The sequence below is a fragment of the Streptomyces sp. NPDC056169 genome (assembly GCF_042268445.1).
In the GTDB taxonomy this organism is placed as follows: Bacteria; Actinomycetota; Actinomycetes; order Streptomycetales; family Streptomycetaceae; genus Streptomyces.
In genome coordinates this window covers 427,215-541,519 of sequence record NZ_JBHJUO010000001.1, presented here as the reverse complement: position 1 = coordinate 541,519, position 114,305 = coordinate 427,215, and the positions used below count along the sequence as shown (strand labels likewise).

Sequence of the window (114,305 nt, the reverse complement as noted above, 5' to 3'; positions counted from 1 at the left end):
CTGCCGAGGACCTTCGCGCGCTTGTGGTGGACACGGACGCGGTCGGGCGCGGCGGAGACGGTCACCGTACCGCCGGGGGTGCGGACGGGGCCGGTGGGGGCGGGGACGACGGTGCCGTCGAGCGCGCCGGCGGCGGCGAGGGCGGCGGCGCCGGTGAGCGCGAGGCGGGGGTGCCAGCCGCCGACGGTGAGGGCGCGGACGGAGAGCCCTCCGGGGCCGGCGGTGAAGGCGGCGATCTTGGGGAGGGCGGAGTGGGGCGGGTGCCCGAGGACGCGGGCGGCCTCGGCGCGCAGTGCGAGGAGCCGGTCGTGGAGGGCGGCGTCGTCCGGGGGGAGGTGGCGGGCGTCGACGAAGACGTACGGGTTGCCGTACCGCACGAGGGAGACGGGCACGCCGCGGAGGACGTCGACGGGGCGGCCGGTGGGGAGGGTGCCGGGGGCGGTGGGAGCCGTGAGGAAACTGAGCGTGTACGTGTCGGCGCCATGCGGCCCGGGCTCGGGCTCGCACAGCACGGTGTCCCCGGTCGTCACGGCGCGGACGGTGACGGGGCCGGGGCGGCCGTCGGCGACGACGCAGGCGAGGAGGGAGTGCCCGCAGCCGGCCCGGAAGTCGAAGGCGCCGCCGGGGAGGGCCTGGACGAAGCGGTAGTCGAGGTCGAGGCCGGGGGTGGCGGCGGGCCCGTACAGCGCGATCTTGTTGAGCCCGGCGTACGGCGTCCCGGCGAGCGCGTGCCGCAGCCGAGCCAACTCGCTCCCGAGCGCGAGGGCCCCGACGGGCAGGTGGTCGAGCCGCAGGACGAGGGTGGGCCCGGGAGCGTCCTCGGCCCGTACGACGACGGCGCCGACGGCACCGGCACCGGCACCGGCACCGGCACCGGCACCGGCACCGACGACACTCCTACGCCGGCGCCGCGCCCGGGCGGGTTCGGGGCGTGGAGGTCCCGAGGGGTCAGGCCGCACAGCCCACCGGGATTCGCATGCCCTGGACGACCTCCGTCCACAGCTCGTGGACGGCGAGGCTCCAGAGGGCCAGCGCGTCGTGGTGCGACGGGCGTTCGAGCTGGCGGGCGAGGAGTTTCTGGACCCGGTCGGCGCGGACCTTGCCGCCGAGGACGAGCCGGGCCGGGGAGAGCAGGTCGCGGACGGTGTCGAGGAGCGGGCTGCCGGGGGCGAGCATCGCCGCGAGCGGGAGCGTGAAGGGTTGTTTGGGGCGCCGGAGGACCCCGGAGGGGAGGAGCTCGGTTCCCGCTTCGTACAGCGCCCGCTTGCCCGTGCGCGCCTCCGCCGGCAGCCCCCGGGCGTGGGCGACGACGGACGGCTGGCAGAAGGGCATGCGCGCTTCGACGGCCCAGGCCATCGAGAGGTGGTCGACGCGCCGCAGGTGGTACGCGGGGAGCCGCCAGCGGGTCTCGAAGGCGGTCATCGCGGTGAGCCGGTCCTCGCCGACGGCCTCCGCCGAGCGCAGTTCCTGCTCGATGCGGTCGGCCGCCGACCCCTGATCGGCGATGTGGGCGCGGTAGTTGGCGGTGTAGAGGTGGTCGCGGAGCAGGCGCGGCGCGGCCGAGAGGGCGTCCGCGTAGGCGCCGGCCCAGTCCGCCCCGGCGGGTGCGGCGAGCGCGGCGCGCATCCGGTCGTAGCCGCCGAAGAGTTCGTCGGCGCCGTCGCCGGCGAGCGCGACGGTGAAGCCGTTCTGGCGGACGGCGCGGAAGAGCGCGTACGTGGAGACGGTGATGGGGTCGGCGTTGGGCTGTCCGAGGTGGCGGACGGTGCGGGTCAGGAGGGAGGTGAGCTCGTCGGGGTCGACGGAGACCTCGTGGTGGACCGTACGGGCCCGGCGGGCGACCGAGCGGGCGAACGCGGCTTCCGAGCCGGGCCACTTGCCCCGGTAGGTGAGGTGGAAGGTGTGCAGCGGCGGGGCGTCCGTCTCGCGGGCGTGCTCGGCGGCGAGCGCCGTGACGAGGCCGGAGTCGAGGCCGCCGCTGGTGATCGCGCAGACGGGCACCTCGGCGTGGGCGAGCCGCCGGACCTCGTGGCGCAGGATGTCCTGGGTGTCGCCCGGCGCAGCGGCGGGCCTGGGGCCCCTGCGCCGCACCACGGGTGCCGTTCCCGGGCGTACGAGGGCGGTGGCGCCCGGCGGCAGGACGCTGACGCCGTCGAGGGCGGTGTGCGTGGAGAAGGACGTGCGGGTGGCGAGGACGGTGTCGAGGGCGTCGTCGCGCGGGGAGATCCGTACCCCTTCGAAGGCGAGGAGGGCGGGGATCTCGGAGGCGAAGCGGGTGGAGCCGTCGTACGGGTCGTGGTGGAAGTACACCGGCTTCATGCCCATGTCGTCGACGGCGAGGACGAGTCGGGTGCTGCCGGGGCGCAGGTCGAGGATCGCGACGGCGAACATGCCGTCGAGGTGCTCGGCGAAGGCGGGGCCGTACTCGGCGTAGAGCGCGGGGAGCACGGTGCCGTCGCAGCGGTCGGGGAAGCGGTGGCCGCGGGCGGCGAGCGCGCGGCGCAGTTCGGCGTGGTTGTAGATCTCGCCGTTGAGCACGGCGAGGATGCCGGGGAGGTGCGGCAGCCGGTAGGGCTGCTGCCCGCCGCACGGGTCGGTCACGGCGAGCCGGTCGCAGCCGAGCGCCCAGCCGGGCCCGCTGAGCACGTGGTGCTCGTCGGGGCCGCCGTGGCGCTGGCGGGCCGAGACCGCCGCGAGCTCGGCGGGGTCCGGGCGGTCCGCTCCCGCGGCGATGGTGCCGAGAATCCTGCACATGGCGGTCGCCTCCGTATTCCGAAGTCGCGCTTCCGACGTCGTACGTCCGAAGTCACTGTCCATCTCACACTGGTCGCACCCAATGATTTGAATCTACCAAGTTTTTGAATGGCGCGTAAGTGCCATGTCCAGTTCACGCCACGGGTTGGCCTTGCGACGCTCCCGCCACCCCCAACAGGCTGGCCCCATGAGGGACATGGAGGATTTCGAGAGGGGCCGCGGCGCACCCGCATCCCTGCTGGTCGTGGCCGCGCATCCGGACGACATCGAGTTCTGCGTCAGCGGCACCGTCATGCAGTGGATCGAGCGCGGCACCCGCGTCACGTACTGCATCGTCACGGACGGCGGCGCCGGCGGTTACGACGAACAGCTCCCCCGGCAGGCGATGGCGGATCTGCGCCGCGCCGAGCAGGTCCACTCGGCGAAGCTCAGCGGCGTCGCCGACGTCCGCTTCCTCGGCTACCCCGACAGCTTCGTCGAGGCCTCCGTCGAGCTGCGGCGCGACCTGTGCCGGGTCATCCGCGAAGTGCGCCCGCAGCGGGCCATCATCCCGTCCCCCGAGATCAACTGGGCGCGCGTCGCCGACCTCCACCCCGACCACCGCGCGGTCGGGGACGCCTGCCTGCGCGCGATCTACCCCGAGGCCCGCAACCCCTTCGCGCACGCGCAGCTCCTGAAGGAGGAGGGCCTGGAGCCGTGGACGGTCCACGAGCTGTGGCTGATGACGGGCCCCACCCCGAACCAGTACGTGGACGTCACCCCGGTCTTCGACCGCAAGGTCCAGGCGCTGCGCATCCACACCTCCCAGACCGCCCACTTCGACGACCTGGCCGGCCTGCTCCGCGACTGGCTCGGCGAGCACGCGACGGCGGGCGGGCTGCCGCCGGGCCGGATGGCGGAGGCGTTCCAGATCGTGCACATCGACTGAGGCGCACCCCCCCCTCGTACCCCGCGCGGAGTTCTTGTGGCGGCACGGGGTGCGTGAGACCGTGAACGGCACACGTGGGGGCGCGTGCCACCAACACGCGCGTGACGAGGGGGAGTTCACGCCATGACCGACTTCGGCTCGGACCTGTACGAAGCCCTGATCAACGGGTACCTCGCCAAACCCGAGGCCGACGAGGCGCCGTACTACACGGTCTCGGACAGCCTGCGCCTGTACGGCGACGCGATCTGGAACGACGCGGGGGACGCGAACCAGCACATCCAGCGGCTGCTCTCGTCCGGGAGGGGCGAGGCGATGGACGCCCTGGGGCAGCACTGGGACAAGGTCATGAACCAGGACGTCGGCTCCGTCGTGGCGGTGGCGGGGCTGTCGGCCGCCGCGGTGGCCGACATCGCCGCGACCATCGCCGCGACCAAGGCGGAGCTCGTCCAGGTCGCGTCCGAGTGCGCCACCGTCACGGTCGCCCAACTCGTCTCCGGGGCCCTGACGTTCCGCGCGCCCGAGAATGTCGTCGCCTCCTCCGTCGCGAACGCCCAGAGCGTGTCGCAGACGCTCGTCGCCACGTGCCACCAGCGCATCGCCGGCACGCTGAAGACGCTCCAGCAGGACCCGGCCGTGGCCGGCCTCCAGGGCGTCGCCGCCGACCTCGCCGCGGGCATCGGCGGCGCGGCGCGCGACGGGGCGGCCGACGCGGGGACGGGACGGTCCTGGGGCACGGACCTCGTCACCGGGCCCGGCCGGGCCGTCGCCGAGGGCGTCCACGTCGACCACGCCGAGCACGAGCGGGCGGCCGGACGGCTCCGGGAAGTCGCCACCGCGGTCTACGGAACGACCGCGGGCCACCTGGCCAAGGCCTCCGCCGACCACGCCACCGCCGCGGCGAGCGGCGCCCTGGGCGCGGCGATCGCCGCGTCGCTCAACACGGTCCTGGACGACCTCACCCGGGCGACGAAGGCCTTCGGCGACCACCTGAACGGCGCGCTCCCCGACGGGATCCTGCTGATCTCCAGCAGCCAGCAGTCCACGGACGACGACAACAGGAAGCGGGTGTCCCAGCTGGACTAGGGGGACCGAGGACGGCTGGACCGGGACCCAGGACGGCCTACCCGCTCACCGGCGCCAGAAGAGGTGGTGCGTCACACCGCCGGTCGGGCTCGGGACGGTCTCGTGGTGGAACCGGTCGAGCAGCTCGTCCGGGGACTCCCAGAGCCGTGCCCCGGAACCGAGCCGCACCGGTGCGACCGCCACGTGGAGGGTGTCGACGAGGTCGGCGTCGAGGAACTCGCGGATCGTCGTGGCCCCGCCGCCGAGCCGGACGTCCTTGCCCCGCGCCGCCTCCCGCGCCTGCCGGAGGACGTCGGCCGGCTCGCCGCCGACGAAGTGGAAGGTGGTGTCGGCGAGCGTGAACGAGGGGCGCGCGTGGTGGGTCATGACGAACACCGGCGTACGGAAAGGCGGTTCGTCGCCCCACCAGCCCTGCCAGTCGTGGTCGAGCCAGGGCCCGCGCAGGGGACTGAACTTGTTGCGGCCCATGATCTCGGCGCCGATGTTCCGGGCGTAGTCGCGCGTGAAGTAGTCGTCGATGCCGCGGCTGCCGCCGGGATCGGTACGCATGGGCCAGCTCGCCGTGGCACCGGCCCAGGCGAACAGCTCCCCCGGATCCGCGTGCCCGAACGGCCTCTCCAGGCTCTGGCCCTCACCGGCGCCGAACCCGTCGCTCGACACCATGAAGTTCTGTACTCGCAGCAGCTGGACCACGTGCTCTCCTCCTGACGATTGCGACAACGGTGAACGGGTCAGCGGACGACGTCGAAGACCTGCTTCTGCAGACCGTTGGCGTAGGCCTCGTGCTCGACGAGCTTCAGCTTCTGGGTGTCCTTGTCGGTCGTGCTGAAGAGCCGCTTGCCCGCGCCGAGGAGCAGCGGGAAGACGAGCAGGTGGTAGCGGTCGATCAGGCCGGCGTCGGAGAGGGCGTGGTTCAGGGTGGCGCTGCCGTGGACGATGATCGGGCCGCCCTCGGTCTCCTTCAGCGCGGCGACCTCGTCGAGGGAGCGCAGGATCGTGGTCTCGCCCCAGTTCGAGACGAGGTCGTCCTCGGTGAGCGTGGTGGAGACGACGTACTTCGGCATCGCCTTGTAGTCGGCGAAGTCCTCCATGTCGGGCCACACGGGGCTGAAGGCCTCGTAGCTGGTCCGGCCCAGCAGGATCGCGGCGGCCTCCTTCTGCTCCCGGCCCTTGATCTCGAAGGCCTCGGGCAGGAACTCGATGTCCTTGAAGGTCCAGCCGGAGTTCCGGTAGCCGGGCTCGCCGCCCGGGCCCTCCACGACACCGTCGAGCGAGATGAAGGCGGTGCTGATCAGGGTGCGCATGTCGGTTCCTCGGTGTCTCGGAGTCGGTCTCGTGTCACGTGTGCGGTGCTCGGCGCCGCGCCCACTGTGAACTATGACCGAGGACCGCGGAGAAACTCATCGGTCGCCGCCGGAACCTATGCTCGGAGTATGGCCATTCAGCGCAGCTCGTCCCTGTCCCTGTGGTCGCGGGACTCGTTCCTGTCCGTCGGATCGGTCGGCTCGACGCTCTCCATCGGCTCGGTCGGCTCCTTCCTCTCCGTCGGTTCGGTCGGCTCCGCCCTGTCGGTCGGCTCCGTCGGCTCCTGGGCGAGCACCGGCTCCCTGCTCTCCGCCCGCTCGTCCTGGTCGGTGCTCTCGTACCGCTCCTGCCGGGGCGTCCTCGCGGCGGGCGCGGTGCTGGTCACCGCCGCCTGGTTGACGTCGGCGGCGCATCGCGCGGGGCGGGTCGCCCCCTAGGGGGTGTCTTGTCGATCAGGTCGGATCAGGGAGCGGCGTCTGGTGCCGTGGATCGCAAGGCGGAGGAGGGAGTCAACGCGGTGGGGGCACCGCCCGTGCCCGAAGGGCTACGGGGGACGTTGGCGACTGACGACAACGCGGCGAGGCGCGGTGCCAGACGCCGCGAGCCCGGCCTGATCGACAAGACACCCCCTAGCCTCTAGAGCGCCTCGGCCACGCCGGGGCGGAGCCTGCGGAGACGGCCCTTCAGGTCCGGGGTCGCGAAGGCTTCCGTGATGCGGGCCGGGTCCTCCGCGAGGTGGGACCAGGAGTCGTAGTGGAGCGGGATCACCGTGCGGGCGCCGAGGGTGCGGGCCAGGGCGGCGCCTTCGTGTGCGCTCATCGAGAAGGCCAGGTCGCCGGTGGTCGGGAAGTGGGCGTCGCCCAGGTGGAGGAAGGCGGTGTCGATCGCGAAGCGCTCGCCGATCTCCGCCAGGGCCTCGTGGCGGACGGTGTCGCCGGAGACGTAGAGGGTGCGCCCTTCGCCACCGGCCCCTCCACCGGCCCCGGCCCCGGCCCCGTACTCGATGACGAAGCCCGTGACCGGCCCCGTGGCCTGCTCCGTGCCCTCCGGGCCGTGTCGGGCAGGGGTCGCCGTGACCCTGATCGTGGTCGCGCCGACCGTGACCTCGCGGCTCTCCCAGGGCACCAGCCCCTCCGCACGGCCGCCGAGGCGTTCGGCGGCCTCCGGAGTGGTGAGGACCTTCGCCGCCCGGCCCAGGACCTCGCGGCCCGACCGGTCGAGGTTGTCGGCGTGCTGGTCGTGCGAGAGGAGGACCAGGTCGACGGGCGGCAGCCGGTCGGCGGTGAGCGCGGGGCCGGCCGTCCGGTGCAGCGGGCGGACCGCCGGGTAGTCGGCGGGGGCCGGGTCGAGGGCCGGGTCCGTGAGGACGGTGAGGTCGCCGATCCGGAGGAGGACCGTCGCCGTCCCCACGTACGTCGCGGTGGTGGTCACGACGTGGCCTCTGCCGCGTCGACCTTCGCCTGGAGGTTGCTCAGGAGGAGCTGGAGGAGCTCGATCGTGGTCTCGTCCGTGAGGTTGCCCTCGGCGTCGAAGCGCTCGTACGAGCGGAACACGTGGATCTCCGGCTTCACGACGACGTCGCTGTCCGTCCAGACGAAGACCTGGCGCAGCGCGAGCTGTGCGCGGACGGTGCCGAAGTTGGTGGGTGCGGCGCCGAGGATCGCGGTGGGCTTGCGGTTCAGGGGCAGGCCCTCGGTGCGGGTCCAGTCGGTGCTCAGCCAGTCGAGCGCGTTCTTGAGGACGCCGGGGATGGAGTAGTTGAACTCCGGGGTGGCGATGAGCAGTCCGTCCGCCTCCAGGACGCGGCGGCGGAGCTCGTTCACGGCGGCGGGGCGCAGTTCGGGGGTGTCGAGGTCCTGGTCGTACGGCGGGATGTCGCGCAGGCCCTCGTAGATCTCGATGTCCTGGCCGGTGTTGAACTTCTGGGCGGCGCGCAGGAGTTGCGTGTTGTGCGAGTCGGCGCGGAGCGAGCCGGAGATGGCGAGGATCTTGGACGTGGACGTGGTCACGGGGACTCCTTCAGGAGGTGGGGTGGGCGTCGCATCTCGACGAGCAAGAAGCTAAACCGATCGGTTCAGTCTGTCAACAGAACGGTTTAGTCTTGACAGTGAACTGAATGGTGTAGTTCATTCGGGGAATGGCCTCTCCCCCGACAGCCACCGCCCTCCCCTCCGCCTCCGCCCCCGCCCCCGCCCGGTACGGCGGCCTCGTCCTCGCCCTGCTCGCCGCGCCCGCCGCGATGGGCGTGTCCGGGCCGACCCTGGCCCTGCCCGAGGCCGCCCGCGGACTCGCCGTCTCCCCGGGCACGGCGGCCTGGCTGCTCACCGCGTACGGGATCGGCATGGCGGTCGGTACGCCCCTGCTGTCCGCCGCGGGCGGGCGGCGCGGCCCCGCCGGGACCGTCCGGGCCGGCGCGGCCCTCCTCGTCCTGGGCGCGGTCCTCGCCCTCGTCGCCCCGAACCTGCCACTGGCCGTCGCCGGGCGGGCCCTGGAGGCGGCGGGCGCGGCCGGCCTCAACGTCGCGGCCTTCCAGATCGCCGGCCGCGACCGCTCGGGCCGGGCGCCCGGACTCGTCGCGATCGGCAGCGCGGTCGGCGGCACGTCGGGGCTCTTCGTCGGCGCGGCCGTCGCCGGGACCCTCGGCTGGCGCGCGACCCTGGCGCTCCCGCTCCTCAGCCTGCTCGCCCTCATACCGGCGCTGCGCCTCGCGGGCCGCACCACGGCGCCGCGGACCGGAGCCGGACGCCCTTCTCTCCCCCTCGACGTCCTGCGCGACCCCGGCTTCCGCGCCGCCGCCGGGCTCATGCTCGCGCTCGCCACCGTCAACTTCGCCCTGCTGTACGCGGCTCCGCGCCGCGTCGCCGCCCTCACCGGGTGGAGCAGCGTGGAGACGGGCGCGGCGGCCTCGGTCGCCACCCTGGTGGGCGCCGTCCTGTCCTGGCAGCTGGTCCGCGCCGCCCCCGCCCTGGGCGCGCGCCGGACGCGGCTGCTGCTCGCGGCCGGGTCCGTGACGGCGGCCGCCCTGGCCTCTTTCGCGCCCTGGGCCGCGGTGGTCCTGGTCGGTTCGGCGACCAGCTCACTCGTCACGGCCGGCGGTCAGGGGCTGCTCACCGGCCCGGCGACCGGGCGGCTGCCCGAGGCGCGGCACGGGACCGCGATCGGGCTGTTCAACCTCGCGTTCCTGATCGGAGTGGCGACGGGCCCGGCCCTGGCGGAGGCTCTGACGGGCAGCTGATCGGCGCCTGACCGGCCCCTGACCGGTCCCTGACCGGCACTCCACCCACCTCACCCACCTCACACCTCACCCCACCCCACCTCACCCCATCCCATCCCAAGGAGCTCTCCCGATGTCCCTCCTCCACCCCTCCTACCCCGCCCCCCGCTACTTCGGCGAGCAGGGCGAGCTCACCGCCCGTTTCCGGCCCGCCGCCACCGAGCCCGACTTCGTCTCCGGGCCCGGGCCCGGCGGCACCGCGTACCACTATCTGTCCACCAAGACCTCCACCGACGGCGACTACGGCCTGTACCGCGTGGACATGGGGCCCGAGGCCGGCGGCCCGAGCACCCACTTCCACAAGGCCATGTCGGAGGCGTTCTTCATCCTCTCCGGCAGCGTGCGGGTGTTCGACGGCGAGCAGTGGGTCACCGCGACCTCCGGCGACCACCTCTACGTGCCCGTCGGCGGGCTGCACGCCTTCCGCAACGAGGCCCCGGAACCGGCCTCCATGCTCATGCTGTTCGCCCCCGGAGCGCCCCGCGAGGAGTACTTCGAGTCGATCGCGCAGCTGGCCGAGCTCAGCGACGCCGAGCGGACGGAGTTCTGCGAGCGCCACGACAGCTTCTTCGTGTAGGGCGTGCGGGCGCACGGGCGCCGAGCTTTGCAGACCAAACCGTTCAGTTCATATACTGGCGGCCCCCTCCACCACAGCTAAGGACACCGCCATGGGAGCCGAGGCACAGGACGCCCAGGGCGCCACCGACGAGTACGGCATCCCGATCATCCCGGACCCGGCCGACGCGGCCTCGCGCAAGCGCCAGGCGATCATCGACGCCGCGCTCGCCGAGTTCCTCGCCGAGGGGTACTCCGCGGCCTCCATGGACGCCATCACCCGCGGCTCCGGCGTCTCCAAGGCGACGATCTACAAGCACTTCGGCAGCAAGGAGCGCCTGTTCCTCGCCGTCATCGGCGGCGTCCTGCCGAAGACGTACGCCGATCTGGAGCCGGCCAACTCCACCATCGCCGACGCCCCCGATCTGCGGGCCGCGCTCGTCCGGCTCACCACCGACTGGGCGCGGATCCTGCTGCGGCCCGACATCATGTCGCTGCGGCGGCTGGTGATCGGCGAGATAGACCGTTTCCCGCAGCTCGGCCAGCTCTGGTACCGGGTCAGCTACGACATGAACAACGGCCCGCTCGTCGAGGCCTTCACCGAGCTGAACGCGCGCGGCACCCTCGACGCGCCCGACCCGAAGCTCGCCGTGCAGCAGCTCGTCGCGGTGACGGTGGGCGTGCCGCAGCTCGTGCGGACCTTCTCGCCCGACGCGGCGATCGAGGACGCCGAGCTGACAAGGGTGATCAGCTCGGGAGTGGATCTGTTCCTGGCCCGGTACGCGACCGCCTGAGGCTCCTGACCCCGGCCCCCACCAGCAGGGCCGCCGCCCACGCGCCCGTGGTCAGGATCTGGGTCCGGCTCGCCGCGTCGCCCAGCATGAAGAGCAGCACGCCGCCGATCCCCGCGAGGGCGGCCACGGCCCGTACGGACGGGCCGCGCAGGCGCAGGTGGGAAGCGGCGATCAGCGCCCAGACGACGAGGATCGCGGCGCCGATGGAGTTGAGCAGGAACGGGAAGACCGTGCGCGGCCAGAGCAGGCTGAGGACGACCGAGACGAAGCCGAAGGCGGCGGAGGCGAGGACGGCCGCGTAAGGGACTCCGGTACGCAGCCGGCCGAGCGCGCGGGGTGCGTCGCCGCGGCCGACGAGGGCGTACAGCATGCGCGAGGAGCCGTAGATGTTGGCGTTCATCGCGGACAGGAGCGCGACGAGGACGACCGCCTTCATGAGGTCGGCGGCGCCCGGGACGCCGATGCGGGCCATGACGGCGGCGTACGGGCCGTCGGCCACGGCGGGGTCGTTCCACGGGACGAGGGCGACGATCACGGCCATCGAGCCGAGGTAGCAGACCGCGACCCGCCACATGACGGTCCGTACGCCGGTGCGGACCGCGCGGACCGGGTCGTCGCACTCGGCCGCGGCGATGGTCACGGTCTCCAGGCCGCCGAAGGCGAAGACGGCGGCGACCATGCCGACGGCGACGCCGTGCCAGCCGTGCGGCAGGAAGCCGCCGTCGCCGGTGAGATGCGCGGCCCCGGGCGAGGGCGTGCCCGGGAGCAGGCCCGCGAGGACCACGGCGCCGAGGACGAGGAAACCGCAGATCGCGGCGATCTTGAGGCCGGCGAACCAGAACTCCAGCTCGCCGAAGTTCCGGACGCCGGCGAGGTTGCTGACGGTGAACACGCTCATGAAGGCGGCCACCCACACCCAGCCGGGCACGGCCGGCACCCAGCCCTCGACGATGTGCGCCGCGCCGACGGCCTCGGCGGCGACGCTCACGACGAGCAGCGCCCAGTACATCCACCCCGCGAGGAGCCCGGCCCACGGCCCGAACGCCGACCGCGCGTGCTCGGCGAAGGAGCCGGTGACCGGACGGGCCGCCGACATCTCCCCCAGCATGCGCATCACCAGCACCGTCAGGACGCCGGCGATCCCGTACGAGACGAGGATTCCTGGCCCGGCGGCCGCGATGCCGAACCCCGACCCGACGAAGAGCCCGGCCCCGATGGCCCCGCCCAACGCGATCATGGCCAGATGCCGCTGTCGCAGCCCCGTGCCGAGTACCCGCCCTGTCATGATTCCCCCCGAAATTCAGACGATCAGCGCAGGAGCTTCGCTGCTGATCCCGCCCGAGGGCAAGCCGGTTCCGGCCGCTGAGACGTCCTGGGATGACCCCGACGCGGAACCCGGGACGCAGGAACGGCTGCGATACATACTCCCTGTGTCGAGATATACGACCCGCAGGAGGCTCTCGTGTCCAAGACCCTGGTCGACATCGACGACGACATGCTCGCCTTCGCGCAGCAGCAGCTCGGCACCAAGACCAAACGGGACACCATCAACCGCGCGCTGACCATAGCGGCGGCGATCAGCGCCGACGATCGCGCCCGGGCCCTCCGCTGGCTCCAGGACAACGCCGAGGACTTCCTCGACTTCGACTTCCTCGAAGAGCAGGAGCGGTCCGGCCGGTGAACTACCTCGCCGACACGTCCGCCGTGTGGCGGCTCCTGCGCCGGCAGATCGGCGAGCCCTGGCCCAGCCGCGTGGCACACGGCCAGGTCTCCCTCTGCCCGCCGGTGGAAGCGGAGTTGATGCGGAGCCTGCGCGCCGACCGCGACCACGAGCCGTTCACCACCAGGCTGAGTCAGACCTTCGCCCGGGTCCCCGCGCCGGAGGACCCATGGCCGAAGGTCGTGGCGGTGCAGCGCGACCTCCTGCGCATCGGACACCATCGCGGCCCTTCTCCGATGGACATCCTCATCGCGCTCACCGCCGAGCAGCACCACCTGACCCTGCTGCACGTGGACGACGACTTCACCGCCATCGCCAAGGTGCGCCCGGGCATCGACATGATCCGGCTGCTGCCCGACGTCTGAGCCCGCTCACATCACCAGGCCCACCGCCAGCGCCGCGATCAGCAGTCCCGAGGCGAGGGCCGTCGTCAGGCGGCCCCGGGGGCCCGTGACGAGGTGGCCGAGGAGGGTGCCGCCGGTGGCGAGGAGGAGTTGCCAGCTCGCCGAGGCCGCGAAGGCGGCGAGGACGAAGGCCGTCGCTTCCGTCGCGCCCGTCGTCGTCTGCCCGCCGAGGACGAGGGCCGTGAAGTAGACCACCGTCATGGGGTTGAGGACCGTGATCCCCAGGAAGGTGAAGAACGCGCGGCGCGGCGCCGGCGGCGGCGGGGCCTCGACGGTCTTCGGGCCCGCACGGTACGCGCGGACGGCCGTCACGGTGGAGTGGGCCGCCAGGATCACGAGGACCACGGCCGACGCCCAGCGCAGCGGGGACGCCACGGGAGTGAGCAGGGGGACGAGGGCCGCGCCCCCGAGGACCGCGAGCACGGCGTACAGCCCGTCCGCGGCGGCGATGCCGAGCGCCGCGCCCGCCCCCGTACGCCAGGGGGAACGCGCCGCGACCGCCACCAGGTGGGCGCCGACGGCGCCGACCGGGATCGCGATGCCGTAGCCGGCCAGCAGGCCGGCCACCACCGCGGCCGTCACGCGGCGGCGGGGATCGCGCCTTCGGGGGAGCCGGGCCGCTGCTGTCGGCGGTAGTCCGCGCCGTCCTTCGTACGGGCGAGGAAACCGCCGATCACGAGGTAGCGGCGCAGGGCCGAGAAGTCCTCGTGCACGGTGAGCAGGGCCTCGTTGACCTCGGACTCACGGTAGGACCGGTCCGCGTCGAAGAGGGTCTCGGCGAGGTGCGCGAGAAGCGCCTCGCGGCGGGCGGGCTTGCGCGGGATCGCCTTGAGGCGCCCGTCGGCGGAGAACAGGTCCGCGACAGGACGGGCAGGATGACTGGTCATGGGACCGAAGCCTGAGGCTCACGGCCCCCGCCCCGCAAAGGATTTTCGGGAGACCCGCCCTCACGTGAGGCTCCCCCTCCCGGGAGATCCGCTACTTCAGGATGACGTTCACGGCCTCCTGCACCTTCGGCAGCATCGTCCGGACGCCGCTCCCTTCGAAGATCGGCCGGGCCCGCTCCACGAACGCGAGGAAGTCCTCCTCCGAGTCCCAGAAGTCGACGACCCGCCAGCCACCGGACCCGTCCGGCCCGGCCGCGTGGGCGATGAACCCGTTCGGCGGGAACCACTCCTCGGCGGAGAGCAGCCTCGTGGTCTCCTCGTACTGCGCCTGGGTGCCGCCGGGGATCTCGACGGTGACGATGACGGCCATGATGCTGCTCCTGTTACGTGCGCGGGACGGGGTCCCGACCAGCAGAACAGCCGCGCCCCCGCCCCGCACGGCGACCGGCCCCGAACGAGCGACGGCGCTCCGGCCTCGCGCACGCCGAAATCGGTGGGCGGATCGCGGGGCGCGGTGCGAGGATGTCCGCGCGTTCCGGGAGCCGACCGGGGCGAGGACGTGCACAGGTTTCGAGGGGTTCGGGAGACGGAATGGCCAAGGAAATCCAGGTGACTTACGACTGCGCCGATCCTCGCGCGCAGGCGACGTTCTGGGCCGAGGCGCTGGGGTACAACCCCCCGCAGCTTCCCCAGGGCGACCACCCCAACACCTGGGCGGCGATCACGGACCCGGACGGCAAGGGGCCGCGGCTCTACTTCCAGACGGTCCCGGAGGGAAGGACCGCCGCGAAGAACCGCCTCCACCTGGATGTGCGCTCGGCACCCGGTCTGACCGGGGACGCGCGGATGGCCGTGCTGGAGGTGGAGTGCGCCAAGCTGGAGAAGCTGGGCGCGAAGCGGGAGTACCTGCTCGACTCCGACGACGTGAACGAGGGGATCATCGTGATGACCGACCCCGAGGGAAACATCTTCTGCCTGGACTGAGGGGGTTGAGGCTCCCACTGAGGGGGTTGAGGCTCCCTGGGACTCCTGGGAACCCCAGGAGTCCCGTCACCTCACGTCACGCGACCGCGATTCCCTCCAGTTCGACCAGCAGGCCGGGGATCGCCAGGCGCGTCACCCCGAGCATCGTCGAGGTCGGCGCCACCCCCGCGGCGCCCAACCGCGCCGCCAGCACGCCGTAGTGCGGGAAGAGCTGGTCGACGTCGGTCGTGTAGACGTTGAGCCGGACCAGGTTCGCGAGAGACATGCCCGCCTCGGCGAGCACGGCCTCCACGTTGTCGACGCTCAGCGCCAACTGCGCCGCCATGTCTCCGTCGTGCCGGGGCTTGCCGTCGTCGCCCGTCGCGGTCTGCCCCGAGACGTACAGGGTCCGGGTGTGCCCGGAGACGAGCTCCCCCTGGTTGAACCCCAGCGCTTCCGACCACGTCACCGGGTTGATCGCCGTGCGTTCCATCGCCACGTCAGCTCCATTCGATTCATCGGTCGACCGTCGGCTTCGACGTCGTGGGACGAACCTCGCAGCGCATCACGACACCCTCTGTCATGTATTTCGTTAGGGTTCCCGCATGCGCGCCGACCGGCTGGTTTCCCTGGTGCTGCTGCTCCGGCAGCGCGGTCGGCTGACGGCGGACACGCTGGCCCGTGAGCTGGAGGTGTCCACCCGCACCGTGCTCCGTGACATCGAAGCGCTGTCCGCGGCCGGCGTCCCGGTCTACGCCGAGCGCGGCCGGCACGGCGGATTCGCGTTGCTGCCCGGGTTCCGGACCGAGCTCACCGGGCTGAACCACGACGAGGCGCTCGCCCTGCTGGCCGCCGGATCGGGGCGCGACGAGCGGCTGTTCGGCCTCGGCCCGGCGCTCGCCTCGGCCCGGCGGAAGGTGGTCGACGCGCTGCCCGAAAGCCACCGGGCCTCCGCGAGCGACGCGGCCCAGCGGTTCCTCGTCGAACCGGAGACCGACCTGCTCTCCCGCCGGCTGGTCCAGGAGGAGGTGGCGGGCACCACGATGGTCGTGGTGCGGCGCGCCGTACTCGCCGGGCACAAGCTGCGCATCCACTACGCGGCGGCCGCGGACCGGACACCGGAGTGGCGCACGGTGGACCCGATCGGCCTGGTCACCGTCCGGGACCGGGGCTATCTGCTGGCCACGAGATCCGGTGAGGACCGCACCTACCGGCTGTCGCGGGTGCTGGCCGCCGAGGAGCTCCCCGAACCGGCGGAGCGGCCGAACCGGGTCGACCTGGACCGGATCTGGCGCGAGCGCGCCGCGCGGTTCCTCTCCGACAACCACCTCACCGTGCTGGTGCGCGTGAACCCGGGACGGCGGGAGGACCTGCTGGACACCGCACTGGCCGTCCGCGCGGAGGAACCCGACGCGGACGGCCGCATATTGCTGAAGGTGACGTTCCAGGACGCGTGGCACGCCGAATGGGCGCTGTGGCAGCTCGGCACGGCCGCGGAAGCCCTGGCCCCGCGGTCGCTGCGCACCGCCCTGCGCCTGCGCGCCGCCGCGATGGCCGCCCGATACGAGGATTCCGGAGGAGAGGGAGAGGAATGATGGCCCCCATGAACACCGACCCCTTGGATCCCCTCCGGCCCCACCCGATCGCCCCCGGCACCGGCTGCGGGACGCGCCGCTACTCCCCCAGTCGGTAGCGGATCTTCTTGACGAGTTCCTTCAGGTCGGGCTGGCGCAGGAGGCTGTAGTGGTCCGCGTCGAGTTCCACCACCGTCGGGGGGCGGGTCGACCAGCCCTCGGTGTTCTCCAGGAAGGAGTAGTCGTCGCCTTCCGCCTTGAAGAGGGTGACGGGGCAGCGCACTTGGCGTTCCGTGAGTTCCTTGAAGGTGTACGTGAACTCGAAGGTCTCCTCGACGATCGCGACGATGCGGGCGATCAGGTCCGGGTCCAGGGACGGGAAGCGGTCCGCGACCAGGGCGACGAAGGACGTGCGGTCCTTCGCCTCGACCGTCGGGTCGATCTCGCCCGCGAAGACCGAGTAGAGGATCGTCACGAACGCCGGGTTCCCGTACGACGCCCCGCCCGTCTCCGAGGAGCGGACCTTCGGTGAGCCGGGGGCGACGAGGAAGAGGTTCTCCACCTGTTCGCCCGCCGCCTCCAGGAGGTGCGCGGACTCGAAGGCGACCCGGGCCCCGAAGGAGTAGCCCCAGAGGGTGTACGGGCCCGTGGGCTGGCGGCGGCGGATCGCGGCGACGTCGGCCGCCGCCATCTCGCGGATCGTGGCGTACGGCTCCTCGCCCCGGTTGATGCCGTAGGCCTGCACCCCGTAGAACGGGCGGTCGATGCCGATCTCCTCGGCCAGGTGCCGCAGGTTCATCGTGTAGCCGCCGAGGCCCGGCCAGCAGTACACCGGGGACCGCGCGCCGGCCGCGTGCAGCCGTACGAGCCGGGAGGCGGGGGTCGCGGCGGCGCCGTCCACCCGGTGGGCGAGCTTCTCGATCGTCGGCGACTCGAAGAGAATCTGGAGGGGGAGCCGGGCGCCGAAGGTGCGGTTGATCTTCGTGATGAGGGCCACCGCTATCAGCGAGTTGCCGCCCGACTCGAAGAAGTCGTCCAGGACGGAGACCGTCTCGACCTCCTCGTACTTGAGCGCCGCCGCCCAGATCTCCGCGAGCCTGCCCTCCGTGCGCGTCCTCGGCAGGACGTGCGGGCGGCCGTGCAGGCCGGCGTTGACCACGGCCAGGTCGCCGAGCGCCTTCGTGTCGACCTTGCCGTTCGCGGACAGGGGCAGCCGGTCGAGGACGACGACCCGGTTCGGGATCATGTAGTCGGGCAGGTGGTGGACGAGGTCGTCGCGGATCATCTCCGCCGGGCCCTTCATGTGGACCGTGTCCTCGTACATGCCCTCGCTGAGCCGCTGCTCCTCGCTGACCCTGCCCCCGACGAAGAAGTACGAGGGGCCGGTCGGGAGGTTCGCCGCCGTGAGGATCTCGTCCGTGCGGCGGGCCGCCGGGAGCGGGTGGCCCGACTTCGAGCTGTAGCCGGAGGACATGAACCCCAGGCCGTGGTCGCCCAGTTGGAGTCGCTGGAGGGCGCGGCCGAGGTCGACGTAGGCGCGCCGGGTGTCCTGCGTGCGGCTGATCACCGTGATGCCGAGCGCGGCCCGCTCGTAGACCGCCTGGTTGATGGCGATCACGTGCTTCTTCTCGATGAGGGAGGAAGAAATGGGCGTCAACTCGCCGTTGGTGTAGGCGTATTGGGCTTGCGGAAGGTCCGTGATGCCGTTCGGGTGGGCCTGGACGTAGACGTCCACCTCCGGCTCCGTCCCGGGCGCCTCCGCGTCGTACGGGACCACCTCGAAGCCGCCGTCCTCGGCGGGGCGTATGTCGAGGCCGTAGCCCGGGAGGATCTCCTCGAAGAGGCCCACCATGTGGCCCGTCTCGATCTCCAGGACCTCCTGGATGTTGTTCTTGTAGACCGGCTCGATGGCGGAGCGCTTGCCCTGGAAGGTCAGGCGGAGGGCGGGGGCGCCGGTCGGGCCGCCGGTGGCCGTGAGCGGTTCCGTCAGGTACAGGTGGTGGCGTACCGGGTGGTAGTAGTACGTACCCGGTGCCAGGCCCGCGATCCCCCGCGCCTCCACGTACAGCTGCGTGGCGTACAGCGCGCCCGGCGAGGCGTAGCCGTACTTCGGGAGGAGCCGTTCCTCGCTCGTGAACTGGCCGAACCAGCGGAGGATTTCCCCCAGGTCGGCCAGGGTGAGGCTGCCGACCGTGCGGGAGCCGATGCCCTCCGGGCGGCGGGCCAGGGCCGCCAGGACGTCGGCGCGGGTGACCTCGCCGCCCTCGTAGAAGCGGTACGTCTTGCGGGCGAAGACCGTGCGGCGCATGCGGGCGGTCGGGGTGCGGCCCGGGAGGGCGACGGCCGGGCGGCCGGCCAGGTCGGCGTCGTCGCGGGCGCCGGCGTTGGAGAGCTGGGCCTTGACCTGGAGCTTGGACTCCTTGGACTGGTGGTGGGCGCCGTGGTTGCCCTGGTCCATCAGGGCCGCTTCCTTCGGGGAGAGCTCGACGCAGGCGACGAGGTTCTGGAAGCCGGTGCGGGGCTCGTTCTTGACGATGACCGCCGCGTTCTTGACCCAGTCGTGGTTCTCGATGGCGAGGGCGATCTCGTCCAGCTCGACGCGGAAGCCGCGCAGCTTGATCTGGTTGTCGGCGCGGCCCGCGAACTGGACGGTGCCGTCGTCGTTCCAGTGGGCCAGGTCGCCGGTGCGGTAGAGGCGTTCGCCGGTGTCGGTGGTGATGAAGCGTTCGGCGGTGAGCTCCGGTCGGTCCAGGTACCCCCGCGCCACCTGGACCCCGCCGATGCACAGCTCGCCGTCGCGTATGTGGAAGGTCGTGTCGTGCGCCGGTCTCCCGATGGGGATCGCGGACGGGCCTTCGGAGAGGGTCTCGCGTGCCACCGTGTGCGAGGAGGCGTTGATGGTGCACTCGGTGGGGCCGTAGAGGTTGATCAGCTCGGCGTCCGGGAGTTCGGCGAGGAGCTGGGCCGCCAGGTTCCGGGAGAGGATCTCGCCGCCCGAGTACACCCGGCGGAGGGTGGTGCAGGTGCCGAGGCGTTCGGTGTCGACCAGGGCCTGGAGGAGGGTCGGCACGCCCTGGAGCATCGTCGCGCCGTGCGCGCGGACGGTGTCGATCAGGGCCTCGGGGTCGCGGTAGACGCCGGGCGGGCCGACGGCGACGCGGGCGCCGACGGCGGGGGCGAGGATCTCCCACTGGGCGGCGTCGAAACTCATGGGCGTCTTCTGTAAGACGGTGTGCTGCGGTCCCAGTCGGTGCTCGGCCGCCATCCAGCGCATCTGGGCGACGATCGAGCGGTGCTCGATCATGACGCCCTTGGGTCTGCCGGTGGAGCCGGAGGTGTAGATGACGTACGCGAGGTCGGTGTCGCGGATGTCGTACGCCGGCGGTTCCTCGCCCGCCGTGCGCCAGGCGTGCTGGACGGCGTCCTTGAGGGTGACGACGGTGGTGCCGGGCGGGGCGAGTTCCGCGACGCGGGTGCTGAAGCGTTCCTGCGTGAAGACGATGCCGGCGCCGCTGTCCTCGATCATGTAGCGGAGACGCTCTTCGGGGTACTCCGGGGAGAGCGGGACGTAGGCGGCGCCGGAGCAGACGACACCCCAGGCACCGATCACCAGTTCGAGTGATGGGTCCACGTGGACGCCGATGCGGGCGTCCGGGCCGGCGCCGAGGGTGCGGAGGTAGGCGGCGAGGACGGTGGCGCCTTCCGCCAGCTCGCGGAAGGTGAGCGTGTCGCTGTCGTACGCCACGGCGGTGGCGTCGGGGCGCGCGTGGGCTTCGGCGCGGAGGAGTCGGTCGAGCGTGCCGGGCATGGAGGTCCCTTCGGGCGAGGGAACGCATGGGAGCGGGGCGGGCGCCCCTCCCGCCTCGCCGGCCCCGCGCCCCTCAGCGGTAGATGAGTAGTTCGTGTTCTGTGGCGCCTGTCAGTTCGTAGCGGGTGCGGACCAGCGGGCGGCCCGAGTAGATGCGGATCAGGGTCGCCGCGTCGCCGTGGAAGCGGGCCGGGTCGCGGCCCTCGACCTCGTTGCCGAGGGCCACCGGGTGGTCCTCCCGGCCGTCCAGGACGCCCACCAGGCGGGGCGTCTCCCGTTTGCGGCTCGTGACCGAGAGGAGCGGGAGGGCCAGGTCCAGGCTCTCCCCGCAGTACGCCCCCGGTTCGCCGAAGGCCTCCCGCACGTCCCCGGCGTGGACCCACTCGCCGAGCGCGACCGCGTCGAGGCGGCCGTCCTCGCGCTCGGCGATGACCGGGCCCGCCTCCGTCAGACCGCGTTCGAGTTCGTCGAGGATCCGCCCGAGCGGCCAGTCCTCGCGTTCGGCGACGTCGCAGGCGTTGGCCTCCGGCAGGAACACGCCCTCTTCCAGGCGGCCCTCGACGATCCGGACGAGGGCCGCCCCGCAGTGGGCGACGACCTGCCGGGCCGTCCAGCCGGGGCAGGCGGTGCGCAGTTCGTACGCCTCCGGGGGCGTACGGCGCAGCAGCGGCATCAACAGGTCCCGCTCCGTTCTCAGGAGCCGGTCCGGGAGCCAGGGGTCACGGGTGTCGTCCGTGCAGTCCGTACACATGCCGGCTCAGTAGCGGTAGTGGTCCGGCTTGTACGGGCCCTCCACCGGGACCCCGATGTACGACGCCTGCTCGGGGCGGAGCGTCGTCAGCCGCACGCCGAGGGCGTCGAGGTGCAGCCGGGCGACCTTCTCGTCCAGGTGCTTCGGCAGCGTGTACACGTCCACCGGGTACTCCTCCGGCTTCGTGAACAGCTCGATCTGGGCCAGCGTCTGGTCCGCGAAGGAGTTCGACATCACGAAGGAGGGGTGGCCCGTGGCGTTGCCGAGGTTGAGGAGGCGGCCTTCGGACAGGACGATGACGACCTTGCCGTCCTCGAACGTCCACGTGTGGACCTGCGGCTTGACCTCGTCCTTCACGATCCCCGGGATCCGCGCCAGGCCGGCCATGTCGATCTCGTTGTCGAAGTGGCCGATGTTCCCGACGATCGCCTGGTGCTTCATGCGGGCGATGTCGGACGCCATGATGATGTCCTTGTTGCCGGTGGTCGTGACGAAGATGTCGGCCGTCTCGACCACGTCCTCCAGCGTCGCCACCTGGTAGCCGTCCATCGCCGCCTGGAGCGCGCAGATCGGGTCGATCTCGGTGACGATGACGCGGGCGCCCTGGCCGCGGAGGGATTCCGCCGAGCCCTTGCCGACGTCTCCGTAGCCGAAGACCACGGCCGTCTTGCCGCCGATCAGGACGTCCGTCGCACGGTTGATGCCGTCGATCAGGGAGTGGCGGCAGCCGTACTTGTTGTCGAACTTCGACTTCGTCACGGCGTCGTTCACGTTGATCGCCGGGAAGAGCAGCGCACCCTCGCGGTGCATCTCGTACAGGCGGTGGACGCCCGTCGTGGTCTCCTCCGTCACCCCGCGGATGGCGGCGGCGATCGTGCCCCAGTCCAGGGTGGTGCTCCGCAGCAGCTCCAGGATCACCCGGTGCTCGTCGTTCTCGGCGGTCGACGGGTCCGGGACCTCGCCGGCCTTCTGGTACTCCACACCCTTGTGGACGAGGAGGGTGGCGTCACCGCCGTCGTCCAGGATCATGTTGGGGCCGTCGGCGCCGGGCCAGGTCAGCGCCTGCTCCGTGCACCACCAGTACTCCTCCAGGGTCTCGCCCTTCCAGGCGAAGACCGGGATCCCGGCGGCGGCGATCGCGGCGGCCGCGTGGTCCTGCGTCGAGTAGATGTTGCAGGACACCCAGCGGACCTCGGCGCCGAGCGCGACCAGCGTCTCGATGAGGACGGCGGTCTGCACGGTCATGTGCAGGGAGCCGGTGACGCGGGCGCCGGCCAGCGGCTGCGCCGCCGCGTACTCCCGGCGGATCGACATCAGGCCCGGCATCTCGTGCTCGGCGAGGGTGATCTCCTTGCGCCCGAAGTCGGCGAGGCCGATGTCGGCAACCTTGAAGTCAGTGAACTCAGACACGGACAACGCTCCTTGTACTCATGATGGTCCGGTGGATTTCCAGGGCCGCCGTCGACTTGTTCAACGTGATGTAGTGCAGGCCCGGCGCGCCCTCGTCGAGCAGCCGCAGGCCCATCCGCGTCGCGTGCTCGACGCCGATGCGGTACGCGGCCGCCGGGTCGTCCTTCGCCGCCTCCAGGCGGTGCGCCAGGTCCTCGGGGAAGGCGGCGTCGCTCAGCTCGGCGAAGCGCCGGATCTGGCGCACGTCGGTGGCGGGCATGATCTCCGGGATGATCGGGGTGTCGCAGCCGGCGGCCGCGACCCGGTCCCGCAGCCGCAGGTAGTCCTCCGGGTCGAAGAACATCTGCGTGATGGCGTAGTCGGCGCCGGCCCGGCACTTGGCGACGAAGTGCGCGAGGTCGGCGGCCGGGGTCGCGGATCGCGGGTGGCCCTCGGGGAAGGCGGCCACCCCGATTCTGAAGTCGCCCAACGACCGTACGAGCTCCACGAGTTCGTACGCGTACGTGAAGCCCTGCGGGTGCGGGGTCCAGGCGCCGCGCGGATCGCCCGGCGGGTCGCCGCGCAGCACGAGCACGTCCCGTACCCCGGCGTCCGCGTACGCGCCGATGATGGCCCGCAGTTCGGCGACCGAGTGCCCGACGGCCGTCAGGTGGGCCACGGGTCGCAGCGTCGTCTCCGTCACGATCCGCTTCGTGACCTCGATGGTCCGGTCGCGGGACGAGCCGCCGGCGCCGTACGTCACGGAGACGAAGTCCGGGGACAGCGCCTCCACGCGGCGGATCGCGTCCCAGAGGGTCTGTTCTCCGCGCTCGCTCTTCGGCGGGAAGAACTCGAAGGAGAAGGTCACGCTCATCTGCGGCCTCCCGCGTTGAAGTAGCTCGCCTCCGGGTGGTGGACCACGATCGCGTCCGTCGACTGCTCGGGGTGCAGCTGGTACTCCTCCGACAGCTCGACCCCGATCCGCTCCGGGCGCAGGAGGGCGGCGATCTTCGCCCGGTCCTCCAGGTCGGGGCAGGCCGGGTAGCCGAGGGAGTAGCGGCAGCCCTGGTACTCGGTGCGGAGCATGCCGGCGATGCCGGCGGGGTCCGTTCCCGCGATGCCCCAGTCCGCCCGTACCCGCGCGTGCCAGTACTCGGCGAGCGCCTCCGCCAACTGGACGGAGAGACCGTGGAGTTCGAGGTAGTCGCGGTAGGCGTCCGCGGCGAAGAGCCTGGCCGTCTCCTCGCCGATCCGGGAGCCGACGGTGACGACCTGGAGGGCGACCGCGTCCACCTCGCCGGAGTCCTCGGCGCGGTGGAAGTCGGCCAGGCAGAGGCGGCGGCCCCGCTGCTGGCGGGGGAAGGAGAAGCGGGTCCGCTCGCCTCCGTCCTCGTCCAGGACGATCAGGTCGTCGCCCTTGGACACACAGGGGAACCAGCCGTGGACGACGGCTGCTTCGACGAGGCCCTCGCGCTCGACGCGGTCGAGCAGCGCGCGCAGCCGGGGCCGGCCCTCCGTCTCGATGGTCGCGTCGTCCTTGAGGCCCCACTGGCCTTTGAAGAGGGCCGTCTCGTCGAGCCAGGGGGCGTACTCGGCGAGCGGGATGTCCCGGACGACCCTGGTGCCGAGGAAGGGGGGCTCGGGTACGGGGTTGTCGGTGGCGACGTCGGAGCGGCCGGCCGGCTCGGGCTCCCGCACCTCAGGAGCGACCTGCGTCTCCCGCTTGGGCACGCGCCGCTGCTTGAGCGGCGGGAGTACGGCTCCGGGAACGCCTCGCTTGACGCCCATGAGCGCGTCCATGAGGCGCAGGCCCTCGAAGGCGTCGCGGGCGTACCGCACCTCGCCCTCGTACAGCTCGTGGAGGTCCTGTTCGACGTACGCCCTGGTGAGGGCGGCGCCGCCGAGGATCACGGGGAAGGTGGCGGCGAGGCCGCGGCCGTTCAGCTCCTGGAGGTTCTCCTTCATGATCACGGTGGACTTCACGAGGAGACCCGACATGCCGATGACGTCGGCCCGGTGCTGTTCCGCCGCTTCCAGGATCGCGGAGACGGGCTGTTTGATGCCGATGTTGACGACGTTGTAGCCGTTGTTGGAGAGGATGATGTCGACGAGGTTCTTGCCGATGTCGTGGACGTCCCCGCGGACCGTGGCGAGGACGATGGTGCCCTTGCCGTCCGCGTCCGTCTTCTCCATGTGCGGTTCGAGATGGGCGACGGCCCTCTTCATGACCTCGGCGGACTGGAGCACGAACGGCAGCTGCATCTGGCCGGAGCCGAAGAGCTCGCCCACGGTCTTCATGCCGTCCAGGAGGACGTCGTTGACGATCTCCAGGGCCGGGCGCTCCGCGAGCGCGAGATCGAGGTCCGCCTCCAGGCCGTTCTTCTCGCCGTCGATGATCCGGCGCTTGAGCCGCTCGTCGAGCGGCAGCGCGAGGAGCTCCTCGGCCTTGCCCGCCTTGAGGGACTTCGCCGTCGCGCCCTCGAACATCTCCAGGAACCGTTGCAGCGGGTCGTAGCCCTCCCTGCGGCGGTCGTGGATGAGGTCGAGCGCGACCTCGACCTGTTCCTTCTCCAGGCGGGCGATCGGCAGGATCTTCGACGCGTGGACGATCGCCGAGTCCAGGCCGGCCCGGACGCACTCGTCGAGGAAGACCGAGTTGAGGACGATCCGCGCGGCCGGGTTCAGACCGAAGGAGATGTTGGAGAGGCCGAGCGTGGTCTGGACGTCCGGGTGGCGGCGCTTCAGTTCGCGGATCGCCTCGATCGTGTGGACGCCGTCCTTGCGGGACTCCTCCTGGCCCGTGCAGATCGTGAAGGTGAGGGTGTCGATCAGGATGTCCGACTCCCTGATCCCCCAGTTCCCGGTGAGGTCGTCGATGAGCCGTTCGGCGACGGCCACCTTGTGCTCGACGCTCCGGGCCTGGCCCTCCTCGTCGATCGTCAGCGCCATCAGCGCCGCACCGTGCTCCCTCGCGAGGGCCGTGACCTGCGCGAACCGCGACTCGGGGCCGTCGCCGTCTTCGTAGTTCACCGAGTTGACGACGGCCCGGCCGCCGATCTTCTCCAGGCCGGCCCGCAGCACCGCGATCTCGGTCGAGTCGAGGACGATCGGCAGGGTGGAGGCCGTCGCGAACCGGCCCGCCAGCTCCGCCATGTCCGCCGTGCCGTCACGGCCGACGTAGTCCACGCACAGGTCGAGCAGGTGCGCGCCCTCGCGGATCTGGTCGCGGGCCATCTCGACGCAGTCGTCCCAGCGGCCGTCGAGCATGGCCTCGCGGAACTTCTTCGAACCGTTGGCGTTGGTCCGCTCGCCGATCGCCAGGTACGCGGTGTCCTGCCGGAACGGCACGTGGCTGTACAGGGAGGACGCGCCCGGCTCCGGCGTCGGCCGCCGGTCGAGGACGGCCGCGCCCCGCACCCGCTCCACGATCTCCCGCAGGTGCTCGGGGGTCGTCCCGCAGCAGCCGCCGACCAGCGCCGGCCCGTACTCGCGGACGAACCTCTCCTGCGCGTCGGCCAGTTCGGCCGGGGACAGCGGGTAGTGGGCGCCGTCCGAGGTGAGGACGGGCAGGCCCGCGTTGGGCATGACGGAGATCGGGATGCGGGCGTGCCGGGACAGGTGCCGCAGGTGCTCCGCCATCTCGGCGGGGCCCGTGGCGCAGTTCAGGCCGATCATGTCGATGCCGAGCGGCTCCAGGGCGGTCAGCGCCGCGCCGATCTCCGAGCCGAGCAGCATCGTGCCCGTCGTCTCCACCGTGACCTGCACGATGACGGGCAGCTCCACGCCGACCCATTCCAGGGCCCGGCGGGCGCCGATGACGGCCGCCTTCGTCTGGAGCAGGTCCTGCGAGGTCTCGATGAGGAGGGCGTCCGCGCCGCCGCGGATCAGGCCCTCCGCGTTCTGCTGGAAGGCGTCGCGCAGCGGCTCGTACGTGACGTGGCCGAGGGTCGGCAGCTTCGTACCGGGGCCCATGGAGCCGAGGACCCAGCGGGGGCGGCCGTCGGCCGCCGTGTGCGCGTCGGCGGCGGTACGGGCGATCCGGGCGCCGGCCTCGGACAGCTCGTACACCTGGTTCTCGATGCCGTACTCGGCGAGCGCGGCGAGGTTCGCCCCGAAGGTGTTGGTCTCGACGCAGTCCACGCCGACCGAGAAGTAGGCGTCGTGGACGGAGGCGACGATGTCGGGGCGCGTGAGGTTGAGGATCTCGTTGCAGCCTTCGAGGTTCCGGAAGTCGTCCATCGTCGGGTCGGCGGCCTGGAGCATCGTGCCCATCGCCCCGTCGGCCACCACGACCCGCGTGGCGAACTCCTCCCGCAGGGACCTCCTCGCGGTGCTCACGTCAGCCCCCTCATGACAGTCCCCTCAGATGGGTGACCAGGGTGGCCGTGCAGCCCACCCCGTACGTCGTCCTGATCCGGTCCAGGAGCGAGTCCCGGTGCAGCCGGTACTCCTGCGTCCCCACGTAGTCGAGGACGGTCGCCGCGACCGCGCAGCCCAGCTGCGCCGCGCACCGCTCGGGCACGCCCCACAGCGTTCCGGCGAGGAAGCCCGCCCGGAAGGCGTCGCCGACGCCGGTCGGGTCGACGACCCCGGCGACCTCCACCGCCGGGACGGCGAGCGTGGCGCGGTCCGCGCCGCGGATGCGGACACCCGCCTCGCCGTGCGTGGTGACCCAGGTGCCGACCCTGCCCAGCACCTCGGCCTCGCTCCAGCCGGACTTCTCCAGGAGCAGGGCCGTCTCGTACTCGTTGGTGAAGAGGAACCGCGCCCCGTCCACCAGCTCCCGCACCTCCGCGCCGTCCAGCCGCGCCAACTGCTGCGACGGATCGGCGGCGAAGGGAATCCCCAGGTCACGGCAGGTGCGGGTGTGCCGGAGCATGGCCTGGGGGTCGTCCGGGGAGACCAGGACCAGTTCCAGCCGGCCGGTGCGCGCGACCACGTCCCGCAGGTCGATCTCGCGCGCCTCGGCCATCGCCCCCGCGTAGAAGGTGGCGATCTGGTTCTGGGCCCGGTCGGTGGTACAGACGAAACGGGCGGTGTGGAGCGACTCGCTGACGCGCACCGAGTCGGTGTCCACACCGTGGTCCTTGAGCCAGACCCGGTACGGCTCGAAGTCGGCGCCGACCGCGCCCACGAGGGCGGGCCGCAGCCCGAGCACACCGAGCCCGAAGGCAATGTTCGCTGCCACTCCGCCGCGCCTGACCTCCAGGTTGTCGGCGAGGAACGACAGGGAGACCCGGTCCAGCCGGTCGGCGAGCAGCTGCTCGCTGAACCAGCCGGGGAAGGTCATCAGATGGTCGGTCGCGATGGATCCCGTGACAGCGATACGCATGGACTACGCCTCCACTGCCTTCTTGAGGGCCTCCACGCGGTCCGTGCGCTCCCAGGTGAACTCCGGGAGCTCGCGGCCGAAGTGGCCGTAGGCCGCCGTCTCCGCGTAGATCGGCCGCTTGAGGTCCAGGTCGCGGATGATCGCGGCCGGCCGCAGGTCGAAGACCTCGCTGACGGCCTCCTGGATCCGCTCGTCCGGGAGGGTGCCGGTGCCGAAGGTCTCCACGAAGAGGCCGACGGGCTCCGCCTTGCCGATCGCGTACGCGACCTGCACCTCGCAGCGGCGGGCGAGACCGGCCGCGACGACGTTCTTCGCGACCCAGCGCATCGCGTACGCCGCCGAGCGGTCCACCTTCGACGGGTCCTTGCCGGAGAAGGCGCCGCCGCCGTGCCGGGCCATCCCGCCGTACGTGTCGATGATGATCTTCCGGCCGGTGAGTCCGGCGTCGCCCATCGGGCCGCCGACCTCGAAGCGCCCGGTCGGGTTGACCAGGAGCCGGTAGCCGTCGGACTCCAGGCTGACGCCCTCCTCGACGAGCTCCTTGAGGACGTGCTCGACGACGTACTCGCGGACGTCCGGGGTGAGGAGGCCCTCGACGGAGATGTCGGCGGCGTGCTGCGAGGACACGACCACCGTGTCGAGGCGGACCGGGCGGTACCCGTCGTACTCGATGGTGACCTGCGTCTTGCCGTCGGGCCGCAGGTACGGCACGGTGCCGTTCTTGCGGACCTCGGTCAGCCGGCGCGCCAGGCGGTGGGCCAGCGCGATCGGCAGCGGCATCAGCTCGGTGGTGTCGTCGCAGGCGTAGCCGAACATCAGGCCCTGGTCGCCGGCGCCCTGGGCGTCGAGCTCGTCGCCCGCACCCTCGACCCGGGACTCGTAGGCCGTGTCGACGCCCTGCGCGATGTCCGGCGACTGGGCGCCGATGGACACCGAGACGCCGCAGGAGGCGCCGTCGAAGCCCTTCGCGGAGGAGTCGTAGCCGATGTCGAGGACGGCCTCGCGCACCAGCTTCGCTATCGGCGCGTACGCCGTGGTGGTGACCTCGCCGGCGATGTGCACCTGACCCGTGGTGATCAGGGTCTCGACCGCGACGCGCGAGGACGGGTCCTCGGTGAGCAGCGCGTCGAGAATGGTGTCGCTGATCCGGTCGGCGATCTTGTCGGGGTGTCCCTCGGTCACGGACTCCGAGGTGAAGAGGCGGCGGCTCATGCCTGGACCTCCGCCGGGGCCTTGAAGAAGTGCTGCTCGATGGCGCCGAGGGTGCGGATCGACTCGACTTCGAGGGTCTCCATCTGGATGGAGGTGCCGCTCTCCTGCTCCAGGAGGAAGACGAACTCGACGAAGGACAGCGAGTCGATGAGCCGGTTCTCGATCAGGTCGAGGTCGGAGGCGATGTCGTCGCGCTCGGGGTGACGGTCGAGGATCCAGTTCTTCACCGTCTGCAGGCCGTCGGCCATGGTTGATCTCCTTTAGCTGGTACCAGCTGCTGCTGTTGGACTGGATACGGAAGGGGTGGGGGCGATGACCGGGGTGGGGGCTATGACCGGGGTGGGGGCGATGACCGGGGCGGCCGTGATGATCGGGGCGGCCACCGCCACCGCGTAGTCCACGTCGTGGCTGATGGACACGGTGATCTCGGTGATCCCGGACTCGGCGGCCATCTCGGCGGCGGCCCGGTGGAGCTCCACGAGCGGCCAGCCGCCCTCGGAGCGCCGTACGACGATGTCCGGCCAGGGCAGGAACCTGCCCCTGACCCGTAAGGTCTTGAAGGCCGCTTCCTTGGCCGCGATCCGCCCGCACAGGCTCAGGACGTCGAGCCCGGAGGACGTACGGCAGTCGGCGAGCTCGCCGGGGGTGAGCATCCGCTCGAAGAACGTCTCGCCGTACTGGGCGAGGAGCCTGCGGACACGGTTGACGGACACGATGTCCATGCCGAGGTTCGCCCACCCCAGGCCGCCCGCCGGCGGGGCTGCGGGACGGGCCGGCACGTCAGATCACCGGCCCGGCCGCGCCACTCGCATCGGCCCGCAGGCGGGCGTTCGCGTCGAGCACCGCCTGGGTGGCGGACTCCCAGCTGCCGTGGCGCCGGGTCAGTGCGGACAGCCATCGCTCCAGGCCGAAGGCGACGCAGCTGGTGAAGGCCGCTCCGCCGGTCGACTCCAGGGTGATGTCGCACCGGTCGCCGAAGAAGTTCCGGTGCGTGTTGACCGAGGCGATCGCCAGGTCCTCGTACAGGAACTCGTACTTCACCGGGGTGAGCCGCTGGAGGAGCGCCTTGGAGCCGCCCTTGTCGAAGAACGGGTCGCAGGCGGCCTCCTTGCGGAGCGGCAGGTCGAGCGCCGTCGCGAAGGCCTGGATGCGGGCGGTGAAGTCGGCGAGGTGCGTCTCGGCGTGCTCGCGCGCGCCGATGGCGACGATCTCCCGCATGCGGAAGCCGAGTTGGCGCCGCATGCCCTCGTAGTGGGTCTCCTTGCGGAAGCACCAGGAGCAGATCGTCACGAGGGTGTCGTCCGCGACCTGGGTGCCCTGGTGGTCGAGGTAGACGGCGTAGCAGGACGCCGAGGGCAGTCCGAGCGCGGCCGGTTCGAGGGCGTCGCTCGGGAAGCAGCCGGTGTCCGCGGAGAAGGGCGTGGTCGCGCGGCGCTCCAGGTCGAGCGGGGCGGCGACGACGGCCTGGTGCGGGAAGTTGTCGTAGTAGTCCAGCTTGGCCAGGTCGGCGGCCGGCAGGAGCGGGGGCATGGTCATCGGGCGGGCGCCCGCGGCCGTTCCCCAGCCTTCGAAGGTGTCGTCGAGGAGCCGCAGGAGGCGGGTCCCCTCCGGGCCGAGCGAGGGCAGGCCCCGGGTTGTGCCCGGGCGGGCGGGCTGCGGCTCGCGCTGCGGATCGGCCGGGGTTTCCCCGACGGTGGTTTCCCCGACTGTCTCGGGGGCCCCGGCTTGCGCGGGGGTCGTCACGGTCATGATCTCTTCACCTCTCGGGTGGGAGGTCTCGCGGGTGTGCTCAGACGACGGGCAGGACGTCGTCGGAGAAGATCCCGGTCTTCAGGAAGAAGGAGAGCGGCTTGCGGATGGCCTTGCGCTCGTGCGGGCGGCGACGCTCGTCGGCGACCAGCGAGTTGCGCAGGGCCAGCGGGTCCGGGATGCCGGCGTCGCGGTAGACGTGCGGGTTGTAGAGGGAGTTGGTGCTGTAGACGACGTACCGCTTGAGGTACGCCTCGACCTCCCGGACCCGTTCGGCGCCGACCGACTGGCACATCCGGCTGTAGAGGAGCGAGACCAGTTCACGGCCGAAGGCGATGTGGCGGGACTCGTCCTGGTGGTGGATGCGGTTGACCTCGCGGATGGTGTGGCAGAGGGAGTCGTCCTTCGCCATCCGGGAGTTGTAGTGGTCGACCAGCTCCTCGAAGAACAGGATGCGGGTGAAGACCAGGAAGTTCTCGACCTCGGGCTCCCAGGCCGCGTCGGCGCGCATCGCGGTGGAGCCGTAGATCTTGTGGCCGTAGCGGCGGCAGAACTCGGAGAAGAACCACATGTGTTCGTTCTCCTCACCGATGAAGTGGTGGAAGAAGTCCGAGGGAACCTCGAAGCCCGGCATGTGGATGCGGCCGACGACCTCGATGAGGAGCTCGCGGATGCCGTGCACGTTCAGGCTGTAGAAGTTGATGGACTCCCACTTCGACAGGCGCTGAAGCGTTTCCTCACCGAGGGTGTCGTAGTGCTCGGTGCCGTAGACGGTGAGCAGCTCCGGCGTCATCCAGAAACGGTTCTCCTCCAGCGTCTCGGGCCACTGGAAGGTCTGGTACGGGTTGTAGTAGTCCTCGACGGAGCGCTCGCTGAGCCGCTCCAGGACTTCCATGAACCGGTCGGTGACCGGCAGGGGGGCGGTAGTGCCCATGGGGGTGCTCCTCTTCTTTTCGGGGCTCGGTTCGCCTCCGGGGGCCTTGAGTCGGGCTCACGCGTCCGTACGTGCTCGCTCCCTCGTTCCTCGGGAACTGCGCGCGCTCGGACGCGTTCCCCCGACGGCCCCCTTCGGCTCACTCGCCCTCAGGCGCCGGGGGGTGCGGGGCCATGGGGCTTCAGGGCCGGACTTCGTAGACGGCGTTGACCGCGGTCTCCGTGGCGCGGCGCCAGCGGGTGAAGCCGGCCTCCTCCGCGATGCCCCGGAAGGCCTTCTCGCCGGAGTGGTTGCCGAGGGCGTGCGGGCCGCGCTGCGCGACCGCGACGGGCAGGCACATCACGGCCGACAGGGCCATGAACATGCGGGCGGCGGGGGTCTGCGTGTCGATGTCCTGCGGCGACACGTTCGACTCGACGAGCATCCAGGTGCCGTCCGCGTCCAGGGACTTGTGGACGTGCTGGGCGGCGGCGACCGGGTCGCCCATGTCGTGGAGGGCGTTGAAGAAGCACACCAGGTCGTAGCCGGACCCCGGGTAGTCGTCGGCCGAGGCGACCTCGAAGACGACCCGGTCGGAGAGGCCGGCCTCCTCGGCGAGCTCCCGGGCGATCGAGATGGCCTCTTCGGAGTAGTCGAAGCCGTGGACGGTGGCCTGCGGGAACGCCTTGGCGATGAGGAGCGTGGTGTGGCCGACGCCGCAGCCGACGTCCGCGACGGTGCCGCCGGCGGCGAGCTTGTCGGTGACCTCGTGCAGGGCGGGCAGCCAGTCCGGGACGAGCTTGTGCTCGTACGTGGGCTGGAAGAAGGAGCCCATGCCGGTGTCGAGGGCCGCGTCGTGCTCGGCCCAGCCGACGCCGTCACCGGTGCGGTACGCCTCGACCAGCAGGTCCTCGGTGGCGTACAGCGCCTTCAGGGCGGTGAAGAACCCGGCGGCGTACGTGACGGCCGTCGGGTCGGCGAGGACCTCGACGTGGTCGGCGGGGAGCGTGTACGTGAGCGAGCTCGGGTGCCGCTCGACGTACCCGGCGGAGAGCTGGGCGTGCAGCCACTCCTCGACGTACCGCTCGTTCGTGCCGGTCGTCTCCGCCAGCCGCGCTGCGGTGAGCGGGCCCTGCTCGGCCAGCGCCTTGTACAGGCCGAGGCGCTCGCCGAGGGCGACGGTCAGACCGCGGACGGCCGCACCGGCGTCGGTGATGACCCGTTGGTGGAAGTCGTGGGCGCTCATGCCGCCTTCTCCTCGCTGTGGGTGGGCAGGTCGCCGGTCGCACCGGGCAGGTCGCAGGTGAAGAGGAACGACCTCGGTACGCCGGGGAGGGCGCGCGGCGCGACCTGGTAGGGCCAGCGCTCGAAGTCGGCGCCCTCCTCGCCGGGCTGCCTGACCTCCCGTACGGCCCAGCCGCACTCGTCGAGCAGCGCCTCGGGCTCCTCGGTGCCGAAGAGCCACGGATTGCCGTCGTCCTTCAGGGCCTGGAGGAAGGTGCGGGCCAGCGGGTTGACCAGGGCCGCCCGGGAGATGACGTCGCCGAGCAGCACGGAGCCGGGCGCGGCGTGCGCGGAGAGCGTCGAGATGAGGGTGCGCACGGCCTGCTCGGGGAGGAAGAACAGCAGGCCCTCGACGACCCAGAGGACGGGCTCCTCGCTCTTCCAGCCCGCCTCCTTCAGGGGGCCGGTCCAGTCCTGGGTGAGGTCGACCGGGACGGTGATCCGGGTGCGGCCGGCGGGCTGCGGCTCGTCCGCGAGCATCTCGGCCTTGGCGGCGAGGAGCGCGGGGCGGTCGAGCTCGTAGACGGTGACGCCGTCCGGCCAGGGCAGCCGGAAGAAGCGGGTGTCCATGCCGGCGGCGAGGAAGACGACCTGGCGGATGCCCCGCTCCTCCACCGCCTTGACTATGGCCCGGTCGAGGTAGGTGGTGCGGATGGCGAGGAACGGCACGATGCCGCCCCCGTCGTAGCGCTTGAGCAGTTCGAAGCCGATCCGGTCGGCGACGGTGCGCGCGTAGGGATCGGCGAACAGCCGGTCCTCGCGCTCGGTCTCCAGGGCGCGCGCGGCGGCGGTCCACTGGGCGGTGCGGGATACGGCCTCCACAGGAGGTCCCCCTTCACTCGGTTGATGAACGGTGTACGGACGGCCGTGTTCAGGGGCCCGCCGAAGGACGGTTCGTCAGGCGCTCATGGCCGGGACACAGGTCTTGGCCGGTCGCACACAGGCGACGGGGTCCTCGGCCGCGGGCATCGACGACAGATGGTCGGCCTCGGAGTCGGCGGGGCGCCGGCGGAAGATGCTGTGCAGGATCATGCTGAACACGGCCGTCCCGTCGGGGGCCACGAGCGTGCACCGCGGCTTGACGGTGCCGGTGGCGCGGTTGAACGGCGACGGGGTGGAGCCGAGGATCTCGACGCGCGCGGTGAGGACGTCGCCCGGGCGGACGGGCCGCAGATAGCGGACCTCGTCGATGCCGGGCGAGCCCATACAGGCGCTGTAGGCGAGCAGGCCGTCCACGTACCGCCGCATGAACATCGACTGCGTGTGGAAGCCGCTCGCGATCAGTCCGCCGAACTGCGAACGCTCCGCGAGCTCGGGATCCGTGTGGAAGGGCTGCGGGTCGAAGCGCCTGCCGAACTCCAGCACCTCCTCCGCCGTGACGGTGACGGTGCCCAGCTCGTGGACGTCGCCGGGCCGGAAGTCCTCGAAGTAGCGCATCGCGCGCCCCCCTTGACCTAGGAGTGGTCTTTCCCTGGCGACATCCAATCTACGAATCATTCATTTATTTTGTCAACCCAAAAGAAGGACCCGAGAGGGGCTGAAAAGGAACGGACTCCCGTCAGCCGAGGGCCTGTTCGACGTCGGACCAGAGGTCCTCGACGTCCTCGATGCCGACGGACATCCGCACCAGGCCCGCGCCGATCCCCGCCGCGTCCAGCGCCGCCGCGTCCAGCTCGCGGTGGGAGGTGGAGGCGGGGTGCGTCACGAGCGTCTCCACGCCGCCGAGGGAGAGCGCGAGCTTCGCCACCCGTACGCGCTCGACGAAGGCCCGGCCCGCCGGCCGGCCGCCGGCCAGCTCGAAGGAGAGCAGCCCGCCGCCGCCCGAGAGGACCTTGCGGGCGTTCTCCCGCGAGGGGTGGTCCGCGAGCCACGGGTAGTGCACGGCCGTGACGTCGCCGCGGGCCTCGGCCCGCTCGGAGAGCGCCGTGGCGAGCGAGACGGCGTTGGCGCAGTGCTCGCGCATCCGCAGTGGCAGGGTGGGTATCCCGCGCAGGGTCAGCCAGGCGGCGAACGGGTCGGCGCAGGCGCCGAGTTCGACGGTGCGGGGCCACACGCGGTGCCGCAGCTCGTCGTCCGCGAAGACGGCGACGCCGCCGAGGACGTCGGAGTGCCCGGAGAGGTACTTGGTCGTCGAGTGGACGACGATGTCGGCGCCCAGCTCCAGGGGGCGGCACAGCACGGGCGAGGCGAGCGAGTTGTCGACGAGGCTCGTCACGCCCGTCGCGCGGGCGACGGCGAGCAGCCCCGGCAGGTCGGGGACCTGGCCGGTGGGGTTGGCGATGGTCTCCAGGACGAGGAGCCGGGTGGCGGGGTGGACGGCCGCCGCCTCCAGTTCGGCCGGGTCGTCGCCGGATATCCGGACGACCTCGATCCCGTACCGCTCGGCCAGGTCGGCGAGGACGGAGTGGGTGCCCCCGTACAGGCAGCGCTGGGCCACCACCCGGTCGCCGGGCCGCAGGAGCGCGAGCAGGACGCCGCTGACGGCCCCCATGCCGGAGGCGAAGGCGATGGCCCCGGCGCCGCCCTCCAGACCGGCGAGGGTCTGCTCCAGGGCCCGTACGGTCGGATTGCCGCGGCGGCTGTAGACGTACCGCCCGTCGGGTCCGGCCATCGCCTCGGCGAGCTCGACGGCGGAGTCGAAGGCGAAGGCGGAGGACTGGACGAGGGGCACCGAGAGCGGCCAACTGCCACTGGGGAAGGGTTCGTTGAAGACGTGCACGGCACGGGTGTTCAGTTCCACGGCTTTCCTTTCCGGATACGGGAAAGGGGCCGCCCGACGTCCGGTGACGGACATCGGGCGGCCCCTGGGTGCGACACGCGATGTGACGCGCCCGGCGGATCAGGCGGAGACCTTCTCGTCCTGCGGGGCGGGCGCGGCGGCCTCGGCGGCCACGGCCTTGTCGCTCTTCATGACGAGGAGGGTGATCACACCGCCGACCGCGGCGATGATCGCGGCGCCGATGAAGGCGGACGAGAACCCGTCCGTGAGGGCGGGCAGGTTGCCGAGCTGGTCGGCGCCCTGGGACATGGCGACGGCGGTCAGCGCGGCGAGGCCGAGCGCGGAGCCGACGTTGTAGGTGGTGTTGACGATGCCGGAGGCGAGACCGGCCTGCTCCTGCGGGGCACCGGACATCGAGGCGATCATCGCCGGGATGTAGGCGAGGGACATGCCGAGCGCGGCGACGAGCGAGGCCGGCAGGACGTCGACGAGGAAGGTGCCGGTCGGCGGGACGGCCGCGAGCCAGACCAGACCGGCCGCGAGGACGAGCAGACCGATGCCGATAAGCGGCTTGGCCCCGAACTTCATCATGAGCCGGGCGGTGATGGCCGTCATGAAGATCATGAGGAGCACGGTCATCGGGAGCAACGCGGCACCGGAGGCGAAGGCGCCGTAGCCCAGGACCTGCTGGAGGTACAGGTTGAGGAAGTACCACATCGGGATCCAGGCGGCTCCGAGCAGCGTCATCGCCAGGTTGGCCGAGCCGAGGCGCGGGACCCGCCAGACGCTGAGCGGCATGAGCGGCTCGCGGATGCTCTTCTGGATGACGAAGAAGAGGATCAACAGGGCAGCGGCGCCGACCAGTTCGAGAATCGTGGCGGTGGCGCCCCAGCCGACCTCGGGGGCGCGGACGACGGCGAAGACGGCGAGCGCGAGACCGGCGGTGACGGCGACGGCGCCGAGGACGTCGACGGAACCGCGGCGGGACGCGACGTTCGGGAGGAGCTTGGTCGCGGCGAGGGTCGCGAGACCGATCGGGATGTAGATGATGAAGACCCACTGCCAGGCGGCCCACTCGGTGAAGACACCGCCGAGGAAGACGCCCGCGGTGCCACCGGCGGGAGCCGCGGCGCCGTAGAGCGCCATGGCCTTGCCGAGCTCCTTCGGGTCGTGCATGAAGAGCATCATCAGGAGGGTCATCGCGGCGGGCGCGATGAGCGCGCCGCCGACGCCCTGGACGGCGCGGCCCGCGATCTCGACCCAGGCGGTCTGCGCGGCCGCGGCGAGGATCGAGCCGGCGATCATGACGGCCCAGCCGGTGACGAAGATCTTGCGGGCCCCGACGAGGTCGGAGAGGCGTCCGCCGAGGAGCAGCAGGCCGCCGAAGACGATGACGTAGGCGTTGAAGACCCACTGGAGCTCGCCCTGCGTGAAGCCCAGGTCCTTCTGCATCTCGGGGAGCGCGACCCCGATGATCGAGGTGTCCATGATGACCATGAACTGAGCGGCGGCGAGCACGACAAGTGCCCACCAGCGCCGGGGATTGACGGTTGACATTGCCCTGACCCTTCACTCGCTGCTGCATACCCCAGGGGGGTACCTTCGCGGAGCACCGTAGCATACCCATGGGGGGTATGTAAGAGTGAGGTGAGGGCGGACCGGACTCCCCCACTCCGAGGTCGGCGCCGGGCAGAATGCCCCCATGACCGCCGAGGAACACCCCGAGCTGCTCCAGCGCTGGAACGCCACCCTGCGCGCCGCCCGGTCCGGCCACGAGGGCCCGGACCCCGCCCCGTACGGCCGGAACCTGCTCGCCCGCTGGGCCGAGCCGCAGCGCCGCTACCACACGGTCGACCACCTGCGGGCGGTCCTCGACCGCATCGACGAACTCGCCGACCAGGGCGGGGAGGGCGGCGAGCTGGAACTCGTCCGCCTGGCCGCCTGGTTCCACGACGCGGTCTACCGGCCGGACCGCTCCGAGAACGAGGAGCGCTCGGCCGCGCTGGCCGAACGGGCCCTGACCGAGGCGGGCCTGACGGTGCATGAGGTGCGGGAGGTGGCCCGGCTCGTCCGTCTGACCGCCTCCCACGACCCCGACGGGGGCGACCTGAACGGCGAGACCCTCTGCGACGCGGACCTCGCGATCCTCGCCACCGCCCCCGATACCTACAGGGGGTATACGGCGGCGGTCCGCGAGGAGTACGCCTTCGTCCCCGAGGACGCCTTCCGGGCGGGCCGCGCGGCCGTCCTCCGCCAGCTCCTCTCCCTCCCCCGCCTCTTCCACACGCCGTACGGCGCGGCGGTGTGGGAGGAGAAGGCGCGGGAGAACATGGAAAGGGAACTCAAAGAACTCACGGACATTTCCGACGCGGGCTGAGCACCGGCTGATTCGACGTCAAAACGTAATGAGCGGGCCCCTCTACCGTCGGTAAGATCATTCCGCTCATTCTTCGTCAGCGAGAGATGCCAGGAAAGTCCATGAAACTGCGCAGGGCCCTCCCTATTGCCGCCGTCATACCGGCCCTTCTCGCGATGTCCGCGTGCAGTGGCGAATCGTCGGATTCCGACGGCAAGAATCCGAAGGCGAGCGCGAGCGCAAGCGCCGGCGCGAAAGGCAAGCAGAGCCCCGAGGAGAAAGAGGCCGCCGAGGCGAAGCGCCTCGGGGCGCTCGACGGAAAGGCCCTCGAAAAGGCCGCCATCACCGGGAAGACCGCGGGCTTCGACGCCAAGAAGATCGCCAAGGCGGAGGTCGAGGCCGGCCGCGGCATGGAGGCCGACAAGAAGGCCTGCCAGCCGCTCGCCAGCCTCATCGGCGGCTTCACGCACATCCCCGCCGTGAGCACGGTGCACCGCTCCCTCCAGCCCGGCGAGGCCACCAACGCGACCGTCGGCTCCATGTGGCTCGCCTCGCATTCCGAGGACAACGCCACCCGGGTCATGAAGGAACTCCGCACCGCCGTCGCCGACTGCCCCAAGGGCTTCAAGACCCTGGGCCTCACGTACGGCAAGGTCGAGAGCCTCCCGGCGCCGAAGCTCGGCGACGAGGCCGTCGGCTACCGGATCACCGGCGACATCGGCAAGCAGAAGGTGCCCATGACGTACACGGTCGTCCGCAGCGGCGGCGTCGTCGCGGCGTTCTACGGCGTGAACATGCTGGACCAGAAGAAGGCCGCGATCCCGGAGCCGGTGATCACGGCCCAGCTGAAGCGGCTCGCGGACGCGACGGGCTGACACGCACGCCGCGGAAACGGAGAGGGGCCGTCCCCGGTGCATCCGCACCGGGGACGGCCCCCTTCTTCTTGACGGTCAGCCGACATTCCCCGATTCCGCCGGGAACTCCGGCGGCCAGGGCCCGTCGTACAACGACTCCCGCTCACCCATCAGCTCGTACTCCGCCTCCCGCCAGTTCGGCTGGGAGCCGACGACGAAGCTTTCGCCGTCCGGATCCAGCATCCAGGTGTAGGCGGCGTCCTCCGCCGGAATGCCGTGCCGTTCGCTGAGCACGCCGAACTCGGCGGCGGACGCGCGCCGAATGTGGAGTCCGTTCCGGTAGAAGGGCTTGAGGAACATCAGTTCCACATGCCCGAAGGAGACCTCGACCTTCGTCGTGGTCCCGTCCACCAGTGTGGCCTCACTGGCCAGGAAGAGCACGCGGTGCGAGGGGAGGAACGCGACGACTCTGAAGAGCCGCCCCTCCCGGATGAAATCTGTCATGCCCACCATCTTCTTCTGGCTAGTCCACGGGCGTTCCGTTGGCGTACGTCAACTTCGTCGGGAACACCCGCTCGAACACCGGCTTGCCGGTCGCGTCGAGCACCGGCTTGCCGGCATCGTCGAGCTTGATCATGTACCACTTGATGGACGCCCACTTGCGGTACTCCATCCGGAGGGCCGCACGGACCTTGACCATCTCCCATGCGGTTCCCCAGCCGGACTTCCGGATGAGCTCCCAGTCACTGTTCGGGATCGTGTCCCCTCGCTGCAGAAGCAGGGTCAGCGCCTCGTCGGCGCTCTTGGCACCGGCGACACCGTCCAGGGTCACGGAGAGCTCCACGTTGGGGTTGACCACCGCTCGCTCCACACCCACCGTCCAGATGGGGCGCTCCCCCATCCCCATGGCTGCCGGGAGGTTGGCCCCGAACGCCTTGTTGTTGAACGTCTCCGCGCCGACGGCCCTGGCCAGATCGTCCGAGTGGGGGTTCACCCCGAGGGCGATGTGATCGCCGTCCTTCACCAGACCGCTGAGGATCTTGGTGCATTCCTTGACGACGTCGTCGTCGGCCGCCGCGACGGAGAACGCCGCGAGCTTGAAGGTCCCGGTGTTCGCCGCCTCGCACGCGTCGCCGAGCTTCCGGAGAAGGCGGCTGATGATGCCCTGGACGGCGGCCTCGGTCAGACCGATGGTGCGGAGCGCCCGATAGGCGTCGATGAACCCGATGCCCGTCTTCATGGCGGCGTCCAGCGCCATCACGCCGGCCTTCGCCGACCGGAAGATCACGCCGCCGACGAACCAGCTCGCCGCCCAGGCGCAGTCGCCCCAGCTGCCGCCGGAGACACCCGGCGTGAGCAGCTTGGCGCAGCCGATGAAGTCGCCGAGCAGGATCTCGACCGGATCGATGCCCGAGTTGAACTCGGCCATCGTCAGCGTGGTGGTGAGGGTCTTCGTCTCGGCCTTCGTCACCTCGGGGCCGAGGTAGTAGGTCTCGGCGGCCGGGCAGCTGCCCGCGTCCGTGTACGACTCCCACGACACCATGCACATGTACACGTCGACGTGCGACTTGTACGTGACGTCGGACGTGATCTTGCAGTCCCCGAAGTGCACGATCGGGTTGCAGTTGTCCTTCTTGACGTTCTTCGGCTCACCGATGTACTCGATGTGGTCGAGGACCGCCCACACGTCGCTGATGCCGGTGGTGACACCCTGCGAGATCTGCTCGCTGCTGCCGCCCCTCTCCGTGCGGTCGGCGGCGGCCTGGGCCTCCTCCGCCGCGTCCCTGGCACCGGCCGCGGCCGTCTCGGCCGCCGTCGCGTCCTCCTCCGCCTTGGTGGCGGTGGCGCGGGCGCTGGCCGCGTCCTCCTCGGCCTTGGTGGCCACGGCACGGGCGTTGGCGGCGTCCTTCTCCGCCTCGGTCGCCGCCGCGTCCGCCGCGTTGGCGTCGGCCTGCGCGTCCATCGCCGCCGACGACGCCGCCAGGGCGTCCTCGCCGGCCGCCATGGCGTAGCCGTCGGCACGACCCGCCGCCGCCTGGGCGTCCTTGGAGTCCTTCGCGGCCTGGGTGGCCGACGCCTGGGCCCGCTGGTACGCCTTGGCCGCGCGCGAGGCGTCGGCCGCCGCTGCCGCGGAGGCCTGCGCCGCGAGCTTCATGTCCGCGGCCGCCTGCGCGGCCAGGGCCTGCGCCTCGGCGGAGAACCCTTCGGCCTGGTTCGCCGTGGCCGCCGCTGCGGCGGCCTGCTGCTGTGCGATCGTCAGGGACTGCTGGCCGGTCAGGACCGCGAACGCGGCAGAGCTGTCGACCTCCTGGAACGGGCCGCCGAGCGAGATCGCCTCGTTCGCCGGCTTGTTCACCGCGGCCGCGGAGTCACGGGCCGCGAGCGAGGACTGCACGGCCGCGAGGGCCTTGCCCGCCGTCGTCGCCGCCCAGGCAGCGGTCTGCAGCGCCTCACTGCGCGCGGCAGCCGCCTCCGTCTTGGCGACCTTGGCCGCCGCGGAGGCCTTCTCCGACTGCTCCTTGGCGCCCTTGGCGTCGGCCGCCGCCGCCTCGGAGGCGTCGATGGCGTCGGCCGCGGCCGCGTGTGCCGCTGCGGCGGAACCGGCCGCGACCATGTAGGACGACCAGGCGCTGTCGGCCGCCGCCTTGGCACGGGACGCGGAGCCCTGCGCCTTGGTGGCCGCCTCGCGGGCGTTGGTGGCGGCGGCCGTGGCCGCGTTCGCCGACGCACGCGCGTTGGTGGCCGCCGTGGTCGCCGTGTTCGCGGCGGCCCGGGCCTCGGTCGCGGCGGCCCGGGAGCCCTCGGCCGCGTCCGTACCCTCGTCGGCGGCGGCGTCGGCCTCCATGGCCGCCGCCTTCGCGTTCAGCGAGTCCCGCCGTTGCTCGGCCTCCAGGGCGTTGTCGCGGGCGGCGACCGCGTCGCGCTCCGCCTGCTCGGCGACGGCCCGCTTGGAGGAGGCCGTGGATCCCGCCGCCTCGGCGGAGACCCTGGCGTCGGACGCGATCCGGCCCTGGGCGACGGCGTCGGCCTCGTGGCCGGCCGCCTTGTCCCGCTCGCTCTCGGCAGTGGCCCGGTAGGCCGCCGCGTTGGCGCGCTCCAGTTCGGCGACGGCGCGCTGCTGCTGGGCGTTCGCCGCGGCCTTCCGGGCGTCCTCCTCCTCCGCGAGCGCGGTCTCCTTGGCCTTCTTGGCCTTCTCCGCGTTCGCCGCGGCCGAGGCCGCGTACGCGTCGGCGCTGTCCGCGGCGGCCTTCGCCTGGGCGGCGGCCTCCTGCGCGGCGATCCGGCGGAACTCGGTGTTCACCGCGTGCGCCTCGGTCTGCGCCAGGGCGAGGAGCGCCTCCGACGTCGACACGGTGGCGTTCGCCGCGTTCAGCGCCGTCTCCGTCGCCTTGGCGGCAGCCGTGGCAGCCGCGCCGGAGGCACGGGCGACCTGGACCGACTGCTGGGCGTACATCAGGCCACGACCACGCGGGACCTCGGAGGCGTCCGCGATGGCCCAGGCCTGCTGCTGGCCGGTCACCGCGCGCTGCGCGGCGGCGGTGGCCAGGGTGGCCTGCTCCTTGGCCTTGGTGACCAGCGCCTGGACCTTGCCCCGGGCGTTCGCCAGGTCCGTCTTCGCCTTGTCGAAGAGGGCCTGCTTCGGCTTGAGGATGTGGTTCGGGTCGGCTTCGAGCTTGTCGTGCCAGTACTTCTGCCAGCGCAGGATCTGGTCGGCGCGCCACGCCTGGCCGATGGCCTCGATCATGGTGGCGGTGGCGGTGCGGGTCGCGGCGGCGGCGTCGGCCTCCGCCTGCATGATGACGGCGCGCGGGGCGGCCTGCCCGGCGTACTCCGTCTCCCACTCGGCCGAGGCCTGCGAGACGGCCTCGCTGAGGGCGTTGCGCGGGTCGACCGGGTCCGCGTGGTTGCACGAGGCCCAGGCCTGCTTGAGGTTCTCGACCTCGACGCGGAACTCGGGCGTGCCTTCGGCGATCTTCTTGGCGGGGAAGCCGCCGTGCCGCAGGTAGATCGCGATGTCGGCGGCGGTGGTGCCGCCGAAGAAGCGGGTGTTGTCGACGTTGGAGTCCCGCAGCATGAACTCGGCCGCGAAGTCGTGCCAGTCGTCCTTGCCGCGGTTCTGCTCGGTGATCTGCCGGGCCTTGTTGATCGCCTCGGGGCTCGCGTTGGTGTGCGCGTCCCAGCCGATGCGGCCGGCCAGCTTCGCCTGCGTGGCGTAGGTGTAGGCGCTGATGTCGGCGCCGAACTCCGGTGCGTGCAGCGTGATCCCGTCGTCGAACGAGCTCATCGCGTACGGCCGGTTGGCGTCCTCCAGGATCGCCTTCTGGGCCGCGAAGGCGTCCAGGTAGGCGTAACCCGCCTCGCGGTCCTGGTCGTTGGCCTGCCCCAGGGGCATGAACCCGATCCAGCCGCGCTCGCCGATGACGGCTTCCAGGCCGTCGTTTCCGCCGGTCAGGCCCTGGATGGCCATGGCCTTCGTCTTGGCGCCGCCCACGTGCAGGGCGACTCCCGCGAGGCACCGGTTGAGGCGCGGGGTGGAGCGGACGTCACGGATGACGGCGGCCAGGTCGTTGAGCCGGCGCAGGGCGTTGTCGGCGTCGTTGAAGATCGTCCGCATGCCGTCGGCGACCTTCTCGATCGCCTGGGCGAGCGCGGGCATGCGGCCCACGATCGCGGACGACGAGGCGATGTCGACGAGCGCCCAGAGGCAGTCCTCGACGTCGTAACCGGCCAGGCACTCCTTGACCTTCGCCGGGTCGAGCTGCTCGAAGAGGATCTGCCCGCCGTTCGCGGTCGCCCACTCGACGACGTTCACGGAGACGGCCGCGAGGCCCTTCCGGTAGTCGTCGACACAGGTCTGACCGCAGGCGTCAAGGAGGATCTTCTCCTCGCGCTCACCCAGCGCGGGCCAGTTGGAGGCGCCGCCCTTGATGGGCGTGGTGCCCTCGTCCAGGGCCTCCTGGTGCGCGGCCTCGTTCTTCTCGCGCTGCTCCTGCTCGGCCTTCTTCGCGGCCTCCTCGGCGGCCGAGCTGTCGCCCGCCGCGTCGGTCGCCTTGTCCTCGGCGTCCTTGGCGTCCTTCTCCGACTCGGCCGCCTTGCGCGCGGCCTCCTCGGCGGCCTCGGAAGACCGGCCGGCCTTCTCGTTCGCCTCGGCGGCGTGCCGCTCGGCGTCGGTCGCCTCGCGCTCGGCCTCGGTGGCGGCGTTGCTCGCGCCGTCCGCGGTGAGGCGGGCGGAGGCGGCGTCGTCACCGGCCTGCTCGGCGTGGCCCGCGGCGGCGTCGGACGCGGTCTTCGCGCCCGTCTGGGCCTCGGTGGCCTCGACGGCGGCGGCCTGGGCGCGGGTGACGGCCTCGACGGCACGCGCCGAATCGCTCGCCGCACGGGCGGCGGCCTCGGCGGCGAGCTTCGCGTCACCCGTGGCCTGCGCCGCGGTCTGCTGCGCGGACTCGGCGGCGGCAGCGGCGGCGGTGGCCTTGGCCGCTGCTGCCGCCGCCTGCTGCTCGGCGATCGACTTCGACGACTGACCGATCAGCACGGCGAACGCGGCCGCGCTGTCCTTCTCCTGGTACGGCGTACCGATCGAGACGGCGTCACCGGCGGCGGCGACCGCGGCCGTGGCGCTGTCGCGGGCGGCGAGCGCGGCCTGACCGGCGGCGTAGGCGCGGCCCACGACGGTGCCGGCCGACTTCACCGCCTCAGCGGCGCTGGTCCCGGCGGCGACCGACTCCTCCTGGGCCTTCTTGGCCAGCTCGGTCGCGTTCTCCGAAGCCGTCGCCGCGTTGTCCGCGCGGATCGCGGCGTCCTGCGACGCGTCGAGCGCGGTGGCCGCGGCGACGTGCGCGGTGGAAGCCGCGTCGAGGGAGCCTCGGTACGCCGACCACGCGCTGGTCGCGTTGGCCTGGGCGCGCTCGGCGGCGCCCTCCGCCGTGGTCGCGGCGGTGCGCGCGCCGACGGCGGCCGTGGTGGCCTGGTCGGCGGCGGTCTGGGCGGCGGTCGCGGCCTGGACGGCCTGGTTCGCGGCCGTACGGGCCGTGGTGGCGGCGGCGCGGGTCTCGGCGGCGGCCGCGGTGCCCTCGGCGGCGGTGGCGGCGGCTTCGAGGGCGGCGGCGCGGGCGGCGGTGGCCTGCTTCGCCCGGACGGCCTCGATCGCCTTCTCGCGCGCGGTCTGGGCGGCCTTCGCCTTCTCGTCGGCGAGCTTCCGCTTCGCCGTGGCAGTCGTGGTCGCCGTTTCCGCAGCCGTGTCTGCGGTCCTCGCCGTCGTCTGCTGACCGGCGGCACGGTCCTCGGCCTCCTTGGCCTTGGCGCGCTCGGTGGCGGCCTTGGCCCGGGAGGCGACGGCGGTGGCCTGCTCGGCCTGCGCCTTCGCCCGCTCGGAAGCGGCGGTGGTCGCGGCGGTCTTCGCCTTGTCACGCTTCTGCTCGGCCGTCGTCCGGGCGGCCTTCGCCGTGTTCGCGCTCTCCGTCGCGGCCGTGGCGTTCGCCTCGGCACTGTCCGCAGCGGCCTTCGCCTGCGCGGCGGCCTCCTCGGCGGCGACCCGGCGGAACTCCGTGTTGATCGCGCGCGACTCCGTCTGCGCCTTCGCGAGCAGCGCGTCGCTGGTGGCGACCGTCGCGTTCGCGGCGTTCAGCGCGGTCTCGGTCGCCTTCGCGGCGGCCGTGGCGGCAGCGGCGGAGGCACGGGTGACCTGCACCGACTGCTGCGCGTACATCAGACCCCGGCCGCGCGGCACGTGGGCCGTGTCGGCGACGGCCCACGCCTCCTGCTGCGCCGTCGTCGCCTTCTGCGCCGCGGCGGCGGCCTTGGCCGCCTGCGCCTTCGCCGAGGTGACGAGGGCGGCGACGTCGGTACGGACCTGCGCCAGGTCGGCCGTGGCCTTGTCGAAGAACGCCTGGTCGGGCTCATCGCTGAAGTAGCCGGGATGCTGGGCGATCCTGTCGCGCCAGAACTTCTGCCAGGTCAGGATCTGGTCGATGCGCCACGCCTGGCCGATGGCCTGGACCATCTGGTCGGTGGCCTCGCGGGCCGCCAACGAGGCCTCGGCCTCGGCCTTGATGATCGTGGCACGCTGGGTCGCCTGCCCGGCGTACTCCTGTTCCCACTCGACCATCGCGTTCATGACGGGCTCGTTGAGCGTGCGCCGCGGGTCGACCGGGTTCTGCCAGTCACAGGCGGCCCAGGCCTGCTTGAGGTCCTCGACCTCCACGCGGTAGGCCGGGGAGTCCTTGGCGGGGGCCTCCTTCGCGAAGCCACCGCGCCGCAGGTAGGACGCGATGTCGCTGGAGGTCGTACCGCCGAAGTAGTCCCAACTGACCTCGCTGTCCCGCAGCATGGAGTCCGCGAACCAGTCGTGCCAGTCGTCCTTGCCGCGGTTCTCCTCCATGACGGCCTTGGCGCGGGCGACGGCCTCGGGGCTGGCCTTGCTGTGCTCGTCCTTGCCGAGGCGCCAGGCGAGCTGCGTCTGGGCGACGAGCGCGAAGCGGGTGACGTCCTCGCCGAAACTCGGCGCGTGCCACTCCATGTCGTCGCTGGCCCATGCCGACTCGCGGTAGGGCTTGTTGGCGTCGTCGAGGGCGGTGGTGCGATCCCTGTTCAGGGCGGAGTAGACGCCGGACGCGTCCTCGTCGGCGTCGGCGGCCTGACCGAGGGGGCCGTAGCCGATCCAGGCGCGGTCGCCGACGGTGTCGCGGAGCTGCTGTTCGGTGCCGGTCAGGCCCTCGATGGCCTTGGCCTTCATCAGGGGGCCGCCGACGTGCAGCGCCACTCCGGTCAGGCAGCGGTCGAGCCGCCGGTCCTGGCCGATGGTGTTGCGGTTGTAACCGGTGTCCTCTTCGGGCGCGGTATCGGCCGCGGCGGGCACGGCCTGGACGAGGCCGGTCAGTACGGCCGAGGCGGTGACGAGGGCCACCACGCCGGTGGCTCTGGCCACGGCGGACCGTAGACGACGCCGGCGTCTGCCGGCGTCTCTGAGCAATGACATGTTCTGCCTGACAATCTCTCGATCGTTCGGCAGCATCCCAACATGGGCATGACAGACGGCGGCTCGCCGACCGGGCAGGATCCCCCTGGATACGGCAACTACCGGCGCGCTCGTCTCCCCCACGAGCTGGCGCTGCCGCTTACCCGGCGACCATGTCACGCACGGTTCCGCGCGGGAAGATCAAATAATCTTCACCAATGGCGCACCGAACCCCACGGGCGGACAAAGCGCGCCACCTTTTGATCATGTTGTTACCCGCCGTAAAGCACCTCTTGGGACGGCGCCCGGACGCGCGAACGCCCGGCCGGGAAGGTCCCGGCCGGGCGCTGCCGTGCGATGGATCAGTGCGATGGATCCAAGTGGCGGATCAGTGCAGCGGATCAGTGCAGCGGATCAGTCACCGAGGAACTGGAGGTATCCACTTCTCCGGTAGACCCACAGCGTGCTCTCCCTCAGTCGCCGGAGGACGGGCGTTCGCCGCTCCTCCGGGAGTTCATCGAACTCCCGGAGAAGCTGCTCCGCCTGCTTGGAGTTGAAGAGCGTCTCGCCGTAGCCACTCACTCCCCAGCGGACAGCCGTCTCCGGCGCCTCGATGCAGAAGTGGAGCATGCTCTCCTCTTCGTCGTCCTCGAACCGGGACTGGATGTCCTGCGCCAGGTCGAGCACTCGGACCCCAAGACGGCCCATTTCTCGTTCCCTCCTCGCTGGTCCGACTACTTCGGGTACATGGTGATCGGGACACCGTAGACGGACACGACCACCTCGACGAGCTCCGTGTCGTCTCCGCCGGGCCTCTTCTTGCCGATCATCTTGCCGAGTCCCGGATCGAAGACGCAGACGCGGTTGTTCGCCACCGACTTCGACACCGTCCACTTGCCGGCGCACTTGACCGCCGCCATCAGGAAGACCGTCACGATGTCTCCGTCGGAGAGCGCGTTGTTCCAGATGCCCTTGTCAGGCTCGACCTTGTCACCGCCCTCGAAGTGGTACCTCCTGATGTTCTTCGTGAACGACGGGCCGATCACCACCGGCTCGCACAGATCCGGCATCGACGCCCAGTCGCCGAGATCCTTGGCCACGTCCTTCGGGTCGACGTAGTCGTCGGGGAAGAAGTCCTTCGGGTCGACGGGGGTGTCGTCCTTGTAGTCGTCCGGCCACCAGTCGTCGCTGGGACGGCTGCCGACGGTGCTGAACGACGACGCCTCGCCGGACGACGGAGTCCGGTAGAGAGCGGTGCTGTAGGAGCCGCTGCCGTACGACGCCGTGCTGGACGCCCGGGACTTCGGCTTGACCAGGCAGACCGGAGAGTTCTTGACCTTCTTCAGGAAGCCCTGGTACTTCTCGATCAGCTTCTTGGCGTACTTCGCCGCGTCGAAGAACTTGTCGAGCGCCATGCCGATCCGGTACAGCGCCTTCGCCACCGCGGGGATCTTCAGGACGGGGACGAGATACCCCGCCACGTCCACGAGCGCCCAGACACAGGCCTCGAAGTCCCAGGTGGACAGGCACTCCTTGATGTTGGCGAGACCGAACAGCTCAAGGAGGATCGCGCCGCCGTTGGCCTTGACCCACTCGACGATGTCCCCGCCGGCCAGGTCCCTGGCCGCCGTGTACTCGTCGACGCACGTCTGGCCGCACATCTGCATGAGCAGCTCTTCGATCGTCGGGGTCAGCTCCTGGCCGGTGACCAGGGAGCCGTCCTCGACGTGCTCGGCGCGCTGCTCCAGGAGGCGCTTGCGCTCCTCCTCCTCCGCCCGCTTGGCGGCCTCGTCGGCCTCCTTCGCGAGCGTGTGCGCGTTCGCCGCCGCGGTCTCGGCCGCGTCCGCGTCGCTCTCGGCCTGGGTGGCCGAGGAGCGGGCGGCCGCGGCGTCGTTCTCCGCCGAGGTCGCCGCCGCACGAGCACTGGAGGCATCCTTCTCCGCCTCCGTGGCCGCGCCGTCGGCCGCGACCGCGTCGCCCATCGCCGCGTTGGCGGCGGACGTCGCGGCCATGGCGTCGGAACCCGCCTGCATGGCGTAGCCGTCGGCCCGCTTGGCGGCGGCCTGAGCGGCCTTGGCCGCCTTGGCAGCCTCCACCGCCGCGGCCTGGGCGCGCTTCACGGCCTTCGCCGCTCGCTCCGCGTCCTTGGCCGCCGCCGCTGCCGCCTGGGCGGCCAGCTTGTCGTCGGCCGCGGCCTGGTCGGCGAGACGCTGGGCCTCCGCCGAGTACGCCGCCGCCTGGACGGCCTTGGCCTCGGCGGCCTTGGCCTGCTGCTCCGAGAGGGTCAGCGCGCTCTGGCCGGTGAGGACCGCGAAGCCCGCCGACGCGTCGGTCTCCTGGTACGGAGAGCCGATGGCGATGGCGTCCTTGGCCGGCTTGACGGCCTGGTTCGCGGTGTCCCGCGCCGCGCTCGCCGCCTGGGCGACGGCGTACGCGTGACCGGCCGTCTTCGCCGCCCACTCGGCGGTCAGGACCGCCTCGGTGTGCGCGGCCGCGGCCTCCTGCTTCGCGACGGCCGCGGCGGCCGACGCCTTCCTGGACTCCGCCTCGGCGTTCCGCGCGTTCTGCGCCGCCCCCTCGGAGGCGTCGATCGCCGTGGCAGCGGCCGCGTGGGCGGCAGCCGCCGAACCCATCGCGGTCGCGTACGCGGCCCAAGCGCCGTCGGCAGCCGCCTTGGAACGGTCCGCGGCACCCTTGGCCCGGGTAGCGGCCGCACGGGAGTCGACCGCTGCGGTCGTCGCCTCGTTCGCCGCCGCACGGGCGTTGGTCGCGGCGGTGGTCGCCGTGTTGGCGGCGGCACGCGCCTCGGTCGCCAACTGCCGGGTCTCGGTGGCGGCTTCGGTGCCCTCGGCGGCGGCAGCCGCAGCTTCGAGGGCCGCGGCCCTGGAGTCCGCCGCCCTCTTGGTGCGCTCCGCCTCGACGGCGCGGTCACGGGCCAGCCTGGCCTGCTCCTCCGACGCCTCCGCGTCGGCCCGCTTGAGCGCGGCCCCGTCGGCGGCGGTCGTCGCGTCGGAGCGGGCGGAGGCGGCCTTGCCCTTCTCCTCCTGCGCTCGGGCCTCGGCCGCACTGGCCTTGTCCCGCTCGTGCTCCGCGGTGGCCCGGTGGGCGGCCGCGTTGGCGCGCTCCAGCTCGGCCTCGGCGCGCTTGGCCTGGGCCGTGGCGGCCGCCTGCTTGGCCTCCTGCTCCTCCTTCTCCGCCGTGGCCTTGGCCTCCTGGGCGATCTTCAGCTTCGCCTCGGCCTCGGCCGCCTGCTCGTCCGCGCTGTCCGCCGCGGCCTTCGCCTGGGCGGCGGCCTCCTGGGCGGCGATACGACGGAACTCGGTGTTCACCGCGTGCGCCTGGGTCTGCGCCAGGGCCAGCAGCGTCTGGGACGTCGCGACCGTGGCGTTCGCCGCGTTCAGCGCCGTCTCCGTCGCCTTCGCGGCGGCCGTGGCGGCCGCGCCGGAGGCGCGGGCGACCTGGACCGACTGCTGGGCGTACATCAGGCCACGGCCGCGCGGCACCTCGGAGGCGTCCGCGATCGTCCACGCGTCCTGCTGGGCGGTCACCGCGCGCTGGGAGGCGGCGGTGGCCAGAGCGGCCTGGTCCTTGGCCTTGGTGACGAGCGCCTGGACCTTGCCGCGGGCCTTGGTGAGGTCCGTGTTGGCCTGGTCGAACAGCGCCTGCTTCGGCTTCAGGATGTGGTTCGGGTCGCGTGCGAGCTGGTCGTGCCAGTACTTCTGCCAGAGCAGGATCTGCTCCGCGCGCCACGCCTGGCCGATGGCCTCGACCATGTTGTCGGTGGCGGCCTTCGTCGCCGCGGCGGCGTCGGCCTCCGCGCGCATGATCAGCCCGCGCTGCGTGTTCTGCCCGGCGTACTCCGCCTCCCACTCGGCCGAGGCCTGCGAGACGACCTCGCTGAGGGCGTTGCGCGGGTCCACGGGGTCGCCGTGGTTGCACGTCGCCCACGCCTGCTTGAGGTTCTCGACCTCGACGCGGAACTCTGGCGTGCCGTCGGTGACCTTCTTGGCGGGGAAGCCGCCGTGCCGCAGGTAGGTGGCGATGTCGGTGGAGGTGGTGCCCCCGTAGAACATGGTGTTGGTCGGGCTGGCGCCGCGCAGCAGGGAGTCCGCCGCGAAGTCGTGCCAGTCGTCCTTGCCACGGTTCTGCTCGGTGACGGCCTTCGCCTGGGCGATCGCCTCGGCGCTGGGGTTGGTGTGCGCGTCCCAGCCGAGACGCGCGGACAGCTTCGGCTGCGAGGAGTACGTGAACGCCATGATCTCGGCGCCGAACTGAGGTGCGTGCAGCGTGATCTCGTCGCTGAACGAACTCATCGCGTACGGGCGGTTGGCGTCCTCAAGGACGGCCTTGCGCGCCGCGATGGCGTCGATGTACTCGTAAGCGGCGTTCTTGTCCTGGGAGTTGGCCTGCCCCAGCGGCGTGAAGGAGATCCACGTGAGGTCGCCCATGGCGGCGTGCAGCTGCGCGTTGCCCCCGGTCAGGCCGTCGATGGCCACGGCCTTCGTCCTGGCGCCGCCCGCGTGCAGGGCGACACCGGTGATGCAGCGCTCCAGACGCGGGGTGGAACGGACGGCGCTGATGACGGACGTCAGCTCGTTGAGCCGGCGCAGCGCGTCGTCGGCGTCGCGGAAGATCTTCCGCATGCCGTCGGAGACCTTCTCGATCGCCACCGCGAGCGCGGGTATACGACCGACGATCACCGAGGACGACGGGATGTCCACGAGAGCCCAGAGGCAGTCGTCGACGTCACTCGACGCGAGGCAGTCCTTGGCCTTGGCGGCGTCGAGCTGCTCGAAGAGGATCTGCCCGCCGTTGGCGGTCGCCCAGTCGACGACGTTCACGGAGACGGCCGCGAGGCCCTTCCGGTAGTCGTCGACACAGGTCTGGCCGCAGTTGTCGAGGAGGATCTTCTCCTCGCGCTCACCCAGCGCGGGCCAGTTGGAGGCGCCGCCCTTGATGGGGGTGGTGCCCTCCTCCAGTGCCTCCTGGTGCGCGGCCTCGTTCTTCTCGCGCTGCTCGCGCTCGATCTTCTTCGCGGCCTCCTCGGCGGCCGAGCTGTCGCCCGCCGCGTCGGTCGCCTTGTCCTCGGCGTCCTTGGCGTCCTTCTCCGACTCGGCCGCCTTGCGCGCGGCCTCCTCGGCGGCCTCGGAGGACCGGCCGGCCTTCTCGTTCGCCTCGGCGGCGTGCCGCTCGGCGTCGGTCGCCTCGCGCTCGGCCTCGGCGGCGATGCCGCTCACCGCACCGGCGGTGGTGCGGGCACTGACGGCGTCGTTCCCGGCCTGCTCGGCGTGGCCCGCGGCGGCGTCGGAGGCGTCCTTCGCGCCCTTCTGGGCGTCGGTGGCCTGCGCGGCGGCTCCCTGGGCGCGGGTGACGGCCTCGACGGCACGCGCCGAATCGCTCGCCGCGCGGGCGGCGGCCTCGGCGGCGAGCTTCGCGTCGCCCGTGGCCTGCGCGGCGGTCTGCTGCGCGGACTCCGCGGCGGCGGCAGCGGCGGTGGCCTTCGCCTCTGCGGCGGCGACCTGCTGCTCGGCGGCCGTCTTCGACGACTGCCCGGACAGTACGGCGAAGGCCGCCGCGCTGTCCTTCTCCTGGTACGGGGTACCGGCGGAGACGGCCGCGTCGGCCGCGGCGATGGCCGCCGTGGCACTGTCACGTGCTGCCAGGGCTGCCTGACCGGCCGCGTAGGCACGGCCGACCACGGTCGCGGCCGACTTCACGGCCTCCGTGGCGCTGGTCCCGGCGGCGACCGACTCCTCCTGGGCCTTCTTGGCCAGCTCGGTCGCGTTCTCCGAAGCCGTCGCCGCGTTGTCCGCGCGGATCGCGGCGTCCTGCGACGCGTCGAGGGCGGTGGCCGCGGCGGCGTGCGCCGTGGAAGCCTCGCCCTGGGAGGCGTAGTACGCGGACCAGGCCGTGTCGGCACTGGCCTGGGCGCGCTCGGCGGCGCCCTCCGCGGTGGTGGCGGCGGTGCGCGCGGTGACGGCGGCCGTGGTGGCCGTGTCCGCGGCGGTCTGGGCGGCGGTCGCGGCCTGAGCGGCCTGGTTCGCGGCCGTACGGGCGTTGGTGGCCGCGGTCCGGGTCTCGGTGGCGGCGGCGCTGCCCTCGGCGGCGGTGGCGGCGGCCTCAAGGGCGGCGGCGCGGGCCGCGGTGGCCTGCTTCGCCTGGAGTGCGGCGATCGCCTTCTCGCGTGCGCCCTGCGCGGCCTTCGCCTTCTCGTCGGAGACCTTGCGCTTCGCCGTCGCGTCGGCGGACGCCGTCCCGGCGGCCGTACCCGCGCTCGTGGCGGTGGTCTGCTGCGCGGCGGCGCGTTCCTCGGCCGCCTTGGCCTTGGCGCGCTCGGTGGCGGCCTTGGTGCGGGAGGCGGTCGCGGTGGCCTGCTCCGCCTGCGCCTTGGCCCGCTCGGCGGCGGCCGTCTCGGCGGCGGTCTTCGCCTTGTCGCGCTTCTGCTCGGCCGTCGTGCGCGCGGCCTTCGCCGTGTTCGCGCTCTCCGTGGCGGCCGTGGCGTTCGCCTCGGCACTGTCCGCGGCGACCTTCGCCTGCGCGGCGGCCTCCTCGGCGGCGACCCGGCGGAACTCGGTGTCGATCGCGCGCGACTCCGTCTGCGCCTTGGCCAGCAGCGCGGCGCTGGTGGCCGCCGTGGCGTTGGCGGAGGCGAGGGTGGTCTCGGTCGCCTTCGTCGCGGCGGCGGCAGCGGCAGCGGAGGCACGGGCCACCTGCACGGACTGCTGTGCGTACATCAGACCCCGGCCGCGCGGCACGTGGGCCGTGTCGGCGACGGCCCAGGCAGCCTGCTGCGCGGTCACGGCCGCCTGGGCGGCGGTGGCGGCCTTGGCCGACTGGGCCTTGGCCGATGCGACGAGGGCGGCGACGTTGCCCCGGTAGCGGGCGAGGTCCGCGTCGGACCTGTCGAACGCGGCCTTGTCCGGCTCGTCGCTGAAGTAGCCGGGCCACTTGGCGATGGTGTCGCGCCAGTACTTCTGCCACTTCAGGATCTGGTCGGCGAGCCAGGCCTGTCCGAGGGCCTCGATCAGGTCGTCGGTGGCCTCGCGGGCCGCCGCCGAGGAGTCGGCCTCCGCGCGCACGATGACGGCGCGCTGGCCGGCCTGACCGGCGTACTCCAGCTCCCACTCCAGCATCGCGCTGATGAGCGGCTGGTTGAGCTTGCGGGACGGGTCCCACGGGTTCTGGTAGTCGCAGGCGGCCCAGGCCTGCTTCATGTCCTCGACCTCGACCCGGTACTCGGGCGAGTCCTTGGCGGGCTCCACGGTCGGGAAGCCGCCGCGCTTGAGGTAGGCCGCGATGTCGCTGGAGGTGCGGGCGCTGTTGCCGACGTTGCTGTAGTTGAGCAGGGAGTTCGCGGCCCAGTCGTGGAGCGCGTCCTTGCCCTTGTTCTCCTCGGCGAGGACCTTCACGCGCTCCAGCGCCTCGGCGCTGGGCTTGCTGATGTCGATCTCGCCGACGCGATAGCCGAGTTCGATCTGCGTGGTCGTGGTGAAGTGCGTGACGTCCGCACCGAACTCCGGCGCGTACCGGGTCAGGCCGGCGCCGGACGATGCGGACCTGTAGTAGCTCTCGTTGGCGGTGGCGAGCGCGTCATTGCGCTCGGTGACCATGTTGCGGTAGACGTACGCCGCCTCCTTGTCGGCCTTGGAGGCCGCGACCAGGGGGCTGTCGTAGAACCATTCGCTGGCCACTGCGACGTCTCTGAGCTGCTGATCCGTGCCGGTCAGGCCCTCGATGGCCTTGGCCTTCGCCAGGGAACCGCCGACGTGCAGCGCCAGGGCGGCGATGCAGCGGTCACGCCGCCGGTCACTGCCGATGGTGCTGCGGTACTGGGTGAGGTCGTCGGTCTCGGGCTCGGTGTCGGCGGCGACCGGGACCGCCTGGATCATGCCCATGAGGACGGCTGATGCCGTCAGGAGGGCGGTGGTACCGACGGCCCTGGTCAGGGCCGACCGTCTGCGACGCCGGCGTCTGCCGGGGTCTCTGAGCAAAGACATGTCCCGCCTTGCAATCTCGCGATCGTTCGGCAGCGCCCGGACGTGGGCAAGACAGACGTGGGCATGACAGAACAGCGATCGACCACTCCGGACACACTCCCCCGGAACAGCCGCCGGCACGCTCGCCCCCCACGAACCGGCGCTACCGCTTGCTCCGCGACGATGCCACGCGCGGCACCCTCACGTGAAGATCAATTAACCCTCACCAAAGCCCCATACGGGCACGAAGGAAGATAAAACGACCGGCTAGTTGATCATGTTGTTACCGACCGTAAGCCGGCACCACGGAGGCACGCGTCTCGCATCGCAAGACATTCCCCACACCAGGAATGACAGGCACAAAATCCAGGTTCACGCATGTCATGCCCTCCCTCTCCGCCGAAGGCGCCAACCCCGCCACCCACACCCCCAGCCCCACCCCCACCCGCATGCCCCTGGCCGTCTACATCCTCGGGCTCTCCGTCTTCGCACTCGGCACGAGCGAGTTCATGCTCTCGGGACTCCTCCCGCCCATCGCGGAGGACATGAACGTCTCCATCCCCCGCGCCGGACTCCTCATCTCGGCCTTCGCGATCGGCATGGTCGTCGGCGCACCCCTGCTCGCCGTCGCCACCCTCCGGCTGCCCCGCAAGACGACCCTGATCGCCCTCATCACGGTCTTCGGCCTCGGCCAGATAGCGGGCGCCCTCGCCCCCAACTACGCCGTCCTCTTCGCCTCGCGCGTCATCAGCGCCCTCGCCTGCGCCGGGTTCTGGGCGGTCGGCGCGGCCGTCGCCATCGCCATGGTCCCGGTGAGCTCGCGCGCCCGCGCCATGGCGGTCATGATCGGCGGCCTCTCCATCGCCAACGTCCTCGGCGTCCCCGCCGGCGCCTTCCTCGGCGAGCACCTGGGCTGGCGCTCCGCGTTCTGGGCGGTCGCCGCCGCCTCCGTGATCGCCCTCGTCGGCGTCCTCACCCGCATCCCCCGCATCCCCCTGCCCGAGACGAAGCCCCGCCTCAAGCAGGAGGTGGCCATCTACCGCGACCGGCAGGTCCTGATCCAGGTCGCGATCGTCGCGCTCGCCGCCGGCGGCGTCTTCTGCGCCTTCTCCTACCTGGCCCCGCTCCTCACGGACGTCGCCGGACTCGACGAGAGCTGGGTCTCCGGCGTCCTCGCGCTCTTCGGCATCGGCGCCGTCATCGGTACGGCGATCGGCGGCCGGGTGGCCGACGCCCACCTCTTCGGCGTCCTGCTCACCGGCATCACCGCCTCCACCGTCTTCCTGGTCGCCCTGGCGTTCCTGGCGTCCAGCCCGGTGGCGGCGATCGTCCTCGCCTTCCTCCTCGGCGTCTCCGCCTTCTACACGGCCCCGGCCCTCAACGCCCGCATGTTCAACGTCGCCGGCGCCGCCCCCACCCTCGCCGGTGCGACGACCACCGCGGCGTTCAACCTCGGCAACACCGGCGGCCCCTGGCTCGGCGGCACCGTCATCGACGCGGGCCTCGGCTTCGCCTCCCCGGCCTGGGCGGGCGCGGCGATGACGGCCGTGGCCCTCGGCGCGACGGCCCTGGCGCTGAAGCTCCAGAAGTCCCCGTCTCGCGTGGTGACTTCGGGCGCGGTGCGGGAGCAGAAGGTCGTATCGTCCCGCTGACGTTCCGCACTCACCCACGGGGGGAATCCGTGAGCACAGACAGCACCACCACCGGGACCGACACCACCACCGCCATCACTCTCATCGCGCGGCTCAAGGCCGCGCCCGGCAAGGAGCAGGCCGTACGGGAGCAGGCGCTCGCGCTGGTCGCGCCGACGCTCGCCGAGCCCGGATGCCTGTCGTACCGGCCGTACGAGGACCCGCTGGAGCCCGGCTCCTGGATCGTCGTCGAGGAGTGGACGGACCGCGGCGCCTTCGAGGCGCACCTGCGGAGCCCGCACCTCGCGGCGGCGATGGCGGCCGGCCCGGAGCTCCTGAGCGGCCCGCCGGAGGAGACCGTGCTCGTACGAGCCGTCTGAGGCGTTACGGGGCGGGCGGGCACTCCCGAGGCGCGACGAGCCGACCCGGGCGCTTCCGAGGCGTTACGGGGCCGGGCCGGGCGCTTCCGGGGCGTTACGGCGCCGGGCGGCTCTTCGGTCGGCGCAGGCCCGCCTCCGTGAGGCGGCGCAGCAGCTCCTTGGAGCCGACCTCGACCGCCCCGCCCGCCACCGCGTCCGCGTACCGCTCCGACGGAATGTCGTAGTGGTCCCGCTCGAAGGCGCGGGGCGGGGCGCCTATCGAGGCGGCGAAGGCGTGGAGCTCCTCGAAGGAGACGTCGCTGACCAGGTGCGACCACATGCGCCCGTGGCCGGGCCAGGTCGGCGGGTCGATGTAGAGGCTCACGCGCCGGCCCCCTCGCTCCCGCTCCGCCCCGTCACGTCAGGCCGCCCACCGGGGCCACCACCACGCCCTGCTTGCCGCAGACCCAGTGCGGGTCCGGGCCCAGCTCCGGCTCCACGTCGAGGGCGTGCGGGTCGCCCGCGGAGCAGACCGGGCAGAGCGGCCAGCGTCCGTACCGTTCGAGGAGGGCGTCCTGGACGTCCTGGGCGACGAGCCCCGCGACGTACGTCACGCCCTCGGGCCACTGCTCGACCCACCAGCGCCGGTGGGTCACCGCGTCCTCCACCATCGACACGACCTCGGCGGCGGCCACCTCTCGGGCCACCAGGTCGGCCAGTACCAGCGCGCGAGCGGCGTGCAGCGCCTGCTCCACCGGGTCGATCTCGTCCATGGACTCATTGTCACCCGGCGCGGGGAAAGGACGAAGGTCCCGTCCGCATCCGGGACCGATCTGGGACCGATGGGGTCTTGTCGGCCCACCCGGCCGAAAGTATCTTTCAGATGTGACCAATGACGTGAAGGAAAGTTTCACGAGCGACGCGCCCGCCGCGCCCGCCGCGCCTCCCGCACCCGCCGCCCTCGCGGCCAAGGTGCGGACGCTCGCACCCTCCATGACCCGCTCGATGCAGCGGGTCGCCGAAGCCGTCGCCGGAGACCCGGCCGGCTGCGCCGCCCTCACGGTCACCGGCCTCGCCGAGCTCACCGGCACCAGCGAGGCGACCGTCGTCCGCACCGCCCGGCTCCTCGGCTACCCCGGCTACCGCGACCTGCGCCTCGCCCTCGCCGGCCTCGCCGCGCAGCAGCAGTCCGGCCGCGCGCCCGCCGTCACCGCCGACATCGCCGTCGACGACCCCGTGGCCGACGTCGTCGCCAAGCTCGCCTACGACGAGCAGCAGACCCTCGCCGACACCGCCGCCGGGCTCGACACCGTCCAGCTCGGCGCCGCCGTCGCCGCCCTCGCGACCGCCCGCCGCATCGACATCTACGGCGTCGGCGCCTCCGGCCTCGTCGCCCAGGACCTCGGCCAGAAACTGCTCCGCATCGGCCTGATCGCCCACGCCCACAGCGACCCGCACCTCGCCGTCACCAACGCCGTGCAGCTCCGCTCCGGCGACGTCGCCATCGCCATCACGCACTCCGGCTCCACCGGCGACGTCATAGAACCGCTGCGGGTCGCCTTCGACCACGGCGCCACCACGGTCGCGATCACCGGCCGCCCGGACGGCCCGGTCACGCAGTACGCCGACCACGTCCTGACCACCTCGACCGCCCGCGAGAGCGAACTGCGCCCCGCGGCCATGTCGTCCCGCACCAGCCAACTCCTGGTCGTGGACTGCCTGTTCACCTGCGTCACCCAGCGTACGTACGAGACCGCGGCCCCTGCCCTCGCCGCCTCGTACGAAGCCCTCGCGCACCGGCACTCACCCCGGACTCGCTGACCCACCACCCGACCGCCCGACCGCCCGACCGCCCGACCGCCCGACCGCCCGACCGCCCGCCGAGCGTCACACGTCGACCGCCAACGACGCCGACGACGTCCACGCACCGAAAGAGCCGCACATGTCCACTTCCACTCCTTCCACCACCTCCGCCACGTACTCCGAGCTCCGCGCCCAGCTGGCCACCCTCACCACCGAGGCGTTCCGTCCCGAGCTCGCCGAGATCGACCGGCTCCCGACCCTGGAGATCGCCCGGACCATGAACGGCGAGGACCAGACCGTCCCCGCCGCCGTCGCCCGCCAGCTCCCCGCCATCGCCGCCGCGATCGACGCCACCGCCGAGCGCATGGCCCGCGGCGGCCGCCTGATCTACATGGGCGCCGGCACCGCCGGCCGCCTCGGCGTCCTCGACGCCAGCGAGTGCCCGCCCACCTTCAACACCGACCCCTCCCGGGTCGTCGGCCTGATCGCGGGCGGCCCCTCCGCCATGGTCCAGGCCGTCGAAGGCGCCGAGGACTCCAAGGAGCTCGCGCGGGAGGACCTGACCGCGCTCCGGCTCACCGCCGACGACACGGTGGTCGGCATCTCCGCCTCCGGCCGCACCCCGTACGCCATCGGCGCCGTCGAGCACGCCCGCACCCTCGGCGCGCTGACGATCGGCCTGTCCTGCAACGCGGACAGCGCGCTCGCCGCCGCCGCCGAGCACGGCATCGAGGTCGTCCCGGGCCCCGAGCTCCTCACCGGCTCCACCCGGCTCAAAGCCGGCACCGCCCAGAAGCTCGTCCTCAACATGATCTCGACCATCACGATGATCCGCCTCGGCAAGACCTACGGAAACCTGATGGTCGACGTCCGCGCCTCCAACGAGAAGCTCCAGGCCCGCTCGCGGCGGATCGTCGCCCTGGCCACCGGCGCGCCGGACGAGCAGATCGAGGCCGCCCTCACCGCCGCCGACGGGGAGGTGAAGAACGCGATCCTCATGATCCTCGCCGACATCGACGCCCCCACGGCCGCCCGGCGCCTCACCGGCTCCCAGGGTCACCTGCGTGCGGCGCTTCACGCGACGACCACCACCTGACCCGACCGCGCCCCGGGTTCTCCCCCACCCCCGCACAGCAAGGCCCTCCGCACCATGAGCAATGACGACAAGAACCGCGCCATCGCCGCCGCGATCCTCCCCCTCGTCGGCGGCGCCGAGAACATCTCCTCGGTCGCCCACTGCATGACCCGCCTCCGGCTGGGCCTGCGTGACCGCTCCCTCGTCCAGGACGAGGCCCTCAAGGCCCTGCCGTCCGTGATGGGTGTGGTGGAGGACGACACGTACCAGATCGTCCTCGGCCCCGGCACCGTCGCCCGCGTGACCCCCGAGCTTGAAGCCCTGGTGGCCGCCGCCCCTCAGCCCGTCCACACGGCCGAGGACCTCGCCGCCCAGGGCGCCGCCCTCAAGGCCGCGCAGAAGCAGAAGAACGCCACCCCGTTCAAGCTGTTCCTGCGCCGGATCGCGAACATCTTCGTCCCGCTGATCCCCGCCCTCATCGGCTGCGGCATCATCGCCGGCCTCAACGGCCTGCTGATCAACCTCGGCTGGCTGCCCGGCGTCACCCCCGCCCTCGCCGCGATGGCCAGCGGCTTCATGGCGCTCATCGCGGTCTTCGTCGGCTACAACACCGCCAAGGAGTTCGGCGGCACCGCCATCCTCGGCGGCGCGGTCGCCGCGATCATCGTCTTCCCCGGCGTCGCCAAGATCGAGGCCTTCGGCCAGACGCTCTCCCCCGGCCAGGGCGGCGTGCTCGGCGCACTGGGCGCGGCGATCCTCGCGGTGTACGTGGAGAAGTGGTGCCGCCGCTGGGTCCCCGAGGCCCTCGACGTCCTCGTCACCCCCACCCTGACCGTCCTCATCTCCGGTCTGGTCACCATCTTCGGGCTGATGTTCGTCGCCGGTGAGATCTCCACCGCGATCGGCGAGTTCGCCAACTGGCTCCTCGCCCACGCCGGCGCCGGAGCCGGTCTCCTCCTCGGCGGCCTGTTCCTCCCGCTCGTCATGCTCGGCCTGCACCAGGCCCTCATCCCCATCCACACCACCCTCATCGAGCAGCAGGGCTACACCGTCCTGCTGCCGATCCTCGCGATGGCGGGCGCGGGCCAGGTCGGCGCGGCCATGGCCGTCTACCTCAAGCTCCCCCGCAACGGCTCGATCCGCCGCACGATCAAGTCCGCGCTCCCCGCCGGCTTCCTCGGCGTCGGCGAGCCGCTGATCTACGGCGTCTCGCTCCCCCTCGGGCGCCCTTTCATCACGGCCTGCATCGGCGGCGCGTTCGGCGGCGGCTTCATCGGCCTCTTCAGCATGCTGGGCGAGTCCGTCGGCTCCACCGCCATCGGCCCGTCGGGCTGGGCGCTCTTCCCGCTCCTCGACGGCAACAAGGGCCTCGGCGAGACGATCGCCATCTACGCGGGCGGCCTCCTCGTCGGCTACGCCGTCGGATTCGTCGCCACCTACTTCTGGGGCTTCAGCAAGGAACTCCTGGAGGAGTTCAACGTCGACACGGAGACGGCGGCAGACGCGGAGGTGACGGTGGCAGCAGGCACACCGACCACGCCCCCGACCACGACGACCCCGACCACCCCGGAACCGGAACCGGCAAAGGTCTGACACCCCCGCACCACACAAGGGGAGGGCCCGGCGGCACAAGCCGCCGGGCCCTCCCCTCTCCCTCTCCCTCTCACCCCGTCACCGGCAGAGAACGTCCTCCGACGGCCGCACGCCCTCGGTCAGATAGCGGGTCACCGCCGCGTCCCCGCACGCGTTGCCGTTGCCCAGGTAGACCCCGTGCCCGCCGTGGTCGACCGAGACGAGACGCGCCCGCTCACCGAGCGCCGCCCGCATCCGCAGCCCGTTGGCGTACGGCGTCGACGGGTCGCGCAGGTTCTGGATCATCAGGATGTCGGACGGCCCCCGGTCGGTGATGCGGACGGGCTTCTCCACCGCACCGCCCTTCCAGAAGGAGCAGGGGGTGATGTTCGCCGGCATCCCGGCCGTCAGCGGGAACCGCTTCCGGTCCTTCGCCACGGCCCGCTCGTGCGCCGGCACGGACGCGGGCCAGTTCACGTCGTTGCAGATGACGCCCACGGTGATGGCCGCGGCGTCGTCCGGCATCGCGCCCGCCAGCTCACGCGGCAGCACCGGCTCGCCCTGCGGGTCGAGCGCCTCCGTCACCAGCTGCGCGAAGGACGGGAAGAACCCGTCGGAGTAGAGGGCGAGCTGGAGCGCCTGGAGCAGCATCGCCCCCGTCAGCGGCGGCCCGGCCTTCACGGGCTCGCCCGGCGCACCCGGCAGCACGGAGGCGTGCGGCTCCCGGTCGAGCCGGCCCGCCAGCTCCAGGACCACCGCCCGTACGTCCTCGGGCCGCTCCGCGAGCCGCAGCCCCTGGTCCGCCCGGTCGGGGTGCGCCGCCCAGGCGGCGAAGTCCGGGAACCGGTCCTCGGCGCCCTGCGCCATGCCCTCCAGCCAGCCGCGGGCGACGCGCTTCGGGTCGGGGTCGTTGCTGCTGTCGAGAACCCAGCGGTCGGTCCGGTGCGGATACTTCTCCGCGTACGCGGCCGCCACGTACGTCCCGTACGACACGCCCCACGCCGACAGCTTCCGCTCGCCGAGCGCCTTCCTCAACTGCTCCAGGTCCCGCACCTGGTTGGCGGTGGTCAGCCCGCGCAGCATGGCGCCCCCGTTCCGGGCGCACGCCTCGGCGACCCGCCGGGACCGGGCGACGTTCTCCTCGATCCCCCCGTCGGCACCCGGCCACGACCGCAGCGTCATCATCCACCGGTCGCCCTCGTCGAGCCCGCAATGCGCCTTGGCGGAGCCGCCGATGCCCCGCGGGTCGAAGGCCACGAGGTCGTACGCCCCGTCCATCTCCTTCGCCAGGGCGGCACCCTTCTGCGCCAGCCGCTGCACCCCGGAGCTGCCGGGCCCGCCGGGGATCACCATCAGGGTCCCGCGCCGCGCCTCGGGCCGCGTGCTGGGCAGTCGGGAGACGGCGAGCCCGATCCGCTCCCCGTCGGGGTCGGCGTAGTCCAGGGGTACGGAGAGGGTGGCGCACCGCTGCCCGGGCAGCGGCCGCACGGCCGGGGCGCAGTCGCCCCACGCCAGCCCGCCGCCGCCGGCCGCCGAGGCGGCCCCCGAGGCGGAGGCGGCGGCCGCCCCGGCACCTCCGGTGAGAGCGGCACCGGCGACGGCGGCGGCGGAGAGGGCGAGGAGGAGCGTCTTGCGTCCACGGTTCGTTGTCATGCGCACAGCCTCGCGAATCGGCGGCCGCGGCCCCATCCGGCAGGCACGCGAGTCGGGGGTGGGGCCAACCCCCGCCCGGACAGGCAGGGTTGCCCGGAGGCACGAGCACACACGGAACCCTCCTCCACCTCCCGAGCACCCGAGCCCGCGAACCCCCGAACCCCCAAGCCCCCGGCAAAGAACCCGCTGGCGCCGACGCGGCAGCCGGGAGATCATCCCCGCCATGACCACCACCAGTACGGCCACGACACCCCACGCCTCCGCCGCCGGCACCTGGCTCCTCGGCGGCGACCTCGCCGTCAACCGGGTCGGGTTCGGCGCGATGCGGCTGCCCCAGCGCGGCGAGGCCCTCGTCGAGAACGCCGTACCGAGGGACCGCGCGGAGGCGATCGCCGTCCTGCGCAGGGCCGTCGAGCTCGGTGTGAACCACATCGACACGGCGGCCTTCTACTTCTCGCCGCTCCGCTCCGCGAACGAGCTGATCAACAGCGCCCTCGGCGGCCCGTACCCCGACGACCTCGTCATCGCCACCAAGGTCGGCCCCGGTCGCGACACCTCCGGCGCCTGGAGCGAGCACGCCCGCACCCCCGCCGCGCTGCGCGCGCAGGTCGAGGAGAACCTGCGCCAGCTCGGCCGCGACCACCTCGACGTCGTCAACCTCCGTGTCCTCGGCACCGATTCGATCGCCGAACGCTTCGGCGCCCTCGCCGAACTCCGCGAGGCGGGCCTCATCCGCCACCTCGGCCTCTCCAACATCACCCCCGCCCACCTCGCCGAGGCGCAGGCCATCGCGCCCGTCGTCTGCGTGCAGAACATGTACGGGATCGGGGTCCGCCCCGAGTACGAGGACTTCGTCCGGCGCTGCGGCGAACAGGGCATCGCCTTCGTCCCCTTCTACGCGATCGCCGGCGCGGGCCGCCAGACCGGAGCGACCTCCCCCGAGAGCCCCGAGGTCCTCGCCGTCGCCGAGGCCCACGGCGCGAGCGCCGCCCAGGTCCGCATCGCCTGGACCCTCCACCAGGGCCCCCACCTGCTCGCCATCCCCGGCACCGGCGACCCCGCCCACCTCACGGCCAACATCGAGGCCGGCGCCCTCCACCTCACCCCCGAGGACCTGACCCTCCTGAACGCCCTCCACCGCACACCTGAGGCAGGGTGACCCCATGACGACCACACCGCCGAACCCCGCCCACCCGTCCACCATCGCCGCCGACCTGGCCCCCACCGGCGTCCTCCGCGCCTCGATCAACCTGGGGAACCCGGTCCTCGCGCAGGGCACCCCCGACGCGCCCTCGGGCATCACGGTGGACCTGGCGCGCGAGATCGGCGCGCGCCTGGCGCTCCCCGTCGAGCTGCTCTGCTTCGACGCGGCGCGGAAGTCGTTCGAGGCGATGGCGGAAGGCCGGGCCGACCTCTGCTTCCTGGCCGTGGACCCGGCGCGCGAGAAGGAGGTCGCGTTCACCTCCCCGTACGTCGTCATCGAGGGCGTGTACGCCGTGCCGCGCGGGTCGGCCCTCACGACCGTCGAGGAGGTGGACGCCCCCGGCGTCCGGATCGGCGTCAAGCAGGGGTCGGCGTACGACCTGTTCCTCACTCGTTCCCTCACCCACGCGACCGTCGTCCGGGGCGAGGAGGGCGTCGACGTGTTCCGCGCCGAGGGCCTGGAGGCGGGCGCGGGCATCCGGCAGCCGATGACCGCGTACGCCGCCGCGCACGAGGACGACGTGCGACTGGTCGAAGGCCGCTTCATGGAGATCCGCCAGGCCGTCGGAACGACCGTCGACCGCCGCCCCGAGACCGTCGCCTTCCTCCGCGACACCGTGGAGGAACTGAAGGCGAACGGCTTCGTCACCGCCTCCCTCCACCGAGCGAACCAGGACCCGACCCTCCTGGCCCCCTGAGCCCCGCACGCGAGAAGGGCCCGGCCATGACGGCCGGGCCCTTCGCGGTGCGACTGCGCCAAGGTCAGTACAGACCCTTGAACCCGTTCCATCCGCTGGAGCCGATGACCGCGCGCGTGCCGTAGAGCCCGTTGCCGGTCCCCTTGTACGCGTACAGCCGGCCCGCCGTGTCACGGGCGACGAGATCCGCGCGGCCGTCGCCGGACAGGTCGCCGACGCCGACGAGCGAGGAGTAACCGCCCCAGCCGCCACCGACCTTCACCCGAGCGGTGACCCCGCCGGTCGCCGTGCCGTAGTACCGCCACAGCACACCGGCGGCGTCGACACCGAGCAGGTCACCCCGCCCGTCGCCGTTGAGGTCCCCCGCACCGACGATCTTCTTGTACAGCTTCCAGTTGGTGCCGATCCGGACGCGGGCCTTGACCCGGTGGTCGACCGTCCCGCCGTAGAAGTACACGTCACCGGTCGAGGCCTGACGTGCGACCAGGTCCGCGTACCCGTCACCGTTCACGTCACCCGGCGAGGTCAGCACGTCGTACTGGCCCCAGCCCGAACCGACGACCGTGTACGGCGAGGAGGCGGAGAGCACCTTCCCGCAGCCCGGCCGGTACGCCCGCAGCTGGTCGCCCACGCGGACGTACGCGTCCGCGCACCGGTCGCCGTTCAGGTCGCCCGTCGGCACGAACAGCGACGACGTCGCGAACTTCGTCCCCGTACCGGCGATCCGCGCCGAGACCGCGCCCGTCCCGGTCCCCCGGTACATCGACACGAGCCCGGTCGTGTCCATCACCAGCAGGTCACCGAACCCGTCGTCCCCGGCGAGGTCCCGCCACACGGCGGCACCGCCGGTCACGGAGAGGTTCCCGGACTGGACGAGGTCGGCGCCCTGGCCGTCGGCGGCCTTGGCCGTCAGGGTCCAGGAGTACGCCCCGTTCGCGACGGTCCGGCCCGTCGCGTCCTTGCCGTCCCACGTGGAAGCGACCAGACCGCGGGCCTCGCCGCCCGTCAGGGTGCGGACGATCTTGCCGGTCGCCTTGTGCCTGAGCGCCAGGGACCAGGAAGCGGCGGGCTTGGACAGCCACCAACGCGGCTTCCAGGTGCCGGACTTGAGGTTGACGGACGCCGTCGCGTCCGTGTCGATGGCCGCGATCCGGGAGGCCGGGACACCGGACGGGACGACGCGCACCAGGCGGTCGTCACCGGTGAAGGCGACGTGCCCGCCGAAGCGGTCGACCGTCCAGCCCGCGCGGCGGGTGGTGTTCGCACCGAGCTGGGCGGGGGTCGCCACCACGCGCTGCGGCAGGTCGGTGATCTTCCCGCTGCCGGGGATCCCGTTGTGCAGGTCGACCAGGGTGAGGCCGGCGCCGGCCGAGCGGGAGACGAGGTAGTCGTCACCGAGGAGCACGTCGTCCGAACCGAGGCTCATGAAGCGCTTGGTGGACCGGTCGTACAGGCCGCCGCCGCGGACGTCCCACGAATCGTCCTGGCACTTCCAGTACACCCAGCGGCCCACGGCCTGAAGGTCGGTGGGCTCACAGCGGTTGGTCGTCGTGAACGACGCTCCCGCCGTTCCCGCCGGAAGAGTCTTGGACGTGACGGTGTTCGAGTCCTTCGTGGCGCTCCACAGCGTGTTGCCCCAGAGGGCCGACGCGACCGGCTCCCGCTTCTGGAGCACGGCACCGGAGTCGGTACCGCGGAACTCGACGATCGCCTGGGCCCCTCCCGAGGCCTGGTTCACGACACCGAAACGGCCGGACAGGTCGACGAGCTGGGGGCTGCTGAGCCCGGTCGTCAGCCTCGGGCCCCAGGTGGCGGAGCCGTTCCGGTGGAGCACGGTCATGTCCTGCTCGGTGCCCGCCTTGCGCCCGTGGTGTCCGTCACCGCTCGCGAACATGGAGACGCAGTAGACGAGCCATGTGGGACTGCAGTCGTCGTCCCGGCCCGACGTCAGGCCGTCGACGGTCGAGCGCAGCTCCTCGGGCCGTCCCGAGGTCTTCAGCCAGGTGCTCCGGTACCCACCGATGTAGGTGCCGGGGTTGTAGAGGTTCGAGTCGTCGGCCGTGGTGAGGATGCCGCTGCCGAGGGAGATCCCGGCGGGCTTGGCCTCCATGTCCTCGATGTCCGCGAGGCGCTTGCGGGTGACGGTGCCGTCGGCGGCCTCGCTGAAGAGGTAGTACCCCCAGTCGAGCGCGCCGTAGGTGGTGTTCTGCTCCGCGCCGGCCACCAGGAGCGACCCGTCGGGCGTGCGACGCACCGAGGGGGAGGCCACGGCCAGGAGGGAGTTCCAGCTCCCCGCGGCATCGCGCAGGACGAGATGGTTGCCCCGGTACCCGCCGTCGTTGCCGGGGCTGGGCGGGGTCACGGTGACGAAGGCGTCGCCGAGAGGCCGGACGACGTCGTCGTAGGAGGCGACGTCCCGCAGGTCGAGGGTGGTCGGGGCCGCGTCCAGGTCGTCGCGGCGGTACACCTGGGCCTCACTGCCGGACGGGGCGCCGAGGTGGAAGACGGTGTCCTTGTCGAAGGAGACGCTCTCGCCCTGGGTGGACAGGGCCTTCACGCTCCCGCTCGCGAGATCGACGACCCACCACCCCTGGGACATCATGCTGTTCTCCCACTTGATGCCACGGACCGCGACGGACCGTGCGTCGCCCTCGCTGATGGAGAGGTTCCAGCCCTCGGGCAGGCCCTCCAGCTTCTGCTCCCTGACCCCGCCGGCCTCCGGGTGGAGGAGGTGCAGGCTGGTGACGGCACTCTCGGTGCCGGTCCGGGTGACGACGGTGTCGCCGTACGTCGCGACGTACGTCTGGCCCTCCGGGATCGGGACCTCGATCGTCGCGCCGCCGCCGGCCCGCTGCTGGAGCGTCACGTGCGGGGCCGGGGTCTCCGAGTGGACGGCCACGGTGTCGGAGCCGTGTCCGAAGTCCGCCGGGTACTCGGTGAAGCGGTACTCGTCGACGTCGTACGAGAGCGACTTCGGCAGACGGTGGTCGAGGACGGTGGACCGACCCGTCGCGTAGTCGATCCAGCGCAGCCGGTCGTCGCCCTCCTGTGCGGTCAGGAAGCCGGTCTCACCGGCGTTCAGGACGATGGTGGCGCGGGGCACGAAGCGCGCGCCCGGACTGACGACGACGGCCTCGCCGGTCTTGCCGGGCGTCTCGGCCACCGCCCCCACGGTGGTGCCGGCACCGGCCGTCACCGCGAGGCCGACGGTAAGCGCGATGCGGCCGAGCGCACGGCGGCGCGGCCGTCGATCCAACGGATTGATCACGTAGAAGTCCCTCCCCAGGGCATACGACGCGGGGAAGGGGTCTCATGATCTCGCCTCTCGTTCCCCGCGCGAGCAGGCCGACACTAGCAGAGGCGAGTGGCGACGGAAACGCGTTTTCGAACCCGTTCAACCCGGTCGGTCCGGCTCGGCCCGTGACGCCGAGTCGCGCGGGAATCCCGTACGGAAACCGGTCCGGGCGATGCCCTGGAAGGCCTCTTCCCGGGGCTGGGGAGGGCCCGAGGAGGCCCTGCGGGGCCGGCCCGCCCCGCAGGGTCACGACGGGGCCCCCAGGGTCACGGAGCAACCCTCCAGCGGATCCGCACACCACCGCTGACCTGGGCTTATACCCCTCCGGCCCCTATCCTGGAGATCGACTCGGAGGGGGATCCACATGGACCTGAACAACCGTGACATCCGCACCGTCGAGGACGTCCTGCGTCTGCTCGACGGACTCTTCGCGCCCGGTGCCGACCGGTGGACGGAGGGCGGGGCCGACTGGTGGGACGGCTTCTACGCCGATCGCGACAAGCCGGTGCCGTTCTTCGTGCCGAAGCCGGACGAGAACCTCGTCTCGTACGTCGAGCAGGGCCTGCTCCCGGCCGGCGGGCGCGTGCTCGACCTCGGGTGCGGGCCCGGGCGGAACAGCCTGTACCTCGCGTCGCTCGGGTACGCGGTGGACGCCGTCGACCTCTCCGCCACCGCCATCGCCTGGGCGGAGGAACGAGCCCGCGAGGCCGGCGCGAAGGGCGTGCGGTTCGTGTGTGGCGACGCCTTCACCGCAGCCTTGGACGGCCCGTACGACCTCGTCTACGACTCCGGCTGCTTCCACCACCTGCCCCCGCACCGCCGCGTCAGCTACCTCGCGCTCCTCGACCGCGTCCTCGCGCCCGGCGGGCACTTCGCGCTCACCGCGTTCGCCGCCGGGGAGGGCGGCATGGGTTCCGAGCTGCCGGACGCCGACTTCTACCGGCAGGGGAAGCTGGACGGCGGCCTCGCCTACACCGACACCGAACTGCGCACGCTCTTCGCCGACCTGACGGAGATCGACGTCCGCCGCATGCGCGACGAAGCCCCCACCTCCCCGCACTTCGGCGAGTCCTTCCTCTGGACGGCCCTCTTCCGTCACCGCTGACGGGACGGGGGCGGGGGCAGGGGCAGAGGCAGAGGCGGGCCCTCACATCGTCCGTACGTGCTCCGCCAGGCGGTCGTACTGCTCCCTGACCCCCGCCTCCATGCCCGCCGCCAGCGCCTGGTCCCTGATCTCGTTCGACGGCCAGAGCGAGGTGCTGGTCAGGGCCGTGCCGCCGTCCGGGGTCGCGTCGAACGTGAGGGTGACGCGGACCGGGCCGGCGTCCGGCATCTGCTCGAAGAACTCCGTGTAGTCGAGCCGCTCGGCCGGGACGACCTCCTCGTACGTGCCGGAGAAGACGATCTCCTGGCCGTCCGGGGCGGTCTGGCCCCAGCGCCAGGCGCCACCCACCCGCAGGTCGATGTCGACGACCGTCGTGGTCAGTCCGGAGACGCCGTACCACCCGCGCACGTGCTCGGGGCGCGTCCACGCCTCCCAGAGCCGGCCCGGCGGAGCGTCGAAGGTCCGCGTGATGACCAGTTCGCGGTCGGCGGGTGTCGTCAGCAGGGTGACCATGGGCTCGGCCCTTCCACGATGTCCCTTCTGCGGTATCCCTTCCAGGATCGCCCCGGTGCTCCCCCACAGCCACTCCCGTAAACAGAGTGAACACGTTCAACAGGTGAGCGCTAAAGTTCTGCCACGCGGCCCGTCCCGATCACGTGCGACGCCGCCTTCTCAGACCTGTGGGGGGTCCCTTTGCCGCGCTCACCGCGCAGGCTTCCGCACGCCCTTGTGCGTGCCGCAGCCGTCTTCGCTCTCTCGGCGGGTGTCATCGTGCCCGCCGTCATCCACGCCCCGGCCGCGCACGCGGATTCGACGGGCCTGACCGGCACGACGCTGGACGACGGGCGCTACCGCCTGAAACTGCCCGCCAACGCGCTCTGGATCAAGGTCAGCGTCCTGGCATCCACCGCCCCTGGCGCCACTGTCCTCGCCTCCACGGAGGCGCTCACCACGGACAACATCGACTGGGAGACCGACGCGCCCTTCGCGCTCCCGCAGGACACCGCGTTCCAGGACTACCCGGTACGCGTCGATTACCGGCTGCCCGGCCAGACCACCCAGCAGTCGACCGGCGGCACCTACAGCTACCGGCCGCACATCGGCGTCACCGACGTGTCCTGGGACCGCAGCACCACCAGCTACGACCAGCGCCAGGCCGTCCTTTCCGGGAAGACGACCCTCTGGAACCCCGCCACCGGCGCCCGCACGGCCGCGCCCGGCGGCACCAAGGTGGCGATCACCCTCAACTCCCTCGACGGCACCACCAGGGTCGTCAACTCCACCGCCACGACCGGCGCGGACGGCAGCTTCTCCCTGACGATGACCCCGAACGGCTGGGTGTCCGGCACCGCGACCGTGGTCACCACCGGCACCGTCAACGACCCGAACGACGGGGCCTACGTCCCGTCCCTGGGCGTCGACACCCTCCTCTACCGGATCAGCGCCGACGTGAACAAGTACCGCGTGCGCGCCGGTACGGACGTGCGGGTCTCCGGACACGTGGAGCGGTACACGCCGACCGGCTGGAAGCCCTTCGCCGGCGCCCCCGTCGTCTCGACCGGGGCACCGTCCTACGGTGCCGCCCCGACGAACGTCCTCGGCGGCGCCACCTCCTCCGCGACCGGCACCTTCTCCTTCAACGCGCGGGCCCAGTACAGCACCGACTTCGTGTACACCTCGCTGCGGCCCTCGCCGTACCTCGACGACTCCCGCCCGTACGCCAAGAGCGACATCGCCGTACCGCAGCAGTTCTCGTACTCCCCGCACACGATCACCCTGGACGAGTACGGGACGCTCACCGCCAGGGGCGGGTTCGGGTCGGCCTACTGCCGCAACGGGCAGCCCGTGCAGCTCCAGGTCTCCTTCGACGCCGGATCCACCTGGCGCGTCCTGCGCTCCGGCATGACCGACAGCGGCTGCTCCTACACCTTCACCACCCAGGGCTACGACAGCGCCCTCTACCGGATCTACCACCCGGAGACGAACGAGCTGGTCGCCAAGGGCAGTACGTCCCTGAAGCGGGCCCGCACGCCCACCCGCTTCTCCGCCTTCAGCGTCAGCCCCACGCAGCCCACGGTGAACGGGAAGATGACGGTCTCCGGCACCGTCCAGCGCAAGGTCGGCGGCCTCTGGAAGCCGCTCCCCGGCACCAAGGTGACCCTGGTCTACAAGCCCAAGGGCGAGAGCCAGTGGTACTGGGTCAACCAGGGCATCACCACCGACGCCAACGGCCGGTTCAGCTACCGCGCCACCGCGTACGGCGACGGCTCCTGGGCGCTGTACCTCAACACCACGGGCAGCTACTTCTACAGCGAGACGAATGCGAAGTACATCGATGCGCGCTGACCTCTCCTCCTACAGGCGCTCCCTGACGGCGGGCCTGGCCGCCGCGGCGCTCGCCGCCGGGACCCTGACGGTCGCGGCCGCGCCCGCCCACGCCGCCACGCTCGTCGGCATCGGCCGGGCCCTCACCGACGACGCCCAGCGCGGCATCTTCCAGGTGACCGCCTGGACCGACGCCCCGAACGCCAAGATCACCAAGGTCTCGGCCACGGTCCGGCAGGGCTCCACGGTCCTCGTCGACATACCGACGCTCCCTGTGGTCCCCGACCCCTGGGACCCGAGCGCCGCCAACCTCTTCCGGCTCGCGGACGCCGCCAAGTTGAAGCTCGTCGAGGACGGCGGGCGCATCCCGGCCCTCGGGACGTACGCCATCGACGTCACCGCCACCGACTCCCTCGGCAACAAGGTGACCCGCACCGACGCCGGACAGCTCGACTTCCGGCTCCGCCCCGAGATCACCCTCGTCCCCACCAAGCCCACGTACACCGACCGCAATGCCCGCCCCTCGGGCACCGTCGTCGGCATCCAGCCCGGCTCCGGGGACCGGGTCACGCTGGCCGACAGGCCGGTCACCATCGAGCGGACCAGCCCGAGCCCGGACGGGACGTGGAGCGCGCCGCAACAGGCGGTCACCGACGCGGCCGGCCGGTTCACGTCGCCGCCGTTCCCGATCTCCAGCGAGGACCTCGGCACCTCGGTCATCCACTTCCGGACGACGGTCACCGCCGACACCCCCGAGATCCACGGCACCGTGACGGATTACCTCAGCGTCTCCGATTACGTGTCACGCAAGGTGGCCGTCACCGCCACCGCCGACAAGAAGCGGGCGCTCGACGGGCAGACCGTCACCATCAGCGGCCGGGTGACCGACCCGGCGGCGGCGGGCGCGCCGGTCGCCGGCCACCAGGTCCGCGTGAGGCTCGGCGGCCCCACCTACGGAACGGGCCCGAGCACCGTCGTCCGGACCGGCACGGACGGCCGGTTCACCGCCCGGCTCGTCGCCATCGCGGGCAAGGAGTCGGGCCACTGGTTCGTCGAATCCCCCGACCGGTACGTGAGCTTCCCGGATCTTCACGGCGCGCTGGCCATCCCCCTGGACTCCCGCACCGACCTCACCTCCGTCCGCCTCTCCGCCGACGGCCGGGTCACGGTCTCCGGCACCTTCCGCGCCCGGTACGTGGCGGAACCGAACTTCGAGACGTCCCAGTTCGTCCGGCTGGAGCAGCTCGTCGGCCGCGACTGGAAGGCGATCGCCTGGGCGAGCGTCAACTCGGCCTACTACAACGACTTCACGCTCTCGGCGGCGAGCAAGGGCGGCTACTTCCGCGTCCGGCACCTCACCACCGACCAGTTCGCCGAGTCCGTCACTCCGACGTTCCGGCTCACCCGCCTCGACACCCGGATCGTCTCCCTGAACGCCGGCCCCGAGCCGGTCGCCAAGGGCGGGTACGTGACGGTCACCGGCGGGCTCCAGCACTACGCGAACTGGGCCTGGCGCGCGTACGGGAACGCTCCGGTCGTCCTGCAGTTCCAGCCGCGCGGCAGCACGACCTGGAAGCAGATGGCGACGGGCCGGTCGAACGCGAGCGGCAAGGTCTCCCTGAAGGCGAAGGCCACCGGGGACGGCACCTGGCGCATCCGCCACTACGGCGACGGCACGCACTTCCACTCCCCGGCGTCGGCCGGCGGCGACTACGTCGACGTGCGCTGACGATCTCCTGACAACGCCCGAGGGCGGCACCCCCCAGATGGGGAGTGCCGCCCTCGGTCGCGTTCAGCTCGCGCGTTCAGCTCGCGCGTTCAGCGATGAACCACCGATCCCGGAGGATCAGAAGTCCATGTCACCGCCCGGCATGCCGCCGCCGGCCGGCGCGGACGCCTTCTCCGGCTTGTCGGCGATGACGGCCTCGGTGGTGAGGAACAGCGCGGCGATCGACGCGGCGTTCTGCAGCGCGGAGCGCGTGACCTTCGCCGGGTCGATGATGCCCTCGGCGATGAGGTCGACGTACTCGTTGGTCGCGGCGTTCAGGCCGTGGCCGACGGGCAGGTTGCGGACCTTCTCCGACACGACGCCGCCCTCAAGGCCGGCGTTGACGGCGATCTGCTTCAGCGGAGCGTCGAGCGCCTTGCGGACGATGTCGGCACCGGTGGCCTCGTCACCCTCGAGCTCGAGCTTGTCGAAGACGCCGTCGGCCTGCACCAGGGCGACGCCGCCGCCGGCGACGATGCCCTCCTCGACGGCCGCCTTCGCGTTGCGAACGGCGTCCTCGATGCGGTGCTTGCGCTCCTTGAGCTCGACCTCGGTCGCGGCGCCGGCCTTGATGACGGCCACGCCGCCGGCCAGCTTCGCGAGGCGCTCCTGGAGCTTCTCGCGGTCGTAGTCCGAGTCGCTGTTCTCGATCTCGGCGCGGATCTGGTTCACGCGACCGGCGACCTGCTCGCTGTCACCGGCACCGTCGACGATGGTGGTCTCGTCCTTGGTGATGACGACCTTGCGGGCGCGGCCCAGCAGGTCGAGGCCCGCGTTCTCCAGCTTGAGGCCGACCTCCTCGGAGATGACCGTGCCGCCGGTGAGGATGGCGATGTCGTTCAGCATGGCCTTGCGACGGTCGCCGAAGCCCGGGGCCTTCACCGCGACGGACTTGAAGGTGCCGCGGATCTTGTTGACGACCAGGGTCGACAGGGCCTCGCCCTCGACGTCCTCGGCGATGATCAGCAGGGGCTTGCCCGACTGCATGACCTTCTCCAGGAGCGGGAGCAGGTCCTTCACGGAGGAGATCTTGGAGTTGACGATCAGGAGGTAGGGGTCGTCGAGCGACGCCTCCATGCGCTCCATGTCGGTGGCGAAGTACGCCGAGATGTAGCCCTTGTCGAAGCGCATACCCTCGGTGAGCTCCAGCTCCAGACCGAAGGTCTGGGACTCCTCGACGGTGATGACGCCTTCCTTGCCGACCTTGTCCATCGCCTCGGCGATGAGCTCGCCGATCTGGGTGTCGGCGGCGGAGATGGAGGCCGTGGAAGCGATCTGCTCCTTGGTCTCGACATCCTTCGCCTGCTCGAGGAGAGCGCCGGAGACGGCCTCGACGGCCTTCTCGATGCCGCGCTTGAGGGCCATGGGGTTGGCACCGGCGGCGACGTTGCGGAGGCCCTCGCGGACGAGCGCCTGGGCGAGAACGGTGGCGGTGGTCGTACCGTCGCCGGCGACGTCGTCCGTCTTCTTGGCGACTTCCTTGACCAGCTCGGCGCCGATCTTCTCGTACGGGTCCTCGAGCTCGATCTCCTTGGCGATGGAGACACCATCGTTGGTGATCGTGGGGGCGCCCCACTTCTTCTCGAGGACGACGTTGCGGCCCTTGGGGCCGAGGGTGACCTTGACGGCGTCAGCGAGCTGGTTCATGCCGCGCTCGAGACCGCGCCGGGCCTCCTCGTCGAACGCGATGATCTTGGCCATGTGAAGTGGTCCTCCCGGACATGGGGTGGATAACGCTCCAGGACCGCGCCGACGCCCGCGACGGACGGCCTCCGCTTGTTCCGTGTGGTTCCTTGCCCCACCCGGCCGGCGGCCTCGTCTGCCCGATCCTCGTAGCACTCTCACCTTCCGAGTGCTAACGCCAATGATTAGCACTCGCCCTAGGAGAGTGCAAGCGACTCTCGTGTTTCGGGCAGCCCCGGCACGGGCCTGACGCGGCCCCGGCACGGGCCTGACGCAGCCCCGGCACGGGCCCGTCACGGACCTGACGCACCTTCGGGAACGCGCGAGGGGCCCGCGTCCCCTCAGGGATGCGGGCCCCTCGACGGCGTTGCGTCGGTGGCCGATCGCGCCGCGCTCAGACGGCGAGCTTGACCATGTCCGCCTGCGGACCCTTCTGGCCCTGCGAAATCTCGAACTCGACCCGCTGCCCCTCTTCGAGGCTGCGGTAGCCATCCATCTGGATCGCGCTGTAGTGGACGAAAACATCCGCACCACCGTCGACCGCGATGAAGCCGTAGCCCTTCTCCGCGTTGAACCACTTGACGGTGCCCTGAGCCATGCCTAACTCCCCTATTACTGGCCCTTGCGCGGGAACCGCACTTCGCGGACCCGGGGTCAGACCCTGCGCCGGAACGCGTCGACCGCCGCTGAATGTATCTGCCCAACTGCCCTCTGCAACAGGTCATTCGAGCGAGAATTCTGGGCACGGCGGAAAGGGGAATTAGGGAGAATCCCCGGAGTTCCGGGGCAAGTCGGGCCCGGCAAAACGCGCAGAACGTACACAACGCACACGCACTTTGGCTGCTTCCTGACGCGCAAGGACGCATTCTCATATGCGTCCGGCATGAGCAGCGGAGGGGACTTCCCCAACTCTACCCCGTTCAACCATGCAGAATTGCCCCCTCCGCTTTATGGAGCGGAAGGGGCAATTCAAGAAAGACGGGACAAGCGATGCGGCAGCCGAGAGGCCGCCGAGGCGTCAGCGGCCTCCGGCACTGTGCCCGACGGTCAGCCTCCGGCGACGGCCGGGATGATCGAGACGCCCGCGCCGGCCGGGGTGGCCGTCTCCAGGCCCTGCTCGAAGCGCACGTCGTCGTCGTTCACGTAGACGTTGACGAAGCGGCGCAGCTTGCCCTGGTCGTCCAGGACGCGGGCGGCGATGCCCGTGTGGTTCTTCTCCAGGTCCGCGATGACCTCGGCGAGGGTCGCGCCCTCGGCCTGGACCTCGGACTGGCCGCCCGTGTAGGTGCGGAGGATGGTGGGGATGCGGACGTTCACGGCCATGTCTTCGTACCTCTCAGAGGGCCAGGCCCGCGGCGCGGAACGCGTCCAGGCTCGGGCGGATGGTGGCGGTCGCCTGCGAGCCCTCGGCCACGGCGTCCAGGGTCTTGAGGCCGTCGCCGGTGTTCAGCACGACGGTGGTGAGCTCCGGGTCGATCAGACCGGCCTCGACGAGCTTCTTCGTGACGCCGACGGTCACGCCGCCCGCGGTCTCGGCGAAGATGCCCTCGGTCTGGGCGAGCAGCTTGATCGCGTCCACGACCTGCTCGTCGTTCACGTCCTCCACGGCGCCGCCGGTGCGGCGGGCGATGTCGAGGACGTACGGGCCGTCGGCCGGGTTGCCGATCGCGAGCGACTTGGCGATCGTGTTCGGCTTCTGCGGGCGGACGACGTCGTGGCCGGCCTTGAAGGCGACGGAGACCGGGGAGCAGCCCTCGGCCTGCGCGCCGAAGATCTTGTACGGCTTGTCCTCGACGAGGCCGAGCTTGATGAGCTCCTGCAGACCCTTGTCGATCTTGGTGAGCTGCGAGCCGGACGCGATCGGGATGACGAGCTGGTCGGGGATGACCCAGCCGAGCTGCTCGCAGATCTCGTACGCCAGCGTCTTGGAGCCCTCGCCGTAGTACGGGCGGAGGTTGACGTTGACGAAGCCCCAGCCCTCGCCGAGCGGGTCGCCGATGAGCTCGGAGCAGAAGCGGTTGACGTCGTCGTAGTTGCCCTCGATGGCGACGAGTTCACCGCCGTAGACGCCGGCCATGACGACCTTGCCCTGCTCCAGGTCGTGCGGGATGAAGACGCAGGAGCGGAAGCCGGCGCGGGCGGCCGCGGCGCCGACGGCGCCGGCCAGGTTGCCGGTGGAGGAGCAGGAGAGCGTGGTGAAGCCGAAGGCGCGGGCGGCCTCGATGGCCTGCGCGACGACCCGGTCCTTGAAGGAGTGGGTCGGGTTGCCCGAGTCGTCCTTGACGAAGAGCTTGCCGGGGGCGACACCGATCTCGCGGGCGAGGTTGTCGGCCTGGACGAGCTTGGTCCAGCCCGGGTTCAGGTTCGGCTTCTCGGCGACGTCGGCGGGGACGGGCAGCAGGGGGGCGTAGCGCCAGATGTTGGCGGGGCCGGCCTCGATCTGCTTGCGCAGTGCCTCGGGGTCACCGGTGGGGAGGTCGTACGCGACTTCGAGCGGTCCGAAACAGAGTTCGCAGGCGAAGATCGGGCCGAGTGCGAACACTTCACCGCATTCGCGACAGGAAAGCCCGGACGCGGGACCGAGGTCTACCGAAGTGGCGGGGGTAACCGTCTGTACAGCCATGGAGGCGAGGCCCTTTCTCCTCATCTTTCCCATGACGAACTTTTCGTCATGAGACGGATTTGGCACCTTCCCGAGTCGGGGACCTCGCTGGAGGACGAGTAACCGACTGGAGGGTTGCCGGGGCTTCAACGGGCCGTTTCCCTCTGCCCCTCTGGATGAGCGGTATTCGATTGTGAAGCGCGGTGAACTTCGTTCCTGCGCTCCGACGCGGGCGGCACCCCGACGTGCATCGGGCATCCGCGTTGTTCAAGACTGTAACCGAAGGCCCGGGAGCCTGGACGGGCCGTCCGTACCGCGAGATGGAGATCACGTGCTGGAAGAGGTGGAGCGCTGGCTGGCCCGGCGGTCCTGGTCCGTGGCTGACCGGCCGATGGAGCGGATCCTCGCCGCCAAGCGGAACACGAAGGTCAGCGTCGTGCTGCCGGCGCTGAACGAGGAGGCGACGGTCGGTGACATCGTCGCCGTGATCCGCCGCGAGCTGATGTCGGAGGCGGTGCCGCTCGTCGACGAGCTGGTGGTCCTCGACTCGGGCTCGACGGACCGTACGGCGGAGGTGGCCGCGGCGGCCGGGGCGCGGGTGGTCGCGCGGGACGCGATCCTCCCCCGGATACCGGCCGTCCCCGGCAAGGGCGAGGTCCTGTGGCGGTCACTCATGGTGACGAGCGGGGATGTCGTGTGCTTCGTCGACGCGGACCTGCGGGACTTCTCCGCGGACTTCGTGACGGGGATCGTGGGCCCCCTGCTCACCGACCCGGACGTCGACTTCGTCAAGGCGATGTACGACCGCCCGTTCGGAGACACTCCCGGTCAGGGCGGTCGGGTGACGGAGCTGGTGGCGCGGCCGCTGCTCAACCTCCACTGGCCGCAGCTGGCCGGCTTCGTCCAGCCGCTGGGCGGCGAGTACGCGGCGCGGCGCTCGCTCCTGGAGCGGCTGCCCTTCCCGGTCGGTTACGGAGTGGAGCTGGGGCTGCTCGTCGACGCGCTGCACACGGTGGGCCTGGACGCGCTCGCCCAGGTGGACGTGGGCGTGCGCAAGCACCGGCACCAGGACGAGCGGGCGCTGGGCCGGATGGCCGCGGCGATCTACCGGACGGCGCAGCTGCGGCTCTCGCGCGGGCACCTGGTGCGGCCGCGGCTGACCCAGTTCGAGCGGGGCGAGGAGGGGTTCAGTCCCCGGACCTACGCGGTGGACACGGAGGAGCGGCCGCCGATGCTCGACATCGCGGAGTACACGCGCCGCCGCGTGGCGTAACGCCACCAGATGATCCGCTTTGCCTACATTGCCCTTTTATGCGCTTCAGACAACAGCACCTGGGCAGTGTGGCGGCGGTCGTCGGCCTCGTCGGGGCCACGCTCGCGCTCTCGACGGCGGGGCCGGCCGCGGCGGACGTCGTCGAGCCCTTCGGCAAGCGGTACGACGAGTCGGTCTACGGCGACTTCACGACCCTCGGCAACACGGTCATGGGCTGCCCGACGGCCCCCGCGGACCTGGCCACGCGCTGCACGGTCGCGGCGAGCGGGCAGGGCTCCGACAACAACAACACCTTCGTGATGCGGAAGATCGACACGGCCGGCACGGCGGCGGGCACCGCGGCGCCCGAGTACGGCTCCAGCACCGGCCACGTCAGGATCCCGGCGGGTGCCGAGGTCGCGTACGCCCGGCTGTTCTGGGGCGGCAACGACGGCACGTACAAGGGACCGAGCGGGGCCCGGCTCCGGCGCTGCGACATCTCCGGCGCCGACGTCGAGGCCTCGCCCGGGGACCCGGCGACGACCGCTCCGGTGATCAAGGTCGGGGCGGGGCCCGCGACCCCGGTCTCGATCGACAGCATGGTCACCGACCCGCCCGACACGAACGGCCCGCACTACTACACGGGCGAGTCGGACGTGACGGCCGCCTTCGCGGGCGTCTCGGGGACGGACGCGCAGGTGGCGGTCGGCAACATCTGGGCGCCGGACGGCAAGGGCTGCGTGGGCGGCTGGTCCCTGACCGTCGTCCACAAGTTCCCCGGCCCCGACCCGGCCCGCGCCCCGGAGCGGCGGAACGTGTACGTCTACGGCGGCCACGTCCTCCAGCGCTCGACCTCCCCCGCCACCACGATCACCGTCGACGGCTTCTACCGGAGCACCGGCACGGCACGGGCGAGCGTCACCGCGTACGAGGGCGACTGGAACACCCCGGGCGACAAGTTCCTCGTCGACGGCAAGAACGTCACCGAAGCGCACACCGGCAACACCAACAACTTCTTCATCAGCGAGGACGACGGCGCCGTCGCCCCGAAGCTCGTCAACAACCTCAGCATCGACGCCAAGGCCTTCGACATCCCGGCGGGCGCCGTCCCGCAGGGCGCGACCTCGGCCGATCTGACCTTCTCCACGAGCGGCGACACGTACGTGCCGTCGGGTCTTGCCTTCTCCGTGCCGGTGCCCGACCTGGAGATCACGAAGACGGCGAGCCCGCGCACGGTGAAGCCGGGCGACACCCTCACGTACACGATCACCGCGAAGAACATCAGCACGATCGACTACCCGAACGCCAAGTTCGCCGACGACCTGACCGGGAACCTCGACGACGCCGACTACAACGGCGACGTGAAGACGGACCTGGGCGAGGTCTCGTACACGAAGCCGAGGATCGGGTACGTGGGGAACATCCCCGCCGGGAAGACGGCGACCGTCACGTACTCGGTGAAGATCAAGGACCCGGCGACCGGCGACGGGAAGCTCCGCAACAGCGTCGAGGTGGAGACCCCGCGCTCCAACTGCGGCGACGGCAGCGAGGACCCGGCCTGCGCGGTGACCCCGGTGATCGAGAAGCCGACGCCGCCCCCGACGCCGACGACCTCCCCGCCGGTGGACCCGACCGACCCGCCGGAGCCGACGGGCTCCCCGACGCCGACGGAGCCCACGGACCCCGCCTCCCCGTCGGGCTCCCCCTCCGCGTCGCCCTCCACGCCCCTCTCCACCTCCGCCCCGGCGAGCACCTCCACGCCCGTCCCCCCGGCCCCCGGGCCCCACGGGGACAACGGCGGCTCGATGGCCGAGACGGGCAGCAGCGGTGAGCGGCTGTGGCTGCTCGGCGCGCTCGGCGTGGCCCTCGCGGCGACGGGCCTGGTGGCGAAGGCGGCCATGCGCGGCCGACGCGACCACTGACCCGCGCTGGGACGCGATCACTGACCCTCGCTGACCCCGCACGGCCCCCTCCGATCCACCTCTGATCCCCCGCTGACCCCGCGCTGACCCCGCGCTGACCCTCCGTGGCCGGATCGGCCCGTCTCGTATACGTACGTTTGAGCGTTTACGGGACGGGCTAGGTTCGCCCCATGGCTACTGTGCTCGTGGCATCCAATCGGGGACCCGTCTCGTACGTGCTCGGCGAGGACGGTTCGCTCGACGCCCGCAGGGGCGGAGGCGGCCTGGTCTCGGGCCTGAGCGCCATCTCCTCCCAGGACAGCCTGTGGGTGTGCGCGGCCCTCGGCGAGGGCGACCGGGAGGCGGTGCGGCGCGGGGTCGGCGAGCCGGGCGTGCGGATGCTGGACATCGCCCCCGACGTGTACGCCGACGCGTACAACGGCATCGCGAACTCGGTGCTCTGGTTCCTCCACCACCATCTGTACGACATCCCGCGCGAGCCCGTCTTCGACGCGGAGTTCCGGCGCCTCTGGGAGTCGTACCGGGCCTACAACCGCGCCTTCGCCGAGGCCCTCGCCGCCGAGGCGGACCAGGGCGCGGCGGTCCTGGTGCAGGACTACCACCTGGCGCTCGTCCCCTGGATGCTCCGGGAGCTCCGCCCCGACCTGCGGATCGGGCACTTCACGCACACCCCGTGGGTCTCCCCCGAGTACCTGCGGATGATGCCGGACGACATCGTCGAGGAACTGCTGTGGGGGATGCTCGGCGCGGACGAGCTGGGCTTCCACACCTGGGGATGGGCGAGCTTCTTCATCAGCTGCTGCTCCCAGCGGGACGACGCGACGGGCACCGCCCGGGGCGTCCGGCCGAGCGGCGACCCCTGGCACGGCGTGGAGTACCGCCGCCACGGCTTCGGGAAGGGCCGCACCCGGGTGCGGGCGTACCCGCTGGGCGTGGACGCCGACGAGCTGCGGGCGCTCGCGCACCGCCCCGAGGTGGACGAGCGGCTGGCCCGGCTCCGCGAGGAGGTCGGCGACCGGAAGACCATCGTCCGCGTCGATCGCACCGAGCTGTCGAAGAACATCCTGCGCGGCCTGCTCGCCTACCGGGAGCTGCTGACCGTCCACCCCGAGTGGCGCGACCGGGTGGTCCACCTGGCCTCGGCGTACCCCTCGCGGCAGGACCTGGAGTCGTACCGCCGGTACACAGCGGACGTGGCCGACCTGGCGCAGGAGATCAACACCGAGTTCGGCACCCCGGAGTGGACGCCGGTCCTGGTCTCGGTGGAGGACGACTTCACCCGCTCCCTGGCCGCCTACCGCCTCGCGGACGTGGCCCTGGTGAACCCGGTGCGCGACGGCATGAACCTGGTCGCGAAGGAGATACCGGTGGTCTCCGAAGCGGGGTGCGCCCTGGTCCTGTCGACGGGCGCGGGCGCCCACCGGGAGCTGGGCAAGGACGCGCTCAGCGTGAACCCCTTCGACGTCTCGCAGACCGCGGAGGCCCTGCACACGGCCCTGTCGATGCCGGCCTCCGAACGCGCCGACCGCACGAAACGCCTCGCCGCGGCGGCGACGGCCCTGCCGCCGCAGCAATGGTTCCTGGACCAGCTGGCGGCCCTGGAGCGCCCGGAGACGCCGCCGGAGGCACCGCTGAACACCCCTTAAGAGGCGTCCCGCTCGCGCCGCTCGCGGCCCCAGGCCGCGAGCGGTTCGAGGGCGTCGTTGAGGCGCGTGCCGTCCTTGGTCAGGCCGTACTCGACGCGGGGCGGGACCTCGTCGTACGAGACGCGGTCCACGATGCCGTCGGCCTCCATCTCCCGCAGGTGGGAGGCGAGCACCTTCTCGGTGATGCCGGGAATCAGCCGCCGCAGCTCGCCGAAGCGGCGCCGCGGGTGCTCGTGGAGCGCCCACAGGATGAGCACCTTCCACTTGCCGCCGATGACCTCCATCGAGGCGTCGATCCCGCAGACGTGCCCGTCGTCGGTTGCCGGCCGGTTCGTCGTCGTCATCTTCCCCACCCTCCTGACCTGCTCGCTCACCTCAGGGTAACCACCCACTCCCAAGTGGGTACTTGAGCAGGTCAGGGCCCTGGACCAGCCTTGTCCTCATGACAGCGAACACCCAAGAGAAGACCCCCCTCACCCTGCTCGGCCTCGGTGCGATGGGCACCGCCCTGGCCCGTACCTGGCTCGCGGCCGGTCACCCGCTCACCGTCTGGAACCGGACCCCGGGCCGCGCGGCCGGACTCGTCGGCGAGGGGGCGAAACCCGCCGGCGGCGCCCCAGAGGCGGTCGCCGCGAGCACCCTGGTCGTCGTCTGCCTCCTGGACGACGCCTCGGTCGGCGAGGCCCTCGCCGACGCCGACCTGGCGGGGAAGGACCTCGTCAACCTCACCACCACGACCCCGGCCCAGGCCCGCGCCCGTGCCGAGTGGGCCCGGGGGCGCGGCGCCCGCTACCTGGACGGCGGGATCATGGCCGTACCGCCGATGATCGGCGTCCCGGAGGCCGGCGGGTACGTCTTCTACAGCGGCGACACCGAGCTGTTCGAGGAGCACCGGGAGACGCTCGCCGTGCCCGCGGGCACCACGTACGTCGGCGAGGACGCGGGCCACGCGGCCCTGCACGACGTGGCCCTGCTCAGCGCGATGTACGGGATGGTCGCGGGCGCCACGCACGCCTTCGCCCTGATCCGGAAGGAGGACATCGACCCCGTCGCCTTCGCCCCGCTGCTCGTGGACTGGATCACGGCGATGGCCGGTCCGTCCGTCACGGGGACCGCCCGGAAGCTGGCGAGCGGCGACTACACCCGGGACGTGGTCTCCAACCTGGCGATGCAGGTGGCCGGCGTGCCGACCTTCGTGACCACGGCCGAGGAGCAGGGCGTGAGCCCGGAGCTGCTCAGCCCGTACTTCGAGCTGATGCGCCGCCGTCTGGCCCTGGGCAGCGGCGAGGAGGACCTGACCGGGCTGGTCGACCTCCTCGCGCGCGGTGAGTGAGGGCGGCTCAGGAAGCCCGTACCGCCCTCGCCAGGGCCGTCAGGAACTCCACCACTCCCGGCGGGCCCGCCACCGACAGGTCCGCGCGGTCGGCGAGCTCCGGGACCTCGGTGGAGCCGCTGCGGACCAGGAGGCCCGGGGTGCCGTCCGAGCGGAGTTTCTCGACGGCGGCGAAGGCGGGCAGGTCGCCCAGGTCGTCGCCCCCGTAGAGCACGGACCCGGCGCCCGTCTCCCGTACGTACTCTTCGAGCGCCACGCCCTTGTCCATGCCCGGGGGCCGCAGCTCCAGGACCATGCGGCCCGGCTCCAGGACCAGGCCGTGGTGGGTGGCGAGGTCGCCGAGGGGGCCCTTGAGGGCCTCGAAGGCGCCCTCCGGGTCGAGCGCGCGGCGGGTGTGGACGGCGACCGCCCGGCCCTTCTCCTCGATCCAGACGCCCGGCCAGGCGCCGGCCCGGTCGAGGAAGCCGGGGAGTTCGGCGCGGACGGAGGCCACGCCCGGGTGCGGGGCGGCGGCCAGGACGGTGCCGCTGACGGCGTCCCAGCGTTCGGCGCCGTAGTGGCCGAGGACGACGAGGTGTTCGAGGCCGGGGACTCCGGCGAAGCCGCCGTAGCGGACGGCGACCCCGGCGGGGCGGCCGGTCACGACGGCGACGGAGGCGACCTGGGGCGCGAGGGCGGCGAGGGCGGCCACGGCGCCGGGGTGGGCGCGGGCCTGTTCGGGGTCGGGCACGATCTCGGCGAGGGTGCCGTCGAAGTCGAGGGCGACGACGGCGTGCGCGGGCCGCGCGAGGAGCGCGGCCAGACCGTCGCGGCCGGCGGGTGTGGTCGGGTGCGGAAGGCTGCTGACCATGTTCACGACCCTACCGACGCGGGGCCGCCGCGTCAGCGTGGCCGGAGTCACCGGCACCCCGGCTTGACCGCCCGGCCGCCAGTGCCGCCCTACCGCCCCTGCCGCCGCTGGCGCCCCTACCGCCTCTGCTGCCGCTCTTCCCTCACCCGGCGCAGCCGGTTCACCGTCACCGGGTCGTGCTCCAGGGCGCGCGGGTCGTCGAGGAGGGCGTTGAGCAGCTGGTAGTAGCGGGTCGGGGAGAGGCCGAGGCCCTCGCGGACGGCCCGCTCCTTGGCGCCGGGTCCTGGCCAGGAGCGGCGCTCGACGGCGAGGAGGGCCCGCTCGCGCTCGCCGAGCCCGCCACCGCTGTCGTGCGCCGCGTCCTGGTCTTCGGTCATACGAACAACTTATTACTCTGCGTTCTCCGCCGCCGTCGCCGCCCGGCCGATCCGGCCGAGGACCTCGGAGGGCCGGCCGGAGGGGGTGACGGCCTTGCCGATGTTCTGCTTGATGTTCTCGCTGACCGCGGCCCACGAGGTCTTGCCGACGGGCGGGAGCTGGGCGTCCGGGAGTCCTTCGAGGAACGCGCGCAGGTTGGCGTACTCGGGGTCGGTCTCCATGCGGGCGGAGGCGCTGACGGTGACCGGCAGCAGGTCGTTGTCCCCGGCGAACTTCAGGACGTTCTCGTCGCTGAAGACGAAGTCGAGGAACTCGCCGATCTCCTTGCGGTGGCCGTTCTGCTTGAAGCCCATGATCCAGTCGGCGACGCCCATGGAGCTCTTGGGCGTGCCGTCGATGCCGGGCAGCGGCACCTGGCCGACCTCGACGCCCTTCTTCGCGGCTTCCTTGACCAGCGAGGGGTGGCCGTTGAGCATGCCGACCTCGCCGCTCGCGAAGGCGGCGAAGGCGGCCTTGCGGTTGAGCTTGCCGGGGGCGACGGGGCCGGTGAGGCCCTTGGCGACGAGGTTGTCCTTCAACCAGGTGAAGGTGGCGACGTTCGCGTCGGAGTCGACGGCGTAGTGGTCGGTGGCGTCGGTCCAGCCGCCGCCGCCGCTGAGGAGCCACATCAGGGCCTCGGCCTGGGCCTCCTCGGGGCCGAGGGGCAGCGCGAAGGGGGTGCGGACGCCCTTGTCCTTGAGCTTCTCGGCGGCCTCGGCCAGCTCGGCCCAGGTGGTGGGGGCCTTGGCGCCGGCCTCCTCGAAGAGGGCCTTGTTGTAGAAGAGCGGCCGGGTGGAGGCGACGAAGGGCAGCCCGTACTGGGTGCGCTTGGTCTCTCCGGCGGAGACCAGCGGCGCGAGGAAGTTGGCCTGGACGGGGATGGAGAGGACCTCGTCGGCGGAGTAGAGCTCGCCGGCGGCCGCGTAGTCGGCGTAGGCGCCGATCTGCGCGACGTCGGGGGCCTCGTCGGCCTTGACCATCTCGGCGACCTTGCGGTCGACGTCGTCCCAGGACTCGATCTGGATCTCGACCTTGATGCCGGGGTGCTTCGCCTCGAAGGCGGCGACGAGGTCGGTCCAGTACTTCTTCGTCGTGTCACCGCCGGTGAGGTCGTAGTCGGCGGCGACCAGTCTGAGGGTCACGTCGCCGGAGTCGCTCCCCAGGACGCCGCACCCGGCGACCGTCGCGGTCAGTCCGAGGGCGGCGGCGGCCGCGGTCAGTCCAAGGAATCGTCGCCGCTCCACGGCTTCATCCACCTTTTCGCTCGCTCGTCGTTGAGCTGCTTTCGAGCCGTACTCGCGCCGCGTCCGCGTCACGTCCGTGCCACGTCCATGCCACGCCCGTGCCACGCCTGTGCCACGTTCGTGTCGCACTTGCGCCGCGTTTGCACCGCATTTGCACGGTATTCACACGGCTGTGAGCTGCGCGTTTGCTCTCCGCAGGGCCGCAAGTCTCCCCCGCGGGCGGGCATGAGGTCTACACCACTTGGGTATCACTTCCGCAACACAGCCGGGACCATGGACCCATGACGGGTCCCGAATTTGTATCCGTACGCAACAATCCTCGGCAGTGGACTAGACCTTTTGGGTCCTCGCGCGCCAAACTGTCCTCCGTGAGACACGTCATCGCCCTGGATGTGGGCGGCACCGGCATGAAGGCCGCCCTCGTCGGGGCGGACGGCACCCTGCTCCACGAGGCACGCCGCGCCACTGGGCGCCGCCGTGGCCCCGAGGCCGTGGTGGAGACCATCCTCGGCTTCGCCGAGGACCTCCGCGCCCTCGGCCAGGAGCGGTACGGCGAGCCCGCAGCGGCCGCCGGAGTCGCCGTCCCCGGCATCGTCGACGCCGAGAACGGCATCGCCGTCTACGCGGCCAACCTCGGCTGGCGCGACGTTCCCATGCGCGAACTCCTCAGCCGCCGCCTCGACGGCATCCCCGTCGCCCTCGGCCACGACGTGCGCACCGGCGGCCTCGCCGAGGGCCGCATCGGCGCGGGCAACGGCGCCGACCGCTTCCTCTTCGTGCCCCTCGGCACCGGCATCGCCGGCGCCATCGGCATCGGCGACCGCATCGAGGCCGGCGCCCACGGCTACGCCGGCGAGATCGGCCACATCGTCGTCCGCCCCGGCGGCACCGACTGCGGCTGCGGCCAGCGCGGCTGTCTGGAGCGGTACGCCTCCGCCTCCGCCGTCTCGCAGGCCTGGGCCGCCGCCTCCGGCGACCCCGAGGCCGACGCCGCCGACTGCGCCAAGGCCGTCGAATCCGGCGACGCCAAGGCCGTACGGGTCTGGCAGGACGCCGTCGACGCCCTCGCCGACGGCCTCGTCACCGCGCTCACCCTGCTGGACCCCCGCACACTCATCATCGGTGGCGGTCTCGCCGAGGCCGGGGAAACCTTGTTCACACCACTCCGGGCCGCGGTGGAGGAGCGAGTCACGTTCCAGAAGCTGCCCGCCATCGTCCCGGCGGCCCTCGGGGACACCGCCGGATGCCTGGGTGCGGGCCTCCTCGCCTGGGACCTGCTCGCCGACCAGCACCCCACCGACTCGGAGGTTTCCGCCTGATGGCCGATCACCAGGTTCTCGCCGGCGCACACGTCGTGCTGCCCACCGGAATCGTCGAGAACGGACGCGTGATCGTCGACGGCGAGCGCATCACCGGCAGCGCCCCCGACGGCGCCCCCACCCTCGACCTGACCGGGCACTGGCTCGTCCCCGGCTTCGTCGACATCCACAACCACGGCGGCGGCGGCGCGTCCTTCACCTCCGGCACCGTCGACGACGTCCTCACCGGCATCCACACCCACCGCCTGCACGGCACCACCACCGTCGTCGCCTCCTTCGTCACCGGCGAGATGGACTTCCTCACCCAGCGGGCCGGCCTGCTCTCCGAGCTCGCCGAGCAGGGCGAGATCGCCGGCCTCCACTTCGAGGGCCCGTTCATCTCCCCCTGCCGCAAGGGCGCCCACGACGAGACGCTGCTCCGCGACCCCGACCCGGCCGAGGTCCGCAAGCTGATCGACGCCGGCCGCGGCCAGGCCAGGATGGTCACGCTCGCCACCGAGCTGCCCGGCGGCCTCGACTCCGTACGCCTCCTCGCCGAGCACGGCGTGATCGCCGCGATCGGCCACACCGACGCGACGTACGAGCAGACCGTCGCCGCCATCGACGCGGGCGCCACCGTCGCCACGCACCTCTACAACGCGATGCCCGCCCTCGGCCACCGCGCGCCCGGCCCGATCGCCGCGCTCCTGGAGGACGAGCGGATCACCGTCGAGCTCATCAACGACGGCACCCACCTCCACCCCGCCGCCCTGGAGCTCGCCTTCCACCACGCGGGCCCGCGGCGCGTCGCCTTCATCACCGACGCCATGGACGCCGCCGGCTTCGGCGACGGCCGCTACATGCTCGGCACGCTGGCGGTCGAGGTGAAGGACAGCGTCGCCCGGCTCGTCGAGGGCGGCTCCATCGCCGGCTCGACCCTCACCCTGGACCGCGCCTTCAAGCGCGCCGCCACCATCGACGGCCTCCCCGTCGAGTCGGTCGTCCAGGCCATCTCCGCCAACCCGGCCCGCGTCCTCGGCGTGTACGACCGGGTCGGCTCCCTGGAGCCCGGCAAGGACGCCGACATCGTCGTCCTCGACGCCGAGTTCAACCTCAAGGGCGTCATGCGCAAGGGCGCCTGGATCGTCGATCCGACGGCGGGCACGACGGTCTGATCAGGAGTCATACGGAGGGGCGGTCGGTCGCGGGTCTGGGCCAACCGCCTTTCCTTTGGCATGATCGGTGCCCGTCGGAGCGCACGCGCCGACGGACGTCACCGGAATACGGGGGTGCACAGGTGATTCTGACGGTCACCCTCAACACGGCGCTGGACCTGACCTACCGGGTCCCGGCCCTCACTCCGCACGCCACGCACCGGGTCACCCAGGTCATCGAACGCCCCGGCGGCAAGGGCCTCAACGTGGCCCGCGTGCTCGCCGCCCTCGGCCACGAGACCGTCGCCACCGGCTTCGCGGGCGGCGCCACCGGCGCCATGCTGCGCGACCTGCTCGCCGCGACCCCGGTCCGCGACGAGCTCGTGGCGACCGCCGGCCCCACCCGCCGTACCGTCGCCGTCGTCGACACCGCGAGCGGCGACACGACCCAGCTCAACGAACCCGGCCCCGCCGTCACCGCCGACGAGTGGGCCGCCTTCCGCAGCCGCTTCACCGAACTCCTCGACGGGGCCCGGGCGGTCGCCCTCTGCGGCAGCCTGCCGCCGGGCATCCACGTGGGGGCGTACGCGGAACTCGTCCGGCTCGCCCGCGCCGCCGCCGTCCCCGTCCTCCTCGACACCAGCGGCGAACCCCTGCGGCGGGGCATCGCCGCCCGCCCCGACCTGGTCAAGCCGAACGCCGACGAGCTCGCGCAGCTCACCGGCTCCCGCGAGCCCCACCGGGCCACCCGCGACGCGCGCCGCCGCGGCGCCCACGCGGTGATCTCCTCACTCGGCCCCGAGGGCATGCTCGCCGCCACCCCCGAGGGACTCTGGCGCGCGGCACCGCCCGCCGCCGTCAAGGGAAACCCCACGGGCGCCGGCGACTCGGCCGTCGCGGGCCTCCTCTCGGGCCTGGTCGACGACGCCCCCTGGCCCGAACGCCTCACCCGCGCGGTCGCCCTCTCGGCGGCGACGGTCCTCTCCCCGGTCGCCGGCGAGTTCGACGCGTCGGCGTACGAGGAGCTGCTGCCCCGCGTGAAGGTGACGCAAGAGACCCCCTGATCCTCGGAAGGGGCAGGGGGCCGGAGCTCGGAATTCCGCGGGACTACTCGCCCGGGGTGACTTCCAGCCAGTCGAGCAGCACGTTGCACTGGTTGCCGGTCTCGCACGAGATCTTGATCTCGTTGTCGCCCTTCTGGAGGGTGACCGGCGCCCAGGTGGTCTGCCAGTTCTTCTCCAGGTTCGGGTCCGAGGAGTGGATGAAGTTCTTCAGACCGAGCGGCGAGGAGTTCGCCTTGCCGTTGACCGTCAGCGTGGCGTTGGCGTCGACCGCGGGGATCGCGTACCGCACGGTCAGGCGGTACGCGCCCTCCGTCGGCATGTTCGCCTTCCAGGTCACCGAGGCGCCGACCTGGTTGAAGCCCGCGACGTAGGTGCCGCCGACGCCCTCGGCGCCCGTGACGGTCTTCTCCGTGCCGGCCGTGCCGCCCAGCTTCAGCGTCGCCGCGTCCTGCTTCGGCAGCTCGACCGGGGTCGGCTCCGTGCTCGGCTCGCCGCTGGGCTCCTCGGAGACCTGGGACGGCGCGGTCGACGGCGTACCGCCACCGGCCTGGCCGTTCTTGTCGTCCTTGTCGCCGTTGTTCGTGATCACGGCGGCGGCGATGCCGACGACGACGACCGCGACGACCGCGACCGCGCCGATCAGCAGGCCCCTGGTGTTGGGGCCGCCGCCGGAGCCGCCGCGCTGGGGCGGCGGCGGGCCCTGGCGGGTCGGCGGGCCGCCGTAGGTCTCGGGGGCGGCGTACTGCGCGTGCGGCTGGCCGTAGGGAGCCTGCTGCTGCGGCGGCACGTAGGCCTGCTGGCCCTGCGGCGGATGACCGTACTGGCGCTCGCCGACCGTCCTGACCTGGTTGTACGAGGTCCGTGGCACGCCGGGCTGAGCGGCTCCGGGGCCGGGGTAGCCGTAGCCACCGCCGTGCGGCGCCTGGGCGCCCGCTGCCTGACCGTCCTCGTACAGGTAGCCGAACGGATCGTCGTCCTCGGGCTTGCTCGCGCCGTCGTTACCGGCAGCCATCCGGTCACTCCTATCCATGCTCGCCAGCCGTCGCCGACCGGCCGAGCCTACCCCGAACGGACCAGCGCCCGGGGCGGGCCTTGACAGGCGGACAGGCGGCGGTGGCCTCAGCCGGCCCGGCGCTGGACCTTGGCGCGGGAGCGCTTCTCGATGTACATCCGCTGGTCGGCGGAGTTCAGGACCTCTTCGACGCTCATCCCGCACTCGGCCCAGCCGATGCCGAAACTGGCCCCGACACGGACCGCCCTGCCGTCCACCCGGATCGGCGGAATGATCGCGTTCCGCAGGCGCACGGCCAGGTCGGCGGCGTCGGCCGCGCCGAGGCCGTCGGCGAGGACGACGAACTCGTCACCGCCGAGCCGGGCCACGGTGTCCCCGTCGCGGACGCCGGTGGTGAGCCGGCGGGCGACCTCGATGAGGACGGCGTCGCCGGTGTGGTGCCCGAAGCGGTCGTTGATCGACTTGAAGCCGTCGAGGTCGCAGAAGAGGACGGCGAGCCCCTTCGTCCCGTCGTCGACCTCGCCGGTGGACGGCGCGACGATGTGGACGTGGTGGTCGTACGGCCCGGCCCCGTTCGCCGGCTCGAAGCCGAAGCCGTGCTCGTGCTCGTACGGCGACTCGTAGGTGGACTCGTAGCCGGGCCCGGACTCGTAGGCGGGGACGGATTCGTAGGCGGGGACCGATTCGTAGGCGGGCCGGGACTCGTAGGCGGGGGCGGATTCGTAGGCGGGAGCCGATCCGTAGCCGGAGTCGTGCCCGGAGTCGTGCCCGGTTTCGTAGCCGCCGTCGCGGGCGGAGTCGTAGCCGCCGTCGTGCCCGCCACCGCCGCCGTAGCCGTCGTAGCCGGCCGCGACCGCCGCGCCGACCGCCTGCGTGGGGCGCTCGCAGAGGCGGGCGGAGAGCCGGGAGCGCAGCTCGGCGCTGTTGGGGAGGCCGGTGAGGGCGTCGTGCGAGGCGCGGTGGGCGAGCTGGAGCTCGTGGCGCTTGCGCTCCTCGATGTCCTCGACGTGGGTGAGGAGGAAGCGGGGGCCGTCGGCGGTGTCGGCGACGACCGAGTTCCGCAGGGAGACCCAGACGTAGGTGCCGTCGCGCCGCCCGAGGCGCAGCTCGGCACGGCCGCCCTCGGCGGAGGTCCGGAGCAGGGTCCCTATGTCCTCGGGGTGGACGAGGTCGGCGAAGGAGTAGCGCCGCATGACGGAGGCGGGCCGGCCGAGGAGCCGGCACAGGGCGTCGTTGGTACGGAGCAGCCGGCCGTGCTGGTCGCCGCCCATCTCGGCGATGGCCATGCCGGAGGGGGCGTACTCGAAGGCCTGCCGGAACGACTCCTCGCTGGCGCGCAGGGCCTGCTGCTCCCTTTCGAGCCGGACGAGGGCCCGCTGCATGTTGGAGCGGAGGCGGGCGTTGCTGATCGCGATGGCCGACTGGGAGGCGTACATCTGGAGCGCTTCCTGGCCCCAGGGGCCGGGGTGCCGGCCGTTGCGCGGGCGGTCGACGGATATGACGCCGAGCAGTTCACGGCCGGAGCCGGAGGCGTACATGGGGGCGTAGAGGCGGTCGTGGGGGTGCCACTCGTCCTCGAAGCGGGGTGCGGGGCCGTCGGTGTGCCACTGGGGGACGTCGTCCTCCATGAGCACCCAGCCCTCGGTGTGCGGGATGAAGCGGAGGTCGCCCCATTCGGCGCCCATGGACAGGCGGCGGTCCCAGGAGGCGCGGGAGCCGACCCGGCCGGTGATCAGGGCTTCGGCGGCGGAGCTTCCGGCGAAGGCGGCGACGACGAGGTCACCGTCGGGGCGTACGAGGTTGACGCAGGCCAGCTCGTAGTTGAGACCGGCGACCACACCGTCGGCGACGGTCTGCAGGGTGTCCGCCAGGCTGCGGGCTGTGTTGAGGTCCGCCACGACCTGATGCAGCTGCCGCAGGGTCGAGAGACGGACGTACGGCTCCGACTCGGTCTCCATCGCTCGCTCTCCCCGAGACCTCGACAGCAACTCCAGGGTTCTCATCGGCTTCGTACTGCACTGTCCCTGCCACTGAATCACAGCGAGCTGCGCACCCGGTACACAGGGTCAGCAAATACTGCCCTCTGTGACTCAAGTCACAGCAGGTCATGGCGGGTCGTGCACAACCCCCTGGGGTGGTCCGGTCCTACAGGTCACCGCAGGGAGACACGTGACACCCGGGGCGGGTCACTCGCCGGCCGGCAGGGCCGGGAGTTGCCTGCGCAGCAGCCACTGCCCGAAGGTCCGGCGCGCGGACCGCACGACGACGCGGCCGAAGCTCTTCGTGCCGACCAGTTCCACCCGCAGCGCGACCGGCGTACCGGGGGCGGCCGGGGCCTGGCGGATCCGGAACCTGCTGTGTTCGAGGGCCAGGCCGTCGACGTCGACGACGATGCCGGGCCTCGTCACGAGCGTCAGCTTCTTGCCCTGGCTGTCGACGTCGATCCGCAGGGTGTCCTGCGTGATGACCGCCTCGGTGAAGTCGAGCGTCACCTCGCACCACTCCGCCACGATCTCCAGCCGACGCGGCACCACCCAGCGCCCGGCGCGCGTGATCGCGCTGTGCTTCCGGTGGATCCGCAGCACGTCCTTGATGTCCGCCGCGGCCGGACCGCCGGGGACCGCCCCGGGCGGCAGGTCGGCGGTGAGCACCGCGAGCTCGCCGAGGGTCCGCGCCGACAGGGCGACCTCCAGGCGCTCGTCGAGCTCGTCCAGCGTCAGCCGGCCGTCCCCCGCGGCGACCCGCAGCACGTCCACGGTCCGGTCGCGGTCCGCGTGGGAGGCACGCAGCTCGGGCGCCGCACCGGAGCCGGAGCCGGAACCCGCGCCGGAGCCGGCGTGCTGCCCGGTGGACGAGATCTCTCGCGACATGCTTCCGTCCTCGTCTCGTCCTGTCAGGGGGCGGCTTCAAGGGGGCGTCCCGCCCGAAGGACTAACGCTATATCGCGTCTTGGGTCCCGGCCAGGCCCCGTCGGGAAGCTCTCCGTTCCCGCTCGACCATGCCGAGCGCCACCCCGGCGACGATGACGACGCCGCCCACCACCTGGGCCGGCCGGATCGACTCCCCGTTGACGAGGACGGCGCCGGCGACGCCGAAGACCGGGACCAGGTTGAGGATGTTCACGGCGACGCTCGACGCCATCCGCCGCAGGCCGTGGTTGTAGAGCAGGAAGCCGCCGACCGAGCACGCCACGGCGAGATAGGCGAGCAGCGCCGAGGCGGTCGCGTCCGGCATTCGCCGGTCGCCGGCCTCAAGGAGGGAGGCGACGAGGAATCCGGCCGCACCCGCCAGGGTCTGGTAGTACGTGACGCTCATGGCGTCCTGGCCGGCGCTCGCGCGCTTGCCGAGCACGTTGTATCCGGCCCAGGCCACCCCGCCGAGCAGCAGCAGGACGTCTCCCGTCCAGCGCGCGCCGCCGCCGACCTGGGCGCCGTTGCGGACGACCAGGAAGGCCCCGACGGCGGCGAGCAGCACGCCCGCGACCCGCAGCGGCGGCATCCGGGCGCGGAGGACGACCCGCTCCAGGAGCATCGTCATCAGCGGGTACGTGGCCACGATCAGGGACGCGTCGGACGCCGTGGAGAGGTCGACGCCGACGTTCTCCAGGACGAAGTAGACGGTGATGCCGAGGAAGCCGCTCAGATAGAGCTGCCGCCGCTGCCGCGCGTCCGGCCGGGCGGGGCGGCGCCGGCCGATCCGTACCGCCACCCCCAGGAGCAAGGCCGCCAGGGTGAACCTGACGGCGCCGATGGCGAGCGGGCCGACGTCGTCGAGGAGCCGCTTCGTCACCGCGTACGAACTGCTCCAGAACAGCGCCGCCGCCACCACGGCACCCACCGCCCCCACGCCGGGCCCGCGCCGCTCACGCATCCCCCACCACCCTTCCCCCCGAACAAACATCAGCGAATCGAGGCGGAGGCTAACAACACCATCGAAGGTTGCGCTTAGAATCCGAATTACCTTCGGAAATCGACAGAGAGAGGCGATCGTGGACGAACTTGATTCGGCGTTGGTGCGGATGCTCCAGGAAGACGGTCGGCGCACCAACCGGGACATGGCCCAGGCTCTCGGCATCGCCCCCTCCACCTGTCTGGAGCGCATCCGGTCGCTGCGCGAGCGCGGCATCCTGACGGGCTTTCACGCCGAGGTCGACCTCGCGTCGATCGACCGCGGGCTCCAGGCCGTGATCGCCGTACGGGTCCGCCCGCCGACGCGTGCCGTGATCGAGTCGTTCCAGGCCTTCCTGGAGGGGATGCCCGAGGTGATCTCGCTCTTCGTGCTCACCGGGCACGACGACTTCCTGGTGCACGTCGCCGTCCGCGACACCGACCATCTGCACGCGGTGGTCCTGGACAAGCTGACGAAGCGCCCGGAGCTCGCCGACGTACGGACGTCGGTGGTCTACGGGCACACGCGCAAGAAGGTCATCGGCCCGGCGTGACGCCCGAGGGTCCGGGACGGGGTCCTAGGACCCCCGGGGGTGGCGGACTGGTCCCCGGGCCCGATGCGGCCCGCGGCCGGCCCGGTCTAGCGTGCGAGGGTGCTGCAGAAGACTCCCGCCCCGCCCCCCGTCTCCGATCTGGCCATCCCTCATGCTGAGGGGGTGAGCAACGACGAGTTCCGGGCGGCGATGTCCCGCCTCGCGGCGGGCGTGGTCCTGGTGACGGCGCACGACCCCGACGAGGGCGCGCGCGGCGAGGACGTCGGCATGACGGCCACCGCCTTCATGTCGGTCTCCCTCGACCCGCCCCTGGTCCTGGTCAGCCTCCGCAACGGCTCCCGCATGGACGATCTGCTAGCCGAGGTCCCGGTCTGGGCGGTGTCGGTCCTCTCCGAGGGCCAGCGGCAGATCGCCGGGCGCTTCGCGATGAAGAACCGCGTCAGCGACCGGCTGCTCTTCGCCGACCTTCCGTACACGCGCGGCGAGGAGAGCGGCGCGCCGCTGCTCGGCGGGGCGCTGTCGGTCCTCGAGTGCCGCACGGAGAGCCGGGTCGTGACCGGGGACCACACGCTGGTCGTCGGCCGGGTCCTGACGGTCGGCCTGCCCTCGGCGGACGGCAGCGGCCCGCTGACGTACTTCCAGGGGAAGTACCGCCACCTGAGCTGAACCGGCCGGAGGCCCTGGGGGGCTCAGCCCCAGTCGCCCCGGGACTGCCGGGTCTTCTTGGTCTCCGAGCGCTGCTTCTTCTCGCGCAGCCGGCGTTCGTTGATGCCGCGCGGGATCTTCGTCGCCCTGCGGGGCTTCGGCGGCGGGGCCGTCGCCTCGGCGAGGAGGGCGGCGAGCCGGACCGCGGCCGTCTCGCGGTTGCGCCACTGGGAGCGGTGCTCCGATGCGCGGACCGTCACGACGCCGTTGACCAGGCGGGAGGCGAGGCGCTCCAGGGCGCGGGCCTTCCACACCTCGGGGAGCGACGTGGTGGCCGCGAGGTCGAAGCGGAGCTCCACCTGCGAGTCGCTGGTGTTCACGTGCTGCCCGCCCGGCCCCGACGACCGCGAGAAACGCCACTGGAGCTCGGCCTCGGGGAGCGAGACGGAGCCGCGGATGGGATAGGGACCGGCCATGCCCCCATGTTCCCCGCAGTGGGCCGTTGGAGTCATCCTCTTTTCACCGGGAACCCGTCGGGAACCGCTGGGGGCCGGTACGCGTTTCACCAGGCGACGACACCACGATGAAAGGGACTTTCCATGGCTGTGAGCCTGTCCAAGGGCGGCAACGTCTCTCTGACCAAGGAGGCCCCCGGCCTCGCCGCCGTCACCGTGGGCCTCGGCTGGGACGTCCGCACCACCACCGGCACCGACTTCGACCTCGACGCGTCCGCGATCGGTGTGGACGCCGCCGGCAAGGTCGCCTCCGACGCCCACTTCGTCTTCTTCAACAACAAGTCGACGCCGGACCAGACCATCGTCCACACCGGTGACAACCGCACCGGCGAGGGCGGCGGCGACGACGAGCAGATCAACGTCAACCTGGCGGCCCTCCCGCCGACCGTCGACAAGATCGTCTTCCCGGTCTCCATCTACGACGCGGTCAACCGCTCGCAGAACTTCGGCCAGGTGCGGAACGCCTACATCCGCATCGTCAACCAGGCCGGCGGCGCCGAGCTCGCCCGCTACGACCTCTCCGAGGACGCCGCCGTCGAGACCGCGATGGTCTTCGGCGAGCTCTACCGCAACGGCGCCGAGTGGAAGTTCCGTGCGGTCGGCCAGGGCTACGCCTCGGGCCTTGAGGGCATCGCCCGCGACTTCGGCGTCAACCTCTAAGACTCCGAAGACCCCGTAGAAGAACCGAAGAAAAGCCGTAGAAACGGCTTGAGAGCCCCGGCGCGTTCCGCGCGCCGGGGCTCTACCCTTGCCGCGTGATCGTCGAAGCCCTCGCTCCCAAGGCCCTGGAGGACGGCGCCGCCCTCCCCGGCGCGCTGCTCACCGAGCTCACCGCGCTCTACGCGTCGAACGAGGAGTTCCAGCAGCTCAGCGGCGACTTCCCGGACCCTTCCGACATCCGCCCCGAGCAGGTCGCGGCGGCCCTCGCCGACGATCTCGCGGAGCCCACCGCCGAGGTCCTCCTCGCCCGCTCCGAGGGCCGGCTCGTCGCCGTCGCCGTGACCCTCGGCCGCCATCCCGACCCGGCCGACCCGGACCCGTGGCTCGGACTGCTCATGGTCCACGCGGGCGAACAGCGCGCCGGCCACGGTCGCCGGCTCGCCGCGTACGTCGAGGACCGCTTCCGCGCCGCGGGCCGCACCGGTCTGCGGCTCGCCGTCCTGGAGAACAACCCGAAGGCGCTCGCCTTCTGGACCTCCCTCGGTTACGAGGAGACCGCCCGGCGCCCGGACCTCGCCCACGGCCGCCCGTGCGTCGTCCTGCGCAAGAGCCTGACCGACCAGGGCCGGACCGACTAGCCGGCGGCTACGGGGTTGCCGGTCTGCCCTCGCCGTACAGCCAGACCTTCCACAGCCCGTCGAGGTCCTTCCCCGCCACGCTCTCCGCGTAGGCCGTGAAGTCGGCCGTGGAGGCGTTGACGTGGCGGTACTTCGCGGGCCAGCCGCGCAGGATCTCGTCGAAGGTCCCGTCCCCGACCGTCTCGCGCAGCTTGTGGAGGACCATCGCGCCGCGCTGGTAGACGGGCGGGTCGAAGAGGTTCTCGGCGGCGGGCGGGGCGGCCGGCGGGAAGGCCCAGTTGGCGTCCTGGGCGAAGGCCCGCGCGAAGTGCGTCCGCGCGGGGACGCCCTCGTACTCCTCCGAGTACAGCCACTCGGCGTACGTGGCGAAGCCCTCGTTCAGCCACAAGTCCCGCCAGGTGGCGGGGGTGACCGAGTTCCCGAACCACTGGTGGGCCAGCTCGTGGACGAGGGTCGTCCGGTCGAAGGAGGCGGCGGGGAAGACGGGCCGGGTCTGGGTCTCCAGGGCGTAGCCGAGGGTCCCGTCCTCGGTGACGATCGCCCCGGCGGCCGAGAAGGGGTACGGGCCGAAACGCCCGGCCTGCCGGGCGAGGATCTCGGGGATCTCGCCGCGCAGCGCCGCGCTGCCCGCCGCGACCGACGGCTCGGCGGCGGTCAGGACGGGCAGGGAACGGGAGCCGGTCGCCGAATCCGCGGCGGTCCCGGTCGCCGTCCCGGTCGCCGTCTCCGTCGCCGTCTCGTACCGGCCGATCGCGACCGTCGCCAGATAGCTCGCCATCGGCTCGGCCGCGTGCCACACGGTGGTGACGCGGCCGTCCCGCTCCGTCCGCCGCTCGGTCCTGACGCCGTTGGAGAGCGCTTCGAGCCCGGCCGGGACGGTGAGCGTGATGTCGTAGGCGGCCTTGTCTGCGGGGTGGTGGTTGCCGGGGAACCAGGTCATGGAGCCCTCCGGTTCGCCGACCGCGACCGCCCCGTCGTCCGTGCGCAGCCAGCCCTCCACGGAGCCGTCCGCGTCCGTGATCGGCTCCGGCACGCCCGTATAGGTGACGGTGACCGTGAACTCCGCCCCGTCGCGGATCTCCTCGCGCGGGCGGAGCGTCAGCTCGTTCCCCGCCCTGTTGTGCGCGGCGGGGGCGCCGTCGACGGTGGCGCGGGAGACGCGGAGCCCGGCCAGGTCGAGGTTGAAGGCGCTGAGGTCCTGGCCGGCGCGGGCGGTGATCTCGGTGGTGCCGTCGAGGCGCCCGCTGCGCGGGTCGTAGGCGAGGGACAGGGCGTAGTGCCGCACGTCGTAGCCGCCGTTGCCGAGCTTCGGGAAGTACGGGTCGCGCAGCCCGGCGGCCCCGGGAGTGCCCCGGACCCCGGTGCCGGCCGCGGTGCAGCCGCCGGCGAGGAGCGCGAGGGCGAGAAGGGCCGCGGCGGCCCCGGTGCGGGTCCGCGTCCGGGACCGGGTCCGGGTCCGCATGCGGGACCGGGTCACATCCACGTACTCGTCCCCGTAAGCGTCCACGTATCGATCCTAAGCAGGACGGATGTGATGGGCCGGACAAGGAAAACGGCGGTGGGGGCCCGGGGGGGGGGCCGGGGCCCCGCCCCTGTCACGGGTGTGCTCAGAGCTCGCCGGCGGCGGTGAGCTCGGCCAGCTTCACGAGGGTGCGCACCGAGGAGCCGGTGCCGCCCTTCGGGGTGTACCCGTACGGGGCGCCCTCGTGGAAGGCCGGGCCCGCGATGTCCAGGTGGGCCCAGGTGATGCCCTCGCCCACGAACTCCTGGAGGAAGAGACCGGCGACCAGGCCGCCGCCCATCCGCTCGCCCATGTTGGCGATGTCGGCGGTGGGGGAGTCCATGCCCTTGCGCAGGTCCGCCGGGAGCGGCATCGGCCAGGACGCCTCGCCGACCTCCTCCGCGGCCTCGTGGATCGCGGTGCGGTAGTCGTCGTCGTTGGCCATGATGCCGAAGGTGCGGTTGCCCAGGGCCAGGACCATGGCGCCGGTCAGGGTCGCCACGTCGACGATCGCGTCCGGGTGCTCCTCCGAGGCCTTGGTCAGCGCGTCGGCGAGGACGAGCCGGCCCTCGGCGTCGGTGTTGAGGACCTCGACGGTCTTGCCGCTGTACATGCGCAGCACGTCACCCGGGCGGGTGGCGTTGCCGGACGGCATGTTCTCGGCGAGGGCGAGCCAGCCCGTGACGTTGACGGCGAGACCGATGCGGGACGCGGCGACGACGGCGGCGAACACGGCGGCGGCACCGCTCATGTCGCACTTCATCGTCTCGTTGTGGCCGGCCGGCTTCAGCGAGATGCCGCCGGAGTCGTAGGTGATGCCCTTGCCGACCAGGGCGAGGGTCTTCTCCGCCTTCGGGTGGGTGTAGGCGACGCGGACCAGGCGCGGGCCGCGGACGGCGCCCTTGCCGACGCCCAGGATGCCGCCGTAGCCGCCCTTGTCGAGCGCCTTCTCGTCGAGCACCTGCACCTTGAGGCCGTGCTCCTTGCCGGCGGCCGCGACGATGGCGGCGAACGACTCGGGGTAGAGGTCGTTCGGCGGCATGTTGATGAGGTCGCGGGAGCGGTTCATCTCCTCGGCGACGGCCAGGGCGCGCTCGACCGCGGCCTTGTAGGCCTTGTCGCGCGGCTTGGCGCCGAGCAGGGCGACCTCGGCCAGCGGCTTCTTCGCGTCCTTGGCGCTCTCCTGGTACGCGGTGTAGGCGTACGCGCCGAGCAGGGCGCCCTCCGCGACGGCGGCGGCGTCCTCGGCGGAGGAGATCGGCAGCGCGAAGGCGGCCTTCTTCGCGCCGGTCAGGGTGCGGGCGGCGGTGCCGGCGGCACGGCGCAGGGTCTCCGCGCCGAACGGCTCGCCGTCCTCGGGGGCGGTGCCCAGGCCGACGGCCAGGACGACGGGGGCCTTGAGACCGGCGGGCGCGGGCAGCTTCGTCGCCTCACCCTCGGAACCCGAGGCGCCCAGGGTCTCCAGGACGGCGGCGAGCCGCCCGTCGAAGGCCTTGTCGACGGCCTCGCCGCCCGGGGCGACGACGAGCGTCTTCCCGGACTTGGCGACGCCGACCACGAGGGCGTCGGCGCGCAGCGTCGCCGCACCGGCAGTGCTGAGAGTGAGAGCAGTCACGGTGGTGAATTCTCGCTTCCATTGAGTTCTGTGGCGGTCGAGGGATGGGCCGACCGTGCCCGCCGCATCGTATTTCGGCCCGGAGAGCGCCGAGAACGAGCCTACGCTCGCTCACCGCGTTCGCTCACGGCGGCAGTGATTCACTCATCCGTGGTGTCTCTTTCATGTTTACCGTTCAGGGTCGGAGAGCTCGTCCACACTCGCCTCATTCCCGCAAGGGCGACGCTCGCGCCTTTGCATCATCTGCATCATCTCCACAGGTCCCGCCGGTCCGGCCTCGGCCCGGGACGGGCCTGCAGAGGGGGGACACCACCGATGGACTCCGGCCGAATCCGCACGCCCAGAACCGCCCGCCGCACCTCGTCCCGCACCGCCCCGCGCCCCGCGCCCCGCACCGCGCGCGTCGCCGTGCTCGCCGCCGCCGCGCTGCTCGCCACCGTCGTGCCGTCCGCACAGGCGGTGGCCGCCCCGGCGCCCCGCGTCGACCTGACGGTCCTCGTCGTCGACGACGGCGGCAGCGCCGTCGAGGCCATCACCGCCGAGCTGAAGGGCTCCGGCGTCCCGTACCGCAGGATCGACCTCAACGACCCGAACCGTCCGGTCCTCGACCCGGCCTTCCTCAGCGACACGCTCGACGGGCGCCCCCGCGCCAAGTACCAGGGCGTCGTCCTGCCCCACGAGAGCGCCTTCGGCCCCGACTCCGCCGAGCACACCGCACTCCAGGCGTACGAGCGGACCTTCGGGATCCCGCAGGTCGACGCCTACACCTGGTCGCACCCCGGCGTCGGCCTCGACTACACCAACGAGGGCGGCTGGTCCGGCGTCCTCGACGGGACCACGGCCGGCGTCACCGCCGCGGGGAAGACGGGCCCCTTCCGCTACCTCGCGGGCGCGCTCACCTTCGAGGACAACGACCCGGCGATCGCCGAGAGTTACGGCTACGCGGGCCGCCCCCGCGCCGGCTTCACCAGCTACGTCGACATCCCCGTCACGGGCGGCGGCCGGGCCAGCCTCATCGGCGAGTACACCGCCGACGGGCGCCGCGAGCTCGTCGTCACCTTCGCCTACAACCAGTACCAGCGGCAGTTCCGGGCCCTCGCGCGCGGCATCGTCGAATGGCTCACCCAGGGCGTCCATCTCGGCCAGAGCCGCAACTACCTCTCCGTCCACGTCGACGACGTCTTCGCCCCCGACGCCCGCTGGGACCCCGCGCTCAACTGCACCCCCGGCGACTTCGACTGCGTCGAGGACGACGGCGAGGGCGTCGACCCCATCAGGATGACCGCCGCCGACGCCCAGTACGCCGCCGCCTGGCAGAAGGCCTCCGGCTTCACCCTCGACATGGTCTACAACGGCGGCCAGGGCGAGCAGTGGAAGACCGAGCACGGCGGCACCGACCCGCTCACCACGCAGCTCGTCGCGGACCGCGCCCAGTACCGGTGGATCAACCACACCTACACCCACCCCTTCCTCGGCTGCGTCCAGGACAACACCACCGTCCCCTGGCGGTGCACCAAGGACCTCGCCGGCAACACCCTCTGGGTCAGCCGCTCCGAGCTCTCCGGCCAGATCAGGAACAACCACAACTGGGCCGTCGGCAAGGGCATCTCCGTCGACCGCTCCGAACTCGTCACCGGCGAGCACTCCGGTCTGAAGACCCTGCCCCAGCAGCCCGCCGACAACCCGAACCTTTCCGGCGCCCTCGCCGACAACGGCGTGAAATGGACCGCGAGCGACAACTCCCGCGAACCGCAGCAGCGTTCCGTCGGCACGGGGAGCAGCGCCGCGAAGACCGTGCCCCGCCACCCCATGAACGTGTACTACAACGTGGGCACCGCCGCCGAGATGACCGACGAGTACAACTGGATCTACACCTCCCGCGCCGACGGCGGCAGCGGCGCCTGCGAGGACAACCCCCTCTCCACCTGCCTGCCCGCCCCGCTCCCCACCACCACCGGATACGCCGGGCGGATCGTCCCGCAGGAGGCCCGCACGGCCCTCTCCCACGTCCTGGGCAACGACCCCCGCCCGCACTACGTCCACCAGTCCAACCTGGCCGAGGAACGGCTCCTCTACCCCGTACTCGACCGCGTACTGTCCGACTACCGGGCCCTGTTCGCACCCAGCGCACCCCTGGTGAACCCGGCCCAGAGGGACGTCGGTACGGAGCTGAACCGCCGCGCCGCCTGGGACCAGGCGATCGCCGCCGGAAAGGTCACCGCCTACCGCATCGGCACCACGGTCACCGTCAAGGCCCCGGCCGGCCTCACCGTGCCCGTCACCGCGCCCGAGGGCACCCGCAAGCAGGCCCTGCTCGGCTCGACCGTCTTCGGCTCGGCCTACGCGGGCACCCGCTCGGCCTGGACCACGCCCGAACTGCTCCAGACCGCCGTCACGCTCACGCTCCCGACCGCCTGACCAGCACGTCCTGGGGGGAAACGCACATGCCGAGCAGTGGCCGTCATGTCACCATGCTCACCGAAGGCACCTATCCACATGTCCACGGCGGCGTCAGCACCTGGTGCGACCAGCTCGTCCGCGGCATGCCGGAGGTCGACTTCGAGATCCTCGCCCTCACCGGCAGCGGCCGCGAACCCGTCACCTGGGAGCTGCCGCCCAACATCACCCGGCACACCGCGTTCCCCCTCTGGGGCCACCCGCAGGGGCCGGCCGCGCCCGGCTTGTTCGCCGGAGCGCGCCGGTCCCTGCGGGGGCGTGAACGCCGCCGCTTCCTCGACGCGTACGAACGCCTGCTCCTCGCCCTCCTCGACCCGGAGGCGGGCTGCGACTTCGGCACGAGCCTGTACGAACTGGCCGAACTGGCCCGGCAGGGACGGCTGACCTCCGCCCTGCGCTCCGAACCGGCCCTGCGCTCCCTGATGTGGATCTGGACCATGCCGCACCTGCCGACGCTTGCGGCCCGGCCCACCGTCCACGACGCGCTCACCGCCACCGACCTGCTGGAACACGCCCTGCGCCCGCTCGCCGCCCGGATAGCCACCGGCAGCGTGGCCCACGCCGTCTCCAGCGGCCTCGCCACGCTGCCGGCCCTCGCCGCGCAGCACTTCGAAGGGGTGCCCTTCCTGCTCACCGAACACGGCATCTACCTCCGCGAGCGCTACCTCGGCTACCGCACCGACGCGCAGCGCTGGCCCGTCAAGGCCCTCATGCTCGGCTTCTACCGCGAGCTCAACACGCTCGGCTACCGCAAGGCCGACCTCATCACCCCCTGCAACCAGTACAACCGGCGCTGGGAGGAGCGCGGCGGCGCCCCCGCCGACCGCATCCGCACCGTCTACAACGGCGTCGACCCGGCCCTCTTCCCCGAGGCCGGACCGGAACCCGAGACCCCCACCCTCAGCTGGTGCGGGCGGGTCGACCCCATCAAGGACCTGGAGACCCTGATCCGGGCCTACGCGATCAGCCGCGCCGAACTCCCCGAGCTGCGGCTGCGGTTGTTCGGCCCGGTCCCCGCCGGGAACGAGGACTACCGCACCCGCCTGGAGAAGCTCGCCGCCGAGCTGGGCGTCACCGACGGGATCACCTTCGAGGGCCGCGTCTCCGAGGTGCCGCGCGCCTACGCGGCCGGCAGCGTCGTCATGCTCTCCTCCATCAGCGAGGGCTTCCCCTTCTCCCTCATCGAGGCCATGTCCTGTGGCCGGGCCACCGTGTCGACGGACGTCGGAGGCGTACGGGAGGCCGTCGGCGACGCCGGGATCGTCGTCCCGCCCCGCGAACCGGCCGTCATGGCCGCCGCCGTCACCGAACTGCTCCGGGACGGGGCCCGGCGCGCCGAACTCGGCCGCCTGGCACGGCAGCGGGTCATCGACCGGTTCACCCTGAACCGCTCCGTGGACGGCTTCCGCCAGATCTACCGCGAACTGGCCGGCGAACGCCCGGCCCCCCGCCCCCGCCTCGACCCGAAGGTCTGGACGATCCGCCTCCCCGCCCCCCGCCGCACCCCGACCGTCCTCGTCGCAGGAGGCACCCCGGCATGAGCGGCTCCCTCTGGCTGAAACCGCCGACCGCGGAGACCCCGCTCCCGGCGATCCCCCGCCCCCGACGCGAGGGCTCCACGGCCCTCCGGGCCGACGCCCCGTCCGCCCCCACCCGTGCCGACGACGCCCTGTCCGCCCCCACCCGTGCCGACGACGCCCTGTCCGCCCCCGCCCGTGCCGACGACGCCCCGTCCGTCCCCGCCCGTGCCGGCGACGCACCTGCCGACGACGCTCCCGCCGACGACTGCCTCGCCGTCGACCCCCTCGACGCACTCGCCGAGCGGCTCGACGCGTTCGTCGCCGTCGCCGTGCACCCGGACGAGATCGCCGCGCTCCTCGAATCCGACGGCATGACCGACGACCACATACGCCTCACCTACGGCCGAGCCGACTCCTTCGCCCTCGCCGAGGACCTCTACGCGCGCGGGGAACGCCGCCACCCCGCACCGGAGGCGCCGCCCACCGGGCCCTGGCACGGCGAACTCGCCGGCTGTCTCCTGCGCGGGCTCGTCTTCGCCCTGCCCGGCCTCGCGTACGTCCTCGCCGCACCCCTCCTCGCCGGCGAGCCCGGCCGGTTCGGGCTCCCCGGCGGAACGATCCCGCTCCTCGCCGGGGCCGTCACCGGCTGGGTCTGGAACCAGACCCTGTCCCACCGCGCGTACACCTGGCTCGGCCTCGGCGACCGGCCCGCCGCCGCCCGGACCCTGCTCACCGGCGCCCCGGCGGGCGCCCTCGCCGGATCCGCCGTCGCGTTCGCGGTCGCGGGACCCGGCGAGCTCCCGGCGGCCCTGTTCGCCGCCGGCCAGTCGCTCTACCTCGCCGCCGCGACCGTCCTCCTGGTCCTCGGCCGCGAACGGGCCCTGCTCCGCGCCCTGCTGCCGCTCGCCGGAGCCGTCCCCGCCTTCCGCTGGGACCTGCCCGACCTCCTGCGGGCCGGGCTCCTCCTCGCCTCGCTCACCGCCGCCGTCGCGTGCGCGGCGCTCGTGCTCCGGCCGGGCGTGCGGCGCGGGGCGGCGGGCCGGGGCGGGCCACCGCGCGCCGCCTCCGTCCCGTACGGACTCTTCGGCCTCGGCAGCGGACTGCTCGTCCTGCGCGCCGGCATCGGGGACGACCTGGTGAGCGGCGCGGGGGCGGTCGTCGCGCTGACCCTCTCCATGGGGCCTGCCGAGTGGCTGCTGCACCGCTTCCGGGGCGAGAGCCTGGCCCGGCTGCGGACCCTCACCACGGCCCGCGAGTTCCGCAGGGCGGTCACCGGCACCCTCGTCCTCTGCCTCGGCGGCTACCTCACCGTCCTCGTCGGCCTCACCCTCGCCGCGACCCTGGCCTGGCCCGGGGCGCCCTGGCCGACGCTCCCGCGCCTCGCCTCGCTGCTCGTGATCGGGACCGTGCTCTGGCTGGGGCTGCTGCTCCAGGCCTTCGGCGCGGTGGGGAGCGCGGCGGCCGTGTGCCTGATCGCGGCGGCGGCGCAGACCGCCGTGCCCGCGGCGGGCCCGGCGGCGACCGGGGGAGCGGCGGCGCTGCTCGCCGTCCTCACCTGTGTTCTGCTGGTACGACCGACCGCCCACCGCGCGTAGGGGGGACCATGACGCCCTGCCTCCTGGTGCCGTACTACGAGCACCCCGCCGACCGCCCCGAGGCCTGGTCGGCCCTCGTCGCCGCCGCGCCCTCCCTCCACGGCGTCGTCCTCAACCCGGCGAGCGGCGCGGGCGAGGCGCCCGACCCCGCGTTCGCCGAGGCGGCGGCGCGGCTGCGGGAGGCCGGCGTGCGCGTCCTCGGGTACGTCGACACCGCCTACGGCCGCCGCCCGCACGCCAAGGTCGTCACCGAACTGCTCCGGCACCGCGACTGGTACGGCGCCGACGGGACCTTCCTCGACCAGGTGACGACCGCACCCGGCGGACTCGCCCACTACCGGCGGATCGCGGTCGCGGCCCGGGCCGCCGGGGCCGCGACGCTCGTCCTCAACCACGGCGCCCACCCGGACCCGGGATACGAGGAGTTCGCCGACCTCCTCGTCACCTTCGAGGGCCCCTGGGACACGTACCGGACGCTCGACCTCCCCATCGCCCCGCACTACTGCCACCTCGTCTACGCGGCCCCGCCCGGGGTCCGCCCGGCCACCCCCGTGCACTGCGCGGTCCCCGGCACGGGCGCGCACCCCTGGGGCACCCTGCCGCACCTCCTGGAGCCCGCCCGATGAGACGTCTGCTGCCCCTGCTCGCGGGCCTGTTGCTCCTGGCCACGGCCTGTACGACGGCCCCCCAACCCGACCCGAAGCCCTCGCCGGACGACCGCTGGCGGCCGAAGCCCGGCCTGGCCTGGCAGTGGCAGCTCAGCGGCCGTCTCGACCCGACGGTCGACGTCCCGGTGTACGACATCGACGGCTTCGACCACCCGGCGTCCACGGTCAAGGACCTGCACGCCCGCGGCCGCAAGGTCATCTGCTACCTCTCCACCGGCGCCTGGGAGGAGTTCCGCCCGGACGCCGCCCGCTTCCCGAAGTCCGTCCTCGGCAAGGGCAACGGCTGGGAGGGCGAGCGCTGGCTCGACATCCGCCGCACCGACGTCCTCGAACCCCTCATGGCGAAGCGGCTCGACATGTGCCGGGACAAGGGCTTCGACGCCGTCGAACCCGACAACATGGACGGCTACAAGAACCGCACCGGCTTCCCGCTCACCGCCGCCGACCAGCTCCGCTACAACCGTCTCGTCGCCCGTCTGGCCCACGACCGGGGTCTCGCGGTGGGCCTCAAGAACGACCTGGACCAGATCCCGAGGCTGCTCCCGGACTTCGACTTCGCGGTCAACGAACAGTGCGCCGAGTACGACGAATGCGGCCGCCTGGCCCCGTTCGTGGCGGCCGGCAAGGCGGTCTTCCACGTCGAGTACGAACGGGAGACCGGCGACTTCTGCCCCCAGGCCCGGAAGCTGGGCCTCAGCTCGATGCAGAAGCGGTACGAGCTGGGCGTCTGGCGCAAGCCCTGCTAGGGCCTGCCCGGCGGCTCACCCCAGGGTGAGCGCCACCAGCGCCACCGTCGCCGCCGTCTCCTCCACCGCGCCGAACACGTCGCCCGTCACCCCGCCGAAGCGCCGCACGCACCGGCGCAGCAGCAGCGCCGCCGCGCCCAGGCCCGCGCCGGCCGCCAGGACGTTCCGTACCGCGTCGTAAGGGGAGAGGAGGAGGCCCGCGCCCGCGCACGCCACCAGGACGAGCGCGGTCGAGAGGGTCGCCGAGCGGACCGGGACCGTCGCCGCGACGATCGCGCCGAGGCCCTCGGGGCGGGCCGCGGGGACGCCCTGGCGGGAGGCGTGGGTGAGGGCGAGGCGGGCGACGGTCGCGGCGAGGGCGGCGGCGACCGTGCCGTGCGCCCAGCCCTCCTCGTACAGCCGGGCGAGCGCGGCGACCTGGGCCAGCAGGACGAGGAGCATCGTGATGACGCCGAACGGGCCGATGTCCGACTGCTTCATGATGCGCAGCGCGTCCTCGGCGGGCTTGGCGCTGCCGAGGCCGTCCGCCGTGTCCGCGAGGCCGTCGAGGTGGAGGCCCCGGGTGAGCACGGCGGGGACGGCGGTGGTGACGACGGCCGCGAGCAGCGGTCCCGAGCCGAGCAGCAGGAACGTCCCGCCGAGCGCGGCGGAGGTGAGGCCGACGACGAGGCCGGCGAGCGGGGCGCAGAGCATGCCGGCGCGCGCCGCGTCCCGGTCCCAGCGGGTGATGCGGGCGGGGAGCACCGTGAGGGTGCCGAAGGCGAAACGCAGGCCGTCCATCCGGGCAGGGTAATCGCCGCCCCCGGACGGTAGATTACGCATAACGCTCATATCGGAACGGGGTGGCATGGGTCACTGGTTCACCCGGAACATCGTCGAGCCGGGGAAGCTCCCGACGCTGCTCGCTCTGACCTCGTTCGTCCTGACATTCCTGGTCACCCGGACCATCACCCGGCTCATCAGGGCGGGGAAGGGCCCCTTCAAGAACGTCTCCTCCGGAGGGCTCCACATCCATCACGTCGTGCCCGGTGTCGTCCTCACCGTCATCGGCGGCTTCGGCGCGGTGGGCAGCGGCCGGCACGGCTTCGGCGCGGGGCTCTTCGCCGTCGTCTTCGGGATCGGCGCGGGGCTCGTCCTCGACGAGTTCGCGCTGATCCTCCACCTCGACGACGTGTACTGGACGGACGAGGGCCGCAAGAGCGTCGAGGTGGTCGTGCTCACCGCGGCCCTCGTCGGCCTCGCCCTGAGCGGCTTCTCCCCGCTCGGCGTGGACGACATGACCGCCGACGAACGCCAGGACCGGGCCACGTTCCTGCTCACCCTGGCGGTGAACTTCCTCTTCGTCCTGATCGCCCTGGTGAAGGGGAAGTTCCGGATGGCCGTGATCGGCACCCTGGTCCCGCCCGTGGCGATCGTCGGGGCCGTCCGCCTGGCCCGCCCCGGCTCCTGGTGGTCCCGCCGCTTCTACGGGCGCCGGCACAAGGCCCGCGCCCGCTCCCGCATCCGTACGTACCGCCACGACAAGCGCTGGACCAAGGTGCGGCGCCGTTTTCAGGACCTGATCGGCGGCTTCCAGGAACGGGTCCCGGGCCGGAGCTCCAACCCGCCGCCATCCTGACGCCGCTCCCGCAAGGCCTCGATCCCGATGAGCACGAGGACGCCCGCGATGGCGGCCAGATGCTCCTTGCCCGCCAGATTCGGCTTGACGAACACCTCGACGACCATGGCGACGACCACCGCGCCCCCGGTCCACCACGCCCGGTAGCGCCAGCAGACGTAGACGGCGAGACCCACGACGGCCGCCGACGGGCCGGTGTCGACCACCTGCGCGTCCGAGGCCGGAAGACCGAACGGGGTGCCCGGTCCGAGGGCGATGGCCACCCGCGCGTACAGCGTCCCGCAGAGCGTGGCCAGATAGGCGACGGCGAGCGTCCGCCACCGCCCGAGACAGATCTCGGCGATCCCGAACACCAGCAGGACCTGCGCCAGGGCGCCCCAGACGGGCAGGTCGAGCGCGGGGACGAAGAGCGAGAGCGGGGTCCGCAGCAGGGCCAGCCACAGCGGGTCCTCGGCCCGCACGGACCCGATGTCCTGGACCGGCTGGTAGCCCCAGTCCTGGTTCTGCACGAGCTGGAAGAGGCCCGTCAGACAGACGGCGGCCAGCGTCATCGGGACCGCACGCCACCTCCGTACGACGAGCGCCGTCCGTACGGTGCCGAACAGCGGGCCCCACTCGCGGCGCGCGAAACGCGTGACCGAGCCGCTCAACGCCCACTCTCCAGATGCTTGCGGTGCAGCCACTTCGGCAGTCCGGGGGCTTCGAGGAAGCCCTCGGCCCGGCCGGCGGCGAGGCCGATGCGCAGCAGATCGGCGCTCTTCTCGAAGAGCATGAATCGGGGCTCCCAGATCGGTCGGTACTTGGCGTTGGCGCGGTACAGCGACTCGATCTGCCACCAGCGGGAGAAGAAGCTGAGCAGGGAACGCCACATGCGCAGCACGGGTCCCGCCCCGAGCTTCGAGCCGCGTTCGAAGACGGAGCGGAACATCGCGAAGTTGAGCGAGACCTGAGTGATCCCGATCTCCTTGGCCCGCTGGAGGAGCTCGATGACCATGAACTCCATCAGGCCGTTCTCGGAGTCCCGGTCACGGCGCATCAGGTCGAGCGAGAGGCCCTTCGGGCCCCACGGCACGAAGGACAGCACGGCCCGCAGCTCCCCCTGCCCGTCCGTGCACTCCAGCATCACGCAGCGCCCGTCGTGCGGGTCCCCGAGCCGCCCGAGGGCCATCGAGAAGCCCCGCTCGGTCGCCCCGTCCCGCCAGTCGTCGGCCTTGCGGAGCAGCTCGTCCATCTCCTCGCCCGGGATGTCCTCGTGGCGCCGGATGCGGACCTCGTAGCCGGCCCGCTTGACCCGGTTGAAGGCCTGCCGGACCGTCCGCATGGCCCGGCCGTCCAGGGTGAACTCGTCGGTCTCCACGATCGCCTCGTCGCCCAGCTCCAGGGCGTCCAGGCCGTGCCGGGCGTAGATGACCCCGGCCTCCTCGCTCGCGCCCATCACGGCCGGGATCCAGCCGTGCTCGCGGGCCTCCGCGAGCCAGGGCTCGATCGCGCCGGGCCAGGCCTCGGGGTCGCCGATCGGGTCGCCGGAGGCGAGGGAGACCCCGCCGACCACCCGGTAGGCGATGGCGGCCTTCTCGCTCGGCGACCACACGACGCTCTTCTCGCGGCGCAGCGCGAAGTAGCCGAGCGAGTCGCGGTCCCCGTGCTTGTCGAGGAGGATCCGCAGCCGGTCCTCGTCCTCCTGGGTCAGCGGGTCGACGGCCCGCCGGGCGCGGAAGGCGGCGAAGAGCACCGCGAAGAGCAGCAGCGTGGAGAGGACGTTGATGGTGACGTCGACCCAGCCGGGTGTGGTGATCCCGGCGAAGCGCGAGTCGTCGCTGGCCAGGGTCACCAGACGCATCACGCCGTACCGCCAGCGCTCCAGGAAGGTGGAGGGGGCGGTGGAGGTGTTGGTGACGGTGACCAGGACGGCGGCGAGCAGCGAGGTGACGAGCAGTCCGCCGACCGCGACGATCGCGGCGAGCAGCGGGTTGGAGCGGTCGCCCTTCGCGTAGAACTCCTTGCGGCCGAGCAGCAGCGCGAGGACGAAGGCGGCGGTCAGGGCGAGCGAGATCCAGTTCTGCGTGTGCTGCCGGATCTCCGGGAAGACCATCACGACGGCGAACAGCAGCAGGAACAGGCCGCCGAGCACCATGTTGAGGATCCACGCGGCCCGCTTGCGGCGGCGCATGGTGATCGCCAGGAAGAGCGTGAAGACGCCCGAGGCGAAGCCCGCGGTGAGCATGTACGGGGTGAAGTAGTTGTCCTCGTTGTGGCGGCGCAGGTCCTGTCCGAAGGAGACCCAGACGGCGCTGAGGAAGTTGATGAACGTGACGGCGCGCAGGTACCAGACGGCGAACGCGGCGCTGCGCCGCGAACGGACGGTGGAGCCTCGGGGCGCTGCTTCGGCGGACAAACGGACCTCTCCCATGAAAAGCGATCATATGGGGCATCGCTTGTCGTGCGGAGACGCCGGAGGCGGCCACGCGCGCGTCGCGCGTGGCCGCCCCGGAGTCGGACGATCCGTCTTTCCCGCTTCTCCCCGTCAGACCTCGGGAGAGCCCTCGCCGTCCGGAGTGGTCGGATCCGGTCGCTCGGGCAGCTCCGCGGCGAAGGCCGCCGCGGCCTGGACGAGGGGAAGCGCGAGCAATGCCCCGGTTCCCTCACCCACATGGACGCCGTGGTCGAGCAGAGGGTTGAGCGCCATCCTGTCCAAAGCCTTCGCCTGCGCCGGCTCCCCGCTCACCTGACCCGCCAGCCACCAGTCCGGCGCGCGGAACGCCGCCCGCTGCGCCACCAGCGCACAGGCCGCTCCGACCACCCCGTCCAGGATCACCGGCATCCGCCGCACCGAGGCCTGGAGCAGGAAGCCCGTCATCGCCGCGAGGTCCGCGCCGCCGACCGCCGCGAGCAGCTCCAGCTGGTCGCCGAGCACCGGCCGGGCCCGCCGCAGCGCGTCCCGGACCGCCGCGCACTTGCGCATCCACGCCAGGTCGTCGATCCCGGCGCCGCCCCGGCCCGTCACCACGGAGGCGTCCGTCCCGCACAGCGCCGCGATCAGCGTCGACGCCGGGGTCGTACCGCCCACGCTCAGATCCCCGAGCACCACCAGATCGGTGCCCGAGTCCGCCTCCTCGTCGGCGATCGCGATGCCGAGCCGGACCGCCGCCTCGGTCTCCTCGACCGTCAGCGCGTTCTCCACGTCGATCCGGCCGCTGCCGCGCCGCACCCGGTGGCGCACCACCTCGGCCGGCAGCAGCTCCGGCTCGCAGTCCAGACCGGCGTCCACGACCCGTACCGGCACGTTCGTCGAGCGGGCCAGGACGGCGATCGGGCTCGCCCCGTCCAGGACCGCGCGCACCAGCTCGTGCGCGGTGCCGGGCGCGCGGCCCGACACGTCGAGCGAGGCCACCCCGTGGTCGCCCGCGAAGAGCACCACCTTCGGCGCCTCGATCGCGCGCACCTTGACCGAGGCCTGCGCGGCCGACAGCCACTCACCGAGCTCGTCGAGCCGCCCGAGCGCCCCCGGCGGCACGGCCAGCCGCTCACGGCGCTCCTCGGCGTCACGCCGGATACCGCCGTCGGGGCGCTCGATCAGATCGGAGAAGTCGTCCAGGTTCACCAGTTCCGCCTTGTGACAATCAGCGAGGGCCTTCGGTGGGGGAACCCTACCCGCGCAGCACCAGCGCCTGACCGGCGACCACGAGGAGGACCTCCTCGCACTCCTCGGCGAAGGCCGCGTTCAGCCGGCCCAGCTCGTCCCGGAACCGGCGCCCCGACGCCGTGCCCGGCACCACCCCCGAGCCGACCTCGTTCGTCACGGCGACGACCGTGCGGCGCGTGGCCCGCACCGCCGCGACCAGCTCCGCCGTCCGCTCCCGCAGCGCCGTCTGCCCGCCGTCCGCCCACCGCTCGTCGTCCCAGGCGCCCACCCGGTCCATGGCGTCCGTCAGCCACAGCGACAGACAGTCGATCAGGAGCGCGGGACCGTCCTCGGCGAGCAGCGGTACGAGGTCACAGGTCTCGGCGGTACGCCACGCACCCGGCCGCCGCTCCCGGTGCAGCCCCACCCGCTCCGCCCAGTCCGGGTCGCCCTCCCGGGTCCCGCCCGTCGCCACGTAGAGCACCTCGGGGAAGGTCTCCAGACGCCGCTCGGCCTCCACGGACTTCCCCGACCGGGCCCCGCCGGTCACCAGCGTCCGCCGGGGCACGTCCGGCACCTCGTGGTACTCGCCCACGTACAGCGTCGTCCCGTCCGGCACCGCCCGCGCGCCCGCCGCCGCCAGCCGCCGGTCCAGCGCCGCCCCCGTCGGCACGTCGTGGTCCAGATGGACCGCGATCACCTCGGTGGCCGGGCCGACCGCCCCGGTCGCCCGCAGCCGCGCCAGCGCGTCCGGACGGCCCGTCACATCGGCGACGACCATGTCGTACGGCGCGCCGTGGTCCTCCGGAAGCCCCGCGGGAGCCCCGCCCGGCGGCAGGTAGAGCAGCCGCTCGCCGTCCGCGGAGGTCACCTCGTACCCCGTGCCGGGGGAGTCCATCGGCACCGCCCGCACCCGGTGCCCGCTGATCAGCGTCAACTCCCGGCCGTCCGGCACCCTTCCGGCCGTCGGCAGCCCGGCGGGCACCTCCACGGCCGGCCCGTCGTGCGGATGCGTGAGCAGCACCTGCCGCACGCCCACGAGCGAATGGCCCGAACGGGCCGCCGCGAGCGCGGCCCCCGGGGTGAGATCGAGCAGCAGGGCCCCGTCCACGAGCAGCGCGGTCGCGGCCCGGGCCCGGGTACCGCGGGAGAGCGCGCAGACGGCGCAGGGGCAGTCGGGGCGGGGGAGCCCGAGGGGGGCGCCGGTGCCGAGCAGAGTCAGTTCCACCCTCAGATCCTCCCGCGCCACCGCGAGGCGTGCGCGCCCGGCTACGCTGCGGGCAGGAAACCGATCATCCGGTGAGCGCCTGGAGGCGGACATGGCATGGACGTGGCGGTTCGAGAAGTCCGACGGCACGGAGGTCGAGCCGGTGGTGGCTCCCGAGGAGTTCACCACCCAGGGCGACGCCGAGAGCTGGATCGGGGAGCACTGGCGTGACCTCCTGGGCGGCGGCGCGGACCAGGTGACGCTCTCGGAGGACGGCGCCAAGATCTACGGCCCGATGCCCCTGGACGCGGAGGGCTAGGACCTGTCGGCACGGGGGTGCGGGGGCGCGACGCTG

Annotated in this window: 96 protein-coding genes and 1 riboswitch (1 of these 97 only partly in view); of the genes, 40 read left to right on the top strand and 56 right to left on the bottom strand. The window is 72.2% G+C overall.

The features are described 5' to 3' along the window. Both ACFC0G_RS02435 and asnB read right to left on the bottom strand, forming a co-directional pair. Positions 1-959: the 5' portion of a hypothetical protein gene (locus ACFC0G_RS02435; protein WP_376395866.1), read on the bottom strand. The gene continues 37 nt to the left of window position 1, outside the view; 959 of the gene's 996 nt are visible here — the first part of the coding sequence; its start codon is at positions 957-959; its stop codon lies beyond the left edge, outside the window. Continuing rightward, positions 949-2,754, bottom strand: coding sequence for an asparagine synthase (glutamine-hydrolyzing) (gene asnB, locus ACFC0G_RS02430; protein WP_376395863.1), 1,806 nt, complete (start codon positions 2,752-2,754; stop codon positions 949-951). Before asnB ends, ACFC0G_RS02435 begins: the two co-directional genes overlap by 11 nt. 196 nt (positions 2,755-2,950) lie before the next feature. Here asnB and ACFC0G_RS02425 point away from each other — a divergent pair, with 196 nt between their 5' ends. Then, positions 2,951-3,682, top strand: a complete 732-nt coding sequence (locus ACFC0G_RS02425; protein ID WP_376395860.1) for a PIG-L deacetylase family protein — start codon at positions 2,951-2,953, stop codon at positions 3,680-3,682. A gap of 123 nt (positions 3,683-3,805) precedes the next feature. After that, entirely contained in the window at positions 3,806-4,765 is a 960-nt protein-coding gene (locus ACFC0G_RS02420) for a hypothetical protein (RefSeq protein ID WP_376395857.1), read from the top strand. A 45-nt stretch (positions 4,766-4,810) separates the two neighbouring features. Here the strand turns inward: ACFC0G_RS02420 and ACFC0G_RS02415 are convergent, their stop codons facing one another. Both ACFC0G_RS02415 and ACFC0G_RS02410 read right to left on the bottom strand, forming a co-directional pair. Next, complete coding sequence (locus ACFC0G_RS02415; protein ID WP_376395854.1) at positions 4,811-5,458, bottom strand: dihydrofolate reductase family protein; 648 nt, start codon at positions 5,456-5,458, stop codon at positions 4,811-4,813. A 38-nt stretch (positions 5,459-5,496) separates the two neighbouring features. After that, positions 5,497-6,069 (bottom strand): dihydrofolate reductase family protein, encoded by a 573-nt coding sequence (locus tag ACFC0G_RS02410; protein WP_376395851.1) that lies wholly within the window; start codon positions 6,067-6,069, stop codon positions 5,497-5,499. 129 nt (positions 6,070-6,198) lie between these two features. Between ACFC0G_RS02410 and ACFC0G_RS02405 the strand changes: the two genes are divergently transcribed. Further along, positions 6,199-6,507, top strand: coding sequence for a hypothetical protein (locus ACFC0G_RS02405; protein WP_376395848.1), 309 nt, complete (start codon positions 6,199-6,201; stop codon positions 6,505-6,507). Between the two features lie 199 nt (positions 6,508-6,706). Here ACFC0G_RS02405 and ACFC0G_RS02400 read toward each other — a convergent pair whose 3' ends face one another. Together ACFC0G_RS02400 and ACFC0G_RS02395 are read right to left on the bottom strand one after the other, a co-directional pair. Next, the gene (locus tag ACFC0G_RS02400; protein ID WP_376395845.1) at positions 6,707-7,501 is read right to left on the bottom strand and encodes an MBL fold metallo-hydrolase; all 795 of its coding nucleotides are present in this window, start codon (positions 7,499-7,501) and stop codon (positions 6,707-6,709) included. Beyond that, the gene (locus ACFC0G_RS02395; protein WP_376395842.1) at positions 7,498-8,079 is read right to left on the bottom strand and encodes an NADPH-dependent FMN reductase; all 582 of its coding nucleotides are present in this window, start codon (positions 8,077-8,079) and stop codon (positions 7,498-7,500) included. Before ACFC0G_RS02395 ends, ACFC0G_RS02400 begins: the two co-directional genes overlap by 4 nt. Positions 8,080-8,207: 128 nt before the next feature. On the opposite strand from ACFC0G_RS02395, the gene ACFC0G_RS02390 reads away from it, so the two are divergent. From ACFC0G_RS02390 to ACFC0G_RS02380, 3 genes are all read left to right on the top strand, one after another. Continuing rightward, positions 8,208-9,305 carry an MFS transporter gene (locus ACFC0G_RS02390; protein WP_376395839.1) on the top strand — a complete coding sequence of 366 codons (1,098 nt, stop codon included), beginning with the start codon at positions 8,208-8,210 and terminating at the stop codon, positions 9,303-9,305. Between the two features lie 112 nt (positions 9,306-9,417). Then, the gene (locus ACFC0G_RS02385) at positions 9,418-9,921 is read left to right on the top strand and encodes a cupin domain-containing protein (protein ID WP_376395836.1); all 504 of its coding nucleotides are present in this window, start codon (positions 9,418-9,420) and stop codon (positions 9,919-9,921) included. A 91-nt stretch (positions 9,922-10,012) separates the two neighbouring features. Next, positions 10,013-10,693 (top strand): TetR/AcrR family transcriptional regulator, encoded by a 681-nt coding sequence (locus ACFC0G_RS02380; protein ID WP_376395833.1) that lies wholly within the window; start codon positions 10,013-10,015, stop codon positions 10,691-10,693. Here the strand turns inward: ACFC0G_RS02380 and ACFC0G_RS02375 are convergent. Further along, positions 10,647-11,978, bottom strand: a complete 1,332-nt coding sequence (locus tag ACFC0G_RS02375) for an amino acid permease (protein ID WP_376395830.1) — start codon at positions 11,976-11,978, stop codon at positions 10,647-10,649. The genes ACFC0G_RS02380 and ACFC0G_RS02375 overlap by 47 nt on opposite strands. A gap of 177 nt (positions 11,979-12,155) precedes the next feature. Between ACFC0G_RS02375 and ACFC0G_RS02370 the strand changes: the two genes are divergently transcribed. Further along, the gene (locus ACFC0G_RS02370; RefSeq protein ID WP_125752889.1) at positions 12,156-12,374 is read left to right on the top strand and encodes a type II toxin-antitoxin system VapB family antitoxin; all 219 of its coding nucleotides are present in this window, start codon (positions 12,156-12,158) and stop codon (positions 12,372-12,374) included. Next, positions 12,371-12,778 (top strand): PIN domain nuclease, encoded by a 408-nt coding sequence (locus tag ACFC0G_RS02365; RefSeq protein WP_376395826.1) that lies wholly within the window; start codon positions 12,371-12,373, stop codon positions 12,776-12,778. Before ACFC0G_RS02370 ends, ACFC0G_RS02365 begins: the two co-directional genes overlap by 4 nt. Before the next feature lie 6 nt (positions 12,779-12,784). On the opposite strand, the gene ACFC0G_RS02360 is transcribed toward ACFC0G_RS02365, so the two are convergent. The 3 genes from ACFC0G_RS02360 to ACFC0G_RS02350 all read right to left on the bottom strand — a co-directional run bounded on the left by ACFC0G_RS02360 (position 12,785) and on the right by ACFC0G_RS02350 (position 14,074). Next, the gene (locus tag ACFC0G_RS02360) at positions 12,785-13,399 is read right to left on the bottom strand and encodes a LysE family transporter (RefSeq protein ID WP_376395823.1); all 615 of its coding nucleotides are present in this window, start codon (positions 13,397-13,399) and stop codon (positions 12,785-12,787) included. Continuing rightward, positions 13,396-13,704 (bottom strand): DUF2087 domain-containing protein, encoded by a 309-nt coding sequence (locus tag ACFC0G_RS02355; protein WP_376395820.1) that lies wholly within the window; start codon positions 13,702-13,704, stop codon positions 13,396-13,398. Before ACFC0G_RS02355 ends, ACFC0G_RS02360 begins: the two co-directional genes overlap by 4 nt. A gap of 91 nt (positions 13,705-13,795) precedes the next feature. Beyond that, complete coding sequence (locus ACFC0G_RS02350; RefSeq protein ID WP_376395817.1) at positions 13,796-14,074, bottom strand: hypothetical protein; 279 nt, start codon at positions 14,072-14,074, stop codon at positions 13,796-13,798. A 221-nt stretch (positions 14,075-14,295) separates the two neighbouring features. Between ACFC0G_RS02350 and ACFC0G_RS02345 the strand changes: the two genes are divergently transcribed. Further along, the gene (locus ACFC0G_RS02345; protein ID WP_376395814.1) at positions 14,296-14,688 is read left to right on the top strand and encodes a VOC family protein; all 393 of its coding nucleotides are present in this window, start codon (positions 14,296-14,298) and stop codon (positions 14,686-14,688) included. 76 nt (positions 14,689-14,764) lie between these two features. Here ACFC0G_RS02345 and ACFC0G_RS02340 read toward each other — a convergent pair whose 3' ends face one another. Further along, on the bottom strand, positions 14,765-15,160 hold the full coding sequence (locus ACFC0G_RS02340; RefSeq protein WP_376396156.1) for a RidA family protein: 396 nt from the start codon (positions 15,158-15,160) through the stop codon (positions 14,765-14,767). A 112-nt stretch (positions 15,161-15,272) separates the two neighbouring features. Between ACFC0G_RS02340 and ACFC0G_RS02335 the strand changes: the two genes are divergently transcribed. After that, positions 15,273-16,262: a helix-turn-helix transcriptional regulator gene (locus ACFC0G_RS02335; protein WP_376395811.1), complete on the top strand. Its 990-nt coding sequence runs from the start codon at positions 15,273-15,275 to the stop codon at positions 16,260-16,262. 79 nt (positions 16,263-16,341) lie between these two features. Here ACFC0G_RS02335 and ACFC0G_RS02330 read toward each other — a convergent pair whose 3' ends face one another. The 16 genes from ACFC0G_RS02330 to ACFC0G_RS02255 all read right to left on the bottom strand — a co-directional run bounded on the left by ACFC0G_RS02330 (position 16,342) and on the right by ACFC0G_RS02255 (position 36,955). Continuing rightward, the gene (locus tag ACFC0G_RS02330; protein WP_376395808.1) at positions 16,342-20,049 is read right to left on the bottom strand and encodes an amino acid adenylation domain-containing protein; all 3,708 of its coding nucleotides are present in this window, start codon (positions 20,047-20,049) and stop codon (positions 16,342-16,344) included. Positions 20,050-20,122: 73 nt separating this feature from the next. Beyond that, positions 20,123-20,800 (bottom strand): maleylpyruvate isomerase family mycothiol-dependent enzyme, encoded by a 678-nt coding sequence (locus ACFC0G_RS02325; RefSeq protein WP_376395805.1) that lies wholly within the window; start codon positions 20,798-20,800, stop codon positions 20,123-20,125. A gap of 6 nt (positions 20,801-20,806) precedes the next feature. Continuing rightward, positions 20,807-22,210: an adenosylhomocysteinase gene (ahcY, locus tag ACFC0G_RS02320; protein ID WP_376395802.1), complete on the bottom strand. Its 1,404-nt coding sequence runs from the start codon at positions 22,208-22,210 to the stop codon at positions 20,807-20,809. Further along, positions 22,203-23,063, bottom strand: a complete 861-nt coding sequence (gene metF / locus ACFC0G_RS02315) for a methylenetetrahydrofolate reductase [NAD(P)H] (protein ID WP_376395799.1) — start codon at positions 23,061-23,063, stop codon at positions 22,203-22,205. The genes ahcY and metF overlap by 8 nt, the downstream gene beginning before the upstream one ends. Then, positions 23,060-26,527: a methionine synthase gene (gene metH / locus ACFC0G_RS02310; RefSeq protein WP_376395796.1), complete on the bottom strand. Its 3,468-nt coding sequence runs from the start codon at positions 26,525-26,527 to the stop codon at positions 23,060-23,062. The genes metF and metH overlap by 4 nt, the downstream gene beginning before the upstream one ends. Before the next feature lie 10 nt (positions 26,528-26,537). Continuing rightward, the gene (locus tag ACFC0G_RS02305; protein ID WP_376395793.1) at positions 26,538-27,521 is read right to left on the bottom strand and encodes a carbohydrate kinase family protein; all 984 of its coding nucleotides are present in this window, start codon (positions 27,519-27,521) and stop codon (positions 26,538-26,540) included. 3 nt (positions 27,522-27,524) lie between these two features. Further along, the gene (metK, locus tag ACFC0G_RS02300) at positions 27,525-28,733 is read right to left on the bottom strand and encodes a methionine adenosyltransferase (protein WP_376395790.1); all 1,209 of its coding nucleotides are present in this window, start codon (positions 28,731-28,733) and stop codon (positions 27,525-27,527) included. Beyond that, the gene (locus tag ACFC0G_RS02295) at positions 28,730-28,981 is read right to left on the bottom strand and encodes an acyl carrier protein (protein WP_024758814.1); all 252 of its coding nucleotides are present in this window, start codon (positions 28,979-28,981) and stop codon (positions 28,730-28,732) included. The genes metK and ACFC0G_RS02295 overlap by 4 nt, the downstream gene beginning before the upstream one ends. Before the next feature lie 12 nt (positions 28,982-28,993). Further along, on the bottom strand, positions 28,994-29,455 hold the full coding sequence (gene acpS / locus ACFC0G_RS02290) for a holo-ACP synthase (protein WP_376395786.1): 462 nt from the start codon (positions 29,453-29,455) through the stop codon (positions 28,994-28,996). A 58-nt stretch (positions 29,456-29,513) separates the two neighbouring features. Continuing rightward, a complete protein-coding gene (locus tag ACFC0G_RS02285) occupies positions 29,514-30,482 on the bottom strand; it encodes a hypothetical protein (RefSeq protein WP_376395783.1) in 969 nt (322 codons plus the stop codon). Positions 30,483-30,522: 40 nt separating this feature from the next. After that, positions 30,523-31,416, bottom strand: a complete 894-nt coding sequence (locus ACFC0G_RS02280; protein WP_376395780.1) for a diiron oxygenase — start codon at positions 31,414-31,416, stop codon at positions 30,523-30,525. Between the two features lie 181 nt (positions 31,417-31,597). Next, positions 31,598-32,641, bottom strand: coding sequence for a class I SAM-dependent methyltransferase (locus ACFC0G_RS02275; protein WP_376395777.1), 1,044 nt, complete (start codon positions 32,639-32,641; stop codon positions 31,598-31,600). Beyond that, entirely contained in the window at positions 32,638-33,501 is an 864-nt protein-coding gene (locus ACFC0G_RS02270; protein ID WP_376395774.1) for a class I SAM-dependent methyltransferase, read from the bottom strand. Before ACFC0G_RS02270 ends, ACFC0G_RS02275 begins: the two co-directional genes overlap by 4 nt. Positions 33,502-33,576: 75 nt before the next feature. Then, on the bottom strand, positions 33,577-34,116 hold the full coding sequence (locus tag ACFC0G_RS02265) for a MaoC family dehydratase (protein ID WP_376395771.1): 540 nt from the start codon (positions 34,114-34,116) through the stop codon (positions 33,577-33,579). A 121-nt stretch (positions 34,117-34,237) separates the two neighbouring features. After that, a complete protein-coding gene (locus ACFC0G_RS02260; RefSeq protein ID WP_376395768.1) occupies positions 34,238-35,419 on the bottom strand; it encodes a trans-sulfuration enzyme family protein in 1,182 nt (393 codons plus the stop codon). A 99-nt stretch (positions 35,420-35,518) separates the two neighbouring features. After that, on the bottom strand, positions 35,519-36,955 hold the full coding sequence (locus ACFC0G_RS02255) for an MFS transporter (protein ID WP_376395765.1): 1,437 nt from the start codon (positions 36,953-36,955) through the stop codon (positions 35,519-35,521). Positions 36,956-37,100: 145 nt separating this feature from the next. Between ACFC0G_RS02255 and ACFC0G_RS02250 the strand changes: the two genes are divergently transcribed. After that, on the top strand, positions 37,101-37,775 hold the full coding sequence (locus ACFC0G_RS02250; RefSeq protein WP_376395763.1) for a hypothetical protein: 675 nt from the start codon (positions 37,101-37,103) through the stop codon (positions 37,773-37,775). Positions 37,776-37,876: 101 nt separating this feature from the next. Next, positions 37,877-38,629: a hypothetical protein gene (locus ACFC0G_RS02245; protein WP_376395760.1), complete on the top strand. Its 753-nt coding sequence runs from the start codon at positions 37,877-37,879 to the stop codon at positions 38,627-38,629. A gap of 75 nt (positions 38,630-38,704) precedes the next feature. On the opposite strand, the gene ACFC0G_RS02240 is transcribed toward ACFC0G_RS02245, so the two are convergent. The 4 genes from ACFC0G_RS02240 to ACFC0G_RS02225 form a co-directional block, all read right to left on the bottom strand. Next, the gene (locus ACFC0G_RS02240) at positions 38,705-39,112 is read right to left on the bottom strand and encodes a hypothetical protein (protein WP_376395757.1); all 408 of its coding nucleotides are present in this window, start codon (positions 39,110-39,112) and stop codon (positions 38,705-38,707) included. A gap of 19 nt (positions 39,113-39,131) precedes the next feature. Continuing rightward, a complete protein-coding gene (locus ACFC0G_RS02235) occupies positions 39,132-46,532 on the bottom strand; it encodes a polymorphic toxin type 27 domain-containing protein (protein ID WP_376395754.1) in 7,401 nt (2,466 codons plus the stop codon). Between the two features lie 444 nt (positions 46,533-46,976). Then, positions 46,977-47,249 carry a hypothetical protein gene (locus ACFC0G_RS02230; protein ID WP_125752832.1) on the bottom strand — a complete coding sequence of 91 codons (273 nt, stop codon included), beginning with the start codon at positions 47,247-47,249 and terminating at the stop codon, positions 46,977-46,979. Between the two features lie 47 nt (positions 47,250-47,296). Continuing rightward, entirely contained in the window at positions 47,297-54,559 is a 7,263-nt protein-coding gene (locus ACFC0G_RS02225; RefSeq protein ID WP_376395750.1) for a hypothetical protein, read from the bottom strand. A 428-nt stretch (positions 54,560-54,987) separates the two neighbouring features. On the opposite strand from ACFC0G_RS02225, the gene ACFC0G_RS02220 reads away from it, so the two are divergent. Both ACFC0G_RS02220 and ACFC0G_RS02215 read left to right on the top strand, forming a co-directional pair. After that, complete coding sequence (locus ACFC0G_RS02220; RefSeq protein WP_376396154.1) at positions 54,988-56,190, top strand: Cmx/CmrA family chloramphenicol efflux MFS transporter; 1,203 nt, start codon at positions 54,988-54,990, stop codon at positions 56,188-56,190. Between the two features lie 29 nt (positions 56,191-56,219). Then, the gene (locus ACFC0G_RS02215) at positions 56,220-56,549 is read left to right on the top strand and encodes a putative quinol monooxygenase (RefSeq protein WP_376395746.1); all 330 of its coding nucleotides are present in this window, start codon (positions 56,220-56,222) and stop codon (positions 56,547-56,549) included. Positions 56,550-56,643: 94 nt separating this feature from the next. Here the strand turns inward: ACFC0G_RS02215 and ACFC0G_RS02210 are convergent, their stop codons facing one another. After that, positions 56,644-56,913 carry a DUF4031 domain-containing protein gene (locus tag ACFC0G_RS02210; RefSeq protein ID WP_376395744.1) on the bottom strand — a complete coding sequence of 90 codons (270 nt, stop codon included), beginning with the start codon at positions 56,911-56,913 and terminating at the stop codon, positions 56,644-56,646. Positions 56,914-56,944: 31 nt separating this feature from the next. Continuing rightward, the gene (locus ACFC0G_RS02205) at positions 56,945-57,301 is read right to left on the bottom strand and encodes a hypothetical protein (RefSeq protein ID WP_376395741.1); all 357 of its coding nucleotides are present in this window, start codon (positions 57,299-57,301) and stop codon (positions 56,945-56,947) included. Between the two features lie 112 nt (positions 57,302-57,413). Here ACFC0G_RS02205 and ACFC0G_RS02200 point away from each other — a divergent pair, with 112 nt between their 5' ends. The 3 genes from ACFC0G_RS02200 (at position 57,414) to ACFC0G_RS02190 (ending at position 60,999) form a co-directional block, all read left to right on the top strand. Then, positions 57,414-58,349 (top strand): MurR/RpiR family transcriptional regulator, encoded by a 936-nt coding sequence (locus ACFC0G_RS02200; RefSeq protein ID WP_376395738.1) that lies wholly within the window; start codon positions 57,414-57,416, stop codon positions 58,347-58,349. 121 nt (positions 58,350-58,470) lie between these two features. Continuing rightward, a complete protein-coding gene (gene murQ, locus ACFC0G_RS02195) occupies positions 58,471-59,427 on the top strand; it encodes an N-acetylmuramic acid 6-phosphate etherase (RefSeq protein ID WP_376395735.1) in 957 nt (318 codons plus the stop codon). 54 nt (positions 59,428-59,481) lie between these two features. Beyond that, positions 59,482-60,999 (top strand): PTS transporter subunit EIIC, encoded by a 1,518-nt coding sequence (locus ACFC0G_RS02190; protein WP_376395732.1) that lies wholly within the window; start codon positions 59,482-59,484, stop codon positions 60,997-60,999. Positions 61,000-61,077: 78 nt separating this feature from the next. On the opposite strand, the gene ACFC0G_RS02185 is transcribed toward ACFC0G_RS02190, so the two are convergent. Then, positions 61,078-62,631, bottom strand: a complete 1,554-nt coding sequence (locus tag ACFC0G_RS02185; protein ID WP_376395730.1) for an alpha/beta hydrolase — start codon at positions 62,629-62,631, stop codon at positions 61,078-61,080. 223 nt (positions 62,632-62,854) lie between these two features. Between ACFC0G_RS02185 and ACFC0G_RS02180 the strand changes: the two genes are divergently transcribed. Further along, a complete protein-coding gene (locus ACFC0G_RS02180) occupies positions 62,855-63,790 on the top strand; it encodes an aldo/keto reductase (RefSeq protein ID WP_376395727.1) in 936 nt (311 codons plus the stop codon). Between the two features lie 4 nt (positions 63,791-63,794). After that, positions 63,795-64,532, top strand: coding sequence for a transporter substrate-binding domain-containing protein (locus ACFC0G_RS02175; RefSeq protein ID WP_376395724.1), 738 nt, complete (start codon positions 63,795-63,797; stop codon positions 64,530-64,532). Positions 64,533-64,596: 64 nt separating this feature from the next. On the opposite strand, the gene ACFC0G_RS02170 is transcribed toward ACFC0G_RS02175, so the two are convergent. Continuing rightward, the gene (locus ACFC0G_RS02170) at positions 64,597-67,800 is read right to left on the bottom strand and encodes an FG-GAP-like repeat-containing protein (protein WP_376395721.1); all 3,204 of its coding nucleotides are present in this window, start codon (positions 67,798-67,800) and stop codon (positions 64,597-64,599) included. Positions 67,801-68,191: 391 nt separating this feature from the next. On the opposite strand from ACFC0G_RS02170, the gene ACFC0G_RS02165 reads away from it, so the two are divergent. Next, a complete protein-coding gene (locus tag ACFC0G_RS02165) occupies positions 68,192-68,932 on the top strand; it encodes a class I SAM-dependent methyltransferase (protein WP_376395718.1) in 741 nt (246 codons plus the stop codon). 42 nt (positions 68,933-68,974) lie between these two features. Here the strand turns inward: ACFC0G_RS02165 and ACFC0G_RS02160 are convergent, their stop codons facing one another. Further along, the gene (locus ACFC0G_RS02160) at positions 68,975-69,445 is read right to left on the bottom strand and encodes an SRPBCC domain-containing protein (protein WP_376395715.1); all 471 of its coding nucleotides are present in this window, start codon (positions 69,443-69,445) and stop codon (positions 68,975-68,977) included. 216 nt (positions 69,446-69,661) lie between these two features. Here ACFC0G_RS02160 and ACFC0G_RS02155 point away from each other — a divergent pair, with 216 nt between their 5' ends. Together ACFC0G_RS02155 and ACFC0G_RS02150 are read left to right on the top strand one after the other, a co-directional pair. Continuing rightward, the gene (locus ACFC0G_RS02155) at positions 69,662-71,278 is read left to right on the top strand and encodes a hypothetical protein (RefSeq protein ID WP_376395713.1); all 1,617 of its coding nucleotides are present in this window, start codon (positions 69,662-69,664) and stop codon (positions 71,276-71,278) included. Beyond that, positions 71,253-72,986 (top strand): hypothetical protein, encoded by a 1,734-nt coding sequence (locus ACFC0G_RS02150; RefSeq protein WP_376395711.1) that lies wholly within the window; start codon positions 71,253-71,255, stop codon positions 72,984-72,986. The genes ACFC0G_RS02155 and ACFC0G_RS02150 overlap by 26 nt, the downstream gene beginning before the upstream one ends. Positions 72,987-73,103: 117 nt before the next feature. On the opposite strand, the gene groL is transcribed toward ACFC0G_RS02150, so the two are convergent. From groL to thrC, 4 genes are all read right to left on the bottom strand, one after another. Then, complete coding sequence (gene groL / locus ACFC0G_RS02145) at positions 73,104-74,726, bottom strand: chaperonin GroEL (RefSeq protein WP_024760532.1); 1,623 nt, start codon at positions 74,724-74,726, stop codon at positions 73,104-73,106. 376 nt (positions 74,727-75,102) lie between these two features. Continuing rightward, positions 75,103-75,306 carry a cold-shock protein gene (locus ACFC0G_RS02140; protein WP_015035246.1) on the bottom strand — a complete coding sequence of 68 codons (204 nt, stop codon included), beginning with the start codon at positions 75,304-75,306 and terminating at the stop codon, positions 75,103-75,105. A 449-nt stretch (positions 75,307-75,755) separates the two neighbouring features. After that, positions 75,756-76,031 carry a MoaD/ThiS family protein gene (locus ACFC0G_RS02135; protein ID WP_055642141.1) on the bottom strand — a complete coding sequence of 92 codons (276 nt, stop codon included), beginning with the start codon at positions 76,029-76,031 and terminating at the stop codon, positions 75,756-75,758. A 13-nt stretch (positions 76,032-76,044) separates the two neighbouring features. Continuing rightward, entirely contained in the window at positions 76,045-77,355 is a 1,311-nt protein-coding gene (gene thrC / locus ACFC0G_RS02130) for a threonine synthase (RefSeq protein ID WP_376395708.1), read from the bottom strand. Then, positions 77,349-77,493, bottom strand: a riboswitch (SAM riboswitch). Its footprint overlaps the gene before it by 7 nt. Before the next feature lie 148 nt (positions 77,494-77,641). Between thrC and ACFC0G_RS02125 the strand changes: the two genes are divergently transcribed. The 3 genes from ACFC0G_RS02125 (at position 77,642) to ACFC0G_RS02115 (ending at position 82,130) form a co-directional block, all read left to right on the top strand. Further along, positions 77,642-78,583 carry a glucosyl-3-phosphoglycerate synthase gene (locus ACFC0G_RS02125; RefSeq protein ID WP_376395705.1) on the top strand — a complete coding sequence of 314 codons (942 nt, stop codon included), beginning with the start codon at positions 77,642-77,644 and terminating at the stop codon, positions 78,581-78,583. Between the two features lie 38 nt (positions 78,584-78,621). After that, positions 78,622-80,484, top strand: coding sequence for a hypothetical protein (locus ACFC0G_RS02120; protein WP_376395702.1), 1,863 nt, complete (start codon positions 78,622-78,624; stop codon positions 80,482-80,484). 170 nt (positions 80,485-80,654) lie between these two features. Continuing rightward, positions 80,655-82,130, top strand: a complete 1,476-nt coding sequence (locus ACFC0G_RS02115) for a trehalose-6-phosphate synthase (protein ID WP_376395699.1) — start codon at positions 80,655-80,657, stop codon at positions 82,128-82,130. Here the strand turns inward: ACFC0G_RS02115 and ACFC0G_RS02110 are convergent. Then, positions 82,127-82,474 (bottom strand): winged helix-turn-helix transcriptional regulator, encoded by a 348-nt coding sequence (locus ACFC0G_RS02110; RefSeq protein ID WP_376395696.1) that lies wholly within the window; start codon positions 82,472-82,474, stop codon positions 82,127-82,129. The genes ACFC0G_RS02115 and ACFC0G_RS02110 overlap by 4 nt on opposite strands. Positions 82,475-82,572: 98 nt before the next feature. On the opposite strand from ACFC0G_RS02110, the gene ACFC0G_RS02105 reads away from it, so the two are divergent. Then, positions 82,573-83,463, top strand: coding sequence for an NAD(P)-dependent oxidoreductase (locus ACFC0G_RS02105; protein WP_376395693.1), 891 nt, complete (start codon positions 82,573-82,575; stop codon positions 83,461-83,463). A gap of 7 nt (positions 83,464-83,470) precedes the next feature. Here the strand turns inward: ACFC0G_RS02105 and otsB are convergent, their stop codons facing one another. The 3 genes from otsB to ACFC0G_RS02090 form a co-directional block, all read right to left on the bottom strand. Continuing rightward, positions 83,471-84,313: a trehalose-phosphatase gene (gene otsB / locus ACFC0G_RS02100; protein ID WP_376395691.1), complete on the bottom strand. Its 843-nt coding sequence runs from the start codon at positions 84,311-84,313 to the stop codon at positions 83,471-83,473. A 116-nt stretch (positions 84,314-84,429) separates the two neighbouring features. Beyond that, the gene (locus ACFC0G_RS02095) at positions 84,430-84,690 is read right to left on the bottom strand and encodes a DUF3263 domain-containing protein (RefSeq protein WP_376395688.1); all 261 of its coding nucleotides are present in this window, start codon (positions 84,688-84,690) and stop codon (positions 84,430-84,432) included. A gap of 12 nt (positions 84,691-84,702) precedes the next feature. Further along, positions 84,703-85,986 (bottom strand): extracellular solute-binding protein, encoded by a 1,284-nt coding sequence (locus ACFC0G_RS02090; protein ID WP_376395685.1) that lies wholly within the window; start codon positions 85,984-85,986, stop codon positions 84,703-84,705. 356 nt (positions 85,987-86,342) lie between these two features. Between ACFC0G_RS02090 and ACFC0G_RS02085 the strand changes: the two genes are divergently transcribed. From ACFC0G_RS02085 to ACFC0G_RS02075, 3 genes are all read left to right on the top strand, one after another. Beyond that, positions 86,343-87,293, top strand: a complete 951-nt coding sequence (locus ACFC0G_RS02085; protein WP_376395682.1) for an ROK family protein — start codon at positions 86,343-86,345, stop codon at positions 87,291-87,293. After that, the gene (nagA, locus tag ACFC0G_RS02080; protein WP_376395679.1) at positions 87,293-88,447 is read left to right on the top strand and encodes an N-acetylglucosamine-6-phosphate deacetylase; all 1,155 of its coding nucleotides are present in this window, start codon (positions 87,293-87,295) and stop codon (positions 88,445-88,447) included. The genes ACFC0G_RS02085 and nagA overlap by 1 nt, the downstream gene beginning before the upstream one ends. Positions 88,448-88,569: 122 nt before the next feature. Next, positions 88,570-89,490, top strand: coding sequence for a 1-phosphofructokinase family hexose kinase (locus tag ACFC0G_RS02075; RefSeq protein WP_376395676.1), 921 nt, complete (start codon positions 88,570-88,572; stop codon positions 89,488-89,490). A 43-nt stretch (positions 89,491-89,533) separates the two neighbouring features. Here ACFC0G_RS02075 and ACFC0G_RS02070 read toward each other — a convergent pair whose 3' ends face one another. From ACFC0G_RS02070 to ACFC0G_RS02055, 4 genes are all read right to left on the bottom strand, one after another. Continuing rightward, complete coding sequence (locus ACFC0G_RS02070; protein ID WP_376395673.1) at positions 89,534-90,502, bottom strand: CBM35 domain-containing protein; 969 nt, start codon at positions 90,500-90,502, stop codon at positions 89,534-89,536. Between the two features lie 107 nt (positions 90,503-90,609). Further along, complete coding sequence (locus ACFC0G_RS02065) at positions 90,610-92,460, bottom strand: diguanylate cyclase domain-containing protein (RefSeq protein ID WP_376395670.1); 1,851 nt, start codon at positions 92,458-92,460, stop codon at positions 90,610-90,612. Positions 92,461-92,688: 228 nt separating this feature from the next. Beyond that, complete coding sequence (locus ACFC0G_RS02060) at positions 92,689-93,372, bottom strand: DUF1707 domain-containing protein (RefSeq protein ID WP_376395667.1); 684 nt, start codon at positions 93,370-93,372, stop codon at positions 92,689-92,691. Positions 93,373-93,439: 67 nt separating this feature from the next. Further along, complete coding sequence (locus ACFC0G_RS02055; protein WP_376395664.1) at positions 93,440-94,372, bottom strand: DMT family transporter; 933 nt, start codon at positions 94,370-94,372, stop codon at positions 93,440-93,442. 118 nt (positions 94,373-94,490) lie between these two features. Here ACFC0G_RS02055 and ACFC0G_RS02050 point away from each other — a divergent pair, with 118 nt between their 5' ends. Together ACFC0G_RS02050 and ACFC0G_RS02045 are read left to right on the top strand one after the other, a co-directional pair. Continuing rightward, a complete protein-coding gene (locus ACFC0G_RS02050) occupies positions 94,491-94,943 on the top strand; it encodes an Lrp/AsnC family transcriptional regulator (protein WP_376395661.1) in 453 nt (150 codons plus the stop codon). A 99-nt stretch (positions 94,944-95,042) separates the two neighbouring features. Then, positions 95,043-95,609, top strand: coding sequence for a flavin reductase family protein (locus tag ACFC0G_RS02045; protein WP_376395658.1), 567 nt, complete (start codon positions 95,043-95,045; stop codon positions 95,607-95,609). A 23-nt stretch (positions 95,610-95,632) separates the two neighbouring features. Here ACFC0G_RS02045 and arfB read toward each other — a convergent pair whose 3' ends face one another. Continuing rightward, positions 95,633-96,100, bottom strand: a complete 468-nt coding sequence (arfB, locus tag ACFC0G_RS02040) for an alternative ribosome rescue aminoacyl-tRNA hydrolase ArfB (RefSeq protein ID WP_376395655.1) — start codon at positions 96,098-96,100, stop codon at positions 95,633-95,635. 87 nt (positions 96,101-96,187) lie between these two features. Here arfB and ACFC0G_RS02035 point away from each other — a divergent pair, with 87 nt between their 5' ends. Together ACFC0G_RS02035 and ACFC0G_RS02030 are read left to right on the top strand one after the other, a co-directional pair. Further along, the gene (locus ACFC0G_RS02035; protein ID WP_030321928.1) at positions 96,188-96,763 is read left to right on the top strand and encodes a TerD family protein; all 576 of its coding nucleotides are present in this window, start codon (positions 96,188-96,190) and stop codon (positions 96,761-96,763) included. A 95-nt stretch (positions 96,764-96,858) separates the two neighbouring features. Further along, a complete protein-coding gene (locus ACFC0G_RS02030; RefSeq protein ID WP_376395652.1) occupies positions 96,859-97,401 on the top strand; it encodes a GNAT family N-acetyltransferase in 543 nt (180 codons plus the stop codon). 7 nt (positions 97,402-97,408) lie between these two features. Here ACFC0G_RS02030 and ACFC0G_RS02025 read toward each other — a convergent pair whose 3' ends face one another. Together ACFC0G_RS02025 and ACFC0G_RS02020 are read right to left on the bottom strand one after the other, a co-directional pair. Continuing rightward, entirely contained in the window at positions 97,409-98,863 is a 1,455-nt protein-coding gene (locus tag ACFC0G_RS02025; protein WP_376396151.1) for a M1 family metallopeptidase, read from the bottom strand. Between the two features lie 145 nt (positions 98,864-99,008). After that, a complete protein-coding gene (locus tag ACFC0G_RS02020) occupies positions 99,009-100,517 on the bottom strand; it encodes a leucyl aminopeptidase (RefSeq protein ID WP_376395650.1) in 1,509 nt (502 codons plus the stop codon). 315 nt (positions 100,518-100,832) lie between these two features. On the opposite strand from ACFC0G_RS02020, the gene ACFC0G_RS02015 reads away from it, so the two are divergent. Genes ACFC0G_RS02015 through ACFC0G_RS01995 form a run of 5 tightly spaced genes read left to right on the top strand, consistent with a single transcriptional unit; the run spans position 100,833 to position 107,503 of the window. Next, positions 100,833-102,935: a hypothetical protein gene (locus ACFC0G_RS02015; protein ID WP_376395647.1), complete on the top strand. Its 2,103-nt coding sequence runs from the start codon at positions 100,833-100,835 to the stop codon at positions 102,933-102,935. A gap of 26 nt (positions 102,936-102,961) precedes the next feature. After that, a complete protein-coding gene (gene pelF / locus ACFC0G_RS02010; protein WP_376395644.1) occupies positions 102,962-104,515 on the top strand; it encodes a GT4 family glycosyltransferase PelF in 1,554 nt (517 codons plus the stop codon). After that, positions 104,512-106,089, top strand: a complete 1,578-nt coding sequence (locus ACFC0G_RS02005; protein WP_376395641.1) for a hypothetical protein — start codon at positions 104,512-104,514, stop codon at positions 106,087-106,089. The genes pelF and ACFC0G_RS02005 overlap by 4 nt, the downstream gene beginning before the upstream one ends. 8 nt (positions 106,090-106,097) lie before the next feature. Further along, entirely contained in the window at positions 106,098-106,715 is a 618-nt protein-coding gene (locus tag ACFC0G_RS02000; protein ID WP_376395639.1) for a spherulation-specific family 4 protein, read from the top strand. Beyond that, positions 106,712-107,503 carry an endo alpha-1,4 polygalactosaminidase gene (locus tag ACFC0G_RS01995; protein ID WP_376395636.1) on the top strand — a complete coding sequence of 264 codons (792 nt, stop codon included), beginning with the start codon at positions 106,712-106,714 and terminating at the stop codon, positions 107,501-107,503. The genes ACFC0G_RS02000 and ACFC0G_RS01995 overlap by 4 nt, the downstream gene beginning before the upstream one ends. Before the next feature lie 15 nt (positions 107,504-107,518). Here ACFC0G_RS01995 and cobS read toward each other — a convergent pair whose 3' ends face one another. After that, positions 107,519-108,325, bottom strand: coding sequence for an adenosylcobinamide-GDP ribazoletransferase (cobS, locus tag ACFC0G_RS01990; protein WP_376395633.1), 807 nt, complete (start codon positions 108,323-108,325; stop codon positions 107,519-107,521). A 25-nt stretch (positions 108,326-108,350) separates the two neighbouring features. On the opposite strand from cobS, the gene ACFC0G_RS01985 reads away from it, so the two are divergent. Continuing rightward, positions 108,351-109,121, top strand: a complete 771-nt coding sequence (locus tag ACFC0G_RS01985) for a hypothetical protein (protein WP_376395630.1) — start codon at positions 108,351-108,353, stop codon at positions 109,119-109,121. Here the strand turns inward: ACFC0G_RS01985 and ACFC0G_RS01980 are convergent. From ACFC0G_RS01980 to ACFC0G_RS01965, 4 genes are all read right to left on the bottom strand, one after another. Further along, a complete protein-coding gene (locus ACFC0G_RS01980; RefSeq protein WP_376395627.1) occupies positions 109,055-109,771 on the bottom strand; it encodes a hypothetical protein in 717 nt (238 codons plus the stop codon). The genes ACFC0G_RS01985 and ACFC0G_RS01980 overlap by 67 nt on opposite strands. Beyond that, positions 109,768-111,531: a phosphatidylglycerol lysyltransferase domain-containing protein gene (locus ACFC0G_RS01975; RefSeq protein WP_376395624.1), complete on the bottom strand. Its 1,764-nt coding sequence runs from the start codon at positions 111,529-111,531 to the stop codon at positions 109,768-109,770. The genes ACFC0G_RS01980 and ACFC0G_RS01975 overlap by 4 nt, the downstream gene beginning before the upstream one ends. A 114-nt stretch (positions 111,532-111,645) precedes the next feature. Beyond that, entirely contained in the window at positions 111,646-112,722 is a 1,077-nt protein-coding gene (cobT, locus tag ACFC0G_RS01970; RefSeq protein WP_376395621.1) for a nicotinate-nucleotide--dimethylbenzimidazole phosphoribosyltransferase, read from the bottom strand. A 46-nt stretch (positions 112,723-112,768) separates the two neighbouring features. After that, positions 112,769-113,971 carry a bifunctional adenosylcobinamide kinase/adenosylcobinamide-phosphate guanylyltransferase gene (locus tag ACFC0G_RS01965; protein ID WP_376395618.1) on the bottom strand — a complete coding sequence of 401 codons (1,203 nt, stop codon included), beginning with the start codon at positions 113,969-113,971 and terminating at the stop codon, positions 112,769-112,771. Between the two features lie 91 nt (positions 113,972-114,062). On the opposite strand from ACFC0G_RS01965, the gene ACFC0G_RS01960 reads away from it, so the two are divergent. Next, positions 114,063-114,269 (top strand): hypothetical protein, encoded by a 207-nt coding sequence (locus ACFC0G_RS01960; RefSeq protein WP_376395615.1) that lies wholly within the window; start codon positions 114,063-114,065, stop codon positions 114,267-114,269. The last annotated feature ends 36 nt before the right edge of the window (positions 114,270-114,305 follow it).

Bases quoted from the DNA above. Each gene is read 5' to 3' on its own strand.
- ACFC0G_RS02295 (WP_024758814.1), bottom strand. From the start codon at position 28,981: ATGGCCGACGGCCTGCAGACGGTGAAGAACTGGATCCTCGACCGTCAC.
- ACFC0G_RS02335 (WP_376395811.1), top strand. From the start codon at position 15,273: ATGCGCGCCGACCGGCTGGTTTCCCTGGTGCTGCTGCTCCGGCAGCGC.
- metF (WP_376395799.1), bottom strand. From the start codon at position 23,063: ATGAGCGTGACCTTCTCCTTCGAGTTCTTCCCGCCGAAGAGCGAGCGC.
- ACFC0G_RS02275 (WP_376395777.1), bottom strand. From the start codon at position 32,641: ATGAGCGCCCACGACTTCCACCAACGGGTCATCACCGACGCCGGTGCG.
- ACFC0G_RS02250 (WP_376395763.1), top strand. From the start codon at position 37,101: ATGACCGCCGAGGAACACCCCGAGCTGCTCCAGCGCTGGAACGCCACC.
- acpS (WP_376395786.1), bottom strand. From the start codon at position 29,455: ATGGACATCGTGTCCGTCAACCGTGTCCGCAGGCTCCTCGCCCAGTAC.
- arfB (WP_376395655.1), bottom strand. From the start codon at position 96,100: ATGACTCCAACGGCCCACTGCGGGGAACATGGGGGCATGGCCGGTCCC.
- otsB (WP_376395691.1), bottom strand. From the start codon at position 84,313: ATGGTCAGCAGCCTTCCGCACCCGACCACACCCGCCGGCCGCGACGGT.
- ACFC0G_RS02150 (WP_376395711.1), top strand. From the start codon at position 71,253: ATGCGAAGTACATCGATGCGCGCTGACCTCTCCTCCTACAGGCGCTCC.
- ACFC0G_RS02375 (WP_376395830.1), bottom strand. From the start codon at position 11,978: ATGACAGGGCGGGTACTCGGCACGGGGCTGCGACAGCGGCATCTGGCC.
- ACFC0G_RS02060 (WP_376395667.1), bottom strand. From the start codon at position 93,372: ATGTCGCGAGAGATCTCGTCCACCGGGCAGCACGCCGGCTCCGGCGCG.
- ACFC0G_RS02000 (WP_376395639.1), top strand. From the start codon at position 106,098: ATGACGCCCTGCCTCCTGGTGCCGTACTACGAGCACCCCGCCGACCGC.
- ACFC0G_RS02345 (WP_376395814.1), top strand. From the start codon at position 14,296: ATGGCCAAGGAAATCCAGGTGACTTACGACTGCGCCGATCCTCGCGCG.
- ACFC0G_RS02355 (WP_376395820.1), bottom strand. From the start codon at position 13,704: ATGACCAGTCATCCTGCCCGTCCTGTCGCGGACCTGTTCTCCGCCGAC.
- ACFC0G_RS02285 (WP_376395783.1), bottom strand. From the start codon at position 30,482: ATGACCGTGACGACCCCCGCGCAAGCCGGGGCCCCCGAGACAGTCGGG.
- ACFC0G_RS02325 (WP_376395805.1), bottom strand. From the start codon at position 20,800: ATGTGTACGGACTGCACGGACGACACCCGTGACCCCTGGCTCCCGGAC.
- groL (WP_024760532.1), bottom strand. From the start codon at position 74,726: ATGGCCAAGATCATCGCGTTCGACGAGGAGGCCCGGCGCGGTCTCGAG.
- metK (WP_376395790.1), bottom strand. From the start codon at position 28,733: ATGAGCCGCCGCCTCTTCACCTCGGAGTCCGTGACCGAGGGACACCCC.
- ACFC0G_RS02115 (WP_376395699.1), top strand. From the start codon at position 80,655: ATGGCTACTGTGCTCGTGGCATCCAATCGGGGACCCGTCTCGTACGTG.
- ACFC0G_RS02330 (WP_376395808.1), bottom strand. From the start codon at position 20,049: ATGCCCGGCACGCTCGACCGACTCCTCCGCGCCGAAGCCCACGCGCGC.
- ACFC0G_RS01960 (WP_376395615.1), top strand. From the start codon at position 114,063: ATGGCATGGACGTGGCGGTTCGAGAAGTCCGACGGCACGGAGGTCGAG.
- ACFC0G_RS02105 (WP_376395693.1), top strand. From the start codon at position 82,573: ATGACAGCGAACACCCAAGAGAAGACCCCCCTCACCCTGCTCGGCCTC.
- ACFC0G_RS02420 (WP_376395857.1), top strand. From the start codon at position 3,806: ATGACCGACTTCGGCTCGGACCTGTACGAAGCCCTGATCAACGGGTAC.
- ACFC0G_RS02265 (WP_376395771.1), bottom strand. From the start codon at position 34,116: ATGCGCTACTTCGAGGACTTCCGGCCCGGCGACGTCCACGAGCTGGGC.
- asnB (WP_376395863.1), bottom strand. From the start codon at position 2,754: ATGTGCAGGATTCTCGGCACCATCGCCGCGGGAGCGGACCGCCCGGAC.
- ACFC0G_RS02190 (WP_376395732.1), top strand. From the start codon at position 59,482: ATGAGCAATGACGACAAGAACCGCGCCATCGCCGCCGCGATCCTCCCC.
- ACFC0G_RS02385 (WP_376395836.1), top strand. From the start codon at position 9,418: ATGTCCCTCCTCCACCCCTCCTACCCCGCCCCCCGCTACTTCGGCGAG.
- ACFC0G_RS02065 (WP_376395670.1), bottom strand. From the start codon at position 92,460: ATGGAGACCGAGTCGGAGCCGTACGTCCGTCTCTCGACCCTGCGGCAG.
- ACFC0G_RS02110 (WP_376395696.1), bottom strand. From the start codon at position 82,474: ATGACGACGACGAACCGGCCGGCAACCGACGACGGGCACGTCTGCGGG.
- pelF (WP_376395644.1), top strand. From the start codon at position 102,962: ATGCCGAGCAGTGGCCGTCATGTCACCATGCTCACCGAAGGCACCTAT.
- ACFC0G_RS02425 (WP_376395860.1), top strand. From the start codon at position 2,951: ATGGAGGATTTCGAGAGGGGCCGCGGCGCACCCGCATCCCTGCTGGTC.
- ACFC0G_RS02095 (WP_376395688.1), bottom strand. From the start codon at position 84,690: ATGACCGAAGACCAGGACGCGGCGCACGACAGCGGTGGCGGGCTCGGC.
- ACFC0G_RS02245 (WP_376395760.1), top strand. From the start codon at position 37,877: ATGAAACTGCGCAGGGCCCTCCCTATTGCCGCCGTCATACCGGCCCTT.
- ACFC0G_RS02015 (WP_376395647.1), top strand. From the start codon at position 100,833: ATGGACTCCGGCCGAATCCGCACGCCCAGAACCGCCCGCCGCACCTCG.
- ACFC0G_RS02070 (WP_376395673.1), bottom strand. From the start codon at position 90,502: ATGGCTGCCGGTAACGACGGCGCGAGCAAGCCCGAGGACGACGATCCG.
- ACFC0G_RS02005 (WP_376395641.1), top strand. From the start codon at position 104,512: ATGAGCGGCTCCCTCTGGCTGAAACCGCCGACCGCGGAGACCCCGCTC.
- ACFC0G_RS02350 (WP_376395817.1), bottom strand. From the start codon at position 14,074: ATGGCCGTCATCGTCACCGTCGAGATCCCCGGCGGCACCCAGGCGCAG.
- ACFC0G_RS02280 (WP_376395780.1), bottom strand. From the start codon at position 31,416: ATGGGCACTACCGCCCCCCTGCCGGTCACCGACCGGTTCATGGAAGTC.
- ACFC0G_RS02185 (WP_376395730.1), bottom strand. From the start codon at position 62,631: ATGACAACGAACCGTGGACGCAAGACGCTCCTCCTCGCCCTCTCCGCC.
- ACFC0G_RS02305 (WP_376395793.1), bottom strand. From the start codon at position 27,521: ATGCGTATCGCTGTCACGGGATCCATCGCGACCGACCATCTGATGACC.
- ACFC0G_RS02240 (WP_376395757.1), bottom strand. From the start codon at position 39,112: ATGACAGATTTCATCCGGGAGGGGCGGCTCTTCAGAGTCGTCGCGTTC.
- ACFC0G_RS01975 (WP_376395624.1), bottom strand. From the start codon at position 111,531: ATGGGAGAGGTCCGTTTGTCCGCCGAAGCAGCGCCCCGAGGCTCCACC.
- ACFC0G_RS02025 (WP_376396151.1), bottom strand. From the start codon at position 98,863: ATGCGGACCCGGACCCGGTCCCGGACGCGGACCCGCACCGGGGCCGCC.
- ACFC0G_RS02135 (WP_055642141.1), bottom strand. From the start codon at position 76,031: ATGGCCGTGAACGTCCGCATCCCCACCATCCTCCGCACCTACACGGGC.
- ACFC0G_RS02255 (WP_376395765.1), bottom strand. From the start codon at position 36,955: ATGTCAACCGTCAATCCCCGGCGCTGGTGGGCACTTGTCGTGCTCGCC.
- ACFC0G_RS01995 (WP_376395636.1), top strand. From the start codon at position 106,712: ATGAGACGTCTGCTGCCCCTGCTCGCGGGCCTGTTGCTCCTGGCCACG.
- ACFC0G_RS02180 (WP_376395727.1), top strand. From the start codon at position 62,855: ATGACCACCACCAGTACGGCCACGACACCCCACGCCTCCGCCGCCGGC.
- ACFC0G_RS02165 (WP_376395718.1), top strand. From the start codon at position 68,192: ATGGACCTGAACAACCGTGACATCCGCACCGTCGAGGACGTCCTGCGT.
- ACFC0G_RS02340 (WP_376396156.1), bottom strand. From the start codon at position 15,160: ATGGAACGCACGGCGATCAACCCGGTGACGTGGTCGGAAGCGCTGGGG.
- ACFC0G_RS02390 (WP_376395839.1), top strand. From the start codon at position 8,208: ATGGCCTCTCCCCCGACAGCCACCGCCCTCCCCTCCGCCTCCGCCCCC.
- ACFC0G_RS02160 (WP_376395715.1), bottom strand. From the start codon at position 69,445: ATGGTCACCCTGCTGACGACACCCGCCGACCGCGAACTGGTCATCACG.
- thrC (WP_376395708.1), bottom strand. From the start codon at position 77,355: ATGAGGAGAAAGGGCCTCGCCTCCATGGCTGTACAGACGGTTACCCCC.
- ACFC0G_RS02380 (WP_376395833.1), top strand. From the start codon at position 10,013: ATGGGAGCCGAGGCACAGGACGCCCAGGGCGCCACCGACGAGTACGGC.
- cobS (WP_376395633.1), bottom strand. From the start codon at position 108,325: ATGCGTAATCTACCGTCCGGGGGCGGCGATTACCCTGCCCGGATGGAC.
- ACFC0G_RS02140 (WP_015035246.1), bottom strand. From the start codon at position 75,306: ATGGCTCAGGGCACCGTCAAGTGGTTCAACGCGGAGAAGGGCTACGGC.
- ACFC0G_RS02220 (WP_376396154.1), top strand. From the start codon at position 54,988: ATGCCCCTGGCCGTCTACATCCTCGGGCTCTCCGTCTTCGCACTCGGC.
- ACFC0G_RS02405 (WP_376395848.1), top strand. From the start codon at position 6,199: ATGGCCATTCAGCGCAGCTCGTCCCTGTCCCTGTGGTCGCGGGACTCG.
- ACFC0G_RS02055 (WP_376395664.1), bottom strand. From the start codon at position 94,372: ATGCGTGAGCGGCGCGGGCCCGGCGTGGGGGCGGTGGGTGCCGTGGTG.
- ACFC0G_RS02225 (WP_376395750.1), bottom strand. From the start codon at position 54,559: ATGTCTTTGCTCAGAGACCCCGGCAGACGCCGGCGTCGCAGACGGTCG.
- nagA (WP_376395679.1), top strand. From the start codon at position 87,293: ATGGCCGATCACCAGGTTCTCGCCGGCGCACACGTCGTGCTGCCCACC.
- ACFC0G_RS02035 (WP_030321928.1), top strand. From the start codon at position 96,188: ATGGCTGTGAGCCTGTCCAAGGGCGGCAACGTCTCTCTGACCAAGGAG.
- ACFC0G_RS02410 (WP_376395851.1), bottom strand. From the start codon at position 6,069: ATGCGCACCCTGATCAGCACCGCCTTCATCTCGCTCGACGGTGTCGTG.
- murQ (WP_376395735.1), top strand. From the start codon at position 58,471: ATGTCCACTTCCACTCCTTCCACCACCTCCGCCACGTACTCCGAGCTC.
- ACFC0G_RS02205 (WP_376395741.1), bottom strand. From the start codon at position 57,301: ATGGACGAGATCGACCCGGTGGAGCAGGCGCTGCACGCCGCTCGCGCG.
- ACFC0G_RS02120 (WP_376395702.1), top strand. From the start codon at position 78,622: ATGCGCTTCAGACAACAGCACCTGGGCAGTGTGGCGGCGGTCGTCGGC.
- ACFC0G_RS02175 (WP_376395724.1), top strand. From the start codon at position 63,795: ATGACGACCACACCGCCGAACCCCGCCCACCCGTCCACCATCGCCGCC.
- ACFC0G_RS01985 (WP_376395630.1), top strand. From the start codon at position 108,351: ATGGGTCACTGGTTCACCCGGAACATCGTCGAGCCGGGGAAGCTCCCG.